Origin of the sequence: Virgisporangium ochraceum (assembly GCF_016863655.1) — a bacterium.
GTDB classification, from domain to species: Bacteria; Actinomycetota; Actinomycetes; order Mycobacteriales; family Micromonosporaceae; genus Virgisporangium; species Virgisporangium ochraceum.
In genome coordinates, this window is record NZ_BOPH01000113.1 from 1 (window position 1) to 112,312 (window position 112,312).

Genomic DNA, 112,312 nt, shown 5'->3' on the forward strand with positions numbered 1-112,312 from the left:
ATCTGCCGCGTGGTGACCGGCAGCTACTACAACCACGAGGCCGAGGTCTACGACGAGTTCGTGTGGCCCTACATCGCGCTGCGCCGGCACGGCCTCGGCGGCCTGGTGTCGGCCACCCGCGACATGACCGTCACCACGATCCGCGAGCTCGAGGTCGCCACGGTGGCGATGCTGCTGGTCGGCGCGCTGGCGGCGCTGGCCGTGCTGCTGCGGGTCCGGCTCGCGGCCGACTCTCCCGAAGACCGTGCCATCGTCGTCGGCGCCGGCCTGACGGTGCTGTTCTCGGTGCTGTTCGCGTGGGGGATCGGCATCATCGCCTCGCGGCTGATGTTCCACGTCGTGCCGGCCCTGTTCGTCGTCGCGGGCTGGCTCGCCGCCCGGGTGACGGCGGGCTCCCGTCCCGCGTCCCGGCTCGTGGGCCCGGCGTTCCTCGCCCTGGCCGCGGCCGTGATGGTCGCCGACATCGCGGCACAGGGCCCCTACTCCTGACCGAGGAACTCCAGGAGGGCGTCGGCGACCGCGTCGGGGGCCTCCTCGGCCTGGTGGTGGCCGCTGTCGACGACCCGGTGGCGCAGCGGGTGGGCCAGCCACGGTGCCCAGATCGCGGCCGGGTCGCCGTGGATGTCGAGGTCGTCGCGGGAGGACTCCAGGAGCATCGTCGGGCAGCTGACCCGGCGGCCGGCGGCGCGGTCGGCCTCGTCGTGGGCGCGGTCGATGCCCAGGCCGGCCCGGTAGTCCTCGCACATGCCGTGCACGACCGCCGGGTCGCGCAGGGCCCGCCACAGGTCGTCGTGGTTGCCGGCGCCGAGCTCGTCGGGGCCGGGCGTGCGGTACCAGGCGTCGGGGTCGGCGCAGATGACGCGCTCGGCGGGCTTGTCGGTCTGGCCGAGGAACCACCAGTGCCACCACGCCCGGGCGAACACCGCGTCGGTGCGCTCCAGGTGCTCGACGACCGGCAGGCCGTCCATGACCACCAGGTGCGTCACCCGGTCGGCGTGGTCCATCGCCGTGCGGAACGCGACGAGCGCGCCCCGGTCGTGGCCGACCACGGCGAACCGCTCGTGACCCAGGTGGGTCATCAGCCGCGCGAGGTCGCCGGCCATCGCGCGCTTGCTCGACTGCGCGTGGTCGGGCGCGTCGGGTGGCAGCGTCGACCGGCCGTACCCGCGCAGGTCGGCCGCGACCACGGTGTGGTGCCCGGCCAGCCGGGCGGCGACCGCGTGCCACGTGGTGTGCGTCCGGGGATGACCGTGGACCAGCACCACGGGCGTGCCGGCGCCGCCGTGCCTCACCCGGAGGCTGACCTCGCCGACGTCGACCCGGTCGAGCGTGAAGCCGTCGAACACCGGCCCGAAACTACCGGACCGGCGGAGATCGGCAACTCGGGCCTCGACGGCGTCCAGCTGTCCGAAGCGGGCCTCGAGGTTCTCGATCGGCGACCTCGAGATACGTCGGCGGACGTACGCGGCCGCGCACCGCCGGCGGCCATCATGGACGGGTGACGAGCGGGAACCGGCGGGCGGCAGCGGCGGAGGTCGGCCTCGCGGCCGGGCTCATCGCGCTCGGCCTCGTCACCCTGCCCTTCGTCGACCGGTTGCGGACCGACGACAGGACACCCGACCTGCTCGCCGTCGCGCTGGTCGTCGTCGCGGCCGGGGTCACCGTGGCGCGGCGGCGCTGGCCGGTGCCGACGCTGGTCGTGGCGACCGCGGCCGTCTCGGCCTACCTCGTGATCGGGTACCCGTACGGGCCGGTGCTCGCGGCGGTGGCGGTCAGCGTCCACTCGGTGGCCCGCCGGCTGCGGCTGGTGCCGGCGGCGGTCGCGTGCGCGGTGGCGCTGCTGGTGCTGGTCCTGCACGTCTTCACGAACCCGGCGGCGCTCGACGGCGCGGCCGGCCTGATCCCGGCGTCGGCGTGGGTGGCGATCCCGTTCACCGTCGGCGTGGCCCGGCGGATGGTGCAGGAGGCCGTGGCGCGGGAACGGGCCGAGAGCGAGCGCCGGCTGGTCGATGCCGAGCGGCTGCGGCTGGCGCAGGAGGTGCACGACGTCGTCGGCCACGGGCTGGCCGCGATCCGCATGCAGGCCGACATCGCGCTGCACCTGCAGAAGACGAAGCCGGGGCAGGCGCACGTCGCGCTCGAGGCGATCAGCCGGGCCAGCTCCGACGCGCTCGCCGAGCTCCGCACGACCCTCGCGGCGATCTCGCCGGCGCAGGCCGGCGACCCCGACAGCCGCGCGCCCATGCCGGGGCTGGCCCGCGTCGAGGAGCTGCGGCGGCGCGTGGAGGACGCCGGGGTGACCGTCGACCTGGCGGTGCACGGCCCGCCGCGTGCCCTGCCGGCCGCCGCCGACCTGGCCGCGTACCGGATCCTGCAGGAGTCGCTGACCAACGTGGTCAAGCACTCGCCGCACCCGATGGCCACCGTGGAGATCGCGTACCGGGCCGACGCGGTGACGGTCACGGTCGCGAACCAGGACCTCGCCGCGGGCGACCACGTCGAGGGTTTCGGCATCGCGGGCATGCGGCGCCGCGCGTCCCATCTCGGCGGGACGCTCACCGCCGGACCCGCGCGGCCCGGCATCTTCGAGGTGCGGGCGACCCTACCGTGCGCCACCGTACGATAGGCCGGCGCCGTACGCCCCCGAACGTACGCCGGGATGCGTCGCCGAACAGACGCCGCTGACGCCGGTCCCGTAAAGCATGGACCCATGACAGAGACCGTCGTCCGCACGGACGACCTCACCAGGCGCTACGGCACCCGCGCCGCTGTCGACGGCGTGACGATCGAGGTGCGCCGCGGCGAGGTGTACGGCTTCCTCGGGCCCAACGGCGCGGGCAAGACCACGACGCTGCGGATGCTCCTCGGTCTCGTGCGGCCCACGGCGGGCACGGCGACCGTCCTCGGCCGCGCGCCGGGCAGCGCCGACGCGCTGCGCCGGGTCGGCGCCCTCGTCGAGGGTCCCGGCTTCCACCCGTACCTGTCCGGCCGCGACAACCTGCGGGTGCTGGCCCGCTACCGCGGCCTCGACGACCGGGCGGCCGACGCGGCCCTCGACCGGGTCGACCTCGCCGACCGCGGCGGCGACCGGTTCCGCGCGTACTCCCTCGGCATGAAGCAGCGCCTCGGCGTCGCGGCCGCTCTCCTCGGCGACCCCGACCTGCTGATCCTCGACGAGCCGACCAACGGCCTCGACCCGGCCGGCATGGCCGCGATGCGCACGCTCGTGGTCGACCTGGCCGCCGGCGGGCGGACCGTGCTGCTGTCGAGCCACCTGCTGGCCGAGGTGCAGCAGATCTGCCATCGCGTCGGCGTCGTCGCCGGTGGGCGGCTGCTCCACGAGGGCACCGTCGACGAGCTGCGCGGCGGGGCGGTGCTCGAGGTCCGCGCCACGCCGCTGCCCGCGGCGCTGCGGGTCGTCTCGCGCTTCGGTGACGTCGTGGAGGCCGCCGACGAACACGGCCGGCCGGTGCTGACCGTACCGGCGGACGGCGTCGACGTGCCCGAACTGGCCCGGCACCTGGTGACGGACGGCGTCGACCTGCACGCGCTGGTCGTACGGGAACGCGCCCTCGAAGACGTGTTCCTGGCGATGACGGGGGTGTCGTGATGCTCGCGACGACGCGCGCCGACCTGCTGCGGCTGCGGCGCTGGCCGACCCTGTGGGTGCTGGTCGGCGTCTGGACCGCGCTGCAGGTCACGTTCTCGTTCGTGTTCCCGTACCTGGCGTACCGGTCCGACGACCCGGCGACCGCGTTCGGCGGTGGAGGCACGGCGGAGGACCTGCTCGCGGGGATGCTGCCGCCGGCGGTCCCGTCGGTCCTTGTCGGCGGCACGCCGATGTTCGGTGGCGCGATCGTGCTGATCCTCGGGGCGCTCGCCGCCGGCAGCGGCTACGGCTGGGGCACCTGGAAGACCGCGTTCACGCAGGGTCCGTCGCGGGGCGCCGTCGTCGTCGGGACGGTCGCGGCCGTCTTCGCCGTCGTCGCCGGGATCGTCGTGTGGACCCTGTGCCTGGATCTCGCGTTGTCGGGTGTGGTCGCGCTCAGCGCGTCCGAAAGCCTTGTCCTTCCGGGCTTCGGTGAGACGGCGCGTGCGGTTGGCGGCGCCGCTCTGGTGCTCGGAATGTGGGCCGCCGCGGGCATCTTCCTGGGGACCGTGACGCGCGCGCCGGCGGTGAGCGTCGGCCTGGGTCTGGTGTGGACGTTCGTGGTCGAGAACCTGCTGCGCGGCGCGGCGAACCTGCTCGACGGCCTGTCCGCGGTGACCGACCGGCTCCCGGGTGCCGCGGCGGGTTCGGTGGCGGGTGCGCTCGGCGCGCCGGCCGACGGCCCCGACGCGACGCCCGGTGTACTGACCGTCCTCGGTGGACTCCCGGCCGCGCTGCTCTGCGGCGCGTACCTGGTGGCGTTCCTCGTGGCCACGGTGGTGCTGGTGCGCCGGCGGGACCTGTCGTGAGGCTCGGCACCCGGACGCGCAAGCTGGTACTGCTGCTGCACATCGTGTCGTCCGGTGCCTGGCTCGGCATCGACGTCGTGCTCGGGATCCTGGTGTTCACCGCGGTGCTCCCCGGCGACGCCGTCGGCGCCGCGGCGGCCCTCTCGGCCATCGGCGCGTTCGCGACCTGGCCGCTCGCCGTCGCCGGCCTGCTGTGCCTGTTCTCCGGCGTGGTACTGGGCCTGGGGTCGAAGTACGGGCTCGTGCGGTACTGGTGGGTGGCGGTGAAGCTGGTGCTGAACGTGGTGCTGGTGACGCTCGTACTGTTCCTTCTGATGCCGTCGCTGGACCCCCTGGCCGGCGACGCCCGCGACTCGCTGACCACCGGCGCCGCGCTGCCCGACGTGACGGACCTCGCGTTCCCGCCCGTCGTGTCGACCACGGCGGTGCTGGTCGCGATGACGCTGTCGGTGTTCAAGCCGTGGGGCCGCGTACGATCGGCGGGGCGATGATCTCAGTCTTGCTCGTCGACGACCAGGACCTCGTCCGGCTGGGCCTGCGCGCCCTGCTGGACAACGAGGGCGGCTTCGAGGTGGCCGGCGAGGCCGCCGACGGGCTGGCCGCCGTCGAGGTGGCGGCGCGGACCCGTCCCGACGTGGTGCTGATGGACATCCGCATGCCCGGCATCGACGGCCTCGAGGCCACCCGCCGCATCGTCGCCAACCCCGACCTGGCAGGCACGCGGGTCATCGTGCTGACCACCTTCGAACGCGACGAGTACGTCTTCGACGCGTTGCGCCTGGGAGCCAGCGGCTTCCTGTTGAAGGACACCCCGCCGGCCCGCCTGATCGAGGCGATGCGCACGGTCGTCGACGGCGGTGCCCTGCTGGCGCCGTCGGTCACCCGCACGCTGATCCGCGAGTTCGCCGGGCAGCGGCACCGCGCGGTCATCCCGCACCCGAACCTCGGCCAGCTGACCGAACGGGAGAAGGAGGTCGTGACCCTGGTCGCCCAGGGCATGACCAACGACGAGATCGCCCGGGACCTGGTGGTGAGCCCGGCGACCGCCCGAACCCACGTCAGCCGCGCGATGATCAAGCTGGGCGCCCGGGACCGGGCGCAGCTGGTGGTGTTCGCCTACCAGAGCGGCCTGGCCTAGCTGCTAGCGCCGCCGGTCGAGCTCGGCTCTGGCGTCGCGGATAGCGGTGACCGTCGCCCGCGTGTCCGGGTGGTCGCCGCCGAGCACCTGCCGCCGGACCGCGAGTGTCTGCTCGAACAGGGTGACCGCGTCCTCCACCCGACCGGCGGCCAGGTGGGCCCGGGCCGCCCTGTGCCAGGTCCGCAGCGTGTCCGGGTGGTGGTCGCCCAACACCCGTCGATAATCGTGGAGGACCCCGTCGAGTAGCGACACGGCGTCCTCCACGTGACCCGCGTCGAGGCGGGCACTGCCGAGCCCGTAGCGGGCGAAGAGCGTGGTCGGGTGGCAGCGTCCCAGCACCTGCCGGGAGGTGGCCACGGTCTGCTCGTACAGGGGGAGCGCCTCGTCCAGCCGTCCGGCCCGTTGATAGGCCAGGGCGAGGCTGTAGGCGGAGATGAGTGTATGGGGGTGTTCCGCGCCCAGCGTCCGGCGGCACTCGGACTGCACCTCGAGGAAGATGTCGATCGCAACGTCCAGTCGACCGGTTATCAGATACGCGTTCGCAAGACCGTGCCGGGTGCTCAACGTGCCCGGACCGAGTCCCGTTCCCCGCTCGTCGGCGAGAATCCGCCGGAAGAGGTCGATCGCCTCGTCGTAGCGGGCCGCGTGGTGATAGGCCGTCGCGAGGTCGAAACGTGCGGCCAGCGTGTGCCGGTGTCGTCTACCCAGCGTCCGTCGGCAGCCGGCGACCACCCGCTCCAGCATCGCGATCGCCTCGACCACCCGCCCCGCCTCCCGGTAGGCGTCGGCGAGTCTGCGTTCGGTCGACAGCGTGTCGCGATGGTCGGCGCCGCACACCCGCCGCGAGTCGACGAGCACCTGCTGCAGCGTCGTCGTCGCCGTGGCGAGCTGACCGTGGAACTGGCGGTAGGCGGCGGCCCGTCTCGCCAGTTCGAGCACCCGCGGATCCCGGCGGTCGGCGGTCATGGCCTCGTACGCGTTCTCGATGTGGACGAGGAGCCGGTTCCATCGCGGCCAGGTCGCGACGTCGTCGAGCGGATCGGCGGCGGGAATGGCGGCGGCCAGGAGGGTGACGGCCCGGGTGGCCGGCCCGGTGACGCGGTCGGTGGGGTCGGCGTGGGTGGCGCGGGTGACGGCCTGTACGAGCCGATGGACGCTCACCGCGTGGTCCTGCCACTTGATCATGTTGTGGTCGGCGAGGAGGGACACCGCGTCGAGGACGTCGTCGGGGTCGTCGGCCAGCGGGTAGAGCACGTCCTGCGGGAGCTCGTCAGGGGCGAGCCAGGCGAGTACGTCGAGGACCGTACGGGCGAGGGGCGACTGCCCGGTGATGGTGATCATGGTGACCTGCCACACCTGGGCGATGCTGCGCTCGCTGGTTCCGCCGCGCGCGCCATGACGGGCCACCTTGTCGAACCTCGTCGCCAGCGTGTCGCGGTAGGTGAGGTAGTCCATGCCCCGGTGGCGGCCGATGTAGGCGGCGGCCTGTTCCAACGCGAGGGGCAGATCGCCCAGGTCGGCGGCCAGCGCGTCGGCGCCGGCCCGGTCGTCGTTGCCGGTGATGCGCGTCAGCAGCTCGATGCTGGCGGCCCGTCCCAGGGGTTCGAGCTGCAACGGCGCCAGGCCGAGCGGCGCCCACCCGCCACCCTCCGGGTCGCGGCGGGTGGTGACCAGCACGTCGCCGCAGCCGCCGAGCTGGCCGAGCAGGGGCCGGATGTCGTCGATGTCCTCGACGTTGTCGAGGATCAGCAACCAGCCCGGGTGGGCCTGCAACCAGGCGATCGCCCACTCGTGGCCGTACGCGACGGTCGCGGTCGGCTGCAGGCGGCGGGCAAGGCGGACCAGACCCTGCGTGACGGTGTCGGCCTTGTCCGCGGTGATCCACCACACCACCGGGTAGCGGTCACGGACCGCGTGGGCGAAGTGGGTGACCAGCTCGGTCTTCCCGATCCCGCCCAACCCGTGAACGGCGACCTGGCCGACCACCACCCCGGTGCGGCTGGCGCCCATCAACCGGTCGAGGTGGTCCAGGTCGCGGCCCACGAAGACGGCGGACCGCGGCGGGAGGTTGTGCATCCGTTCCGGTGCGCTGACCTCCTGCGGCGCCTTGCCAGGCACAGCCTGGAAGGTGTTGTGCTGCGTGGTGTGGTCTCCGACCTGGGCGCCCTGACCGCCCTGGATCGGCACGTGCCACGTGGCCGCTGGGATCCGGCGGGGGTCCGACATGATCACGAGCGGGTCGTCGCGTCCATCCACCAGCGGTCACCTCTCCGTAGCCGTGGGCCATCGGCTTACCGGTGTACCACGGGTCACCGACACGTACGTACGGACGGACGGTGTACGGCCCTCGACGCAGCGATGGTGCCGTCGGTCGCCGGATGTGCCCGGTGCGGTCGGGCCGGCAGGGTTACCGGTATCGCGGTTCCGTCCCGGAACGCTCGTGAGCGGCGTCGGGCTGCGGGCCGGGCTCGCGGTGCTGGCCGGCTCGCTGGTCGGGATCCTGTCGCCGATGGTGCTTTTCGCCGGCGACCTGTTCCCCCTCGTCGGCGGCACCACGGGAGCAGCGTCCGGGGCGGTGAACCCGGGCGCGACCGGCCGGCCCGGGTCGACAGGATCAGCGGAGACGTTTGGTTGGATGGGTCCCCATGCGCTTCCTGATGACGATGAACGGCGGTGGCCCGGCCGCCGACGAGCGGCTCCACGCCGAGATGGGCCGCTTCATCGAGGAGCTCACCAGCGCCGGCGTGCTGCTCGCGACCGGTGGGCTCGCGATGGAGGGGACCCACGCGACGGCCAGCGGGGGACGGGTGACGTTCACCGACGGCCCGTACGCGGAGTCGAAGGAGACGATCGTCAGCTTCGCGCTCATCGAGGCGCGGTCGCTCGAGGAGGCGGCGGAGCTGAGCCGGCGGTTCTGGGAGATCGTCGGCGACGGGGAGGGCGACATCCGCCAGGTGTACGGGCCGGAATGAGCCACAAGGCCGTCGAGGCGGTGTGGCGGCTGGAGTCGGTCCGCATCGTGGCGGCGCTGACCCGGCTGGTCCGCGACGTGGGGCTGGCCGAGGAGCTGGCCCAGGACGCCCTCGTCGCGGCGCTGGAGGAGTGGCCGCTCACGGGCGTGCCGCCCAACCCCGGCGGCTGGCTCATGACCACCGCGAAGCACCGGGCGATCGACCGGCTGCGCCGCGACGACCGGCTCGCCGACAAGGTCGCCGAGCTCGGCCGCGACCTGGGCCGCGACCTGAAAAACCACGAGGACGAATACGGCGACGACCTGGACGACGACCTCCTGCGGCTGATCTTCATGGCGTGCCACCCGACGCTGCCGACGCGGTCGCGGGTGGCGCTGACGCTGCGGGTCCTCGGCGGGCTGTCCACCGAGGAGATCGCCCGCGCGTTCGTGGTGCCGGAGGCCACCGTCGCCCAGCGCATCGTGCGGGCCAAGCGCGCGCTGGTCGGGAAGAGCTTCGAACTCGACCAGAAGGAGGACCGGCTCGCGTCGGTGCTCGAGGTCGTCTACCTGATCTTCAACGAGGGGTACACCGCCACCGCCGGCGACGAGTGGATGCGCCCCGAGCTGACCCACGAGGCGCTGCGCCTGGGTCGGCTGCTGGCCGGGCTCGCCCCGCACGAGCCCGAGGTGCACGGGCTGGTCGCGCTGATGGAGCTCCAGGCCTCGCGCACCGCGGCGCGGGTCGACCGGGCGGGCGTCCCGGTGCCGCTGCTGGAGCAGAACCGCGGCCGGTGGGACCAGCTGCTGATCCGCCGCGGGTACGCGGCGCTGCTCCGGGCCGAGCGGCTCGGCCGCCCACCGGGCCCGTACGTGCTGCAGGCCGCGATCGCCGCCTGTCACGCCCGGGCCCGGCGGGCGGAGGACACCGACTGGGTGGCGATCGCCGCGCTGTACGGGTCGCTGCGCCGGCTCACGCCGACCCCGGTGGTGGAGCTGAACCGGGCGGTGGCGGTCGCGATGGCGTACGGGCCGGAGAAGGGCCTCGAGGTCCTCGACGCGATCGACGGGCTGCGCGGCTACCACCTGCTGCCGGCGGTCCGCGGCGACCTGCTCGCGCGGCTGGGCCGCACCGACGAGGCCCGCGCCGAGTTCGCCCGCGCCGCGGAGCTGACCCGAAACGAACGCGAACGCGCGGTGCTCCTGCGCCGGGCGGATCCCAGCATGCAGGACGACACGCCGAAGATCCAACAGCCGGTTCGTGAGCGACGCTGACGTTCCCAGGATGTGGGCATCGCGACGGACGCGGCCGGAGAACCGGCCATCCACGATCCGGGACACGCACCCATGACATCCGTCATGGCCGCACCGTGACGGTCCGCAGCCCGCAGACAGGCGTACCCGCTCCAGCATCGACTCATGCCCCAGAAGACCCGGAAGACAACGACAGCAGACGCGGTACGGCTGACCGGCCTGACCAAACGCTTCGGCGCGGTGACCGCCGTCGACGGCGTCGACCTCGGCATCGACAAGGGCGAGGTGGTGGCGCTCCTCGGCCCCAACGGCGCCGGCAAGTCCACCACCATCGACCTGCTCCTCGGCCTCGCCCGGCCCGACGCGGGCACCGTGACCGTCTACGACCTGCCACCCGACCGGGCCGTCGCCGCCGGCCGGGTCGGCGCGATGCTGCAGTCCGGTGGCCTGCTGCCCGACCTCACCGTCGGGGAGATGGTGACCCTGGCCGCGTCGCTCTACCGCACCCACCGGCCGGTGCCGGAGGTGCTCGAGCGCGCCGGCCTCGACGACCTGTCGAAGCGACGCGTCGGACGCCTGTCCGGCGGCCAGCGGCAGCGGGTCCGGTTCGCGATGGCGCTCGTCGCCGACCCGGACCTCATCGTGCTCGACGAACCGACCACCGGCCTCGACGTCGAGGCGAGGCGCGCGTTCTGGACCGCGATGCGCGCCGAGACCGCGAAGGGCCGCACGGTCCTGTTCGCCACCCACTACCTCGACGAGGCCGACGCCTACGCCGACCGGGTCGTACTCATGCGACAGGGACAGGTGATCGCCGACGGCTCGCCGGCACACGTCAAGTCGCTCGTGTCGGGACGCACGATCCGCGCCACCGTCCCCGGCGCGCACCTCGCCGAGCTCGCCGGCCTGCCCGGCGTCGACCGGGCCGAGACCCGCGGGTCCACGGTCCTGTTGACCTGCACCGACTCCGACGCCGCCCTGCGCGCGCTGCTCACGCGCACGCAGGCCCGCGACGTCGAGGTGTCGGCACACGGCCTGGAGGACGCATTCCTGGCATTGACCGCGGGAGGCACCCGATGAACCTCACCTACCTGCGCCTGGAGATCACCAGGGTGCTGCGCAACAAGCGGGTGCTGGTCTTCAGCGTCCTGCTGCCGTCGATCCTGCTGCTGGTGATCGGCTCGTCCCAGAAGAACGAGGCGTACCAGGGGACCACCGTCGCCGCCTACATCATGGTGAGCATGGGCATCTTCGGGGCGATGTCGTCGGCGACCGGCGCCGCCGGGTCGATCGCCGTCGAGCGTGGCGTCGGCTGGAACCGCCAGCTGCGGCTGACGCCGCTCAACCCGGTGAAATACGTGGTGAGCAAGGTGGTGCTGGCGTTGGTGCTCGTGCTGCCGCCGCTGGTCGTCGTGTACTCGTTGGGTGCGCTGGTGCTCGACGTTCGGTTGAGTGCCGGCACGTGGGCGCTGGTGTTCCTCGGCTCGTGGCTGTCGGCGCTGCCGTTCGCCGCGCTCGGGCTGATCATCGGGTACGTGGCCCGGCCCGAGAGCATGCAGCAGGTGAGCGGCCTCCTGTTCTTCCTGCTCGCGTTGTTCGGCGGGCTGTGGCTGCCGGTCGACCAGATGCCGCACGTCATGCGCGTCGTGTCGACGTGGACGCCGGCCTACTGGGCGGCCGACGTGGCGCGGGAGCCGCTGGCGCACGGCTCGCTCGACGCCAGGGCGGTGCTCGTGCTGCTCGCCTGGACGGTCGGCCTCGGGATCATCGGCGTCAACCGGTTCCGCGCCGACACCGCGAGAGCCTGAGCGACGGTCGGTAGCGTGACCGCCGTGACGCGTTTCCGCTTCATCTGGCTCTGGGTGGCGGTCTGGCTCGTCTACATGATCTACCCGATCGAGGCGGCCTGGCAGCACCCGGAGCCGTGGCGGCGCGTGGTCGGGATCGCCGCGGCGGTCCTGTACTCGGCGGTCTACCTGGCCGGGTTCCTGCGGCTGCGGCGCAGCCTGCGGGGGACCGCGCGCCGGCTCGCGCGTCCGGGCACGGTCGCGCTCCTCGGCTCGATGGCCGCGCTGGTCGTGGTGCTCGCGGTGGCGGTCGGGCAGCCGGCGCTGACCGCGCTGGTCTACCTGTCGGCGATGGCGGTGTTCGCGTTGCCGACCCGCGCGGCGTGGGCGCTGGTCGCGGTGCTCGCGACGGCGGCGCTGGTGCTGCCCCGTACGGTGCCGGGCTGGACCCGCAACGACGACCTCGCCTTCCAGGTCGGCATCGCGGCGCTGGCCGTATGGGGCGTGGTGCAGCTGGTGCGGCGCAACACCGAGCTCGCCGCGGCCCGGGAGGAGATCACCCGGCTGGCCGTCGCCGACGAACGCAACCGGTTCGCCCGCGACCTGCACGACCTGCTCGGCCACTCGCTCACCGTGGTGTCGGTCAAGGCCGAGCTCGCCGGCCGGCTGGTACGCCTCGCGCCCGACCGCGCCGAGACCGAGCTGGCCGACATCCAGCGGCTGGCCCGCGAGGCCCTCACCGACGTGCGCGCCGCGGTCGGCGGGTACCGGGAGGTGTCGCTGGACGTCGAGCTGGCCCGGGCCCGCAGCGCGCTGGTCGCCGCCGGCATCGAGGCCGACCTGCCCGACGACACCGCCGCCGTCCCGGACGAGCGGCAGGAGCTGTTCGGCTGGGTCGTGCGGGAGGGGGTCACGAACGTGGTGCGGCACAGCGGCGCCGGGCGCTGCCGCGTCCGGGTCGGCGCGGCGTCCGTCGTGGTCGAGGACGACGGCCGGGGTCCGGGTCCGTCCGCGCGGGGGTCGGGGCTGTCGGGACTGCGTGAGCGCGTGACGGCCGCCGGCGGCACGCTCGCGGTGGGACGCGCGGACAGCGGCGGCCTGGCCCTCGAGGTGACCCTGCCGTGAGCACGATCCGGCTGCTGCTCGCCGACGACCAGGCGCTCGTGCGGGGCGCCCTCGCCGCGCTGCTCGACCTGGAGTCCGACCTCGAGGTGGTGGCCGAGGTCGGCCGCGGCGACGAGGTCGTCGACGCCGCCCGCCGCACCCGCCCCGACGTCGCCCTCCTCGACGTCGAGATGCCCGGCCTCGACGGCATCGCCGCCACCGCCGCGCTGCGCGCGGCCCTGCCGTCGTGCCGCGTCCTGGTGGTGACGACGTTCGGCCGTCCCGGATACCTGCGGCGGGCCATGGAGGCCGGTGCCGGCGGCTTCGTCGTCAAGGACACCCCGGCCCGCCAGCTCGCCGACGCGGTCCGCCGCGTCGCCGCCGGGCTGCGGGTGGTGGACCCGACGCTGGCGGCCGAGACCCTGGCGAGCGGCGACAGCCCGCTGACCCCGCGGGAGGCCGGGGTGCTGCGCGCCGCCCGCGACGGCGGGACCGTCGCCGACGTCGCCGCCCAGCTCGGCCTGTCGGAGGGGACGGTGCGCAACCACCTGTCGGCGGCCATCGGCAAGACCGGTGCCCGCACGCGGGCGGAAGCTGTCCGGCTCGCTGACGAGCGCGGCTGGCTCTGACGCCCGTCACCTATGGTCTTGTTCGACCAGACCGCCCACGACGGCCTGACCGGTCCGGGCGGCCGCGGCGAAGAACGCGGCCAGCCCGCCGCCGCGCGGAACGATCGTCGGCACCGCGACCGCGACGTGCACCCGTTCCGTGGTCTCCTCGCTCCACCCGCCGGCCGCGCCGACCGCCCGCACCAGCCGGTGCAGGAAGTCGGGTGACCACGAACCGGCCAGCATCGGGCCGTAGGTGGCGAACTCGTCGGGGTCCCAGCCGGCGGCCGCGCCGAGGGTGCGGGCCGTCGCGTCGACGTCGGCGTCGGCGTCGTCGTGGTGACCGGGCCCCGGCGCCCACCCCTCGTCGACCAGCCCGACCGCGACGGCGCGCACGTCGTCGACGCCGAGCGCGAAAGCCGGCCCGTCGGTGACCGCGTCGTACCCGAGCGGCTCGGTGCCGTTGACCGCCGTGTCGAACCACGCCCGCGACGCCTTCTCCGCGGCGGTGGCCTCGAGCTCCGCGAACCCGGCGACGAACCGCTCCCCACCGTCGACGGTGAGGATGCCCGCGACGAGCTCCGGGCGTTCCCTGATCGCGTCGAGCACGGTGGTACTGACCCGGGCCAGCACGAGGTGCAACGCTGTGTCCGACACATCGACACGTTAAGGCCGTTCCGGGCATCCGGCCACCGCTAGGGTGCGGGGCATGACGGTTCTGGTACGTGCGGCACTGTTCGGGGCGGCCACCGGCGGCCGCAGCGCGACGGGCCTGGCCGCCCTGGCGTTGCGGCGGCCGTCCCCGTCCGATGGCTGGGCGGGTCGGCTGGCCGGCACCTGGCCCCGCCGCATCGCCACCGGCTTCGCCCTCGCCGAACTGGTGGCCGACAAGGCCCCGTTCACCCCGAGCCGGCTGTCGCCGCCGGCCCTGGCCGGCCGGGTGGTCGCCGGGCTCGCCGGGGGAGCGGCCCTGGCCCGCCGTTCCGGCGTGTCGCCGCTGGTGCCGGCGCTCGTAGCCGCCGGCGCGGTGGTGGCCGGCAGCGTGGCGGGGGCGAGGTGGCGCTCGTACGCCGCGGCCCGCGGAGTGCCACCGGTGGCCGCCGCCCTCGCCGAGGACGCCGTGGTCCTCGCCCTGGCCACGGCCGCCACCCGCCGCTGACCCCACCCACCACGCCAGGGGACGTGCCCCCGGCGCCGCACCCCGCCCCGCGCCGATCTTGCAGTTGTGGCCCTCGACAAAGGCGGATATCACCGGACATAGGGGCGGCCAGAACTGCAAGATCGGCGCGTGCGGGGGTCGTGCGGTGCCCGGCGGGCCAGCCAGGGAAGCCCCGGCGACCGGACGATCGCAGGCGCAGGCCCCACAGGGCGGGCCGCGGCGCGCACGGGGGACCCGTAGCCGACCTCCGCGGCGCGTCCCAGGTCGGTTCCCGCCGGACGGGTCACGCCCGTCGCCCGTTCCGGCGGGCAACCGACCTAGCCTCCTAGGATGCCTAACGGGGTGTGGCACGCTACCTCCATGTCGCGGCCGTCGGTGTTCGAGTTTGCCGGCGGGGCCGACGCGTTCCGGGCACTGGCCGAGGCCCACCACGCGCGGTGCCTCGCCGATCCGGTGCTGGACCACCCGTTCTCTCGGGGTGTACACCCCGAGCACGTGCAGCGTCTGGCCGACTACTGGGGAGAGGTCTTCGGCGGACCGGCGCGGTACCGGCCCGGGCACTCGGGGATGCTCGCCGTCCACAGTGGGGCGGAGCCGGGCGACGGCATGGGCGAGCGCTTCGTCGCGTGCTTCGTCGCCGCGGCCGACGACGCGGGGTTGCCCGCCGACCCGGAGTTCCGGGCGGTGCTGCGGGCGTACATGGAGGACGCCGTGGCGGAGGTGTTCGCACACGGGCTGCACCGGCCGCCGGCCGCGGACGGGCTTCCGACACCGCGCTGGGACTGGACGGGCCGGCGGGCCTGACCGGCCCGCTCTATCCTCGGCCCGTGGCCGGGGGCGGAACACAAAAAGCAGTGCAGAAGGTGGTCATTGCGGGGGCCGGTGGACTGATCGGCACCGCGCTGTGCGCGTCGTACCGGTACGGCGGGCACGACGTCACGAGGCTGGTCCGGCGCGAGCCGTCCACCGCCGACGAGCGGCGGTGGGACCCGGCGGACCCCGACCCGGCACTCGTCGACGGGGCCGACGTGCTCGTCAACCTGGCCGGGTCGCCGCTCACCGGGCGCTGGACCGCCGCCCGCACCGAGCTCGTCCGCTCCAGCCGGGTCACCACGGCCCGCGCGCTGCGGACGATGGCCGACGGGGCGGGCACCCCGGTGTTCCTCAGCGCGTCGGGGATCCGCTGGTACGGCATCGACCGCGGCGACGAGGAGCTCACCGAGGCCAGCGACCCCGGACCGTACGAGGGCGTCCTGCCGCGGGTGGCGCGTGACTGGGAGGACGCGGCCGGCCCCGGCGCGGTGCACCTGCGGCTCGGGCTGGTGCTCAGCCGGCGCGGCGGCCTTCTGAAAGCGCTGCTTCCGCTGTACCGCGCCGGGCTCGGCATGCGGTTCGGGAAGGGACAGGAGTTCTGGAGCCACGTCTCGCTCGCCGACGCGGTCGGTGCGATCCGGTTCCTCGCGAAGCTGCCCGGCGCCGGCGGTCCCTACAACGTCACCGCGCCGCACCCCGCGCGAAACCGTGACTTCGCGGCGGCGCTCGGCCGGGCGCTGCGCCGGCCGGTGGCCCTCGGCGTTCCGTTCGCGGTGCTGCGGCCGGCGCTGGGCGGGGTCGCGGCGGAGGTCTTCGGCGGCCTGAACGTGCTACCGGCGCGGCTGGAGGAGGCCGGCTTCGGGTTCCGCCACCCCGACGTCGACACCGCGATCCGCGCCGCGCTCACCGACGGGTAGAGTTCCGACCCGGAACGGTGAGGTGGGGCCAGGGGGCAGGAGTTCATGGAGTCAGCGCGTGGTCGGGTGCTGACCGCGGCCAACGTCATCAGCTTCGCGCGCCTGCTCGGCGTCCCGCTGTTCCTGATCCTGCTGTTCGTGGCCGACCAGAAGGCCGCGGCGGTCGTGGTGCTGGCCGTCGGTGGCACCACCGACTGGGTAGACGGGTGGGTCGCCAGGCGCTTCGGACAGGTCAGCCGGCTCGGTGAGCTGCTCGACCCGGCCGTCGACCGGCTCTACATCGCGGCCACGGTCGTGGCGCTGACCATCGAGGGTGTGCTGCCGCTGGCGTTCACGCTGGCGCTGGTGCTGCGCGAGCTGGTGATGGCCGGCTGCCTGGCGGTCCTGCGCCGGCACGGGTTCGGGCCGCCGCCGGTGCACTACGTCGGCAAGACCGCCACGTTCCTGCTGCTCGCCGCGTTCCCGGTGCTGCTGCTCGCGTACGCGAGCAGCGCCGCGCACCCGTACGCCCACCCGATCGGCTGGGGCCTGGCCTGGTGGGGGCTCGGGCTCTACTGGGTCGCGGCGGCGCTGTACATCGGGCAGGCGTTCAGCGCGACAAGGAAGACAAGGAAGCAGCCGGCATGAGCAGGCCGCACCGCGAGGCCAGCGACCTGCTCGCCGACCTGTTCCGCACACCCCTCGACTCCGGGTACGTCGACGCCGCCCGCCGCCGCGAGGAGCGGGGCCCGCGGCCGCCGTGGCAGCGGCGCGGCGGGAAGGCGGCCCGCGCGGTGGCGCTGGCCATGCTGGGGTTCCTGCTCGCCGTCGCCTACGACCAGGTGGTCGCAGACAAGGCCGGCACCAACCAGACCCAGGCGGACCTCGCCAAGGAGGTCGCCGACCGGCGGGCCGAGGCCGACCAGCTGGCCCGCGACGCCGAGGCCCTGCGCGGCGAGGTGTCGCAGCGCCGCCAGGACGCCCTGGCCGCCGACCCGGAGCTGCTGCGGCTGCAGGACCTCGAGGCGCGTACCGGCCTCGGCCGGGTCGCCGGCGACGGCGTGGTGGTGACGGTGTCCGACGCGCCGGCGGCGGTCGACCCGGTCACCGGCGACGTCGACCCGGAGAACCCGGGCCGCGTCATCGACCGTGACCTGCAGGACCTCGCCAACGCGCTGTGGGAGTCCGGTGCGGAGGCCGTGGCGATCAACGGGCAGCGGCTGACCGCGATCACCACGATCCGGGCGGCCGGCGGCGCCATCCTCGTCGACTTCAAGCCGGTCACCCGGCCCTACCAGCTGTCGGCGATCGGGCCCGACGGCATCGAGAAGCGGATGGCCGACTCGGCCACCGGCAAGCGGTTCAAACGTTTCGCGGAGACCTACCGGATGCAGTTCGACATCGAGGCCAGGGACCGGCTCACCCTCCCGGCGGGCGACGACCCCGGCCTCCAGTACGCCCGTCCACCCGGTACGCCGCCGTCGGTGGCGCCGAGCGTGTCGGGGAGTCCCCGATGATCGCGGGCCTGGCCCTGATCGCGGGCGTCGTGCTGGGCCTGGTGCTGCAGCCGACCGTGCCGGCCGTCCTGGAGCCGTACCTGCCGATCGCGGTGATCGCGGCCCTCGACGCCCTGTTCGGCGGGCTGCGCGCCAAGCTCGACGGCATCTTCGACGACAAGCAGTTCGTGGTGTCGTTCGTGTCCAACGTCGTGGTGGCCGCGTTCATCGTGTTCCTCGGCGACCAGCTCGGCGTGGGCAGCCAGCTGTCGGTCAGCGTCGTGGTCGTCCTCGGCGTGCGCATCTTCGGCAACGTCGCCGCCATCCGCCGCCACCTCTTCCGGGCGTGACCCGTGCCCGACGACGCCGCAGAACCCCAAGAGCGTGAAGAGCGTGAAGAGCGCGATGAGACGGCCACCGCACCGTCCGCGGAGGCAGAAGTGGCCGAGGAGGTGGCCGGCCGGGGTGACGAGGCGCCTGCGGCGCCAGAAGAGCCCGCCGGAACACCACCTCCGGAGAGAAGGCAGAGACGCGCGTCCGGTGCCGGTGCCCTGATCGGCGTGCTCCTCGTGGTGCTCGGGTTCGCGATCGCCGCCCAGGTGCGCAGCACCAACGCCGACGACGCGTACGCGAACGCCCGTCCCGAGGACCTGGTGCGGATCCTGTCCGACCTCGACGCCCGGCAGGAGCGGCTGCGCCGGGAGCTCGCCGAGCTCGAGGACTCCAAGCGGCAGCTGGAGTCGGGCGCCGAGGGCCGGGAGGCGGCGCTGGCCGAGGCGCGCCGGCGGGCCGAGGTGCTCGGGATCCTCGCCGGCACGTTGCCGGCCGAGGGCCCCGGCGTGCAGGTGGTGTTCGCCCCGCGCGACCAGCGCATCCGCGCCGACAGCGTCCTCGACGCGGTCGAGGAGCTGCGCGGCGCCGGCGCCGAGGCGATGCAGATCCAGGGCGGGTCGGGTGAGCCGGTGCGCATCGTCGCCGGCACCTGGTTCGTCGACTCGGGCGAGGGCATCACCGTCGACGGGGTGCCGATGTCGAGCCCGTACACGATCGACGTGATCGGCGACCCGCAGACGATGCAGACCGCGTTGAACATTCCTGGTGGGGTGGTCGACGCGGTGCGGCAGCGCGGCGGTAACGTGACCATGCACCAGCCGGGGCTGATCAAGGTGACGGCGTTGCACGACGGTGAGCCGTTGCGGTACGCGCGCCCCGTGAACTAGCACGGTCAACCAGTACCGTGAACCGAAAGGACAGCAGTGACTCCGGAAGAACTGCGCTACACCGCGGAGCACGAGTGGGTCTCCCCGGTGGCCGGTGGTGACTCGAGCGGGGTGCGTGTCGGCATCACCGACTTCGCGCAGGACTCGCTCGGTGACATCGTGTTCGTCCAGTTGCCCGAGCCCGGCACCGAGGTGCAGGCGGGTGACTCGCTGGGCGAGGTCGAGTCGACCAAGAGCGTGTCGGAGATCTACGCGCCGGTGTCCGGCCGGGTGGTGGCCCGCAACGAGGCGCTCGACGCCGATCCGGCGGCGGTCAACTCCGACCCGTACGGCGCCGGCTGGCTGGTGGAGATCGAACCGTCCGACCCGGCGGCCGTGGCGGGCCTGCTCGACGCCGCCGCGTACCGGGCGTTGACGGAAAGCTAGGACCAGAAAGCCAGGAACAGTCGGGCGCGCTCCGCGCGTCTGGTTGACCCTGAAAACCGGCCATCGCTAGGGTTGCCCAGGCAACCGTGCGACCGGTGTCGTATGCGAGGCTACGCGGGGCTGGTCGTACAACAGGTGCGGCCTCTCCGCACATGTTGTACGACCAGATGTACGACCAGCCGCCGTGTCTGGTTTCATCTGCTGTCTGCTTGTGCACCACCTGTTCTCTGCGGTTGCCCGACCTTTGACCCGTGAGGTGATCCATGACGCGCCAGGACGACGAGTTTCCCCCACTCGACGTCACGTCCACGCTGAACCTTGGCGCGCTCGACGACGGCGTCGACCAGGATCCGCCGGACACTACGGCCGGCCGGGTCTCCGGCTCGCTGCCCCCGGGTACCGCCCTGCTGGCCGTGCGTCGCGGGCCGAACGCCGGCGCCCGCTTCCTGCTCGACCACGACGTCACCACGAGCGGTCGCCATCCCGACAGCGACATCTTCCTCGACGACGTCACGGTGTCGCGTCGGCACGCGGAGTTCCACCGCGAGAGCGGCATCTTCACCGTGCGTGACGTGGGCAGCCTCAACGGCACCTATGTCAACCGCGAGCGGGTCGAGTCGGCCACGCTGAGCAACGGCGACGAGGTGCAGATCGGCAAGTTCCGGCTGGTGTTCATCGCGGGTCCGCGCCCCGACGACCGCTAGGGTTGTCCGGATGACGTCCGGATCGGGTGGTTCCGCCGCGGCCCGGTCCGCGCGTGCGTGGGGTCGGAACGGCCAGGATCGGGGCCGGCCCGATGAGCCGGTGCTCCTGAGTATCGGCCAGGTGCTGGCCGAGCTGCGGGGAGACTTCCCCGACGCGTCCATCTCGAAGCTGCGCTTCCTCGAGGCCGAGGGGCTCGTCGAACCGCGCCGGACGGCGTCGGGGTACCGGAAGTACACCCCGGCCGACGTGGCGCGGCTGCGCTACGTGCTGGTGGCCCAGCGCGACCACTACCTGCCGCTGCGGGTCATCCGCGAGCAGCTGGCCGCGATCGACCGCGGGGAGACCCCGGCCGGCACGCCGGTGCTCGTCGCCGTTCCCCCCGCGTCCCCCGACCGGGAGGCACCGACGACGGCGCCCGCCGCCGACGAGACGGTGACCCGGGCGGACCTCCTCGACCGCGCCGGCGTGGCGGTGGCGGTGCTCGAGGACCTGGAGAAGCACGGCGTGGTGACGCCCGGTGCCGGTGGGAGGTACGCGGCCGACGCGGTGGAGGTGCTGCGGGTGGCCGGTGCGCTGGCGGAGTTCGGGCTCACCGCGCGGCACCTGCGGGCGTACCGGACCGCCGCCGACCGGGAGGTGGGGCTGCTGATGCAGCTGATCTCGCCGATGGCCCGCGGTACCGGTCCGGCGGCGCGTGACCGGGCGGCCGAGACGGTGCGGGAGCTGTCGGGACTCACCGGGCGGTTGCACGCGGCGTTGGTGCGCGTCGGCCTCGGCCAGACACTGCGGTAGATGTGACACTCGTGCCCCTCGCGCCGCTGCACGGACCATGGCCGCTGCGTGTACCGTGCAGGGGAAGGTCGGCGAACCGAAAGGCGCTGGGGTGCGTGAGCTGAACGTGGTTGGGGTGCGGGTCGAGCTGCCTAGCAACCAACCGATCGTGCTGCTCAAGGAGGTCGACGGCGACCGCTACCTGCCGATCTGGATCGGTGCGGTGGAGGCGACGGCGATCGCGTACGAGCAGCAGGGCGTCAAACCCGCCCGCCCGCTCACCCACGATCTCCTGCGCGACATCCTGCTGGCGTTGAAGCAGCCCCTGCGCGCGGTCGAGATCGTCGAGATGCGCGACAACATCTTCTACGCCGAGCTGATCATCGGCGAGGGCGTGCGCGTGTCGGCCCGGCCGAGCGACTCGATCGCGTTGGCGCTACGCGTCGGTGCCCCGATCCGCTGCGCCGACCAGGTGCTCACCGAGGCGGCCATCGTCATTCCTGACGAGCAGGAGGACGAGGTCGAGAAGTTCCGGGAGTTCCTGGAGCAGGTGCGCCCCGAGGACTTCGCCGGCTGATCCGCCGAACTGATTCGGCGAACTGATCCGGCGAGCGCAGTACAAATCGCCCCAAACGGGTGACAACCGTTGCGCCACAAAGGATTTCGGCGTGTCGACACGGCGTGTCGGGCGCGTTACCTGGCGGGAATCCGTCGATACAGGCGGTAGGGTTTGGCAGTCTGTAACGGGCGCCGGCTCTACGCGCTAAGCCGGGGGAGAACGGTGGTGGGTCACATGGATGGGTCGGCGGAGTTGGGTCCCGCTTCGGCGGACGACACCGTCGGATACCGCGGTGTGACCGCCTGCCACGCGGCCGGCATCAGCTACCGGCAGCTCGACTACTGGGCGCGCACGGCGCTGGTCGTGCCGAGCGTCCGTGACGCGTCGGGCTCCGGAACCCAGCGGCTCTACTCGTTCCGCGACATCGTGGTGCTGAAGGTCGTCAAGCGGCTGCTCGACGCCGGGGTGTCGCTGCAGAACATCCGCAAGGCGATCGACACACTGCGCTCGCGCGGGGTCTCCGACCTCGCCGGCATCACGCTGATCTCCGACGGCACCACGGTGTACGAGTGCCGCTCGCCGGAGGAGGTCGTCGACCTGCTGCAGGGCGGTCAGGGCGTGTTCGGCATCGCGATCGGCGGGGCGTTCAAGGAGATCGAGGGCACGCTGTCGAGCCTCGCGGCCGAGCCGGGGGAGCCGGCCGAGGTCGAACCCGCCTCGCCGCCGGCGACCGACGAGCTCGCCGCCCGCCGGGCCCGCCGCCGCGCCGGCTGAGAGTTCTCCCGCCGCGCCGTCGGACATCGCCGCGCGGGGTCTGTCGAGATCCGGGTGCCGGCTGCGTCCGGGTGCATGCGAACCACTGAGATCAGCGAGATTCTCGACCGTCCCGTACAGCCGCGAGCTGCTGAACCGAGACCTGCGCCGCCTCGCCTACGTCGCCACCGACGCGCGAACCCCATGGTGGCCCTGACCATCGACACCGAGGTGCACCCGCCGAAGATCCTGCTCGTCCGGGGCCGGGCCGAGCTCGACACCGTCGCCGGCATCCCCGACGAGTCCCTCCGGATGAGACGGCACGGTCCGCATCGTGGTGACCCCGACGTGGCCCAAGCTCATCGACTTCGAGACGACCCTGCCCAGCGCGGTCGAGGAACTGGTGAGACAGCGCGGACAAATTCTTGCCGGGGGCATGTCGAGAACGCCGCCCCGGCTCCGTCCCCGCACTCGACACGCCCACGACGAACGAGGAGAACCCCGATGGCGAAGTACCTGTTGCTCAAGCACTACCGCGGCGCGCCGGAAGCCGTCAACGACGTCCCGATGGACAAGTGGACCCCGGAGGAGGTCACCGCGCACGTCCAGTTCATGACGGACTGGGCGGCCCGGCTGGAGAAGACGGGCGAGTTCGTCGACGGTCAGGCGCTCAAGCCGGAGGGCGTGTGGGTCCGCTCCGACGGCGAGGGCCGCCCGCCGGTCACCGACGGCCCGTTCGCCGAGACCAAGGACCTGATCGCCGGCTGGATGATCATCGACGTCGACTCGTACGAGCGCGCGATCGAGGTCGCCGGCGAGCTGTCCGCGGCGCCGGGACACGGCGGGAAGCCGATCCACGAGTGGCTCGAGTTGCGCCCGTTCTACGCCGAGCCGCCCACGGTCATCGAGTGAACGAGGCGCTGCTGCGGGAGCTCGTGCCCGCGGTGATCGGGATCCTCGTCCGCCGCGGAGCCGACTTCGCGGCGGCCGAGGACGCCGTCCAGGACGCGCTGCTCGAGGCGGTGCGTTCCTGGCCCGGCGACCCGCCCCGCGACCCGAAGGGCTGGCTGATCACGGTCTCGTGGCGCAAGTTCCTCGACGCGGCGCGGGCCGAGACCTCGCGGCGGCGGCGCGAGGCCGTCGTCGACGACCAGCCCGTCGGAGCCGACGTTCCGGACGTCGACGACACGCTGCGGCTGTACTTCCTGTGCGCGCACCCGTCGCTGACGCCGGCCTCGGCGGTCGCGCTGACGTTGCGGGCGGTCGGCGGCCTCACCACGCGGCAGATCGCGCAGGCGTACCTGGTCCCGGAGGCGACGATGGCCCAGCGGATCAGCCGGGCCAAGCGCACCGTGTCGGGGGTGCGGTTCACCCGGCCCGGAGACGTGGCGACCGTGCTGCGCGTGCTGTACCTGGTGTTCAACGAGGGCTACTCCGGCGACGTGGACCTGGCGGCCGAGGCGATCCGGCTGACCCGTCAGCTGGCGGAGCTCACGCGCAGCGAGGAGGCGGCCGGGCTGCTCGCGCTGATGCTGCTCCACCATGCGCGACGGGCGGCGCGCAAGCGTGCCGACGGGAGCCTGGTGCCGCTGGCCGACCAGGACCGGTCGCGCTGGGACACCGACCTGATCGCCGAGGGGGTGGCGATCCTGCAGGCGGCGCTGGCGAACGACCGGCTGGGGGAGTTCCAGGCCCAGGCGGCCATCGCCGCCCTGCACGCCGACGCGCGGAAGGCCGAGGAGACCGACTGGGTGCAGATCGTCGAGTGGTACGACGAGCTGGTGCGCCTGACCGACAACCCGGTGGCCCGCCTGAACCGGGCGGTGGCCGTGGGCGAGGCCGACGGGGCCCGGGCCGGCCTGGCGGCGCTGGCCGACCTGGACCCGGAGCTGCCGAGGTACACGGCGGTGGCGGCCTACCTGCACGAGCGCGACGGCGACCCCGCGACGGCGGCCCGCCTGTACGCCGAAGCCGCGGCGAAGGCCCCGAACCTGGCCGAACGCGCCCACCTGACAAAGCAGGCCGCCCGCCTGAACGCGCGCCGCCGCTGACCATCCGCGGCTCCAGCCCGCGGCCCCTCCGACCCGACCCACCAGCCTAGTATCCTAGGATGCCCTAGCGGGTGTGGCGCCGCCCGCGAGGTGGGCAAGGCCTGCCGTGGCGCAACGCCCGCCGCGCCGAACCGGGCCAGCTTCGTGGATCTTGGACACTCCTGCATCGGAATCGATGCACATGCGTCCAAGATCGCCGGGGGTGCGGGGTCAGGACAGGCGGGCTTGCACCACCAGGTGGTGGAGGGCTTCGCCGCTGCCGGGGCGGTCGGGCAGCTTGGTCTCGTCGCGGGCCTGTTCCAGGGTCCGCTGGAGGCGTTGGACGTCGGACTCGAGCTGGCGGCGTAGGGCCGTGTCGCTGCCCAGCGGCTCCTTCTCGGCCCGGGCCTTGCGCTCGATGAGGTCGGGCACGTACGGCAGGTCCATGCCGGGAGCCAGCGTCGGCAGGTCGCACTCCAGCTCGCCGGTGCGCATCAGGTGGATGCCGGTCAGCAGCACCCGCAGCGTGTAGAGGGCGGGCTTCACGCTGCCCTCGCGCTCGAAGAGCTGCCACTGCCCCTTGGCGAAGCCGAGGTAGTGGTGGGAGTGGTAGCGCGTCACGCAGCCCGGCGCCAGGGCGACCAGCTCGGCGTGCAGGTCGGACGTGGTGACCACCAGCGGCGAGAGCACCTGCTCGAGGATGTGCCCGTTGGGGCGCAGCAGCAGGCGGCAGAACTTGGCCAGCTCCTGCGACACCACGTCGAGCTCGACGCCGTCGCGGGTGCGGCTGGACTGCAGCGTCTCCGGACCGGTGCGCAGCCCGATGACCTCCTCCAGCGGCAGCCGGTGGACCGCGCGGATGTCGAGGTCGGAGTCGGCCGAGGCGAAGCCGTACATGTGGGAGCCGCTGATGGTGGCGAACACCGCGGGATAGGGCAGGGCGGCCACGGCGTCGGCGGCCACCGGCGGAATCTGGTAGATCACGGGCACGGGCTCGCCCTCCGGACGTCGATCAGGAACCCGTTCACGGTGGCGCGGTCGGGCTCGGCGGGCAACGGGGTTTCGGCGAGGGCGCGGTCGAGGTCGGCGTGCAGGTCGTCGGCTTCGGCGACGACCGAGGACCAGGGAACGGCGCCGGAGCGCACGGCCAGCAGCGGCTCGCGCCACGCGGTCACGTCGACCAGCACCTCACCGGTGCGCAGCACGTGGGCGCCGGCCCGCAGCAGGCGCAGCATGTGCATCGCCTGCTTCCACTTGACCGGCTCGCCGCGGGCTCTGGTGGCGGCGAGCTTGCCCATCTGGGCCTTGGCGTACCGGCCGTACGTCTCGTAGACGCGCCGCGACAGGAGCGCGCTGCGCCGGTCCAACAGTTGTTGACCGACCGGGGTGAGCGTCTCGACCAACGGTGACCACAGAACTTCGAGCACGGTGGGGTTGGCGGCCAGGCCGAGCTGCAGGCAGCGGGCCAGCTCCCAGTGCAGCTCCTCGGGGCGGGGCCCGTCGCGGTGGGTCGGGGGCGGGTCGAGGCTCCAGAACGCGTCGGCGGGGGCGAGGAACACGCCGCGGCGGTCGGTGTCGGAGTCGGGTCCGTCGAGGCCGTAGGCGCGCGACCCGACGACGACCGAATAGATCACGTCGTGCGTCACACCGCAGCAGGGTACCGGTCCTGGTAGCGTCGGATGGGCCACGATCACCCGCGTGGGAGAGACCGCCAGCGCAGGAACAGGCGGCGCCGAAGGGGCAACTCCTCCCGGAACCTCTCAGGCAGAAGGACCACGCGGGCAGGCGCCTGGAGGGAACCACGTTTCCGACAGTGGGGAGGGGGTTACGACAACGCTGTCCCCTCCGCACGGTTTGGAGCGTTCCCATGGATGTCCCGTTCTCCCGTCGGCACATCGGCGCCTCGCCCGAGGAGCAGCGGCGGATGCTCGACGCGATCGGGTACGGCTCGGTCGACGAGCTGATGGACGCCGCGATCCCGGGCGTGATCCGCGACAACGAGAAGTCGAAGCTTCCGGCGGCGCGCAGCGAGGCGGAGGTCCTCGACGAGCTGCGCGGGCTGGCGGGCCGCAACACGCCGATGGTGTCGATGATCGGCCTGGGCTACCACGGCACGCACACGCCGCCGGTGATCCGCCGCAGCGTCCTGGAGAACCCGGCCTGGTACACCGCGTACACGCCGTACCAGCCGGAGATCAGCCAGGGCCGTCTGGAGGCGCTGCTGAACTTCCAGACGATGGTCTCCGACCTGACCGGCCTGCCGACGGCGAACGCGAGCCTGCTCGACGAGGCCACCGCCGCCGGTGAGGCGATGACGCTGGCCCGCCGGTCGTCGAAGGCCACGTCGAACGTGTACCTGGTCGACGCCGACACGCTGCCGCAGACGGTCACCATCCTGCGCACGCGGGCGGAGCCGCTGGGCATCGAGATCCGGCTGCACGACCTCGACGCCGACCTGCCCGGGGAGTTCTTCGGGCTGCACCTGCAGTACCCGGGCGCGTCGGGCGCGGTCCGCGACCACGAGGCGGTCGTGGCCGCCGCCCATGGGAAGGGTGCGATCGTCACCGTCGCGGCCGACCTGTTGGCGCTGTGCCTGCTGCGCGAGCCGGGCGCGATCGGCGCCGACGTCGCGGTCGGCTCCGCGCAGCGGTTCGGCGTGCCGATGGGCTACGGCGGTCCGCACGCCGCGTACATCGCGGTGCGCCGGGGGCTGGAGCGGACGCTGCCGGGCCGCCTGGTCGGTGTGTCGAAGGACGCCGACGGCAAGGTCGCCTACCGGCTGGCGCTGCAGACGCGCGAGCAGCACATCCGCCGGGAGAAGGCCACGAGCAACATCTGCACGGCGCAGGTGCTGCTGGCGGTGATCGCGAGCATGTACGCGGTCTACCACGGGCCGGAGGGCCTGCACGGCATCGCGGCGCGCACCCACCGGCACGCCACGATGCTGGCGACCGCGCTGCGCAAGGCCGGGGTGGAGCTGGCGAACGAGCACTTCTTCGACACGGTCACCGCCGTCGTGCCGGGCCGGGCGTCCGCCGTGGTCGGGGCCGCGGCGGCGGGCGGGGTCAACCTGCGGCAGATCGACGGTGACCGCGTGAGCGCGGCCTGCGACGAGACGACCACCGCGGAGCACGTCCGTACGGTGCTCGACGCGTTCGGCGTCTCCTCCGACGGGGTCGGTGACGCGCTGGCGGCGCTGCCGGAGGGGCTGCGCCGCACCACGGACTACCTGACCCACGAGGTGTTCCACTCGTACCGGTCCGAGCACGCGATGCTGCGGTACCTGCGGCGCCTGTCCGACCGCGACTACGCCCTCGACCGGGGCATGATCCCGCTCGGATCCTGCACGATGAAGCTCAACGCGGCCGCGGAGATGGAGCCGATCAGCTGGCCCGGCTTCGCGGACATGCACCCGTACGCCCCCGCCGACCAGGCGCGGGGCTACAAGGTGCTCACCGACCAGCTGGAGGAGTGGCTGGCCGACCTCACCGGCTACGACGCGGTGAGCCTGCAGCCGAACGCCGGGTCGCAGGGTGAGCTCGCGGGCCTGCTGGCGATCCGCGGCTACCACCGCGCCAACGGGCACGGTGAGCGCGATGTCTGCCTGATCCCGCAGTCGGCGCACGGCACCAACGCGGCCAGTGCCGTGATGGCCGGGATGCGGGTGGTGGTCGTGGCGACCGACAGCGACGGCAACGTCGACCCGGCCGATCTCGACGCCAAGATCGACCAGCACCGCGACCGGCTGGCCGCGATCATGGTGACCTACCCGTCGACGCACGGCGTGTACGAGGCGGGCATCGCGGAGCTGTGCGCGAAGGTCCACGACGCCGGCGGTCAGGTGTACGTCGACGGGGCGAACCTGAACGCGCTGGTCGGGTACGCGCGGCCGGGGAGGTTCGGCGCCGACGTGTCGCACCTGAACCTGCACAAGACGTTCTGCATCCCGCACGGCGGCGGCGGTCCGGGCGTGGGCCCGGTGGCGGTGCGCGCGCACCTGGCGGACCACCTGCCGACGGTGTCGGCGGCGCCGCAGGGGTCGGCGGGGATCCTGCCGATCTCGTGGGCCTACATCCGGCTCATGGGCCCGGACGGGCTGGCGAAGGCGACGGGTGCGGCGGTGCTGGCGGCGAACTACGTCGCGGCGCGGCTGCGCGAGCACTTCCCGGTGCTGTACTCGGGGGCGAAGGGCCTGGTCGCGCACGAGTGCATCCTCGACCTGCGGCCGCTGACGAAGCAGACCGGCGTCACGGTCGACGACGTGGCGAAGCGGCTGATCGACTACGGCTTCCACGCGCCGACGATGTCGTTCCCCGTGGCGGGGACGCTGATGGTGGAGCCGACCGAGTCGGAGGACCTGGCCGAGATCGACCGGTTCTGCGAGGCGATGATCGCGATCCGGGCCGAGATCGACCGGGTGGGCGGCGGGATCTGGCCGAAGGCCGACAACCCGCTGCGCAACGCGCCGCACACGGCGGCGGCGGTGACGGCGGACGAGTGGGAGCACCCGTACCCGCGGTCGCTGGCCGCCTACCCGCCGGGGGTGGACCGCACGGCGAAGTACTGGCCACCGGTACGCCGCATCGACGGTGCGTACGGCGACAGGAACCTCGTGTGTTCCTGCCCGGCGCCTGAGGCCTTCGAAGAGGTGTAGGGCTGTCTCAAGGCCGCGGCATCACGCCGCGGCCTTCAGGCGGCCGCGAGGGTCGGGCGGGTGACGTGCGGCGCGGGGCCGCGGCACGGTGCGACGGAACGGCCGTCGGGGAGCAGCTCACCGGTGTCGTCGAACACGATCACGCCGTTGCAGAGCAGGCTCCAGCCCTGCTCGGGGAACGACGCAAGCACCTTTGCGGCGTCGTGGTCGGGTGCCTCAGCGGGCGGGCATTCAGGTAGGTGGCTGCACATGGTGGTTCTCCGGGTGGACTGTGAGGGGTGGTGCGTGTGGGTGCTGCTGCGCTGGTGTGTGGTCCTGGTCATATGAACAGTGACGCACGCTACTCCCCTGGACAACGGCAATTCGAGCGTGGCACGGCACGTTCTCGGGATAATCGCCCCTTCGTATGAGGAGAGCCGACCCACTCGTCGCTGATACGTCATTGACCGTTCCGACGGCCTTACCCGGCGTATCGGAGGGTTGCCGTGCCCACCTTTCGGAGGTTGCGCGGGTCGAGTGGCGGGCCACGCACGCGGGGTGGGCGGGCGACCTCGAAGCGTTCCTGGCCGGGTACGGGCTGGGCCTCACCGGGACCCTCCGTCCCGACCACACGGTGTGCGGCGCGGCGGTGCTCCTGTCGGCCGCCGCCGGGGCCGTGCTCGCCGGCGCGCCGGCCCGACAGTCGCCCGCTCACGTGGTCCCGGATGTGGTGGCCGTGGTGTACGGACCCGGCGCCGCCCGGGCGGAGGCCGCCCCGCGCGGACCGTGGCGGGTCGGGGCGTGGGAGCCGAGCTGGTCGGTGGCCGGGCACTCGGCGGCGGTGTCGGCCGTGCGGGAGGCGATCGGACGCGGGGACGTGTACCAGGTGAACGTCGTCGGCCACCGGTCGGCGCCGTACCTGGGTGACCCGGTGGCGGCGCTGCGCCGGCTCGGGTCGGTGCCCGGCGCCCGCTACGGCGGGGTGCTGCGCGGCGACGGCTGGGCGGTGGGGTGCGCGTCGCCGGAGACGTTGGTGCAGGTCAGCGGCGGAACCGTACGCACCCGTCCGATCAAGGGCACGAGGCCGGCGACCGTACGCGGCCGTACGGAACTGCTCTCGTCGCCGAAGGAGCGGGCCGAGCACGTGATGATCGTGGACCTGTCCCGCAACGACCTCGGGCGGGTGGCCCGGGTCGGCAGCGTGCGGGTCGCGGAGCTGTTCGGGGTGCGCGAGTGGGCCGGCCTGTGGCAGGCCGAGTCGGACGTCGTGGCCGACCTGCGCCCGGACGTGGGACTGGCCGAGCTGCTGGCGGCGGTGTTCCCCGGCGGGTCGGTGACGGGCGCGCCGAAGCTGGCGGCGCTCGACATCGTGCACGCGGTGGAGCCGGTGGGGCGGGGTCCGTCGATGGGCGCGTTCGGCTGGGTCGGCCCCGACGGGCTGGACCTGGGCCTGACCATCCGCACCGCGGCCGCGGACGCCGAGCGCCTGCACGTGTGGGCGGGTGGCGGCATCACCTGGGGCAGCGACCCCGACGAGGAGGTGGCGGAAGCGGCCAGCAAGGCCGCTCCGATTGCGGCCGCCCTGAGCGGAGCTCGGGGCGGCCGCAATCGCCACTAGATGATCTATTCCGAGGGCTCGGACGTCCGTCCGCCTGTTTCGTGATGAATGTCGGGAGCTCCGCCATACCGATACGTCGATGATCGTGAGCGGGTGGGAGGCTATGAACATCAACAAGCGTTTGTGATGTTCGTAGCCTCCCACCCATCGGCATCGGTTGATGGCCGATGGTCCCGTGCGGGTCGCGGAACAGCCATCAAACAGGCAAAACGCCTAGTCATCCCGTGTCAGGCCTTGGAATCAATCATCTAGGTGCGCCGGGCAACTAGGTCGTCATCGGCTCTTGAGCTTGCCCGCCACCGTCACCACGCGCTGGGCGAGGTGGTCGAGCGCTGCGTACTGGGCCTCGCCGAGCGGCGCGTCGTTGTTGCCGCCCGTGACGTGCGAGACGCCGTACGGGTTGCCGTCGGCGTACTTCAGCGGGTCGGTGTAGCCGGGCGCCACGAGGATGCCGCCGAAGTGGTGGATCGTGTTGTACAGGGCGAGCAGCGTGCTCTCCTGCCCGCCGTGGGCGGTCATCGACGCGGTGAACCCGGAGTACACCTTGTCCTGCAGCAGGCCCTGCCCCCATTGCGGGCCGAGCGTGTCGATGAACTGCTTGAGCTGGCTGGCGATGTTGCCGTACCGGGTCGGGCTGCCGAAGATCACCACGTCGGCCCAGACGACGTCGTCGGCCGTGGCCACCGGGTCGTTCTCCACGGCCCGGCGGTGGGCGGCCCAGCCGGCGTTCGAGGCGATCGCCTCCTCCGGCGCCAGTTCGGCGACGTGGCGGCGGCGGACCTCGGCGCCGGCCTTCTGCCCGGCCTCCTCCAGGCGCTCGGCCATGCTCTGCAGCGTGCCGGTCGACGAGTAGTAGACGATCGCAAGGCGAGTATCAGACATGGGTGTCGCCTACCCGTTGCTTGCGCAACTAATCATCGGTGCTGGCGTCGACGCCGGCGTGGGCGGCCGGGATCTGGCCGAGGCGGCCCTTCTGGTAGTCCTCGAAGGCCTGCACGATCTCGGCGCGGGTGTTCATCACGAACGGGCCGTAGGCCACCACCGGCTCGCGGATCGGCTGCCCGCCGAGGAGGAACACGTCGAGGTCGCTCGACGGTGAAGCCTCCAGGGTCACGCTGTCGCCGGTCCCGAAGACAGCGAGCTGACCGCTACCGAACGGACGGCCCTTGGGCCCGACGAAGCCCTTGCCGCTGAGCGCGTAGGCCAGGGCGTTGAAGTCCGGTCGCCACGGCAGCGTGAGCTTCGCGCCGGCCGCGAGGGTGGCGTGCACCAGGGTGATCGGCGTGTGCGTCGAGCCGGGGCCCTGTCCGATGCGCCCGCCTCCGCGGGCGCGGACGCCTTCGAGGCGACGCCTTCCCTCGTCGCTCCGGTCGCTGCGCTCCCTCCGCTCCTCAGTCCAGGCGTCGCCGGCCCCGGCGTCGTGACCGTCGACCTCGCCGGCGATCACGCGCAGCAGCGCGCCGCCGTCGGGGGAGCTGAGCAGCGCGACCCGCTTGCCGGTGATGTCCTGGTAGCGCGGGGTGGCGAGCTTGAGCGCCTTCGGCAGGTTCACCCACAGTTGGACGCCGTGGAACAGGCCGCCGGCCATCACCACGTGCTCCGGCGGGGTCTCGATGTGCAGGATGCCGGAGCCGGCGGTCATCCACTGGGTGTCGCCGTCGCTGATGAGCCCGCCGCCGCCATGGGAGTCGGAATGGGCCATCTGGCCGTCGAGCATGTAGGTGACCGTCTCGAAGCCGCGGTGCGGGTGCCACGGGGTCCCCTTGGGCTCGCCGGGGGCGTACTCGACCTCGCCCATCTGGTCCATGTGGATGAACGGGTCGAGGGCGCGCAGGTCGACGCCGGCGAACGCGCGGCGCACGGGGAAGCCCTCGCCCTCGTAGCCCTTCGGCGCGGTGGTCACCGACACCACCGGGCGCGCCGTGGCGTCGGCCGCCGGCGGGGTGACGCGCGGCAGGGTGATCGGGTCGGCGGTGACGGCTGGCATGGCGTCCTCCTCGGTCCTCAACAAGATTGTTGCTTGCGCAACTACCCGCGTCAAGCCGTTCCGTGCCGGAGATATTCCACGTAAGGACCCCTGGTACCTTGCGGCCATGACGATCCGCGAGATCCGGTTGCTCGGCGACGCGGTGCTGCGCACCGAGACCGACCCGGTGACCTCGTTCGACGCCGAGCTGCGCGAGCTGGTGACCGACCTGCTCGACACCGTGACCGGGCGGCCCGGCCGCGCCGGCGTGGCGGCACCGCAGATCGGCGTCAGTGCCCGGGTGTTCAGCTACGCCGTCGGCGAGCAGGTCGGGTACGTCGTCAACCCGGTGCTCACCGTCGACTGGACCGAGGAGCAGGACGACGAGGAGGGCTGCCTGTCGATCCCCGGCCTGTACTTCCCCCGCCGGCGGGCCAACTCCGCCTCCGTCACCGGCGTCGACCAGCACGGCGAGCCCATCACGGTCAGCGGCACCGGGATGCTGGCCCGGGCGCTGCAGCACGAGACCGACCACCTCAACGGCGAGCTGTACATCGACAAGCTCACCGGCGACGTGCGCCGGCAGGCGCTGCGCGCGGTCCGCTCCGCGCCGTGGGCCCAGCGCGGCTGACCTGGTCCCGCGTGTCTGGTCCCGCGTGTCTGGTCCCGCGTGGCTAACGGTTGCCGCCCGGAACGACCACTCCGCTCTCGTAGGCGAACACCACCGCCTGGGTGCGGCTGACCACGCCGAGCTTGGTCAGCAGCCGCGACACGTGCGTCTTCACCGTCGCCTCGCCGATATGCAGCGCGCCGGCGATGTCGTCGTTGCTGGCGCCGCGCGCGACGTGCACCAGCACCTCCCGCTCGCGCGCGGTCAGCTGGTCGAGCAGCGGCTGCGGCGGCGGCGCGGGACGCGGTGCGAACGCCTCGACCATGCGCAGCGTCACCGCCGGGTCGAGGAGGGCGGCGCCGGTGTGGACCGTGCGCAGCGCGGCCAGCAGCCGCTCCTCGGGCGCGTCCTTGAGCAGGAAGCCGCTGGCGCCGGCCCGCAGCGCCCCGTGCACGTACTGGTCGAGGTCGAACGTGGTGACCACCAGCACGGCCGGCGCCGGCTGACGGGCGCAGATGCGTCGGGTCGCCTCCACACCGTCCATGCGGGGCATCCGCACGTCGACGATCACGACGTCCGGTCGGAGCCGCTCCACCGCCGCGACGGCCTCGACCCCGTCGGCGGCCTCGCCCACGACGGCCATGTCGTCGGCGCTGGCGAGCACCATGCGCAGCCCGGCCCGCACGAGCCGCTCGTCGTCGGCGATGAGCACCCGCAGCGTCACGTCCCACCCACCGCCGTCACGTCTCGCCCACCGGCAGCCGTGCCCGGACCGCGTAGCCGCCGGCGGGCTGGGGTCCCGCGGACAGGGAGCCGCCGAGCACCTCGACCCGTTCGCGCATCCCCAGCAGCCCGCGCCCGTTGCCGGTGTCCGGCGCCGGTGACCCGTCGTCGCGCACCTCGAGCTCCACCTCCGTGTCGGTCCAGCGGACGGTCACCTCGGCCCGCCGCGCGTTCGCGTGGCGCAGCACGTTGGTCAGCGCCTCCTGGACGATGCGGTAGGCCGACACGTCCACGCCCGGGGTCAGCGGCCGCGCCGCGCCCTCGCTGCGCACCTCCACCCGCAGGCCCGTGCCGCGGACCGGTTCGACGAGGTCGTCGAGGCGGCGCAGGCCCGGCAGCGGGCGCAGGCCGCCGTCGGGGTCGGGCTCCTCGCGCAGGACGCCGAGCATGTGCCGCATGTCGACCAGCGCGCGCCGGGCGACGTCCTCGACCTCGCGCATCGCCTTGACCGCCTCGTCGACGTCGCGGCCCACGGTGTGCCGGGCGCCGCGGGCCTGCAGCACGACGATCGACAGCGCGTGGGCGACCACGTCGTGCAGCTCCCGGGCGACGCGGGCCCGTTCCCGCGAGACCGCCTCGGCGGCCCGGTCGGCGGCCAGTCGTTCGCGGCTGTCGATGGCCGCCCGCGCCTCGGCCAGCGACCGGGCCGCCCGGTCGGCCTGCACCCGCACCGCTGCCGCCACGGCCCACACGACGACCACGTACAGCGCGTTGGACACGCCGGCACCGTCGTCGTACACGGGATCCCAGACCCCTTGCGCACCCAGGATCACGCACGACGCCAGTCCACAGTGGACGCTGGTGCGCCACGTCCGGGCACCGACCGCCGCCGTGTACGGCGCCACCAGAAACACCGCCACGCCGTCGCAGAACAGCTCGCCGACCGGGAACAGCAGCGTCGCGACCGCGTACACCGCCTGCACGCCCAGCCCGATCGCGACCGGGTGGCGCCGCCGCCAGGCCAGCGGAACGGTGACCGCGAGGCCCAGCAGCACGTTCCAGCCCGTGACGCCGCCCGGTACCGGGTCGGCCAGCAACAGCTCCGCCTGCACCCCGATCGCCAGTCCGGCGGCCAGCGCGGCGTCGCGTGCCGGCGGCAGAAGGTCGCGCCGCATGACGGCAGGGTAGGCGCACCCGCCGGGTCCGGACCATCCGTCGCGGGCCGGACCCGCGCCCACCGGCGTCCATCGAAAGGTGGACCCGGGTCAGTGCCGGGCCGGACGACGGCGGCCCGCCGCGCTCGTAGCGTTCCGGGCCATCCGACTGTTCTGGAGGTTCACCATGGTCGCTACGACCGTCGTTCCACCGGCCACCCGGTCGCCGGCCCGCACCCGCGCCGCCGGCGTCGGGCTCGTCGTGGGCGCGGCCGCGCTGGCCGTCGCCGAGTCGATCCATCCGCAGAGCGCCGGTTCGGGACCGGAGGGGCTGCTGGAGTCCTTCGCCGCGCACCCGGGCCGCTGGACGCTGTGGTCGCTGCTCATCATGGCGATGGCGATGGCGTGTCTGCCCGGCGTGGTCGCCTGGCACGGCCGGGCCCGCGGGCGCGGCGCCCGCCTGACCACCGCCGGCGCGATCGTCTTCGGCGCCGCGCTCGTCGCGATGTTCTCGTTCGGCGAGTCCAACGGCGAGGGCGTCGGGCTCGCCGGCGGCCTCGACCCGGTGCCGGCCGACGTCGTGGCGGCGTACACCCGCCTCGACAGCACCGGGGTCACGCTGTTCGTGATGTTCCTGATCGCGGTGCCGGGCTTCCACCTCGGCCTGCCGCTGCTGCTCGCCGGCCTGGCGCGGGCCGGGCTGGTTCCGGTGTGGCTGGCGGTCGTCGGCGGGGTGGCGGCGCTGGCGTCCATCGGGGTCGGCGGGATCCACCCGCTGCTCGGGGTCGCCGCGTTCCTCGTGGTGGCCGGGACGCTGGCGTTCCTGGGGGTCCGGCTGATCCGGACTGTCGGGTAGCTGACAGCAGGTACGTTCCGGCCCGCCGTGAAGATCCGTACCGATGGATCTTCGGCTGGGAACGGATCGTCCGGGAAGGGAGACGGGTGGGCGAGCAGATAGGTGTCGACTTCGGCACTTCGCACACCGTGGCGGTGATCGGGCAGACCCCGCTGCTGTTCGACGCCTCGCCGCTGCTGCCCTCGGCGGTGTTCGCCGACGGCGACGGGCGGCTGCTGACCGGTCGCGACGCCTACCGCAGCGGCCAGCTCGACCCCGCCCGCTGGGAGCCGAACCCGAAACGCCGCATCGACGAGGGCACGCTGCTGCTCGGTGCGCACGAGGTCCCGGTGCGGATGGCGGTCGCGGCGGTGCTCGCCCGCGTCGGCGCGGAGGCCGGGCGGGCGTTGGGCGGCCGGGCCGGCGGCGCGGTGCTCACCCATCCGGCCGGCTGGGCCGGCGTGCGTCGCGGGGTGCTGGTCGAAGCGGCAACGGCGGCGGGACTGGGCGAGGTGCGGCTGGTCGCCGAGCCGGTGGCGGCGGCGTCGTACTTCACGACGGTGGTGGGGCACCGGGTGCCGTCCGGGTCTGCGGTGGTGGTCTACGACTTCGGTGCCGGCACGTTCGATGTGAGCGTGCTGCGCCGCACTGACACCGGCGGCTGGGACGTGGTCGCGTCCGACGGGCTGGCCGACGTCGGCGGCCTGGACCTCGACGCGGCGATCGTCGAGTTCGTCGGCTCCCGGATCGCCGACCGGGAGGTGTGGGCCCGCCTGACCGCGCCGGCGACGACGGTCGACAAGCGCCACCGCAGGCTGCTGTGGGAGGACGCGCGGGCGGTGAAGGAGCAGCTGAGCCGCGAGTCCAGCGCCACGCTGGTCGTCCCCCTGCTCGACCGCGACGTGATCGTCACCCGCGACGAGTTCGACGCGCTGGCCCGGCCGTGGCTGGAGCGCACCGTCAACCTGACGACGTCGACGCTGTTCCGCAGCGGCGTCACCGCCGACCGCGTGGTGGGCCTGTTCCTGGTCGGCGGGTCGAGCCGGATCCCGCTGGTCGCCACGATGCTGCACCGGGCGCTGGGGATGCCGCCGGTGGTGCTGGAGCAGCCGGAGCTGGTGGTGGCGCAGGGCAGCCTGGTACCGACCAACGGGGCCGCCGTCGACGCGGTGGCGCCGGTGTCGCCGGCGGTCGCGGCGGCCTGGCCGGTGTCGGGACCGCCGGCGGTCGGGTCGGCGAGGGTCGCTTCGGTGCCCTTTCCCGCCCCGCACTCCGCCGGGGCCGCAGCGCCTGCAGGGGGCGGAGCCTCCACCGTCGGCGGTCCGGCGGGGGCGTCGCGTCCGTGGTGGGCGCGGCCGGCGCTGTACGGCGGGGCTGGGCTGCTCGTCCTGGTGGTGCTCGCCGCGTCGGAGACGGTCCGGTACTCGGCGTTCGCCGGCGCGGCGATGGTGTTCCGGCCGGCGACGGTGCTGCCGTTCCTGGCGACGGTGCTCCTCGTGGCGGGTGCCCGCCGGGCGGCCGGGTTTCCTCCGGCGGCCGGGTCCGCACCGGAGGCCGCGTCGCCTCCGGTGCGCACCGTACGGACGGGCGTGATCGCCGGGCTCGGCGCCGCCGGGGTTCTCGTGACCATCCTGAAGGTCGTGGAGACGATCCGGCCGGAGCTCGACGAGTACACGGTCCGGTCGCGGTTCGACCACGGCTCCTGGATCGTCAGCGTCATCGGGGTCGCCGCGATCGTGCTCGGCCTGGTGCTGGTCCTGCTCCGCGGCCTCCCGGACCCGGACGCGGCCGGGCGATGGCGGGCCGTCGCCTACGGGGTCGCCTACGGCGTCGTTCCGGGAGCCAGCGCCTACACGGCCATCTGGTGGACGTGGTTCGGCGACCGGGGCGACGGCCGCGACACGCCGACGTTCCTGATCCTGTCCGCGCTGCCGCAATGGCGGGAGGCGCCGACCGCCGGCATGGTGCTCGGCCTGGCGGCCGGCTGGGTGGTCGCGATGGTGGCGGCGGCGTTCGGCGGTCGGGCGCTGGGTGAGGCGGTGCCGCCGCCCGCGCGCCCGGTGCTGCACCGGGCCGGAGCGGTGACGCTGGCCGCCGCCGGTGCGGTGCTCGTCTACTTCATGCAGGTCGAGCGCGGCTTCATGATGGACCGGACCAGCACCCCCGACGACCCGACCCTGATGCGCTCGGCGACCCGGCTGTGGGCGAACACCGTCGGTGACGTGCATCCGGGCATGCTGACGTTCCTGCTCCTCGGCGCGGGCGCGGCCGCGGCGGCGCTGGTGGTGGTCAGGTCGCGCAGCGGTGGGAGCCAACCACTACGGTAGCGACGGTGGTGGATCGGATCGGTGCCGACGTCGGCACCTCGCACCGGATCGGCGTCGACTTCGGCACCTCGCACACGGTCGCGGTGAGCGGGGCGACGCCGCTGCTGTTCGACGCCTCGCCGCTGCTGCCCTCGGCGGTGTTCGCCGACGGCGACGGGCGGCTGCTGACCGGTCGCGACGCCTACCGCAGCGGCCAGGTCGACCCGGCGCGCTGGGAGCCGAACCCGAAACGCCGGGTCGACGAGGGCACGCTGCTGCTCGGCGAGCGGGAGGTACCGGTGCGGGTGGCGGTCGCGGCGGTGCTGGCCCGCGTCGGCGAGGAGGCCAAGCGGACGCTCGGCGGCGCCGGCGCCGAGACCGTGCTGACCCATCCCGCCGGGTGGGCCGGTGCGCGCCGGTCGGTGCTCGTCGACGCCGCGGCGCTCGCCGGGTTCGGCCCTGTGCGGCTGGTGGCCGAGCCGGTGGCGGCGGCGTCGTACTTCACGACGGTGGTGGGGCACCGGGTGCCGTCCGGGTCTGCGGTGGTGGTCTACGACTTCGGTGCCGGCACGTTCGATGTGAGCGTGCTGCGCCGCACTGACACCGGCGGCTGGGACGTGGTCGCCACCGATGGGCTGCCCGAGGTCGGCGGTCTGGACCTCGACGCCGCGCTGGTCGGGTTCGTCGGCCGCAGCGTCGATGCCGACGTGTGGGCGCGCCTGACGGCGCCGGCGACGACGGTCGACCAGCGGCACCGGCGGCTGCTGTGGGAGGACGCGCGGGCGGTCAAGGAGCAGCTGAGCCGCGAGCCGAGCGCCACGCTCGTGGTGCCGGTCGTCGACCGGGACGTCCTGGTGACCCGCGACGAACTGGAGGAGCTGGCCCACCCGTGGATCGGGCGCACCGTCGACCTGACCGTCGCGACGATGCGCCGCGGCGGGGTGACCGTCGACCGGCTGGCGGGGGTGTTCCTGGTCGGCGGGTCGAGCCGCATCCCGCTGGTGGCCACGATGCTGCACCGGGCCCTCGGCGTCCCGCCCGTGGTGCTCGAACAGCCGGAGCTGGTGGTGGCGCAGGGCAGCCTGCACGCGGTCCCACCGCTGGCGGAACCCGCGGCGGAGCGGGAGCCCCCGACGGCCCAAACCCCGACGGAACCGGAGCCGGATCCGCCGCCCGGGCGGCCCCGGTCCGGGCCGGCCGCCCATGAGGGGGAGGCGACCCGGTCGTGGCTGCCCGCGACAGGGCTCGGCCTGACCATGCTGATCGTGCTGCTCGCCTTCGCCGACCCGGTGCGGCCGGGGCTGTTCGCCGGTGCGGGAACCGTGCTGCGGCCGGCGACGGTGCTGCCGTTCCTGGCGACGGTGCTGCTCGTCGCCGGTGCCCGGCGGACCCTGCCGGCGCGGCCCGGTGCCTCGCTGTGGTTCGGCGCGGTCGCCGGCGTGAGCGCGGTGACCGTACTGCACGGGATCATCACGGTGGCCCGGCTGATGCGGCCGGCGGGCAGCTGGGGCGTCTACGGGCGCACCGACCTCGGCACCCGCGCGGTGCTGCTGGTCAGCGTCGCCGCGCTGCTGGCGAGCCTGGCGCTGCTGGTGTCGCGGGGGGTGGCCGACCCGGAGCGGTTCGGGTGGCGGGGTGCGGTGGCCGCGGTCCTCGCCGGGGCGCTGCCGGGCGCGAGCGCGTACACCTCGGTGCGGTGGGACGAGTTCGCCCGGTTCACCGGTTCGGAGGGTCCGCTGGAGCCGACCCTGGCCAAGTCGTACATGGCGGTGACGGCGCCGGTGGTGTTCGGCCTGGCGGTCGGGTGGGCGGTCGTGATGGTCACGGCGGCGTTCGCCGGCCGCGCGGCCGGTGCGGTAGCGGGCCGGTCGGGGCGGCGGTGGCTGCACCGGGCCGGGGTCGTGCTGCTCGCGGTGGCCGGCGCGGTCCTGTTCAGGTTCATGATCGACGAGCGGGAGCACCTGAAGTACGAGCAGGTCCACATCGGCGACGACGAGGGGTGGCTCGGCCCGGCGACGGCGGTGTGGCGGAACACCGTCGCCGGCGTGCACCCGGCCGTCGTCCTCGGCGCGCTGCTCGTGCTGACCGCCGCGGCGTACGGGGTGGTGCGCGCGCGTCAGAGCCAGATCCGCTCCGGCGGGTCGTGACGCAGGAACGCGTGGTGGGAGATGTCCCAGCCGTAGGCGCCGGCGTTGCCGAACACCACGACGTCACCGACGCGCAGCCGGGTCACCGGGGTGTCGCGGGCCAGGACGTCGCGCGGGGTGCACAGTTCGCCGGTCACGGTCACCGCGGTGCCCCGGACCTCGGGACGCGGGTACGGGTGCGGCCAGTCGTCGACCGGCAGCACGGTGAACGGGTGGCTGTAGCCCCACGCGGCCGGTAGCCGGAAGTGGTGGGTGCCGCCGCGCAGCACCGCGAACCACGTGCCGTGCGCGGCCTTGAGGTCGAGCACCTCGGCGGCGTACCAGCCGGCCGGCGCGGCGAGGTACCGCCCGGGCTCGAACACCAGCCGCCCGTCGGCGGGCAGGGCTGCCAGCGCGGCGAGGTCGAACGCGCGGTCGCCGGTGTAGTCGACGCCGAACCCGCCGCCCACGTTGATCGTGCGCAGGGTGATCCCGTGGGTCCGGGCCGCGTCCACGCTCCAGCGGACCGCGTCGGTCACGAACGCCGCGTGCGCGGCGGCGTCGAGGTTGTTGGAGACCGCGTGCAGGTGGAACCCGGTGACGTCGAACCGGTGGTGACGCGCGAGCGCGACCGCGGCGGGCAGGTCGGCCCCGGTGAGCCCGAACGGGGTGGCGGTGCCGGTCATGCGGTGGCTGCCGCCGAGGTCGGCCCCGGCCCGGTTCACCCGCAGCGCCACCGTCGCGGGCCGGCCGACCTGGGCCAGGCGGTGCAGCTCGAGCAGGCTCTCGACGTTGATCTCGGCACCGGCGTCGACGGCGGCGGCCAGCTCGGCCGGGGTTTTGGCGGGCCCGGCGAAGGCGATGCGGCCCGGGTGGCGCCGGGCCAGGTCGAGCTCCCCGCCGGAGGCGACGTCGAACCCGTCGACGGTGCCGGCGAGCGCGGCGAGCGCACGCGGGTCCCCGTTCGCCTTGACCGCGTACAGCAGCGCGGCGCCCGACGGCAGCGCCGCTCTGACGGCCCTGGCGCGTTCGCGCAGGACGGAGCCGTCGTACACGTAGACGCAGCGGGGCCGCGCGGTGGCGAGGATCGCCTCCCGTACGGGGTCCGGAAGGTTCATCGGCTCAGGCGCCGTGCAGCGGGTTGGGGACGTCGACGTACAGGTCGCCGGCGCCGGCCAGGCGCATGCGCACCAGCGCCTTGTGCGGCATCCGCGGCGCGGTCCAGAAGGCGTGGTCGGCGGCTGCGTCGGCGGGGTCGACTGTCGGGTCGCGCCGCAGGTCGTCGTAGACCTCGTCGACGACGTCGCGGACGGCGTGCCAGGCGGCGGTCTCGTCGAGGCCGGCGGTGTCGGCGAGGTGGCGGACCAGTTCGCCGAGGTGGGCCTGCAGGGCGGTGTAGCCGAGCTTGGACCGCATCACGGTCAGGTCGTCGGTGCCGACGACGGAGCCGGGCCACAGGTCGGGGCGGTGGCCGCGGGCGGCCAGGCGCGGCAGGTGCACCCGCAGACCGGCGACGTCGCGGAGCACCATCCGTACCGGGTGGCCGCCGCGGAAGACCGGCAGGCAGTTCTGCAGGTGCGCCTCGAGGCCGATGCCGTGGCGGGTCGCCAGGCGCAGCAGCGGCGGCAGCAGCACCCGCGTGTAGGAGGCGAGGAACGGCAGCGCGCCCACGCGGTCGCGCCGCAGGAGCCCGCCCACGACGCTGCTGGTCTCCCCGGGTGGGGTGACGGTGAGCGCGGTCGCCGGCAGGGCGGTCTCGTCGGGTCGCAGCGTGCCGGACAGGCCGGTGCGCAGGATCGCGGTGACGTCGCGGGGGGCGTCGGCGCAGGCGGAGCCGCCGGTCTCGGCGAGCAGCAGCACCGGTTCGTCGGCGAGCAGGTCGGCGAGCAGCGCGCTGAGGACCGGGCCGTTGCGGCTGCTGGCGATGGAGATGGTGCGGCGGGTGGAGGTCACCTGGATGTCCAGCGACAGCTTGAGGTAGCCGTGGCCGGGCACGTGCAGGGTCCGCAGGGCGGCGGTGGGCGTGGCCGGCAGCGGCGCGACCGGCAGGTCGGTGAGCACGCCGGCGGCGAACAGGTCGGCGCGGGTGCGGCGCAGGTGGCCGAGCTGCCAGGCGTGCACGGGCTGGGCCAGGTGGGTGCGGGTGCCGCCGACGCCGAGGGCCCGGCCGAGATCGTCGCCGACGAGGCGGTCGCGGCGGACGCCGACGAATGCGACGTGGGTGTGGCCGGCCTCCAGGTCGTGGGCGAGGGTGTCGGCGACCGACCAGCCGAGGCGGGTGCGGGCGCACGGGTGCAGGTTGTGGCCCTCGGTGGCCAGGCGTTCGTAGCCGGCGGCGAGCGCGTCGGGATCGCCGGTCGCCGCGGGCGGTCCGGGCCGGCGGGTGTAGGCGAGGGCGAGGGTGGCGACGGCGCTGCCGAGCTCGGCGGGCAGGCCGCCGCCGAGGGCCGCGCCGAGGTCGGTGATGAGGTCCAGCGGCGGGGCGGGCAGCTCGCCGACGGGTTCGGCCCGGCCGAAGCCGTGCCAGCGGGCGGCGACCGGGCCCTTCGGGGTGTCGATGGCGTGCGTGGAGGCGGTGACGCCGGCCAGCCGTTCGCGGTGCAGCGCGCCGATCAGGCGGCGGGCGACGTGGTCGGCGGCGTGCGGCAGGGCAGCCAGGTAGGCCTCGTGGCGGGCGGGGTCGAGGGCGCGCAGCTCGCGGCCGGTGTCGTCGAGCCGTTCGAGGGTGGCCGACAGCGCTACCGCGGTCCCCGTCGGGTGCGGATGGGTGGCGCCGGTGCTGGTCACCGGTCGGCCAGGGGGTTGGGCACGTGGGTCCAGATGTCGTCGACGGTATCGGCCAGCCGCATCGCAGTCATCGCCTTCAATGGCAGGGTGGTCCGGGCGAGGAGGTGCTGCGGGGCGGGGACGGCCGCCCACAGCACGGCCGGTTCGGTGTGGAACCGCCGGGACAGGTGCGCGACCAGCCCGGCGAGCACCGTCGCGACGGCCGAGGCCAGCACCTTGGTCTCCAGGTCGGCGGGGTCGTCGGTGGGGACGTCGCCGAGCAGCGGCGGCACCTCGACCCCGTGCCGGGCCAGGGTGCGCGGGCGCACCCGGACGCCGCCGAAGTCGCGGTAGAGGAGGCGGTGCGGTGCGCCGTCACGCAGGACGAGGACGAGGTTCTGGCCGTGGGCCTCCAGCCCGACGCCGAGGTCGAGGAGCCGGAACAGCGGCGGCAGCAGCAGGCGGGCGAACGCGGCGAGGAACGTGACGGGGTCGTCGGTGAGGTCCTCGACGCGGGGGCGGCCGGCGGTCAGGGCCGCTACCGGCAGCGCGCGTTCGCCGGGGTGCAGCGCCGGCGCGTCGCGGACGACGACCGCGAGGTCGCGGCTAGGGACGCCGTCGACGAGGGCGGCGCCGGCGGCGCGTTCGGCGAGGATGCCGAATGTGGGTGTGGTCAGCGGCCGCAGGAGCCGCGACAGGGCCGGGCCGTTGTGGACGGCCGCCGCGGAGACGGTGCGGGTGGCGCTGGTCATGCCGACCCGCACGGCCGTCTTGAGGTGGGCGTCCGCGGTGGCCAGGGTCCGTAGGGACATCAGGGGACGCGCTGAGCGCCGCTCGCCCGTGTCGCGCAGCCAGGGGTGGGTGTCGCGGACGCGGTCCCACTGCCAGGGGTGCATCGGCAGGAGGGGCGGCAGGGTGCCGGTCCAGCGGTCGTCGGGGACGGCGATGACGGGCAGGTCGACGGTGGGGTGGTGCTCGGGGGCGTAGGCGAGCACCTCGGCGACGGTCATGCCGGTGCGGGTGCGGCAGCAGGGGTGCAGCGGGTGTCCGTCCACGATGGACTGTTCCGCGTCCGTCAGCCCGGCGGGGCCGGCGGAGTCGGGGGGCCGGGTGGTGCGGGCGAGGGCCAGGTTGGCGACGCTGTCGTCGAGTTCGGCGGCGAACGCGGGCCGGTGCGGCCACAGGGCGGCGGCCAGGGCGGCGGGGTGCCGGTGCCCGCCGACGGTGAGGTCGTCGGGTGGCGGTGCGAACGGTTCGGCGGCCGCGGGCGGCCCGGAGACGCCGTGGACGTGCAGCGGTTCGCGGACGATGGCGCCCCACAGCCGGCCCAGCACCGCGGCCCGGGCGCCCGGGAGGGCGGCGGCGAACCCGTCGGCGAGGTCGGGTCGGTGGGTGCGCAGCCAGCCGGCGTGCTCCCGTTCGCAGGGGGAAGTCGGTGGGGACAACGGTGGCTGATCCTCGCAATGGGCCGGAAGTTAGGCGAGCCTAACTCTAGCTCCGGGCCGATCTTTCACCGCACCGGGGCAACCCTCCTAGCATCCTAGGACGCCGTACGCGTTGTGATCTGCGCCCACCGACACAGCAACGACGGGGGAGGGCAGTTGATCTTGAGATGAGGGTAGGACTGGACCCATGACTCCTCCCTGGACCGGCATCGCCGTCGCCCTGGCCACCCTGTTCGACGACGAGAAGACCGTGGCGGTGGAGCAGACCGCCGAACACGCGGCCCGGCTGGTCGAGGCGGGCGTGCGGGCGGTGGTCGTCGCCGGGTCCACCGGTGAGGCGGCGGCGCTGACCGACACCGAACGCGTCGCGCTGCTCGCCGCCGTCCGGGCGGCGTGCCCCGACGTACCCGTGGTCGCCGGTGCCTCGGCCGAGTGGTGGCGTCCGGCGGCCGAGCGGGTCGTCGCCGCGGTGTCGGCGGGTGCCGACGCGGTGCTCGTCGCGCCACCGCGGTCCGGGGACCTCGACAGGTACTTCACCAACGTGGCGGCGGCCGCCGGTCAGGTGCCGGTGCTGGCGTACCACTTCCCGCCGAACGCCGGTGGGCCGGTTCCCGTCGAGGCGCTGGCCGGCCTGCCGGTACAGGGCATCAAGGACTCCACCGGCGACCCGGAGCGGATGCTGGCGCAGCTCGAGTCCTGGTCGGGCTGGATCTACTCGGGCGCGGCGGTGCTGACCAGCTACGCGGCGACGGTCGGTGCGGCCGGGTCGATCCTGGCGGCGGCGAACATCGCGCCGGAGGACTGTGTGGCGGCGTGGAGCGGCGACGGAAAGGCGCAGCGGCGGCTGCTCGCGGTGCACCGGGCGTGCCGGTCGCGGTTCCCGCACGGTCTGAAGGAGGCGATGGCGCAGCGCTGGTCGACGCCGGTGGGGTCCCGTCTGGGCTGACGCGCCGCCCCTGACGCCGCCCTCAGCCCAGGACGAGGCCGACGGCCAGGACGGCGATCACCACGCTGGACACGGTCGCGGTGGCGAACCGGCCCCGCGGGCCGGTGAGCACCCGGCCGAGCAGCCCGCCGCCGGCGGCGAGCAGAAGCTGCCAGCTGGCCGAGGCGAGGAACGCCGCCGCGACGAACACCACAGCGGTCACGGCGTCGCTGTCGCCCTGGCGGCCGAGCACCAGCGCGGTGAAGTACACGACCGTCGACGGGTTGAGCACGGTCAGGGCGAGCAGCCCGAGGAAGGCCCGGCCGGGGCTGGTGAGCCCCCGGACCGCCTTGACCGTCGGTGCGTCCGTGCGGGCCCGCCACGCGGTGTAGGCGGTGCGGGCGGCGAGCGCGAGCAGCACGACCATCGCGGCCCAGCGCAGCGGCCCCGATACCGGTTCGACGAGCCGGGCCACGGCGGCACCGCCGACGACGGCGAGGGCGCAGTAGAGCCCGTCGGCGGTGGCGACCCCGAGGGCGGCGGCCGACCCGATCCGCAGCGACGTGCGGGCGGTGAGGCTGATCAGGAGGGCGGCGATGGCTCCGACGGGTACGGCGACGGCGTAGCCGGCGACCATGCCGGCGAGGGCGGCCTCGCCGAGGCCGGCGGTCACCGCTGGGGGACGGGCGCCGTTCCGGTGGGGGAGCCGGGCTGCTGTCGCCGTGCGCCCGTCGCCGCGAGGGCCGGGGACACGCGATGCGCTCGGGCTCTGGTCACGGGCAGATGGTGCGCCGCCGGATCCGGTGACTTCAACGGGTTTTCCGGTGACCCAGGGTTGTGGTGACGCAGTCCACAGACGGCGCCGCACCGGGCTTCCTAGGGTGGGCCGGTGCGTCTCGGGCTGGTGCGGTACCTGACGGGTGCGACCCTCGCCCGCACCGCCGACGCGATGTCCGGGCCGGCGCTGCTGCTGCTCGGTCTGGCCGTCGTCGGGTCGACGGGTCCGGCGTCGCTGCTGTTCGCGGGTCTCACGGTGGCGTCGGCGGCCGGTGGGCCGGTGCTCGGGGTGCTGTTCGACCGGTCGGCGCGGCCGGGTCGGCTGCTGGCGCTCGCCCTGGCCGGCTTCGCCGCCGGCCTGACGGTCGCGGCGGTGACCCTGGGCCGGTGGCCGCTCGCCGTCGTGGTCGGGGTCGCGGTGGGGGCGGGCCTGCTCGTCCCGGCGCTGTCGGGTGGATGGACCGCGCAGCTCGGCGACGTCGTACCGGCGGCCTCGTTGCGGCGGGCCCAGTCGTTGGACGCGGCGACCTACAACGTGGGTGGGCTGGCCGGCCCGGGGGTCACCGCGGCGGTGGCGGGCCTGTGGGGTGCCGGCTGGGCGGTGGCGGCGTCGATCGTCCTGCTGGCCCTGGCCGTCCCGGTCGCGGCGACGCTGCCGCCGCCGTCGCGGGCGCCGTTAACGTCGTCGGTTCCGGCGGCGTTGCGGGCCGGGGTGACCGCGATCGTGTCCATCGCGGGGCTGCGGCGGATCACGGTCGCCTCGGTGGTGGCGTTCGTCGGGTTCGGGATGTTCATCGTGGCGTGCCCGCTGCTGGGGCTGCGGCACTTCGACAGCACCGCCCGGGGCGCGTCGCTGCTGTCGGTGATGGCCGTCGGGGCGCTGGTGGCGACGGTGCTGCTGGCCCGGTGGCCGCTGCCCGTGCGTCCCGACACGTTCTTCGTGATCGCGACGGTGGTCTCGACGGCCTCGCTCACCGCGCAGGCCCTCGCCCCGTCGGCCGTGCTGGTGGTGGTCGCGGTCGCGGTGCTGGGGATCGCCGACGGCCCGCAGCTGGCCGCGGTGATCGCGGTGCGGCACCGGGAGGCGCCGGAGCAGCTGCGGGCGCAGGTGTTCACGACCGGTGCGAGCCTGAAGGTGACCGCGGGTGCGCTGGGTGCGGCGCTGGCCGGCGTGCTGGCGGCGCATTCGGTGACGCTGGTGCTGCTCGTCGCGGCGGGTACGCAGGTGCTGGCGCTGGTGGCGTTCGCCGCGGTGCGGGTGCGGCGTGGTCAGCCGGCGGCGGCGGCGGCCGCCTGACGGTCCCAGGTGGTGACCATGACCCCGACGACGAACACCTGTGCGGGCAGGGACAGCGTGGGCAGCTCGGCCTGGATCCGGTTGCCCCAGAATCCCGTCTTGCGGATCGTGCCGACGACGTTGTCGCCGATGAGGAGCTCCTGCGTGCTGGCCCAGATGGAGGCGCGGCGGAACCGGTGCGGCTTGCCGTCGGCGACCACGGTCCAGTGCTTGCGGCCGGCCTTCTCGGCGGTGGCGACGGTGCCGCCGGCGGCGTCGGTCATCGTGAACCGGTTGGTCCAGGTGGTGGCGTCGACGCGGTAGCGCTGGCCGGCGAGGACGATGTCGCCGCCGCCGCGCCAGAACCTGGGGTTCCACTCGGCGACGGGCGTGCCGTTGACGCGGATGTCGTAGCGGTGCCCGAACACGCCCGACTTGGTGGCCTCCAGCATGGTCCTCAGGCTAGGGCGGGGCCGCCACCACCGCCGTCCGGAAGAACTCAACTTGACGTAATGTTCATTATCGAACCGGCGCGGGGATCGGTGGGGATCGTACGGTGACGGGCATGCAGATTCCCCGGCTCGGACCGGTCACCGAGGACGACGTGGAGCGGTACCGCACGGACGAGCCGGTCCCCGTGCCGGTGCTCGGCGGCGGCAGGTTCCACGTGTTCCTGGACGGTTACGACGACGATCCGGACCGTGACGAGACGCACGCGGTCATCGGCGCGTTCCTGGACCTCGACGCGTCGGTGCTGCGGGCGGCGGCTCCCGCGGTCTACGACTACTACCTCGACACCGTGGCGGACCTGCGCGCCGCCGGTCTGGAGGTTCCGGTGCGCATCGGCGGTCCCGACGAGGTCTTCGACCACGTGCGGTTCGGTGAGATCACCGTCGTTCGGGACGGCGCGGAGGGTGACGGACCGGTATATGTGTCGATCGAGTGCGAGTGTGCGTGGGAGCCGGAGCACGGGCTGCAGATCGTGTTCCGTGCGGGCCGGTCGGTGACGAAGGTGGGCCCGTACGACGGCGACCTGACCACCGACGGCGACACCCCGTCCGGCACCCCGTACGCGCGTCGGACGGGAAATGTCGGAGCGCTCTGATAAGAAGATCCGAACACATGTTCGTGAGAGGGGATGATGGTATGCCGACCCGTACCGCCCCCGGCCTGTCCGCCGATGAGCTGGCCCGTATCAGAGACACCCTGGCCGCCGGGCGTAAGCCCCGGGTGGTGTTTCGTCCCGGTGCCGGCGACCAGATGGCGGGTCAGGTCGGGCAGGTCGTCAAGTTGACCGATCCGGAGGCGTCCGACGACTGGGTGGTGGTGCGGTTCCGGGGTGATGACCTGCCCTTCTCCCCCGCCGACCTGGAGATCCCGTCGAAGTCCAAGCCGCCGGCCCCGCAGGCGCCGGCGGTCGCAGAGTCCGTGTCCGCAACCCTGCCCGGCCCTCGAGAGGAGCCTTCCGTGGCGACTTCCACCACCGTCAATGGCGCCGGTCGCCCCGTGAAGGGCGCCAAGGCGGCGCCTGCTCCGGTCGTCACCGACACGCCGGTCGACTCCGCGGCCGACCGGGCGGCGGAGAAGGCCGCCGCGGTGAAGAGGGCGACGGAACCGGCGGCCAGGCCGGAGCCGGTGGCCGAAGCGGCACCGGATGCCGCGCCGGTGCCGGCCGCCCAGAGCGCCAAGCCGGCCAGGAAGGCGGCCAAGCCGAAGGCGCCGCCGTCGTTGACGGTGACGCTCACCTACGCCGAGGGCGAGTGGATGGTGGGTGCGACGCAGGGGTCGAAGGCCCTGGCGAAGCCGTACGTCATCAAGCCGGCCGAGGCGCTGAAGATGGTGTCGATGCTCGACGTGCCGGGCGTGCACGACGCGGTCGACGAGATCGTGTCGGCGGCGCGGGCCGAGGCCGAGCAGCAGGCGGAGAAGCTGCGGGCCGAACTGGCCGAGATCGAGTCGCGGCTGGCGGAGCTCCGCGAGGCCGGCTGACAGCAGGGCCGCGGCCGCACACGGCAGACACGCCGCGGGTGTCGTCCCTGGTCGGACGGGCCCGTGGCGTGGCAGGATCTCGGCCTTGTGAGCGCCTTATGAGCAGCGCCCTATGAGCAGGGCCTTGTGAGCACCGTCGCCGGCGAGCACGGCGTCGGGCCGGGGCCGACGGGTACCGCGACCGTGCAGGCGTGGCGGGCGCCGCTGGTCTGGCGGGTGCTGATGGTCGCCGCTCGGGTCGTCGTCGGGTGTGTGGGGCGGCTGCGGGTCACCGGTGACGTGCCGGAGTCCCTGCGCGGTACGCCGGTCGTGGTGGCGGTCAACCACGTCGGGAACTTCGACCCGCTCGTGCTCGTGGCGGCGATGCGGGTCCGGCGGCTGGCGCCGCGGCTGCTGGCGACCGCCGGGCTGTTCCGGGCGCCGGTGATCGGGCGGGTGCTGCGGGCCTGCGGGCACATCCCGGTGAACCGCCGGTCGACGTCGGCGGCCGACGCGTTGCACGAGGCCGAGGCGGCGTTGGCGGCCGGGGCGTTGGTGGCGCTGTATCCGGAGGGCCGCATCGGGCTCGACCCGGGCATGTGGCCCGAGCGGGGCAAGACCGGCCTGGCGCGGCTGGCGCTGCGGTCCGGGGCGACGGTGCTGCCGGTGGCGCAGTGGGGCGCCCACGAGGTGGTGGCGTACCACGGTGCCGGCGCGATGGTGGCCCGGTTCCTCGGGTCGGTGGTGCGGCGTCCGGTGCTGCGGGTGCACTTCGGTCCGCCGGTCCCCCTCGACGACCTGCCCGCCGACGCGCCCGGGGTGGCGCTGCGGGCCACCGAGCGGATCATGTCTGCGGTCACCGACGCGTTGGAGCCGCTGCGCGTCGACGAGCCGCGCCTTCCCCGTCACATCGATGCGACCCGGCCGCTGTCGACGGCCCGCACCGCCGACCGGCGCCACCGCGGCCCCGTACCGGAGGAGCGGGGTTAGGAGCCGTCGCGGGTCTCGCGGCGGATGCGCAGGTACGCGAGCACCGCCTCACGTGTCGTGCGGACGCCGAGGACCTCGCGGGCCTCGGCGATGCGGCGGTTGGCGGTGCGCAGCGACAGGAATTCGGCGGCGGCCGCGGCGGCGATCGTCTCCCCGCCGGCCAGCCTCTCGAGCAGGGCCCGCTGCTCGGCGGCGAGCTGGGGTCCGCTGGCGGCGGGCTCGTCGGCCTCGCCGGCGACGGGTGCGTCGGGGTCCAGGCTCACCGGGCCGACGCGGGCCAGGTCGGCGTGCAGGGCGCGACCGACGTCGGAGCCGGCGTCGGTGATGGCGACGACGCCGGCACCGCGGGCGGCGGCGAGGACGGCGAGTTCGGCGGTGTCGGGGTCGGCGACGCGGCCGAAGAGCACCAGCCGGGATCCGGACACGTCCCAGGTGTTCTCGGGAAGGGCGAACCCCTCCCGGGTCGTCCAGCCGGCCCGGGCGAGCCTGCGCAGCACAGACGTGGCCTCCGCGCCGCCGTCGACGATGTAGCGGGGCGCGGCGGGGCTAGTGGTCATACGTCGCCTTCAAGCGATAACGCCTCCATCGCCAGTGCCGCCGCCTCGGTGCGGGTGCGGGCGCCCAGCTTACGCATTCCGGCGCGGATGTGCGTCTCCACCGTTTCGCGGGAGATGCCGAGCTGTCCGGCGATGCGGCGGGTCGGCTCGCCCTTGGCGACCAGACGCAGCACGTCACGTTCGCGGTCGGTGAGTTCGTCGCCGGCGCGGCGGCCGCGGGTGTCGCGGCGCACGGCGTGGCGGCGCAGGGCCCGGCGGGTGCGGCCGAGCAGGACGACGAGGCCGGCCTCCTCGGCGAGCTTCTCCGCCTGCAGGAGGGCGGGGACGGCCCGGTCGGGCTGGTCGTCGAACAGGCCGGCGGCCAGCAGCGAGCGGACCTCCTCGCGGCGGGCGACGTCGTGCCACTGCCCGGCGGCGTAGGTGAAGCCCTCGGCGGAGCGGTTGGCCCAGGCGGTGACGGTGGCCTCGACGACCGGCAGCGGTGGCGGGTCTGCGGCGACGGTGGCCGCTCCGATGTCGTGGGCGGCCCAGTTGGCGGTGATCTGCCGCAGGCCGTCGAGGAGTGGACCGGCGGAGCCCGTCCCGGGTGACAGGGCGACCTCGGGCTGCCCGTCGAGCCAGGCGGCTTCGCGGGCGACCCAGTCGACGACGGGGGCGGCGGGGCCGTGACCGGCGTCGGTGAGCCGGCCGCGGGCGGAGGCGAGCAGCCCGCCGTCGGCTTCGGTGAGGCTGACGGCGGCGGCGGCGTAGCCGCGGGCGATCGCCGGCAGGGTGCGGTCGGTGAGGTCGCCGGCGCGGCTGGTGACCTGGTCGAGGTCGGCGCCGCGCAGGGCGGTGCACCACAGCTGGGCGGCCAGGAACCGGGTCTGCCAGCTGTAGGCGAGGTCGGCGGCGCAGGCCGAGGCGGCGGTGGCGGCCGCGGAGGCGGCGTCGGCGAGGCGGCCGTCGGCGGTGAGGGTCTCCACCAGGAGCCAGGCGCTCCACCGGGCGGCGAGCGGGTCGCCGCCGGTGCCGGCGGCCGCGGCGGCGGTGGCCAGGCCGTACTCCCAGCCCGGTGACCGGTTCGCGGCCCGGACGGCGGCGAGGGCGGCGCGTAGGCCGAGGTGTGCCGGCTCGTCGCCGTGGACGGACCGGATGCGGGCCTCCTCGGCGGCGGCGTCGGCGAGCGCGCCGGTGCCGAGGACGCCGAGCAGCCGCAGCCGGTCACGGCCGCCGACGAGGTCGGGTGCGGCGTCGTCGGGGACGTCGGCGACGGCGGTGCGGGCCGCGGCGGCGGCCCCGGTCTGCAGCAGGGCCTCCCCCCGGAGGACGGCGGCGGTCGGGTCGCCGGGCAGCAGGTCGGGGCCGAGGACGCGCAGGCACGCCTGCGGGCGTCCGGCGACCAGCGCGGCGCGGGCGGCGGCGAGGCGGACCTCACCGCTGACCTCGACGCCCGGCAGGTCGCAGGCGAGCAGGAGCAGTTCGGCGCGTTCCCCGGACGAGGCGGTGCCCCCGGCGGCCTCGACGGCCATCGTGTACGCCTCGGCGGCGGCGCCGGCGGCGGCGAGGTGCCGGGCCGCTTCCCGTGCCGGTACGACGCCGGCGAGCCGGCGGTGCAGGGCGGCCCGTTCGGCGGGGTCGAGGAGCCCGGCGGCGATCTCGGCGACGAACGGTGAGACGGGGTTCGCGGTGGTGCCGGAGATCTCGATGAGACCGGCGGCGGCGAGCTCGGCCGCGCCCTCGCCCAGCATGGCGGCGGGTGCGGGCCGGCCGAGGAGACCCAGTGCGGCCATCGCGGTACGGGCGGGCCGGCCGAGGTCGGCCAGGGCGGTGGCGACGGCGTAGGCCAGGCCGCTGCCCTCGGTGTCGCCGTCGGGCGTGTCGGGGGTGGTGTCGGGGCGGCGGGCGGCCGCGCGGCGGGCCAGCGCGGTGATGGCCAGCGGGACCCCGCCGGCGCGGCGGACGATGTCGGCGACCGCGGCGGGTGACGCGGCCGGCGCGATCTGGCGGACCATGCCCTCGGCGACGGTGGCCGGCAGCGCCGGTGCGGGCAGCCACGCGGTCGCGGCGGCGCGCAGCGTCTGCTCGGCGTCGCCGGGGAGCCGGTGCGGTGTGCGCAACGTCACGGCGACGCGGCAGTGTGCGGCGATCGACGGCAGGGCGGCGACGGTGAGCGGGTCGGCCCACTGCAGGTCGTCGATGAGGAGCAGGCCGTGCCGCACGCGCGAGCGGACGGCCTCGGACAGCAGGGCCGGGTCGTGGACGGGCAGCCGCACCCGGACGGCGCGGGCCAGCGGCAGAGCGGCGACGCCGCGGAGCATGGCGAGGCCGCCGCCGGCGTAGACGGTGCCGCGGAAGCTTTCCTGCAGCCGGCGCAGCAGGGTCGACCGGCCGCTGCCGGGTGCGCCGGTGATGACGACGAGGCCGGGTTCGCGCAGGGCAGCGGCCGCGGCGGCGACCAGTTCCGCCGCCGGGTCGGACTGATCGAGCTGATCGACCGGGGCGGGTGTGCCCGAACCGGTGGAACCGGGTCCCCCGGCCGGTGGAGCGGCGCTGCCCGACGGCGGCGGAACAGGGACCGCACTGGGAACCCTGGCCCGGCCAACAGCCGGTGCCGGGCGCGCGGGCGCCCCGTCGGCAACCGAGCCGTCTGGTGCTTCGGGCACGTCGTCCTCCCCACGAGGTGGCACAAACATGGGATCCTGCCGCGGCAGGATATTCGTAGTCTGGTTGCCGACTGAGCCTGACATGGCAATCCGTGGGTGGTGGGGGACTATATGGGTGTAAACGACGCGGGCACGGAACGTTACGACAGCAGGAGCATGCCTGACTACGCGGATATTGTCGCCGACCGGACGCTCGGCGACCAAGGCGGTGTCGGACATGTGAACGATGTGAATCAAGAACGCCCGCCAGCCCTCACCCCCAGGAACGGCGCAGTCTGATCCCATGGCACCAGGACCGTTGAGCTCGCGGGTGGCCGACCTCTGTCAGGAGGTCGGCCACCGGCTCGGTGGTGGCACCCAGGCGCAGGTCTTCGACGTGCGCAGGCGGCTCGGTGAGCCGCTGCGGGTCGCCATCGCCGGCCGGTTGAAGGCCGGCAAGTCCACCCTCGTCAACGCCCTCATCGGGCGGCGGGTCGCACCGACCGAGGTCGGCGAATGCACCCGCATCGTCACCCAGTTCCGCTACGGCACCTCCGACCGCGTCGACGTCGTCCGCAAAAACGGCACCCGCGCCAGCCTGCCCCTCGACGAGGCCGGCATGATCCCGCAGAAGCTCGGGGTGCCCCGCAACGACATCGGCTACGTCGACGTCACCCTCACCAGCGACCACCTCCGCGACCTCACCGTCATCGACACACCCGGCCTCGCGTCGGCGAACCAGGCCGTCTCCGCGCAGGCACAGAAGTTCCTGTTCAACGAGGCCCCCATCGACGACGACCTCGACGAAGACTCCGCGCGGGCGCTGTCGGGCTCCGAAGCCATCATCTACGTCTTCACCCAGTCCGTACGCGAGGACGACGTGCAGGCCCTCGAAGCCTTCCGGTCGATGTCGGCCCGCCTGTCCAGCAACCCCATCAACTCCCTCGGACTGTTCAACAAGGTCGACAAGCTCGCCGGCAGCGGCGCCGACCCGTGGCCGGTCGCCGAGCCGCTCGCCTCCGACCAGGCCAAGGTGCTGCGCCGGGTCGTGTCCGACGTGGTGCCGATCGTCGGGCTGCTCGCCGAGACCACCGAGGCCGGCCGGCTGACCGCCGCCGACTGCGAGGCGCTGCGTCAGCTCGCCGCCCTGCCCCAGGGCGAACGGCAGGTGCTGCTCGCATCCGTCGACCTGTTCTGCAACCGCGAGTCGGCCGTGTCGCGGGAGGCCCGCGAACGGCTGCTGCGGCTGCTGGACCTGTACGGCATCAGCTTCGCCATCCACATGCTCGTGCGCCAGCCGCAGCTGGCCACCGGCGAGCTGGTACGGCTGCTCCTGCAGGCCTCCGGGTTCCTACGGCTGCGGCAGACCCTCGACCAGGCCTTCCGGTGGCGCAGCGACGCCATCAAAGCCGGCTGGGGCCTGTCCAGCCTGGAGAAGATCGCCAGCCACGCCGAACGTCCGCAGGACCGGGAGCTGCTGCGCGACGCGATCGAGCGGGTGCTGCAGCAGCCCGACTACCACCGGCTGCGGCTGCTGGAGGTGGCCCAGCTGGTCACCACCGGCGCCGTCGACCTGCCCGAGGACATGCAGGGCGAGCTGACCAAGCTCGCGCTGTCGACCGACCCGCAGTGGATCCTCAGCCTCCCCGGTGCGCCGGCCGACCACCTGGTCAAGGCGGCGCTGGAGGCGGCGACCCGGTGGCGGGCCTACGCCGTCGCCGGTGCCAGCCCCGCCCAGTCCCGGGTTGCGCTGGTGGCTCATCGTGGCTTCTATCTGTTGTCCCAGCGCGTGCGCGGCCAGGCTCATTTCAACTGAGCTCGTCTCACCTAGCAAAAACGGAGAAGCGTCGACATGTCCCCGAACAGCCTGCGGGTCCTCGCGGGCGCCGCAGCGGCGGTCATCGTTCTGCTGACCGGCATCGCCGTGGGCTTCATCGGCGCCGCGCCGGAGTGCCCCGCGCCGGCCGCGCCGCCGGCGCAGCAGACGACCCCCACCCCGGCGGCGACGTCGGCCGCGCCGACCGGCAACCCGAACAACCAGGGCGGGATCAACGACGGCGGCAACAACAACCAGGGCCAGGGTGACGGCACTCTCGGCGGCGGGGTCGGCCGTGACCGCACCGCCACCAACGGGGCCACCACCCCGCCCGACACCCGTCCGCAGGAGACGACCGCGGCCACCAACCAGGCCGCGCCCGCCCCGCAGGCCGCCACCGGGCCGGCGTGCGAGGGCGAGGAGTTCTCGCTGCTGGCCGCGGCCGCCGGGGTCGCCGGTGCCGGGCTCGCGTCGGTCACGCTGCTCGCGTTCCTCCTGGCCGCGCAGTCGCGCCGGCCGGTGGTCCCGGTGTCGGGTCCGCCGGCGGCCGCCGGGCCGTCGCGGGGTACCGACCCGCGCCTGGACGCCGACCGCGCGGCCCTGGTCCGCGCGTGCATCTACGTCCGGGACCGGGTCACCAGCCGCGCCCTGGCCGACCGGCTCGCCGCGGCCCTGCGCGACGCGGGCGTCAACGTGGTCGAACCCGTCGGTGAACGGTTCGACCCGGCCCGCCACGAGGCCGGTGGCGCCACCCCGGCCAAGGACCCGACCCAGACCGGCACCATCGCCGCCGTCGAGGTGCCCGGCTACGTCGACCGCAGCGGCCGCGTGCTGCGCGCCCCGGTCGTCACCGTCTACCAGGGCGGGCCCGGGGCACCGCAGGCGGCGCAGGGCGCCAACCCGGCGCTGAGCCAGCCGTCCGGGGCCTACCCGACGGTCAACCCGCCGTCCGGGGCGTACCCGACCGTGTCGCGCCGGACAGCGCCCGGCCCGAGCACCACACAGCAGCCGCGCCGCCGCGGCGAGGAGGACCGGTGACCCAGACCCAGCAACCCGCCGCGGCCGGGGGGCAGCGTCCGAACCCGGAACAGGCGATCGCGCAGCTGCTGAAGAAGGGCGTCGACGGCGGTCTGGCGTTCCTGCGCAAGATCGACCCCGACGCGGCCGCCGACCTCGACCAGGTCAAGCGCCGCGACGTCACCCGCCCCTCGATCGTGGTCGTCGGCGAGACCAAGCGCGGCAAGAGCTCGCTGACGAACATGCTCATCGGGGTGCCGAACCTGTCGCCGGTCGACGCGGCCGTGGCCACGTCGTCGTTCATCGAGTTCCGCTACTCGACCACGCTCGGCGCCCGCGCATGGGTGCCCGGCCGCGAGGACCCGGTGCCGCTGAGCCACGGCGACCTGCGTGACTGGGGCACCGTGCTCGGGCGGATGCCCGACGGGATGCGTCCGCCGCGGCGTATCGAGGTGCACCACAACGCGCCGCTGCTGCAGTACCTGACCGTCATCGACACCCCGGGTGTCGGCGGTCTGGACCCGCTGCACGCCGAGGTCGCCCTCGACGCCGTCGAGCGGGCCACCGCGCTGCTGTTCATCGTCGACGCGTCCTCGCCGTTCTCCAAGCCGGAGCTGGACTTCCTCATCGAGGCCAGCAAACGGGTCAACTTCGTCATCTTCGGGCTGACCAAGTGCGACGCCTACCCGGGCTGGCGGCGGATCCTGGAGGACAACAAGGGCCAGCTGCAGGCGCACGCCCCCCGGTTCGGCAGCGCGCCCTGGTACCCGGTGTCGGCGCGGCTGGCCGAGATGGCCATGTCGATGCCGCCGGAGCCGCAGGCCGAGCTGATCCGCGAGTCGCGGATCGCCGAGCTGCAGCACGCCCTGATCGACCTGGCCAAGAAGGGCCACGCGCTGCAGCTGTCGAACGTGCTGCGGTCGGTGCGCTCGGAGATCATCCGGCTCGACCAGGAGATCGGCGAGCGGATGAAGTCCACCGACCCCGACCCGGCCGACGTGCAGCGGGCCAAGGACGAGCGGGCCAAGGTCGCCGCCCGCAAGCGCACCGAGTCGCGGCAGTGGTCGCTCGCCCTGAACACGGAGACGCAGCGGGCCCGGGTCGAGGCGACCACGCGGCTGCGGATGTACGTGACGAAGCTGCAGGAGGACTACCTCAACAAGATCGACAAGGCGTCGGGCAGCGAGATGAAGAACCTCCCCCAGGAGGTCGACCGGTCGCTGCACGCCCTGTCGGTGCGCCTGTCGCACGACCTGGAGTTCCGGTTCCGCAAGGTCGGCGAGCGGGTCCTCGCCCAGGTGTTCCACCCGCACGAGCTGCAGTACGTGCTGCGTCAGCTCAACGCCCGGCTGCGGCACGCGCTGACCACCCGCCCCCGGCGTGAGGGTGGTGGCGGCGACGGCGCCATGGTCGCCATGTCCAGCGCCGGTATCGCGTTCATGGCCGGCCGCGGCGCGATGGCCGGTGCGTCCGCCGGTGCGGCCGCGATGGGACTGGGTGCGGCCGGTCTCGCGATCCCGGTCGTCGGTATCGCCATCGGTCTCGGCGCCGGCGCCTACATGATCTTCAAGCGGCGGTCGATGACCGACAAGCAGGCCACCCGGCAGTGGCTGCGCGAGGTCCTCAACGACGCCCGCGCCGCGCTGTCCGACGAGATCATGCACCGGTTCACCGACCTGCAGTACGCGCTGACGCTCGCCCTCGACGAGGCGATCGAGCGGCGACTCAAGCAGCTCGACGACCACATCGCCAACATCGACAAGTCGATGGCCGAGGACAAGGCCGAGCGGGCCAAGAAGCGGGCCGCGCTGGTGCAGGAGCGTGAGGGCCTGCGGGCCCGGATCAAACAGCTCGACGAGGTACTGGTCCGGGTCCGCCAGCTGCTGCCGGCCGCACCCGCCGAGAGTCAGGGGTAAGTCGTGGACCAGGACTGGAGCGACTGGGGCGGCGAGGACGGCGACTACCACGGCGACGCCGCGGAGACCGCCAACCTCGGTGACCCGGACGAGCCCCTCGCCGCCGGCGCCGGCGGCTACGGTGACCCCGACGCCGGCTTCCCCGGCGACGGCGGCGACTACCCGGCCGACCCCGGCGACCACGGTGACCCCGGCTCCGGCCCCGGCGCGGGCGGCCAGCCCGGCGGCGGGTTCCTGGAGGACGACCCGATGGGCGCCTTCGACACCGACGCCGACCCCGACGCCTACGGCGACAGCGGCGAGGGACCCGACGGTCTCGACCCCGACGGGACCGACGACGGCCCCGAGCCCCTCGCGTACGACGGGGACCCCGACACCGGCTCCGACACCGGCTCCGACACCACTGCCGACCCGGAGTCCGTCGTCGGCGCCGACCCGGACGTCGACCCCGACGCCGACTGGTCCCCGGCCGAGTTCCCCGCCCAGCTCGACTTCGCCGCCCCCGAACCCGTCGACGGCTACCCGTGGAGCGACCCGTCCGCGGTCGCCGCACCCGGCACCGGGGGCGACGACCCGGCCACCGGCCCCGACGGCTCCCCGCCGGCCTCGGACCTCCTCGACTACGCCGGCACCGAGGGCGGCACCGACCCGTGGGCGGCCCTGGTCGGCTCCGACGACCCCGCGGCCAGCTCCCTGGGCCGCTGGTGGTCCCCCGACTCCTGACCCCACCCGGGCCCGCCCGGGCGGGCCCTCACGCGCCGCGCCGTCCCCACGCGCCGATCTTGCAGTTGTGGCCGCCCTTATGTCGCGCTATGTCGCACTTTGATGGGGGCCACACGTGCAAGATCGGCGCGCAGGCATGCGGTTGGATGTGCCGGTGACGGTTCATGACGTAGCGGGCGCCCTGCCAGGGATCGCGGTGCTCCGCCAGCGGTGTCAGGCGTTGGCGATGTCGGACGCGATCATGAGTCCGGAGTGGGAGTCGCGGTACTACTCGTTCGACTCCCGGTGGGCGCCGGGCGAACAGATGGCGTCGATGCGAAACCGGATGGCGCTGACGGGCTGTTCCAGGTTCTCCTCGACGGTAGCCCGGTGGCGTACCAGCGCTTCGCTGAGGACTACGCGGAGGATCTCGCGCAGATCGGTTACCCGTCCCGGCCGGTGTAGCGGTTACAGCAGGAGGTTGCGGTGGATCGACAGCAACTCAGTGCCCTGGCGCACAGGCACCATCCCATCTACGCCCCGGTCAGTGACAGCAGGGTGGACGACCTGCTCGCTCGGACCGTCCGCCGCCCGGACGCGCACGTGCTCGACCTGGGCTGCGGCAAGGGCGAGTGGCTGCTGCGGGCGCTGCGGACGTACCCGGGAATCACCGCGGTGGGCGTCGACGTCTCGCCGGAAGGTTTCGACCCGACCCGCGAGTCGGCCACCCGGCTGGGTGTCGCCGACCGGTTGGAGCTCATCCCGCAGGACGTGACGGAGTACCGGTCGCCGCGCAAGGCCGACGTGGTGCTCAGCATCGGCGCCGCCTACGCCTTCGGCGAGCTGCTCCCCACCCTGCGGGCGGCCCGCGAACACCTCGGCGACGACGGGATGTTCCTGCTCGGTGACTGCTTCTGGGAACGCGATCCCAGCCCGGAGCTGATCGAGGAGATGGAGGGCGCCGGCCCGCAGAAGTTCACCGACCTGCCGACCCTCGTCGACAACGTGGTCGCCGACGGGTGGACCCCGGTCTTCCAGTACGTCAGCACCCAGACCGACTGGGACGACTACGAGTGGAGCTGGGTCGGCTCGCTGGCCGACTGGGCACTCGACCACCCCGACCATCCCGACCGCGACCAGGTTCTCCGGGTATCCGCCGAACACCGCCACAGCTACGTCCACGGCTACCGCGGCGTGCTGGGGTTCGTCTTCCTCCTGCTACGCCGGTCCTAGGCTCACCGGCGGGGTTTGCCGGTCGGGGTGCGTGGGAGGTGGTCGACCACCTCGATGTCCCTCGGGCGTTCGGCCCTCGACAGCCTCGGGCGTAGCCAGGCGGCCAGCCCGTCAGGGGTGAGGGTGCGGCCGCGCACCGGCTCGACCCGCGCGGCGAACCGCTGGCCGAACTCCGGGTCGTCGACCGGGGTGACCACCGCCCCGGCCACGTCCGGGTGCGCGGCCAGCGCCGCCAGCAATGGACCCGGATAGACGTTCTCGCCACCGGACACGATCATGTCGTCGACCCGGCCGGCGAGGAACAGCCGGCCCGCGAGGTCGAGCCGGCCCAGGTCACCGGTGCGCTGCCAGCGGGACCCGGCGCTGCCGTCCGGTGGCCGCCACCCCGCCACCTGCACCTCGCCGGTCTCGCCCGGCGGCAGCGGCACCCCGCGCCGGTCGACGACCCGCAGCGTCACCCCGCGCGGCGCCCGCCCGACCGTGCCCGGAGCCGCCCGCAGGTCCGCGGGTCCGGCGATCGCGGCCCAGCCGGCCTCCGTCGTGCCGTACAGGTTGTGGACGCGCTCACCGAACCGGTCCCGCAGCGTGTCGCAGAGGTCCGGGGTCAGGGGGGCCGCCCCGCTCACCACCGCCCGGAGAGCCGGCAGGGGCGGACCGGGCACCGCGGCGAGCCGGCGCAGCTGTACCGGCAGGGCGAACAGGGCCACCGCCCGGTACCGGGCCGCCAGGTCGAGCACCGCGTCGGCCGGCAGACCAGCGGCCAGGACCACCGGGCAGCCCAGCGCCAGCCCGGCGGCCAGGTACGTCAGGCCGTAGCCGTGGTGCGGCGGTGCCGCCACGACGATCGGCTCACCGGCACGCAGGGGGATGTGCGCGAGGTGGGTCACCACGGGGCCGAGGAGGCCGCGCAGCGGCAGGGTCCGCGTCACGCCGCTGGGGGTGCCGGTGGAGCCCGACGACAGGACGACCATCCGGCCGGGCCGCGCCGGGACCGGCGCGGGGCCGGCGGCAGAGAGCACCTCGGGCCACGCGCGCACCGGGACGTCGACGTCGACGCGCACGTCCGGATCGGTCACCACGGCCGTGATCCGCTCCCGGGCGACCACGGCCGGCCACCGGTCGGCCGGCAGGTCGGGTGGCACCAGCACCACGTCGGCGCCGAGCCGGGTCAGCGCGGCGGTCACGGCGACAAAGCCGCGGTGACCGGTGCAGCACACCGCCACCCGGTCACCCGGTCCGACGCCGAGGTGGTGGGTCGCGCCGCTCAGCGCGTCCCGGATCAGGCCCGTGAGGACGCGGCGGGTGACCGGCCCGACGGCATCGACCAGCGCCAGGCCGCCGCCCGGGCCGCCGGTGAGGCCGCCGCCCGGGCCCGCGGCGAACGCGGCCAGGAGCGTGGATCCGTGCCTGCGCCCCGCGGACACCGCGCGCACGACGCGGTCGGGGCGCAGCAGCCCGGTCGGCGCGAGGACCCGCAGCGGCACCGCCGCGTCCTGGACGCGCAGCCCCGCCGCCAGGATCCGCTCCACCGGCGCGGCGACGGCGGTGTCGACGACGGCGCCGGCCCGGGCCCACCACGGCCACGTGGTACGGGGCCGCTCCGCGACGGCCCGGCACACGACGGCGGCGGCCTCGTCGGCGGTCATCGCCGGCATCCGCCGGTAGTGGGCCGTCGGCGCGCTCATCCGGGTCCGGGTCAGTCCACAGTAGACGGTGCTGACGGTGACGCCGTCACGGCGCAGCTCCGGCGCGGCACACCGCAGCCACGTGTCGAACGCCGCCTTCGACGCCAGGTACGACGACCAGTGCGGCGCCGGTGCCGCCAGCCCGGCCGTCGACACGTTGACCACGTGACCGCCGCCGGCGGCCCGCATCGCCGGCAGCACCGCGAGCAGCAGCTGCACCGGCCCGAGGTAGTTCAGCGCGGCGGTGCGGGTGACGTCGTGGAATCGGTCGGCGGTGTCGGCGACCGCGCGGCGGATCGACCGGCCGGCGTTGCTGACCACGACGTCGACCCGCCGGTAGCGGCGCAGCACCGCCGCGGCGAGGTCGGCGGCCGCGGTCGGGTCGGACAGGTCAGCCGGGTGCACGTGCGCCGCCCCGCCGGCGGCGACGATGCCGGCCCGCACCTCCTCCAGCCGCTCGACGGTGCGGGAGACCAGCAGCACCGTCGCGCCGGCGGCGGCCAGGCGTCGCGCGGTCGCCGCGCCGATACCCTCCGAGGCGCCGGTGACCAGGACTATCCGCCCACCGACCGCGCGGCGCAGCCGCGTCTCGGCAACGCCGCGCCCGGCGACCCCGGACGCGACCCGCAGCCACCTCACGACGGTTCTTCGAAGGCGACCGTGTGCGCGCCGACGCGCTCGGCCTCGGCGGCCAGCGCCGTGCGGGCCTTCGCCAGCACCGGGGCGAACGGGTGGAACGTGACCGCACCCCTGTCCAGGCGCCAGATGCCGTGGACGAACCCGTCGACGGTGAACGTGCTGCGGATCTGGCCGTTGATCGTGAACACGCGGCGGCGCTGCTCGTCGGTGATGATCCGGGTGCGGTCGGCGTGCCCGAGCAGGATCGTGTCGAAGTCGGCGAGCAGCCGCGGCGGAGCCGGCACGTCGCCGTCGGGGCGGGGCGCGCCGGGCAGGTCGAACAGCTCCACACCGACCCCGTCGCGGAACACCACGAGCTCGTCGCGCAGGCCGCGAACGACCGGGCCGAGCCGGGTCATGCCCAGCCACGACTGGACGTCGCGGACGCTGGCCGGCCCGTACGCGGCCAGGTAGCGGCGGACCACCTCGGCCGGGTCGGAGTCACCGAGCGGTGCGCCGAGCCAGGCGCGGGCTGTGGTGAACGCAGGCGGCCCGCTGCGCCCCCACAGGCCGCGCGGCGGCACCTGCACCAGCGGCTCGCGGCACGACACCACCATCGACAGCGTGCCGGGCCCGAACGCCGGCCAGCGGGCGGCGAGGGCGGCGCCGAGGTCCTTCGCGGTCATCGCGGTGGCGTCGAGCAGGGCGGCGCCGGCGTCGGCGACCGCGGCGACGTCGAGGCCGTCGACGGGACGGTTGACCACGAGGAGCCGGTCGAGGACGGGCTGCAGCATCGGACGCACGAGCCGGAAGTCGGCGGCCGACATCAGGTGGATGGTGCCGCGCATCGTGGTGGCCCGCACCGCCGACCGGTCGACGACCAGCCGTGACAGGTCCTGCGGGTCGAAGCCCTCCAGCCGCGCCCACAGCGCGTAGTACGGCGGCATCGGCGCCTGCGCCTGCAGACCGAACAGGTGCGTGACCGCCGCCGGCACCGGCGTGTCCGACCGCGCCAGCAGGTACTGGCGGGCCAGCAACGCCCGGTTGAGCGCCCGGCGCGAGAGCACCGGCGCGGCGGTCACGACAGGGTGGAGATCAGCACGATGAACAGCACCGCCACCACGATCAGGACGCCGATGGTGCCGAGCACGGTCGGCTCGGCGTACCAGGGCCGCTGCTCGGGCTGGCGCGGCTGCACCGGCGGGCGCTGCTGCTGCGGGGGCGGCATCGGCGGCCGCTGCGGCTGGGCCACCGGACGCGCCATCGGCGGCGGCTGCTGGACCGGCGGACGCTGCATGGCCGGCTGCTGCATCGGCGGGCGCATCGGCCCGGGCGGCGGGCCCATCGGACGCTGCGGCGCCGCCGGCCCGAAGCCCGGCGGCCGCTGCAGCGACACCTGCGGCTGCATCGGGCCGGGTGGCATCGGGCCCGGCCGCATCGCCGGGTTCATGGCGGGGTTCATGGCCGGGTTCATCGCCGGCGGTGTCGAGACCGGCGGCGTCGACACCGGGCTGGTCGAGACCGGCTGGGCGGACACGGGATGGATCGGCGACCCGGGCATCGGGCCGGCCGGACGCTGCTGCGGCGGCGGCGGCTGCATCGGCATACCGGGCCGACCCTGCGGGCCGACGTGCGCGGGCGGGCGGCCCTGCGGCCCCGGACCCTGCGGCCCCGGACCGGACCCGGGCCGCACCGGCTGCTGCGGCTGCTGGGGTCCCTGAGGGCCCTGGCCCGGACGCACCGGCGGGGCGCCCTGCGGCCGGGCGGCGCCGATGCACAGCGCCCCCTCGACCACGACGGTCTCGGGCTGCTCCAGGGTCGTCGGCGCCACCCCGAGCGCGGTGTGGATCATGTGGGCGGCGAGCGGGATGCGCGACGACCCGCCGACGAGGAAGATGCCGGTGAGCTCCTGCGGCTGCACCCGGGCCGCGGCGATGGCCCGCTGCAGGCACTGCACGGTGCGGTCGAGGTAGGGCCGGACCAGCTCCTCGAACTCCGCGCGGGTCAGGTGGGCGTCGACCTCGAGTGCCGGCAGGTGGATGTCGGCGTTCGTGGTGCGCGAGAGCATCTCCTTGGCGCCGCGCACGTCCTCGTAGAGCATGCGGCGCAGCCGCCGGTCGTTGGCGTCCTGCGGGTTGACCAGCTTGCGCCACTGCTCGCCGTGGGTGCCGTCGTAGGACTGGCCCAGGTGCTCGACGACGGCGTGGTCGAAGTCGAGGCCGCCGACGTCCTGCAGGCCCTCCTCGGCCAGCACGTCGAAGCCGGTCGGGGTGCGGCGCACGACGGTGGCGTCGAACGTGCCGCCGCCGAGGTCGTAGATGGCCAGGCTGCGCCCGACGGGTACCTGGGTGCCGTGCACGGCGGTGAAGTAGGACGCGGCACCGACCGGCTCCGGGATCAGCCGGGGGCTGACCAGCCCGGCCAGGCGGGCGGCCTCGGTGAGGGCGGCCTTGCGCCGGTCGCCCCAGCGGGCCGGGTGGGTGATCCGCACCTCCTGCGGCGGGCCGCCGAGCTGACGCTTCGCCTCCGTCGCGACGTGGCCGATGACCAGCCCGAAGACCTCCGCGACGGGCATCTCGCGGTCGCCGAGGAAGATGTGGCCGTCGTCGACGGAGCGCTTCGGGTTCGGCTCGAAGCGGCTGGGGTCCAGACGGGCGTGGCGCTCGGCGTCACGGCCGATCAGCATCCGCCCGTCGGTGCCCAGGTACACCGCCGAGGGAAGCAGCGGCGAGCCGTCGAACAGCAGGGGGCGCAGCCGCCCGTCGGTGAGCCGCAGCATCCCGACCGTGTTCGACGTGCCGAAGTCGATACCCAGCACGCGCATGCCGCCACCCTACTGTGGACCCGCGCCCGCCGGTGTCGGGCCAACGTGTCGTAACCACGTGTTGGCGCGGTTTGGGGATACTGCGCGGGTGCACCAACCGGCTCGATCCACGTATCTGGCCCCGCCGCCGCTCGCGTTCGCCCACCGCGGCGGCGCGGAGCGTGGTGACGAGAACACGACAGCGGCGTTCGGGCGAGCCGTGTCGATGGGCTACCGCTACCTGGAGACCGACGTCCACGCGACCGCCGATGGTGTCGTCGTGGTCTTCCACGACGACACCACCGACCGGCTCCTCGGCCGCCCGGGCCGCATCCGCGACCTGCGCTGGGCGGACCTGGCCACGGAACGGGTCGGCGGGGCGTCGGTGGTGCCGCGCCTGGACGAGGTCCTCGACGCCTGGCCGGGCGTGCGGTTCAACATCGACGTGAAGGACGACCCGGCCGTCGACCCGACGGTGGAGGTGGTGCGGCGCACCGGCACCGCCGGGCGGGTGCTGCTGGCGTCGTTCTCGGCCGCGCGGTTGGCGCGGGTCCGTGCGTCGCTTCCGGCCGTGGCCACGTCCATGGGGACCCGGGAAGCGGCGCGCCTGTGGCTGGCGTCACGCGTGGGACGGCGGCCGGTGCTGCCCCCGTCGGTCGTGGCGGTCCAGGTGCCGGTGCGCTACGGGCGGGTCCGGGTGGTCGACGGCCGGTTCGTCGCACACGCCCACCGGCTGGGGCTCCAGGTGCACGTGTGGACGATCGACGATCCAGGCACGATGACCCACTTACTTGATCTTGGTGTGGATGGCATCATGACCGATCGCATCGAGGTGCTCCGCGACGTGTACGCGGCCCGCGGCGTCTGGCCCACCACCCCCTGAACCTCGAAAGGCCCCCGATGGCGCTGACCGACACCGTCGATCCCGCCGCCTCTCCCAGCACGAAGCGGGAGAAGCGCGCGTGGTACTGGTACGACTGGGCCAACTCGGCCTTCTACACCACGGTCATCACCACGTTCCTCGGCCCGTACCTCGGCTCGATCGCCCGCCGCGCCGCCGGCTGCGACACCGACTCCGACGTCCCCTGCGACGCCGACGTGAGCGTCCTCGGCCTCGGCATCGCCCCCGGGTCACTGTTCGCCTACACGGCGTCGCTGTCGGTGTTCCTGACCGTGTTCGTGCTGCCGGTCATGGGCGCGATCGCCGACCGGTCGGAGCACAAGAAGGAACTGATGGCCGGCGCCGCCTACATCGGCTCGGCCGCCACCGTCGCGTTCTTCTTCCTCACCGGCGACCGGTACCTGCTCGGCGCCGCCCTGTTCCTCGTCGCGAACATCGCCTACGGCGCCAGCATCGTCGTCTACTACTCGTTCCTGCCGCAGATCGCGAGCCCCGAGGAGCGCGACCACGTCTCCAGCGTCGGCTGGGCGTTCGGCTACCTCGGCGGCGGCCTGCTGCTCCTGCTCAACGTCGCCGCGGTGCTGTTCAAGGACGACCTCGGCATGACCACCGGCGAGGTCGCCCGGTGGAGCATCGTGTCGGCCGGCGTGTGGTGGGCCGGGTTCACCACGATCCCGCTGATCGGGCTGCGCAACCGGCCGCCGCTGGAGGAGCCCGGCGCCGACGGCAACGTGCTCACCGACGGGTTCAAGCAGCTGTGGACGACGCTGAAGTCGCTGCGGGCCTACCCGCTGACCCTGTTCTTCCTCGTCGCGTACCTCATCTACAACGACGGCATCCAGACCGTCATCGCCATGTCGGCCGTGTACGGCACCGACGAGCTGGGCCTCAGCGACGACGTGCTCGTCCCGACGATCCTCATGGTGCAGTTCCTGGCGTTCTTCGGCGCGCTCGGCCTGGGCGCCCTGGCCAAACGCATCGGGGCCTGGAAGACGCTGCTGATCAGCCTCGGCCTGTGGATCGGGATCGTCCTGCTGGCGTTCCTCCTGCCCGACAAGCAGGTGGTGCCGTTCGTCGCCCTCGGCGGCGGCATCGGGCTGGTCCTCGGCGGCAGCCAGGCGCTGAGCCGGTCACTGTTCAGCCAGCTCATCCCGAAGGGCAAAGAGGGGGAGTACTTCGGCCTGTACGAGATCTCCGACAAGGGCACCAGCTGGCTCGGCCCGCTGCTGTTCGGGCTGGCCTACGACATCACCCGCAGCTACCGCGTCGCGATCTTCTCGCTGCTCATCTTCTTCGTGGTCGGCATGGTGCTGTTGTTCCTCGTGCCGATGCGCCGCGCCATCGAGGCCGCCGGCAACGTCGCACCGCACAAGCTGTAGGAGGTCCGGTGGCCCCGGTGGTGATCCTGCTCGTGCAGCTCGCGGTCGGCGCATGGGCCGGGTCGGTGTGGCACAGCGAGGGCGTGGCGGACCTGCCGGCGGTCATGGTGCTGGGCGGGTCGGTGCTGGGCGGGTCGGTGCTCGTCGGGGTGCCCGCGACGGCGGGCCTGCTCGTCGCGCGCCTGCGGCCGCCGAGGCCCGTCCTGGCGCGGGTGGCCGTCGGGTGGACGCTCGCGCGGCTGGTGCTGGTGCCCGCGGTGACGGCCGCCATCGTCGTCGCCACCGACCCGGGCCCCGACGGAGGCTGGGTGATGAGCTGGGAGGTCATCGTGCTCGCCCTGCTCGAGATCGGCGTCTCATACGCCCTGGCCAAGGACACGGCGAAGACGGCTCAGCGGCGCACGCAGGTGTACGCGCCGTAGAGGCGGCTGTCGAACGACACGTCGACGACGTCGAACCCGGCGGCCTCCAGCATCGGCTCGAACAGCCACCGGAACGTGGAGTGCTCGGTGCGGATGTGCTCGGAGTAGTCCTCGGCCGTGTACCCGGCGGCCGGGTCGGTGGCCGCACCGGCGAACCAGCGGTCGAACACCTGCGGCGTCTCACCCGGGGCGAAGTCGTAGATGAGGTCGCGCACGCGCAGGACGCCGCCGGGGCGCAGCAGGCCGGCGATGCGGTGCAGCGCCAGGGCCTTCCAGAAGTCCGGCAGCTGGTGCAGGGCGTGGCGGGTGTAGACGCCGTCGGCCGGGGGACCCTCGTGGGTGTAGCCCAGGAAGCCCGCCTGCACCACCGTCACATTGCCCGGCGCCTTCGAACGCAGGTGGGCGACCATCGCCGGGGACACGTCCACCGCCACCACCCGCCCGAAGGCGCCGGCCGCCGGGAGCGCGAACTGGCCGGTCCCCGCGCCGAGCTCGACCACGACGGACCCCGCACCCAGGCCGTGGTCCTGGAACACGGCGATGTCGGGACCGGCGTCGGGGCGGCCCTGCTTGCGGTCGAACCCCTCGACGAACGCCTCGTCGAGGTGCTCCGGGCCGGCATGGGCGAGCTCGTCGATCATCCACGTCATGGGCACATCCTGTAAGCGGCCGCAGGTGGCCCGCCACGCATTTTGCGCGGCCGATAGGCTCCCGCGGCGTGGCACCCGAACAGGATGACGACACGCTGGCCTGCGTGGTCTCCGGCGATGGACGGCTGCGCGGCGGCGCGTCGCTGAAGTTCTTCCACGGCCCGATGGGCGCCGGCAAGTCCACCCTCGCCCTGCAGCTCGACCACAACCACGCCCGGCAGGGACGCGTCGGGCTGGTGCTGACCCGGCTCGACCGGGCCGGACCGGGGTGGATCAGCAGCCGCATCGGCATCGGCCGGGCCGCGGAGGAGATCACCGACGCGACCGACCTGCGCGCGCTCGTGCGCGGGCGGTGGGCCGACGGCGGCCGGGTCGACTACATCATCGCCGACGAGGTGCACTTCTACACCGAGGCGCACATCGAGCAGCTGGCCGAGCTCGTCGATGTGTCCGACGTCGATGTCTACGCGTTCGGGCTGGCGACCGACTTCCGCACCCGCATGTTCCCGGCCGCGCGGCGGCTGTTCGAGCTCTGTGACGAACTGGTGCGGCTGCAGGTCGAGGTGCTGTGCTGGTGCGGGCGTCCCGGGCTGCTCAACGCCCGCGTCGAAGACGGTGTCGTGGCCCGCGAGGGCGCGCAGTTCGTCGTGGGGGACACCGACGAGGCGCCGGCGGAGGTGCGTTACCAGGTGCTGTGCCGGCGCCACCACCGCACCGGCGACCTCGGACCGGCGGCGAACCTGGCCGGCCAGCTGCGGCTAGTGTGAACACTAGTGCCAGCTGTAGGGACCCGCGGGCGGGCCGTCGGTAGCGTCGTCGACGTGACCACAGCAGTAGCAACCGGCACCGCGATGGCGGCGATCGGGCGGCGGCCGTCGACGTTCCTCCGGTCGGCGTGGCCGTGGCGGTCGCTGGCGTACCTGGTCTCCGGCGTCGCCCTCGGCGCGGCGACCGTCTCGGTGTTCACCCTGCTGGTCATCGGCGGGGTGGTGACGGCGGTCCTGCTCGTCGGGCTGCTGGCGTTCCCGCTGATGATGCTCGCCTCGATCTACGTGGCCCGGTTCGAGCGGTGGCGGCTGCGGCTGGTCGAACCGGGCTCCTTCCGAACCGGTGCAGACCGGATGGCCGCCGACCCGCACCGGCCCGTACCCACCCGTACGTGGCGCGAGCGGTGGCGGTGGGTGCTCACCCGGCTGCGGGAACCGGTCACGTGGCGGGAGTTCGGGTACGCGGTCGTGTCGTGCCTGGCGCTGTGGTGGATCGACCTGGCCGTCGTCGTGCTGGCGTTCTACATGCCGGCGGTGTTCATCGGCGCGCCGGCCTACATCGACGACCCGGCGGCCGCGTGGCCGATGGTCCTGTTCGGGTTCGCGCTGATCCCGGTGGCGGCGTACCCGGTGACGGCGTGGGCCGCCGCCCGCGCCGCGATGACCCGGGCCATCCTCGTGCCGCTCGACGCCAAGCTCGGCGAGGCGGTCCGCTCCCGGGCACGGCTGGTCGACGCGTTCGAGGTCGAACGGCGCCGCATCGAACGCGACCTGCACGACGGCGCACAGCAGCGGCTGGTGACCCTGTCGCTCAAGCTCGGCATGGCCCGCCTGGACCTGCCGGCCGGCTCACCCGCGGCGGTACAGGTCGCCGAGGCCCACGAGCTGGCCAGGCAGGCCCTCGACGAGCTCCGCGAACTGATCAACGGGGTGCATCCGCAGGTGCTCGCCGACCGCGGCCTGCCCGCCGCCGTGGAGGACCTGGCCAGCCGCGCCCCGGTACCGGTCGACGTCGACATGCGCCTGTCCGACCGGCTGCCGCGCCCGGTGGAGCTGGCCGCCTACTTCGTGGTCTCCGAGGCGCTGACGAACGTGGCCCGGCACAGCGGCGCCCGCCGCGCCACGATCAGCGGCCGCGTCGAGAGCGACCGGTTCGTCCTGGAGATCATGGACGACGGCAGCGGCGGCGCCGACCCCGACCGCGGCTCTGGGCTCGCCGGCCTCGGCGACCGGGCCGCCGCCGTCGACGGCACGCTGACGCTCGTCAGCCCGGCCGGTGGCCCGACCCTGATCCGGGCCGACCTTCCATGTGGGTCGTGACGTGCGGGTAGTGCTCGCCGAGGACTCCGTGCTGCTGCGTGAGGGGCTGATCGGGCTGCTGCAGCGGTTCGGGCACGAGGTCGTCGCCGCGCTCGGCAGCGCCGACGGGCTCGCCGAGGCCGTCGCCACGACCGCGCCCGACGTGCTGATCACCGACGTGCGGCTGCCGCCGACGTTCACCGACGAGGGGCTGCGGGCCGCGGTGGCGATCCGGTCGCGCCGGCCGGACCTGCCGGTGCTGGTCCTCAGCCAGTATGTGGAGCAGACCTACGCCGCGGAGCTGCTCGACACCGGCCACGACGGCAGCGTCGGATACCTGCTCAAGGACCGGGTCGGCGACGTGGAGGAGTTCGCCGACGCGGTGCGGCGGGTCGCCCTGGGACACACGGTGGTCGACCCGCACGTGGTGCGCCAGCTCCTCGGCCGCCGCAAGGACCCGCTGCACCGGCTGACCCCGCGCGAGCGGGAGGTGCTGGCGCTGATGGCCGAGGGCCGGTCGAACGCGGCGATCGCCCGCACGATGGTCATCACCGAGGCGGCGGTGGCGAAGCACATCAGCGGGCTGCTCGGGAAGCTCGACCTGCCACCCGACGCCGACGACCACCGCCGCGTCCGGGCGGTGCTCGCCTATCTGAGAGGCCGTTGACCGCGCGCGTGGGCCGTTGACCTCAACCTTGGTTGAGGATGTTGGATCGGCGGCATGCACGCTATCCGGCTGTACGAGTTCGGCCCCGCCGAGAACCTGCGCTACGAGACCGTCGACGACCCGGTGCCCGGCCCCGGCCAGGTCCGCATCGCGGTCGCCGCCGCGGGCGTCCACGTCGTCGACACCTCCATCCGCGAGGGTGACGCGCCGCCCGGTCAGAAACCCGACCTGCCGGTGACCCTGGGCCGCGACGCCGCCGGCACCGTCGACGCGCTCGGACCGGGCGTCGACCCCGTCTGGCTGGGCCGGCGCGTCGTCGTCTACCTCGGCGCCCGCAACGGCGGCTACGCCGAACTGGCCGTCGCCGACGTCGAGGCGCTGCACCACCTGCCCGACGCGGTCACGTTCGAGGCGGCCGTCGCCATGATCGGCACCGGCCGCACCACGCTCGCGGTGCTGGAGGTGGCCGCGATCGGCGCCGACGACGTCGTGCTGGTCACGTCGGCGGCCGGGGGGATGGGCGCGCTCGCCGTCCAGGCCGCCAAGCAGGCCGGCGCCACAGTGATCGGCGCCGCCGGCGGTCCGGCGAAGGCCGACCGGGTGCGCGGGCTGGGCGCCGACCTCGCCGTGGACTACCTGCGCCCGGAGTGGAAGGCCGAGGTGGAGGCCGCGCTCGGCGAGCGTCCGGCGACGGTCGCGCTCGACGGCGTCGGCGGCGCCATCGGACGGGCCGCGCTGGAACTGCTCGGCGTCGGTGGCCGGCTGGTGCTGTACGGGTGGTCGTCGGGCGAGCCGACGCCGATCAACGCCTACGACCTGTTCGGCCGGGGGATCAGCGCGACGGCCGCGATCGGGGCCCGGATCTTCAACCGCCCCGGCGGCATCCGTGACCTGGAGACCAAGGCCCTGGCCGCCGCGACGACGCTGGTGCCGCTCGTCCAGGCGTTCCCGCTGGCCGACGCCGCCAAGGCGCACACCGCGATCAGGGCCCGGGAGACGACCGGGAAGGTGGTGCTGCTCCCCTAGCTTCCTGCTCCCCCAGGTTCTAGGCCACGTCGTGGGTGGCGTCGGTGCCGACCCAGCCGGCGAACCGCGCGGCCAGGCCCGGCGGCGAGGCGCCCGGCAGGTCCTGCTGCGCCTGGGCCAGGTACCACTCCATCAGCGCCGCCAGCTCCGGTTCCCGGGTGTACTGGGCGCGGAGCTGGCGGCGGCGGGTCGGGCACGGCCACGGCGCGCCGCAGCCGGCACACTGCCAGGACGGTCGCAACGCTTCGTGGAAACTCACGATTCCCATAGTGACCGATCACTGCCAGTGGCAGCCACGGCGTTCCCACGATCGAGCCGCCAGAACCGGTAGGTGGCGGGCACCAGGAGCACCGCGCCGAGGAAGAAGTACACGTTGATCGCGTACCCGGCCCACAGCTCGCGACCGGTCGGTGCGGCGACGTCCGGGTCGAGCAGGCCCACCAGTCCGGCCGGCGCCACCCCGGTGACCTGGAGCACGAACTCGACGAACCCGGGCACCCCGCGCAGCACCAGCAGCACGCTGCCGACGACCAACGGCGTCAGCAGCAGCCAGCGCGGGAACCGGCGGCCCCACGGACGCACGGTCGCGAGCACCACCACCGCGCCGATGCCCGCCATGCAGATCAGGGTGAGGTTGTAGGTGTGGAACGCGGCGCCGGTCATGCCGTCGCCGTCGAGCGGGTTCCAGCCCAGCGACAGCGGGACGTGCCAGCCGACGAACGCGACGAGCCACGCCGCCGCGGCGTACGCGGGCCAGGTGCGGGGCCCGGTCAGGGGTTGACGTGTGGTCGTGATCATGTGTTCCACGCTCCCCCGCGGCGCGCCGGCGCACCTCCCGCGCCGGTATCCGGTCTCTCCCCCACGGGAGGGAGCCACCGGACCGGGGACCACTGCGACCATGGACGCATGCGGCGGCTGGTGGGGTTCGGGCGCGGGTGGGTGCACCTGCTGCTGGGTGGTGCGCTGCTGATGCCGTACTTCCTGCTCGCCGAGACGGTCACGAAGGCGGTCACCGGTGCGCCGGTCCGGTCGATCGCCGTGCAGGTGGCGCTGCTCGCGGCGGTGCTGCCCGCGGTCGCGGTGACGGCGCTGGCCGGTCCGGTGCGGCTGCTCATGGGGGTGGCGGCGCGGGAGCTGCTCGGCGCCGACACCGCGGCGGCGCCGGCCCGCTCCGTCGACGACCGGCTGCGCACGAGCGCGTGGAGCGTCGTCCACCTCGGCCTCGGCGGGGTGGTGAGCGCGCTGACCCTCACGCTGCCGCCCGTGGTGGCGCTGTTCGCCACGATGCCGGTGTACGGGCACCGGCTCGGGTCGCACGAGCTGCCCACCGGGTGGGCGGCGGCGTGGGGACCGGTGGCGGCGCTGGCCGTGCTCGGCGGGCTGGTCGCGGTCGTCGTCGCAGCCCGGGCCCTGCTGACCCGGCTCGCCGGCGCGCTGCTCGGGCCGTCGGCCGCCGACCGGCTGGCCGCGCTGCGCCAGCAGGTGCAGGAGCAGGCGGTGCGGGCCCGGTTGGCGCGTGACCTGCACGACTCGCTGGGCCACGCGCTGAGCGTCATCTCCGTTCAGGCCGGTGCGGGCGAGCGGCGCCTCGACGCCGACCCCGAGTTCGCCCGGGCCGCGTTCGCGGCCGTCCAGGCGGCCGCGTACACGGCGTCGGAGGAGCTCGACCGGGCCATCGGCGTGCTGAACGCCGGCACCGCGACCACCGCGCGGGAACCCGACCTCGGCGACCTCGACGGGCTGCTGGGCGCGGTCCGCGACGCCGGGCTGGAGGTCGACAGCCGGGTCGAGCTGCGGCCGGTGCCGGCGGCGGTGTCGCGGGAGATCTACCGGGTCGTGCAGGAGGGGCTGACCAACGCGGTGCGGCACGGGGGTCGGGCACCGGTGCGGCTGCGGCTGCGGGTCACCGCCGACGACCTCGCCGTCGAGCTGGCCAACCGGGTCGACGGGGAGGCGCCGCGCCGGCCGGGGCGGGGGCTGCGGGGCATGACCGACCGGGTCGCCGCGCTGGGCGGGGAGGTGCGGGCCGGCGCGGCCGACGGGGAGTGGCGGGTGCGCGTCCACGTGCCGTTGCCCCTGACGGGGCCGGCGGCGTGACCCGGGTCCTCATCGCCGACGACGAGCCGCTCATCCGGGTGGGGCTGCGCGCGGTGATCGACAGCGAGCCCGACCTGGAGGTCGTCGGTGAGGCCGACGACGGAGCGGCGGTACTCCCCCTGGTCCGTACGCTGGCGCCGCACGTGGTGCTGATGGACATCCGGATGCCGCTGGTCGACGGGATCCAGGCCACCCGCCAGATCCTCACGACGGTCCCCGATCCCCCGAAGATCATCGTGGTGACGACGTTCGAGAGCGACGAGAACGTCTACGCCGCGCTGCGGGCGGGTGCGCAGGGCTTCCTGCTCAAGAGGTCGCGGCCGGCCGAGATCGTGCAGGCGGTCCGGGTGGTCGCCAGCGGCGAGTCGCTGCTGTTCCCGGCCGCGATCCGCACGCTGGCCGGCCGGTTCGGTGGCGGTGCCGCCCCGTTGGGCCGCCCGCCGGGCCTCCCGCTGGGCGCTGCGAACCTGACCCAGCGGGAGGCCGACGTGCTGCGGCTGATGGCCCGCGGCCGGTCGAACACCGAGATCGCCGGCGAGCTGCACCTCGGTGTCCAGACGGTGAAGACGCACGTCGGCAACGTGCTCACCAAGCTCGGCGCGCGCGACCGGACCCAGGCGGTCATCGCCGCCTACGAGTCCGGCTTCGTGTCCTAGCCTCGTGTCCTAGCCTTCCGCCCGCGCGGCGTTGGCGTGGATGGCGTCGCGCAGGTACGTGGCCAGGCCCGGTGCCACCGCGTCGTAGGTGGCGGTGAACCGCGGGTCGTCGACGTACATGTCGCCGAGGGACCGGTGGAACTGCGGTCCGCAGTCGTAGAACCAGCGGTTGAGCTGCTGGCGGTGCTCCTCGGCGAGGTCCATGGCGACCGGGTCGTCGGCGGCGACGCCCGATCCCAGTGCCGCGGCGAGCCGCTCGTTGAGGTCGGCGCCGGCGGCCTTGATCTCGGCCCAGTCCCGCTCGGTGTAGCGGGCCGTGCGCTCCTGCGACTGCCGGTAGGCGTCGGTGTTCCCCCACCGTTCCCGGGCCTCGTCGGCGTACGGGTTCTCGATCTGTGTCATGCCACCAGCGTGGAGTCTCCCGCCACTGGAGAGTCAAGCACCATGTTATAGTTGCTCAAGCAACTACTTGGGAGGTCGCCGTGCCGATCCACCGCCTCAACCACGCCGTCCTCTACGTCCGCGACGTCGAGCGCAGCGTCGCCTTCTACGGCGACGTCCTCGGCTTCACGAAGATCATGGGTTTCCCGGGTGCCGCGTTCCTGCGCGCCGCCGGGTCCACCAACGACCACGACCTCGGCCTGTTCGAGATCGGCGCCGCCGCCGGCGCGCCGACCGCCGGCCGCACCACGGTGGGGCTGTACCACCTGGCCTGGGAGGTCGACACCCTCGCCGAGCTCGGCCGGGTCCGTGACGCCCTCACCGCGGCCGGCGCCCTCGTCGGCTCCTCCGACCACGGCACCACGAAGAGCCTGTACGGCAAGGACCCCGACGGCCTGGAGTTCGAGGTGGTCTGGCTGATCCCCGCCCACCTCCTCGACGAGGCCGCCGTCGAGGCGCGCACCAGCATCGGTCGGCTCGACCTGGCCGCCGAGATCGCGAGGTACGGCCCCGACACGAAGGGCGGCGTGGGGATCTCAGTACCGGCCTGAGACCCCCGGCCGTCCGTCAGAAGAACATGTTGCGGCGCTGGGCGGCCTGGCGGACCCACCCGTCGACCTGCTGGGCCCAGTCGACGCCGTCTGCGTCGTGGTGACCCACCTGGAAGTGGCTGATCGAGTCCGACCCCGACGACAGCAGCCCGCCGCGCTTGTCGAACTCCAGGATCACGTCGACGCCCTGCGGGTTGGCGACGAACGTCACCTCGACCTCGTTGATCTTGCTGGCGTACTGCGGCGCCGCGTACAGCTCGATCTCCTGGTAGAACGGCAGCGTCTGGCGGACGCCGCGCAGCTGACCGCGCTCCAGGTCGGCCGACTTGAACCGGAACCCGACCCGGGCGAAGCCCTCCAGGATCTTCTCCTGGATCGGCAGCGGGTACACGTTGACCGCGTCGAGGTCGCCCTTGTCGAGAGCGCGGGCCACCTCCAGCTCGGTGCGCAGACCCATCGTCATGCCGTGCATGTGCTGGCCGAACACCTCGGTGATCGGGGTCTCCCACGGCACCGCGAACTGGAACGGCACCTGCAGCGGCTGCTGGGCCGCGAGCTGGAAGGTCCCCGTGACCCGCTGACGCTGGAACGCCACCGTCGAGTCGTACTCGCCGTCGTCGGTCTCGACCTCGACCTTCGTGACCAGGGCGAGCTCGACGTACTCGATGGTGACGTCGTGGTCGCCGCCCTGGATGTTGACATTGCCCTCCAGCGCCAGCCCGGGCCGCGTGTTCGGGTTGGTGAGCACGGTGTCGACCGAGGGACCACCCACGCCGAACGCCTGCCGTAAACGTCTGAAGACCACCGGATCGCACTCCCTTCAGGTGGCGCGGGAGTCGCTGCCACCCTGTCCGGGCAGATGGTAACCATCCCTGTCGCCACCTGCGCCGGGAAGCCGGTCAGGCGATCGGATGCCGGATCCGGACTGTTCGGCCGGCCCGCTCCGGCCACGTGCAGTGGCCGATCTTGGACGCTGCCGGTAAAATCGAGGAAATCGGACGAGTGCCTGCCGCGTCGCAGCAGCGTGATCATCGCTATCCTCGGGCATACTCCCGGGTACCAAACCGGGAATCGATCCGGCCTGCGGTGTCGTTGCAACCGGTGAACCCGTCTGACCTGCACCACTACCCGAAGGGGAAGATCGTCCATGGGCGAGCGCATGTTGCGCGGAAGCCGCCTCGGAGCCGTCAGCTACGAGTCCGACCGCAACACCGAGTTGGCTCCGCGGCAGACCCGCGAATACCTGTGCGCCAAGGGCCACCGGTTCGAGGTCCCGTTCGCCGTCGACGCTGAGGTACCCACCACCTGGGAGTGCAAGTTCGACGGCAGCGTCGCGCGTCTGATCGACGGCAACGAGCCCGAGCAGAAGAAGGCCAAGCCTCCGCGCACCCACTGGGACATGCTGCTGGAGCGCCGCTCGATCGCCGAGCTCGAAGACATCCTGAACGAACGCCTGCAGGAGGTCCGCACCCGGCGAGGCCGCGCCTCCTAGCACGCTGCAGACCAGCGCTGCATCACGTCAGCCGCCCCGCACCCCGGACAACCCGGACCGCGGGGCGGCTTCACGTGTGCACCCAGGACCGTTCATGATCGCCTTTTGAGAGCCTGCTTGGGAGCTGGGCGATCGCCCGAGCCGGGCCGCGAGGGTCACTCACCGTGGCATCGTCCGGGCGGCCCGGCATCGGTGATCAACTTCTCTGGAACGAACGTGAAGTCACGCTGCACTTTTCTTCCAGAAAAGCTGATCACCCCGGAGTACCGGGTCGTTGAATCCGACCGAACCGGACGCCGATGTTCCGGCGGACCGGCTGCGGCAACCATCGGGGTGACGCTGCGCGATAGCCGCGTGCGCAATCCGCCGCCGCACAGCTCAAACAGGCTCTCAAAAGGCGATCATGAGCGACGGACGCGGGCCGGCCGTTCTACCGCGGGGGCAGGATCTCGCCCTCGATCGCCGCCGCGGGTTCGGCGGGCTTGTCGGCCGGCCGGTCGGCGGTGGGCTCGCGCACCGGGTCCCGTTGGACGGTGACCCGACGCGGCCCGAACACGCCGTTCGCCGCCACGGCGGTGAGCTGACGCTCGACGACCCGCTCGGCGAGCCGGGACGCCGTCCGCCGCACCGGCGGGATGAGCAGCACCAGCCCCACCACCGCACCCACGAAGCCGGCCAGCAGCACCAGCATCGCCGCCCCGAACGAGGTGGCGGCGTCGGTGCCCTCGCGGCCCGGCGGACGGCCGGAGTCGACCGCGGCGCGGAACTGCCGCCAGCCGATGCGCCCCGTGCGGCGCACGAGCAGGTAGCCGACGACGTACTTGACGATCAGCAGCCCGATCGTCCAGGCCGGGCCGAGCTGCCACACGACCAGGCCGAGCACCACGAGCTCGACGAGCACACCGAGGACGCCCAGGATCCCGAGCGTCGCCAGCCACCGCCTCAACATGAGGACAACTTAAGCACGCTTGCGGAACACGCGGCGAACGGCGTCGACGCGGGCCTGGGCGCCCCACACCGTGACCCGCCACAGCGCCTCGCGGACGATCTTCGAGCTCATCTTCGACTGGCCCCGCTCGCGTTCGATGAACGTGATCGGGACCTCGACCAGCCGGCAGCCGGACTTGTGCGACCGCCACGAGCCCTCGACCTGGAAGCAGTAGCCCTGCGAGGCCGCCTTGTCGAGCTCGATCTTGTCGAGGACGGGCATGCGGTAGGTGCGGTAGCCGGCGGTGGCGTCGCGGACCGGCATGCCCAGCACGAGCCGCACGTACAGGTTGCCGATCTTGGAGATCAGCTGGCGGCTCACCGGCCAGTTGACGACCTTGCCGCCGCGGACGTACCGCGACCCGATCACGGCGTCGGCCTCGGCCAGCGCGCCGAGCAGCAGGGGAAGCTGCTCGGGCTGGTGGGACCCGTCGGCGTCCATCTCGACGACCGCGTCGTAGCCGCGGTCGCGGGCCCAGGCGAACCCGGCGAGGTAGGCGGCGCCGAGGCCGTTCTTCTCCGTGCGGTGCATCACGTGCACCTGGCTGTCGGCCGCGGCGAGCTCGTCGGCGATGGCGCCGGTGCCGTCGGGGCTGCCGTCGTCGGCGACGAGGACGTCGACGTTCGGGGTGGCCTTGCGCACCCGGTCGACGATGATCCGCACGTTGTCGGCCTCGTTGTAGGTCGGGATGACCACGAGCACCCGCCCCACGCCCGGGTAGCCGTCGGCCGGGGCGTCCTGGGGGTTGGTCACTGCTCCTCCTCGGTCTTCGCACGTCGCCTGACGAGCGCCGCGGCCACGAGTGCCACGAGTGCTCCGGCGACGAACAGGTACTCCGGCCCGGCACCGAGCCGTGTCGCAAGAGTACGACGGTTATCGATATGTAGCTCGCGGATGACGACGGCCGCCGTGAAGAACGACGTTGCACCGTATACCCGCCCGTGGGCGTCGACAAATCCGGAAACACCAACGGTGGACGCCATCAACGCGTCGCGGCCGTGCTCGACCGCCCGCAGCCGCACCATGGCCAGCTGCTGCTCGGCCTCGGCGACGTTGAACGTGGCGTTGTTGGTCTGCACGGCGAGGATCTGCCCGCCGGCCAGCACCGTGTCGCGGACGATCCCGTCGTACGCGACCTCGAAACAGATGACGTCGCCGATGCGGGCCGGCCCGAGCTGCAGCACCCCCGGCCGGTCGCCGGCGGCGAAGTCGCGACGCACCAGGTCGACCTTGTCGGTGACCTTGCGCGCCAGCGACCGGAACGGCACGTACTCCGCGAACGGCACCGGATGCTGCTTGATGTACCGCTCGCCGGGTCCGGTGGACGGGTGCCACACCTGCCCCACGTTGATGATCTTCTCCGGGTCGGCGGCCTGCCCGAGCGTGCCGACCAGGATCGGTGCGTCGACCGCGTCGGCCGCCTCGCTGATCAGGCGCGCGGCGTCGGGGTTGCGCAGCGGGTCGATGTCGGACGCGTTCTCCGGCCACACCACCAGGTCGGGCTTCGCCGCCTCGCCCGCCGCGACGCGTCGCGCCAGCTCCAGCGTCCCGTTGACGTGGTTGTCGAGGACGGCCCGGCGCTGCGCGTTGAAGTCGAGCCCGAGCCGCGGCACGTTGCCCTGCACGATCGCGACGGTCACCGCCCGCCCGCGCGGCGCCGTCGTGGGAACGGCCAGGCCCGCGACCACCGTGAGCACCGCGGCGCCCGTCACGGCCGCCGCGCGCTTGAGGGAGGACGCGGTGAACCCGGCGCGTCCGGTACGGGAACCGGGGGCTGTGAAGATCATGAAGAGAGCGACCAGCAACCCGCCCACCAGCGCCGTGGCGAAGGTGACCAGGGGCGCCCCACCCACGGCGGCGAACCCGAGCAGCGGCGAGTCGCCCTGGCTGAACGCCAGGCGCCCCCACGGGAACCCGCCGAACGGGACGCGGCCGCGCAGCGCCTCCTGCAGCGTCCACAGCACGGCGGTGACCGGCGCGATCAGCCACGGCCGCCGGACCACCAGCGGCGAGGTGTACGCGGCCGCCGCACCCTGCGCGGCGAGGTAGGCGGCCTGCAGGCCCGACAGCAGCAGCCACGGCATGCGACCGGCCTGCGTGCTGGTCCAGGTGAGCATGACCCCGAACAGGATCGCCCCGGTGAGGAACCCGAGCGCCGCCCCCGACCGAGTCCGCCGCCCGTGCGTCGCCAACGCGAACGCCGCGACACCGACGGGGGCGAGGAACCACAGGTCGTGGGGCGGGAAGGCGAGGATCAACGCGACCGCGGCGGCCACGGCGAGCAGCACCGGACGCAGCCTGACGAGTACGGACCTGCCCCGGCTACGCGGGGACTCCCGTTCGTCGGGTCCTTCGTTGGCGGGGCGGGCAGCCAGCACCGTCACGTCCCGCCCTCCCCCTGTGCACTCAGGTCCACTCGCATAACCGGTCCAATTGTGCCGGCGCATGGATCACGCCGGCGTATCGGGGAAGGCCCGAACCGGCCGCGAACCTGTAGGTTCTCCCAGCTTGGGACCCGGTTCACACAGACTGCACACGGAATCGGGGCGCGACTGGTGTATTCCAGCCGCGCCCCGCGGTTCCAGGCCCCTCGACGGCCGGTGGGGCAGGGACGAGCACCCGTGATCTTCGTTCCGACCCGGTACGTGCCGGCTGCACGCCTCAGGCCGTTGTCTACTGACCACGCGACCCTGCCCGACACCGAAGAGCACACCGACCCGCCGCACCCCGCCGACCCCCGCCCGGCTCCAGGGCCGCAGCAACCGGCCTGGCTGGCCGGGCGCCGCCCTGACGGGCGAAAGGGGCGAAGCAGACCGACGCCGCTCGCCGTTGTAGGACCCAACGACGGTACGCGCCCACCCCCGATGCCTGTCAAGCCGATCCCCACACGCGAAACCCGCTCCACTACACAGCCCCGGCCGCCCTCACGCACCCCCGTACACAGGCCCTCGCGCGCCCGCCCCAGCCCGCGCCCGCGCGCCCCGTTCATGCGCTGATCTTGCACTCGCGGCCCCCGACAAAGCGCCATATGAACGGACTTATCGGCGGCCACAGGTGCAAGATCGACGCGAAAGGAGGACCTGGGCGGCTGGGAGGGCGGGTCGCCAGGGCAGGCGCCGGGTGCGCAGGAGACCGGGGCGGGGACGGCGGGTCAGGCGGGGTGGAGGAGGTGGGCGCGCAAAAGGGTGGCGGCGGCTTCCGGGTGGTCGGGGGCCAGCAGGCCGGCCGGGGCCAGGACGTACGACGTGTCCACCGCCAGGCGGGGGGCGCGGGGCACCGACCAGCCGCCCGCGAGGTCGCCGGTCACGGCGGCCAGCACGGACCGGGCCCGGTCCGGTGGGGCGTGGCGGAGCACCCCGCCCGACCCGATCACCAGGGACACCTCCCGCAGGTCGCGGCCGCCCCGCCGGACGCCGGCGGCCACCGCCTCGCCGCGGGCGTGGCGTCGGACGGCCACGATCGCCGCCAGGGTGGCCAGGGGCAGATCCGTACGGGGATCGGCGGGGCGGCCCGGATCGGCGGCGGAGGCATCGGCCGCCGCGGCCAGGTCGGCGGCCAGGTCGGCGGCCAGGTCGGCGCCCGGGTCCGCGCCCGGGTCGGCGGGCGCCGGGATGCGTTCGGCGGCAGCGGCCTCGATGACGCCCGTCGCCGACCAGCGCACCCCGAGGTCGCCCTCGACGGTGCGGCCGTGCCAGGCGGTCCCGGCGACCTCCGGGTCGGGACCGGTGGGCGCCACCACCGAGTAGACGTCGGTGGTGGCGCCGCCCACGTCGACCACGAGCAGGCCGCTGCCCGGATGCGCCCGCGCGAGCAGTTCCACGCCGGTCAGCACCGCGTCGGGGGTCGCCGCCCGCACGAGCGACGCGAACCGCCTCCCGCGCGACAGCCCCTTGCCGCCGATGACGTGGCGCAGGAACACGTCGCGGATGGCGGTCCGGGCCGGGCCGGGGCGCAGGTCGCCGACGCGGGGCAGGACGTTGTCGCAGGTCACGAACGGCGTGTCACGCAGGGCCCGCGCCGCGTCGGCGGCGGCGTCGGCGTTGCCGGCCAGCACGACCGGGCGCCGCCAGCGGGCCGCGCCGAGGCGGGTGGCGTTGTGCAGCAGGGTGTCGGCGTCGCCGCCGTCGGTGCCGCCGACGAGCAGGACCACGTCGGGACGGGCCGCGCGCAGCGCCCGCACGCCGTCGGTGGACAGGCGACCGGCGGTGACGTGGACCACCCGGGCGCCGGCCGACAACGCGACCCGGCGCCCGGCCTCGGCGCTGACCAGGGCCTCGTAGCCGACGACGGCCAGCCGCAGCCCGCCACCGGCGGACGAGCACACGTAGGTGAGGTCGGGCGTGAGGCCCGTCGCGCGGACGGCGACGTCGAGACCGTGCAGCACATCGGTCGACGACGTCGTCGGGTGCGACGCCGCCGCGAGCAGCTCCCCGCTCGTCACGTCGACGACCGCCACCTTCGTGTAGGTCGAGCCGACGTCGACGCACGCTGCGCGGGTCACCCCGCGGGAACGACCACGGTGCCGGTCGCGACGACCGCGACCAGCGGGGGGTCGAGCACGCGCGACGCCGACGCCGACACCTCCGGCTGGCGGCGGCAGTGCACGACGCAGGTGAACTCGACGCGGCGGCTGCGGGTGCCGACGCGGGTGACCGACGCGGTGACCTCGACGACGTCGCCGGCGTAGATCGGCTCGTTGAAGCGGATCTCCTCGTAGCCGGCGAACAGGCCCTCGTCGCCGTCGGTGCGGATGCACAGTTCGGTGGCGGCGTCGCCGAACAGGCCCAGGGCGTAGGCGCCCTCGACGAGGTTGCCGGCGTAGTGCGCGTTGGCGACGTAGCGGCGGTGGGTCACGGTCGTACCGATCACGTGCGCTCCTTGACGGCGTGGATGAGATAGGACGCGACCTCGCGGGGGGTCGTGCCGCGGCTGAAGATCCGGTCGACGCCGAGGTCGCCGGCCATCGTCTCGTCGAAGCGGGGACCGCCGACGACGAGCAGCGGCCGCCGCCCGGCCGGGTACGACTCGCGGAACGCCGCCGACATCTCGCGGGTGTTGTGCAGGTGCGCGTCCTTCTGCGTGACGACCTGACTGACCAGCACCGCGTCGGCCTTCTCCGTGCGCGCGGCGGCGACGAGGTCGGGCACGGTGACCTGCGCGCCCATGTTGACCACGCGCAGCTCCCGGTAGTACTCCAGGCCCTTCTCCCCCGCCACCCCCTTGACGTTGAGGATCGCGTCGATGCCGACGGTGTGCGCGTCGGTGCCGATGCACGCCCCGACGACGACGAGCTTGCGCCGCAGGCGCTTGCGCACCAGCGCGTTGACCTCCTTGGCGGCGAGCAGCGGATAGTCCCGCTCGACGACCGTCACCGCCGCCAGGTCGACGAGGTGCGACACCCGCCCGTAGACGACGAAGAACGTGAACCCGGTACCCATCTGCTTGGCGTGCACCAGCATCGCCGGGTCGAGGCCCATCTTCGCGGCGAGCTGCAGCGCCGCCCCCTCGGCCACCTTGTCGTGCGGGACGGGCAGGGTGAAGCTGACCTGCACCATCCCGTCCCCGGTGGTGTCCCCGTACGGGCGCACGTACTCACTCATGAGGCGCGGATCCTTTCGACCAACTGCCACACGTTGGTGGAGGGGTTGGTGGTGTACGCCGTACCGGTCGGGTCGAGCCGGCGGCCGCGTGCGACCGCGGCGTCGACCCCGTCGCGGTAGGCGCCGAAGTTCTGCGGGCGAGCGCCACGGCTCGTGTCAGGTCGAACTCGTCGACGTCGGTGACGCACCAGACCTCGTCGAAGGCTCCCGGCTGACGGTCACGGTGACCGGCGGCGCGGCGCACGAGGCGCTCCGGATCGGCGCCTTCCGCGACGAGGCGGACACTGACGGCGTTGTTCCGGTGCTCGAGTCGCAGCGCGTCGAGGTATTCAGGCTCCGTCCGAACGCCGCCGCAGTAGACGAGCGCCGTGTGCTTCGCCTGGCGGACGCCCGGTCTGCGGGTCGGTGGGTTACGCGGCATCGGGATCGGTCCCGCGTGCCACCGCCCGGCGGAGGGCGGTCTCGGACAGGACGGGTACCGCGCCGTAGCTGCCGGCGAGGTAGCGACGCTCGGTGTTCTCGTGCTTGCGCGGCCGGAACTCGGCCAGCGAGTACAGACGGGTCGTCTGGGCGGTCGGGTCCTTCTCCACGAACCAGATCTCGTCGCGGGACAGGGTGTCCTCGTCGAGCATCGTGGCGTCGTGGGAGGTGAAGATCAGTTGTGCCCCGAGCGGGTTGGTCTCCGGGTTGCGGAACAGGTTGACCAGGTGCCGCGCCAGGTGCGGGTGCAGAGTTGTGTCGGCCTCGTCGAGAAGCAGGATCTTCGGCCCGGCGAGGGCGGCGGCGATGGCCACGGTGAGGTTCAGCCAGGTCCTGGTGCCGGCCGACTCCTCGTGGACGTTCAGCGGCACGGGGTGGTCGCCGTGAAAGAACAGCAGGCGGCCCGACAGGACGCTCATCAGGACGTCGCCGATCGCGGCGACATCCGCGGGTTGGAGGAGGTCGACCTCGATCAAGCTGTTGACCAGGCGCCATCGTGGGTCGGCGACGGCGTCGGACGGCGTTACCGTCGGTTCCGTGTCGTGGGCGGTGGCCAGCACGACGTCGGTGATTCCCAGGTCGGCGATGCGTACCAGGTCCAGGACGATCGGCCGCAGTGGTGAGTCCGGGAGGAACGCGCGCCTGATGTCGGAACCGACCTCGGCGGCGGGGTCGGCATGGGTGAGGTCGTCGAGGAACCAGCGGAACAGCCGTTCGCAGCTCGTCACGTTGGAGTGGGCCGCCACGCTCAGGAACAGCGCGTTCGGGCGGGTGCGCTCGCGCGTGGACTCCATGGGACCGCGGACGGTGGAGCCGAACGTCCATTCGTCGCCGGTGCGTTCGAAGATGACCCGGCGTCGACCCGTGGGGAAGGTGTGGAGCCATTCCTCGCGGACGCCCGCGTTGTCGACGACGAAGCCGTAGTAGTGGCGCTCACCGTCGAGGACCAGGTCTACTGCCAGCTCTGTCGGCTCCCTGGTCGCGGCGTGATCGAGCTTGAACGGCACCCTGGGCACGCCTCCGCCGGGCGTCCAGGATGCGAAGGAGTCCACGACCGCCTGGCGCATCCAGCGCAGGGCGTCCAGAAGGTTGGACTTGCCGGACGCGTTCGCCCCGTAGAGGGCCGCCACCGGGATCACTGGGCGGGACTTGTCGTAGGCGGGCAGCAGCACCAGTTCCTGGGCGGCGCGGATCGACCTGTGGTTGGCGACCCGGAAGCTACGCAGCATCTGGCACCACCAGCACGGGAGTTTCGCGCCTCATCGTGCAAGTAAATCGCACGAAACGCCCTCTGGCTTGCCTCTGCGTGTCACGGCTCATGTTGTGTCAAGAGCTGTCACGGCGGGGTTGTAGTAGTCGTCGGCTTTCTCGATCACGCCGGCCAGTCCCTTTCCGCCGTCGGCGGGGCGTTTCATGATGCCGAACGTGCCGTCCCCAATTGCCGATAGAAGTCCCTCATCCGCTACGCGTTCGAGGAGAGTCACCGCCTCGCCGAGAACGTGAGAAGCGCGCCGCTGGATGAACCCCCCGGGCGCGGGGCGGAAGTCCTCGGCCAGGCCGCCGCAGGCGTTCAGCACGTACCGCACGTTCTGCAGGGCGATGTCGCGGTCGGACAGCCACGGCGTCACCACCGCCTCGGTCATCATCCCGACGAGGAGGATCCCCTGGCCGGTGAGCACGCCGGCGAGGTTGAAGAACCCGTCGAGCAGGTTGCCGCGGAACACGTCGCCGGTCATGTGCTTGGTCGGTGGCATCCACTTCAGCGGCGCGGCAGGGAACAGCTCCCGGGCCAGCAGCGCGTGCGCCAGCTCCAGCCGGAACGAGTCCGGCAGCTCCGGGTTGATCTCGAAGGCGTGCCCCAGGCCGAGCTGTGCGTCCGGAAGTCCCGCCTCGTGGGCGAAGAACTCGTTCAGCAGCTGGGACACCGTCACCGTGTGGGCGGCCTCCACGGCGTCGGCCGTGGTCAGGTAGTTGTCCTCGCCGGTGTTGATGATGATCCCGGCCCGGGCGTGGACCTGCCGGGCGAACCGCTGGTCGACGAACGTCCGCACCGGGTTGATGTCGCGGAACAGGATCCCGTACATCGAGTCGTTGAGCATCATGTCCAGCCGTTCGAGGCCGGCGAGCACGGCGATCTCCGGCATGCACAGCCCGGACGCGTAGTTCGTCAGCCGCACGTACCGGCCGACCTCCTTCGACACCTCGTCGAGAGCGGCACGCATCAGGCGGAAGTTCTCCTGCGTCGCGTAGGTGCCGGCGAAGCCCTCCCGGGTCGCGCCCTCGGGCACGTAGTCCAGCAGCGACTGCCCCGTCGAGCGGATCACCGCGATCACGTCGGCGCCGGCCCGCGCGGCCGCCTGTGCCTGCGGGATGTCCTCGTAGATGTCGCCGGTCGCCACGATCAGGTAGATCCACGGCCGCTGCGGCGGGTCACCCAGCCGCGTCACCAGCCGGTCACGTTCGCGGCGGCGCCGGTCGATGGTCCGCAGGCCGGCGCCGACCGCGCGGTCGGCCGCGCGCCGCGCCGCGGTCGCGGCCGTCCCGCGCGGAAGATCGAAGGTGACGGACCCGGCGGCGGCCTTTTGCGCCAGTACCGTCACGTCTTCGCCGTTCCGGCGGATGGCGTGGAAGACCGGAAGGGCCACCCCCTGCGCGAGGCCGACCTGCTGGTCGACGGCGTCGACGAGCCGGTTCACCCACGGGATGCCGTCGGGGTCGGCGCCGGTGACGCCGGCCAGGCGCAGCGTCGCCCGCTCCACGGCGACGGTGGTGCGGGTGCGGGCCAGGTCGACGACCGGCTGCCCGGCGCGGGCGGCCAGGGCCCGGGCCCGCGCGACGAGGGTGGGGTCGAGGTCGAGTAACGGCATCAGTGCGCCATCCGGTTCAGCTCGCCTTCCAGTGCAGGACGGTTCCCCTCAGGGTGGTCAGGCGGCAGGTCGGCTTGACCGGGGCGTCGGTGAACGCGGGCAGGCCGCGGTGCAGGTCGCCGTCGTAGGTCCAGGCCGCGAGCGTCGCCGGGGCGCCGGGGGCGAGGACGCCGTCGGCGTCGCGGTGCACTGCCCGCCAGCCACCGCGGGTGTGCGCGGCGAACGCCTGCCGCACCGACAGCCGCTGGGTCGGGTTGCGGTGGAACACCGCGGCGTACACGGTCGCCCACGGGTCGATGGGGGTCACCGGCGAGTCGGAGCCGAACGCGAGCGTCACGCCGACGCCGGTCATCGACGCGAACGGGTTCGCCGTCAGGGCCCGGTCGGCGCCGAGGCGGGCGGCGTACATGCGGTCGGTGCCGCCCCAGCGCCAGTCGAACGCCGGCTGCACGCTGGCGACGACGCCGAACTCGACGAGCCCGCCGATGAGCTTCTTGTCGACGAGTTCGGCGTGCTCGACGCGGTGCCGGCGGGCCCGCAGCCGGTCGACGCCGACGCGGGCGGCGGCCAGCGCGAACCCGGCGAGCACGGTGCCCAGCGCCGCGTCGCCGATGGCGTGGAAGCCGCCCTGCAGGTCCTGTTCGGTGCATCCGACCAGGTGCGCGGCGACCTGGTTCGCGGTCAGGTAGCCGTGGCCGGTGGTGGCCGGCTCGTCGGTGTAGGGCTGGCGCAGGTGGGCGGTGCGTGAGCCGAGGGCGCCGTCGGCGAACAGGTCGCCGCCGGCGCCGACCGCGCCGAGGTCGCGGGCCTTGGCGGCGGCGCCGAGCTCACCCCAGTACCCGTGGACCTCGGGGAGCCGGTCGGTGCCGCCGAGCTTGAGCAGCTCGGTGAAGTCGGCCTCGCTGGAGATCGTCGGGCCGCCGCACTCGTGCACGGCGGCGACGCCGGCCCGGGCGGCGTGGCGCAGCGCGGTGCGCTGGGCGTCGCGGCGCTGGGTGGCGCTGAGCGAGCCGAGGGCGATCGTGCGGACCTCGTGGTGGGCGTCGCGGCGCAGCCAGCCGTCGGTGCCGAAGCCGGGGGTGGCCGGGTCGGCGGCGCGCAGCAGCGCGGAGGAGACGACGCAGGAGTGCACGTCGGCGCGGGACAGGTAGACGCGGCGGCCGCGGGCGGCCCGGTCGAGTTCGGCCGGGGTGGGCGGGGTCGGGTCGGGCCAGCGGGACTCGTCCCAGCCGTGGCCGAGGACGACGGCGTCGGGTGCCTGGTCGGCGGCGTGGCGGGCGAGCCGGTCGAGGAGGTCGCCGCGGGTGCGGGTCTGCGCGAGGTCCAGGCCCTGCAGGGTGATGCCGGTGTCGGTGACGTGCACGTGGGCGTCGACGAACGCCGGGGTGACCAGGGCGCCGTCGAGGTCGATCGTCCGGTCGGCCGCGGGTGCGTCGTCGTCGGTGCCGAGCCACGTGATGAGGCCGTCGTCGATGAGGAGCGCGGTGGCGTCGGGGTCGGCCGGGCTGTAGACGCGGCCGTTGCTCAACAGGACTGTCTGACCCATGCCGCTCAGTGTGCCGCCAGCCTGGCCTGGAACAGCGCGCGCACGCCGGGCTCGGCGCGGACGAGGTCGAGCGCGGCGGCGGCGTGCCCGGGGACGTAGCCGTTGCCGATGAGCATCGTGACGTCGGCGGCGAGGCCCTCGGCGCCGAGGGCGGCGGCGGGGAACGACGTCGCCATGGAGAAGAAGATCACAGTGCCGCCGGGTGCGGTGGCGAGGACCGCGCCGTGTTCGCAGCCGGGGACGTCGACGCACACGACGGTGACGTCGGCGGGTCCGCCGAGCGCGGTCTCCACCGCCGCCGCGGTCGCCACGGGATCGCGGGCGTCGGCGAGCGCGGTCAGATCGGCCAGCCGCACCCGGTCCAGTAACGCCCTTTCGCTCTGCGTGGGGACGAGCCCGACGGTCCGCGCGGCGCCCGACCGGCGCGCGGCCGCCAGCGCCAGGGAGCCGCTCTTGCCGGCGCCGCCGAGGACGGCGACGGTCGGCTCGCGGTACTGCCGCACGACCCGCTGGACGAGCGCGGGTGCGCCGCAGACGTCGAAGACGGCCAGGGCCATCTCTTCAGTGAAGTCGTCGTCGAGGTCGTCGGGGAGGACGGCGGCGATGGAGCGGCCGAAGAGGATGGCGTGGCCGGTGCACGGGACCTGCTCGGACGCGCCGGTCCAGGACTGCAGCCCGTCGGTGATCTCCAGCGGCGTGAGGGTCAGGCTGACGAGCGTGGCGACGCGGTCGCCGGGCTTGAGACCGAGCGGCGACTCGGGGCCGACCTCGGCGACGGTGCCGATGAGCATGCCGCCGGAGCCGGTGACCGGGTTGTGCATCTTGCCCCGGCTGCTGATGATCTCCAGCACCCGGGCCCGGATGTCGCCGCCCGCCTCCCGCAGCTGGCGGAAGCTCGCCGCGTCGAGGTTGAGCCGCTCGACGGCGATGCGGACCTCGTCGGGGCCGATCGTGGGGTCGGTGTCGAGGCGGGTCGCGGCCTGCGGGAGCACCCCTGCCGGCTCCAGAACCCGGTGCAGCCCGACAGCCGACATCGCGGACCCCTTTCTGATATTGAAATTATCCGGCAGACTAGTCGACTGGCCGTAGGATTTCCATAGAGGAGGGCGTGTGACCGCACAACCGTACGCATACCGGCGTCAGGAGCTGGTCGAGCCCGACTGGACGCGGCTGCCCGGCTGGAAGGCCGTGACCCGGGAGCAGTGGGAGTCCGCGCAGTGGCAGCGGGTCAACTGCGTCAAGAACGTGCGGCAGCTGCGGGCGGTGCTCGGTGACCTCGTCGACGAGCGCTTCTACACCGACCTGGAGGACGACCAGCGGCGGCTGGCGACCATGTCGATGCTCCTCCCGCCACAGATGATCAACACGATGGTGCCGACCGGGCGCTTCGACACCGAGGCGTTCTACGCCGACCCGATCCGCCGGTACATGCTGCCGGTGGCCTCCGACCGGCACCCGGTATGGCCGTCGCACCCCTACGCCAGCCGCGACTCGCTGCACGAGCACGACATGTGGGTCGCCGAGGGCCTCACCCACCGGTACCCGACGAAGGTGCTCGCCGAGCTGCTGCCGACGTGCCCGCAGTACTGCGGCCACTGCACCCGCATGGACCTGGTCGGCAACTCCACCCCGGCGGTGGACAAGCTCAAGCTGACGCTCAAGCCGGTCGACCGGTACGACGCGATGATCGGCTACCTCAAGGCCCAGCCCGGCGTGCGTGACGTGGTCGTCTCCGGCGGCGACGTGGCGAACGTGCCGTGGCGCAACCTCGAGTCGTTCCTGATGCGGCTGCTCGACATCGGCACGATCCGCGACATCCGCCTGGCGACCAAGGCCCTGGCCGGCCTGCCGCAGCACTGGCTGCAGCCCGACGTGGTCGAGGGCCTGGAGCGGGTGGCCCGCACGGCGGCGCGGCGCGGGGTGAACCTGGCCATCCACACGCACGTCAACCACGTGCAGTCGCTGACGCCGCTGGTGGCGAAGGCGGCGCAGACCGCGCTGGAGGTCGGCGTGCGCGACGTCCGCAACCAGGGCGTGCTGCTGCGCGGCGTCAACGCGACCTCGGAGGACCTGCTCGACCTGTGCTTCGGGCTGCAGGGCGAGGCCGGGATCCTGCCGTACTACTTCTACATGTGCGACATGATCCCCAACGCCGAGCACTGGCGCGTGGCGGTCTGGCAGGCGCAGCAGCTGCAGCACGACATCATGGGCTACCTGCCCGGCTACGCCACCCCGCGGATCGTGTGCGACGTGCCGTTCGTCGGCAAGCGCTGGGTGCACATGGTCACCGAGTACGACCGCGAGCGCGGCATCTCCTACTGGACGAAGAACTACCGGACCAGCATCGAGGGCGACGACCTCGACCGCCGCTACGCCTTTCACGACCCGATCGACACGCTGCCCGAGGCCGGCCAGCGCTGGTGGGAGAGGGAGCTCGCCACAGTCTGAGTCGCGGTATATTCCGCGACGCGATACATTGACCGGGTGGACCTGAGCGAACAGACGTTCCTGATCCTGTCGGCGCTGGCCGACCGGCCCCGCCACGGGTACGCGCTGATCACCGAGGTGTCGGCGATGACCGGTGGACGCGTCACCCTCCGGGCCGGCACCCTCTACGGCGCCCTCGACCGCCTCTCCGGGCAGGGCCTCGTCCGCGCCGACCGCGAGGAGGTCGAGAACGGGCGGCTGCGCCGCTACTACGCCCTCACCGACGCCGGCGCCGAGGCCCTCGACGTGCAGACCGAACGGATGGAGGCGGCCGCGAAGGTCGCCCGGGAACGGCTGGCCCTGCGTCCCCGGTTCGGTGGTGCAACCCCATGACGCCGCTGGAACGGCGCTGCCGCCGGGTCGTGCGGATGCTGCCCCGCGCCGAGCGGGAGACCCGCGGCGAGGAGGTCCTCGGCGTCCTCATGGACCTGTCCGACGGCCGGGACCGGCCGCCGCTGGCCGAGGTCGCGGCCGTCGCCGCGCTGGCGGTGAAACTGCGCATGCGCGAGCGCGGCAGCCGCCTGCGCGCCGGCCTGTCGGTGCTCGCCGGGGCCCTGGTGGTCGTCGCGGCGCCGCTGCCGGTGCCGCACGTCCTGCAGCACCTGCCGGGGTTGGTGACCAGCCCGGTCATGCAGATCCTCGGGCTGGTGCTGACGCTCGTGCTGTGGCTGGCCGGTGCGGTGGTGTGGCTGCTCGGTCACCGGCGCACCTCGGTAGCGCTGTGGGCGGTGTACGCGGTGGCGACCGTGGTGGCCAACATCCGCAACGGCCTCGACTACGGCTACGACCAGGTGCCCTGGCACCTGGGCCACGTGGTCGCACCGACCGTGCTGACCGCCGCGGTCGTGGCCGTCGCCGTCCGGCGGGGCGTACCGGCCCCGCGGCCGCGGCGGGTGTGGCTGCTGCTGGTGCCGGCGACCGTCGCGTTCTGGGTCGCCGGGATGTTCGAGCTGGTCGGCGCCGGCGCCGGCGCCGTCCCGCCCGTGGCGGCGACAGCGGTCGGCGCGGCCGGCGCGCTGGTGGCGGCCGGGTGGGTGGTGACCGCCCGCGGCCGGGTCGGCGTGCTCGTGCCGGCCGGCGTCTTCATGGCGCTGGCGGTGGTCGGGCTCGTGCCGCAGTGGCTGGCCCTCACGGTCGCCGTCAGCGTCGTCGGGATGCTGGTCAAGCGTCAGGACGCGCCGTCGACGAGCCTGGTCACGTAACTGTCGATCCGGTCGGCCACCCCGGCCGGCGGGTCGAGGAACTGCAGGCCGGCCTCGACCCAGTCACCGGCCGGGGTGGCGTGCATGACCTGGCAGTGCACCCGCACCGGCGCGTCGGGCCGGCCGTCCTCCAGCGCCAGCTCCGCCTCGACCGGGCTACCGGCCGTCACGCCGAGGCTCGGCGCGACACGGCAGCGCAGCCCCCCGGCGCTGAGGTCGACGAGCGTGGCCGGGTGCCCCTCCGGGCGGCCGTTGAGCCGCAGCGTCAGCGTCGCCGACGCGCCGATCCGCTCGGCGTCACGCCGCTCCAGCTGGGCGGCCAGCTCCGACAGACCACGGATGCGGTCGACGGTGCCGGCCAGCCGGTTGTCGAGCCGCCCGACGACGGCCCGCTGGTCGGCGGCGACCTCGCGCAACGCGCCCGTGGTGCCGTCGATCTCGCCGATGCTCGACACCATCGCGGCGATCGCCTGCGCCATCGCGGCGGCGTCGCGCTCCAGCGTCCCGATCGTCGCGGTGATCTGCTCCGTCGACGCCGCCGCGTTCGTCGCCAGGTCCTTGACCTCGTTGGCGACGACCGCGAACCCCTTGCCGGTCTCGCCGGCGCGGGCGGCCTCGATCGTGGCGTTGAGCGCCAGCAGCCGCGTCTGGCCGGCGATTCCGGCGATGACCTCGGCGGTGCCGGCGACCCGGCGCAGGCTCGTCTCCAGCGCGCCGATCACCGGTTCCGCCGCGCGGGCCTGCTCGACGACGACGCCGGTGGCCTCGTTCGCGGCCGAGACCCGCTCGTCGATCGTCGCCGCGGCATTGCGGACCTCGTCGACCTGCTCCGTGACCTGTGCCAGCTCCTCGGCGATGGTGCCGGTGGAGTCGTCGATCAGCTTCTGCGCCCGGTCCCGCAGCCGCCGCTCGGCCTGCCGCTGGTGCAGGAACTGGGAGCGCATCTGCTCCTCGCGCACCTTGCGCGCCTCGCCGATCTCCTCCTCCTGGGCGGCGAGGCGGCCGCGGGCGGTGGCCAGGGCGCCGCCGATGTCGCCGAGCTCGTCGCGGCCGGCCGGGAGCCGGCCCTGGCTGAAGTCGCCGTCGGCGACCGCGGTCACCCGGTCGAGGACCAGCGCCACGTCGGTGCGGGTGCGCCACCACACCGACACGGCGAACCAGAACGCCAGCACCGCCGCGCACCCGGTGAAGGCGAGGGTCAGCGTGCGGTCGCCGACGAGTCCGTCCCTGCGCACGGCCAGCAGGTCGTCGAGGACGTCGGTCGCCGGCGCGACGGCGGCCCGCACGGCGTCGGCCAGCGGTGCGGCGTCGACCGCACGCGGCGCGTCCAGCGACCCGGTGATCCCGCCGGCGAGGGCGTCGGCGGCGTCGGCGGCCGCCTTCACCGGCTCCAGCCGCGAGGCCAGGCCACCCATCGCGGTGTTCGCCTGCGCCGTGTCGACGTCCGACCGCAGTGACCGGGCCGCGCTCGCCAGGTCGCCGGCGTCGACGGCGCGGTCGGCCACGCTGCCGCCGGTCCCCCTGCCCTGTGCCGCCGCGGCCGCGACCAACGCCTTGGGCAGCTGCACGATCTGCAGGTCCATCACGTAGAACGAGTCGAGGTCGGGGTCGAGGATCAGCTTCGAGGTGTTCCCGGCCTCGGCGACGAGCGCGGCCAGCGTCGCCGCGGTCGGCTCGGACCGCACCGCCGCGAACGCGTCGTCGAGGGCCAGGTCCGGGTACCTGTCGACGACCGCGCCGAGGGCGGCCAGGTCGGGTTCGCGGCCGGCGGCGGCGTCGGACATCGCCAGCAGCGCCTCCCGGACGACGACGGTGCCGTCGAGCTCGGAGGAGGCGAAGTCGACCTGGCCGTTGATCAGCCCGACGTAGGCGTAGGTGGCGCCGATGCCGGGCACCAGCAGCACCAGGATCAGCACACCGAGGCGGGCACCGATCCGCAGCCGGTCGACGACCACCAGCGCCGGACGCATGAACCCTGGCGGCCGCTCGCTCATGTCCGACACTCCCCCGCCCTGTCCGCCACTGCGGTCCTCCCGCCACTCCGGTCCTCGGCGTCCCGATCGGCCGGGTCCGGGCGGTCCTGAGAACTACGGGCTGTCCACCGTGACCGTGTTGTCGGCCGGCCGCAGGTCCTGGTAGCTCTCGCCCGTGGCGCTGCCGTGGTTCGCGGTCACGGTCGTGGTCTTGCCGCGGGGGCTGGTGGAGGCGGTGACGTCCCAGCGGAACTCGCGCGAAGCCCCGGGGCCGAGGCTGGCGAACCGGCACGTGTACACGGTCGACCGGGTGGTCGCCGTGGCGCCGCACGCGTCCGCGTCCGGGCCGCCGAGGGCCACCTCGACGCCGAATGTCAGCGTCACCTCCAGCCGGGTGGCCTGGTTCGGCCCCTTGTTGGTCAAGGTCACGACCAGGCTGCCGGTCCAGGTGCCACCGGTGGCGGCCATCGCCATCGGGGACGGCGCGTCGAGAGCGAGATCGGTCGTGTTCGGGGTCCCCGAGAACGAGGTCGGGCCTCCGCTCTGGACGAACCGTTGCCCGTCCCACGCGTACGTGCGCCACTGGTGCTGGGCTTCGGGGCCGGCGACGTCGCCGACGTCGACGCGGATGGTCAGCGGGCCGACCGGCTCGACCCGCCAGATCTGCTGCACGTCGGAGCCCTCGACGTGGGTGGCCAGGATCCGTCCGACCGTGGTCACCGCGCCGTCGGGTGTGCGGGAGAAGACGACGACCTGCGTGTAGATGCCGCAGTCGATGCGGGCGACGGCCTCGTTGCGCCCGTCACGGTCGACGTCGACGGGCACCGGGTCACCGCCGAGCTTCATCGAGATGAACATCCCGTCCCTCATCGCCCTCCCACCGCTGAACCTCACCTGGCCCGACGGGCAGGAACTGTCGATACCGGCGGGCCACGCCGGCACCTGCAGAACCGAGTCGCCCAGGTCCGGAGCGGTGCCGGGGTCCGCGCTGGCCGCCGTCGCCGTCGCCGACGGCGGGGTACCGACGTCGGGTACGGCGTCGGACCGATCGCGGGCCCAGGCCAGTCCGACGGCCGGTCCGACGAGCAGCGCCACTGCGAGCGCGGCCCCGGCGACGGCGCGGGTCCGCCGGCGGCGGCGGACGGTCACCGCCGCGGCGGCCGCGCCGGCGGGACGCACGTGCGGGGCGACCTCGCGGCGCAGGTCGGCGAACAGGGCGGTCATCAGCTGGTCCTCGCGGTCAGTCACCGGTCGCCTCCCGTCCCTCGACGCCGATATGGGCGGCCAGCGCGGCCCGGCCGCGGTGCAGCCACGACTTGACGGTGCCGACGGCCACGCCTTCCTGCGCGGCGATGTCGGCGATGCTGAGGTCGGCGAGGTAGTGCAGCACGACCGCGCGGCGCTGCGTCTCGGGCAGCAACGCGATCGCGGCGACCGCCGTGACCCGGTCGGGGCTCGGGCCGCCGACGTGCTCGACCCGCTGCCGGCGCAGGTACGCCGCGGCGGTCTTCAGCCGCCGCCAGCGGCTGTTGGCGAGGTTGAACGCGACCCGGCGCACCCACGCGGCCGGGTCGTTGTAGCCGGAGACCCGCGACCAGCGGGCCAGGGCCCGGCAGAACGCCTCCTGCGCCAGGTCGTGGGCGAGGTCCAGGTCACCGGTGTAGGCGTACAGCTGCGTGGTGACGTTCTGGAACGACGCCGCGTAGAACTCGGCGAACGCGGCATCGACGTGGGGTGGCGCCGCGACCTCACGCACGGCCGCGCCGACGTCGTCATTCCTGAGCACAACCACCCACCTCGACCGCCCTCCGCACCGTGCTTCGTTGACGAGCACTACACCCGATGGGTCCCCCGAAGGTTTCAGCCGATTTCCGACAGGATGGGTCAGCGCGTGGCCGCCGGACGTGATCTCCTGGGCGTCCACTGACGAATGGAGATCCACTGATGACCGACCCCACCGTTTCACGTCGAGGTGTGCTGCGCGGGGGCGCCGCCGCGGCCGTCGCCGCACCGTTGATCGGTACGGTGACCGGAATGGTGGGTGGCACACCCGCGCACGCGGCTCCCGCGTCCGCGCCGCGCCGGCCGGCCGCGCTGCGCGCCGGTGACCGGGTGCGCGTGGTGGCGCCCGGCAGCACGCCCGACCCGACCCTGATGGACCGCGGCATCCAGATCCTGCGCGGCTGGGGCCTGGAGGTCGAGGTGGCGCCGCACGTCTACGACCGGTGGGGCTACCTTGCCGGGCGCGACGCCGACCGCCTCGACGACCTCAACGACGCCCTGCGCGACCGCGGGGTGCGCGGCATCTTCGCCGCCCGGGGCGGCTACGGCACCCAGCGCATCATCGACAAGGTCGACACCGGCGCCGCCCGCCGCGACCCGAAGGTCGTCGTCGGCTTCTCCGACATCACCGCCCTGCACGGCAAGCTGTGGCGCGACGCGCAGCTCGCCACGTTCTACGGCCCGATGGTCAACTGGAGCGACACCCGCACCGGCCCGGACTCCGAGGCGTCGCTGCGCTCCGCCGTCATGACCACCGACCCGATCGTGCTGCGCCGCGACCCGGCCGAGTCCAGCGCCGCCGTCGAGGTGCCCGGCAAGGCCACCGGGCGGCTGCTCGGCGGCACCCTGACGATGCTCGACACCAGCGTCGGCGCGGGCGATTTCCCGGACCTGTCCGGCGCCATCCTGTTCTTCGAGGACGTCGACGAGGCCCCGTACAGCTACGACCGCATGCTGACCCACCTGCGCCGCGTCGGCGCGCTCCGCAAGATCGCCGGTGTGGCGATCGGACAGCTGGTCAACGCCGGCCAGCCCGGCGAGCTCGACGCGCCGGCGGTGCTGCGGGACCGGCTCGGCGACCTCGGGGTGCCGGTGCTCGGCGGGTTGCGGGCGGGTCACGGTCCCGGCCAGCTGACCCTGCCGCTGGGCGTGCCGGCGACGATCGACACCGCCGCCGGCACGCTGACCGCCGAGCCGGGCGTGCGCTAGCTTTCCCCGGGTGACGTTCCTGCGGTGGGTGGAGCTCGACCCCGACACGCCCACCGCGGGCTACCCGTTCGCGCTGCCCGTCGTCGCGGCGCTGCGCGAGGCCGGGCGGCTGCCACTGGCTGCGGGCGTCACGTTCCTCACCGGTGACAACGGCACCGGCAAGTCGACGCTGGTCGAGGCGCTCGCGGTGGCGGCCGGGTTCAACCCGGAGGGCGGCTCGGTCAACGTCCGGTTCAGCACCCGGTCGACCGAGTCGTCCCTCGGCGGCTACCTCCGCCTGGTCCGGTCGCCCGGCAAGCCGTCGACCGGGTACTTCCTGCGGGCCGAGTCGTTCTACAACGTCGCCACCGAGCTCGAGCGGCTCGGCGGCGGCCCGAACCTGCACGAACGCTCCCACGGCGAGTCGTTCCTGGACCTGGTGACGCACCGCTTCGGCCCCGACGGGCTGTACGTCCTCGACGAGCCCGAGGCGGCCCTGTCGGTGCCGGGGTGCCTGGCGCTGGTGGCCGTCATCCACGACCTGGTCCGGGCCGGGTCGCAGTTCGTGGTGGCGACCCACTCGCCGGTGCTGCTCGCCGTACCGGGCGCCACGATCCTGCGCATCGGCGCGGACGGCACGATCACGCCGGTCACGTTCGACGAGGCCGATCCGGTGGCCCTGACCCGCTCGTTCCTCGCCGACCCGCAGCGCTTCCTCCGCCACCTCCTGTAGCACGCGCCGGCGGCGCGGCCCGGCTGAGTACCGCTGAGGTTCACGCCGAATTTCCAACTGACGCAGTACGCCACTTCCAACTGACGCAGTACGCCTCCATCCGCGAGAATCGATAGATTACGCGCATGACGACGAATAACCTGATCAGGCGGCTGACGGGCATGGCCGTCGCTGCGACACTCGGCCTGACCGGCGCGGCGTTGCCGGTAGCGGCCGAACCGGCATCGGCGGTGCCGATAACGTCGCCGGTGCTGCAGTGCGAGGGGCCCTGGGCGAACTGGACCATGACGGTGGACTACGAGGTTCGTGGCAACCGGATCTCGGTCAACCGCGTCGACGTGTACCGGGGCGCCTCCAACGAGTTCCTCGTCAATGCCAACATCCACCGGGAGGCGACCAGCGACGGATGGGATGACTGGTACACCACGCCGCATGACTATCGTCTGACCCACATGGTCTTTGAATGGCCGGACAGTTACCACGTCGCCACCAGGGCCAAGCCGTACGTCGTGACGGTGATGGTCGAGATGTACAACCGCAACAACGGCCAGTACCGGCTATCCCCCGATTGCCGCAAGTCGTTCTGGGTCTGAGCGACCGTTCCTGGCCGACGGATCCGGCCTGCTGCGGCTACGCGGGTGGCGCGTTGCGGCGGACCGGGCGGCGGGTCACCGTCGCCGTCCGGTGGACCAGGCGGTCGAGGCGCGCCTCGGCCCTCGTGGCGCGGGTCAGCGCGTCGTCCTCCCTGGCCGTGGCCCGGTCGAGGGCGGCGGACGCCGCGTCGCGGGCCGCCTCGGCGGCGGCCAGCCCCGTCGCCGCGGCGTCGCGCTGGGCGCGCAGGGTGTCCAGGTCGCGGCGTACCCGCGCCACCTCGGCGGTCAGCGCCTCCGCCCGGTCCCGCTCGGCCGCCAGGGCCGCCTCGGCGGCCGACGCGCGGGCCTGCGCGGTGGTCAGGGCGGTGCCCAGCGCGTCCCGCTGGCGGGTGAGCTCCGCCAGGTCGGCCCGCAGGCCGCCGACCTGGACCTCGTGGCGGGCGGCCTGCGCGGCGACGGTCTGTTCGGCCTGCTCCTGGCGGCGGGCGGCCTGCGCGGCGAGGGCCTCGGCGGCGCCGCGGGCGTTCTCGGCGGCGGTGACGCGCTGCCAGGAGTCGGCGACAGCCTCGTCGCGGTCGCGTTTGGCCGCCGTGGCGGCGCGTTCGGCGGCGGTGGCCGCCTTCCACGCGTCGTCGCGGTCGGCCTCGGCCTGCGCCCGGCGGGTCCGTGCCTCGTCGGCCTCCGCCTGCGCGGCGCGGGCCCGGTCGTCGGCGGTGCGGGCGGCGGTCTCGGCCTCGCCGATCCGCGCGACGGCGCTGTCGCGCACCGCACCGACCGCGGTGACGACCTCGGTCAGCTGACGGGCCAGCGCCTGCGCCGCGGGCACGAACCGGTCGCCGGCCTGCCGGAACGCGTCGAGCGGCACGTCGAGGGCGACGGCCCGTTCACCGGCCCGTTCGGCGGCGGCGAGCTGCTTGCAGGTGCGGTTGCCGTCCCACCGCCGGTCGGGGCAGTACTCCGGCGGACGCCCCTGCCCGGAGTACTCGAGCGGCGCGGCGCAGCGCATGTACGCACACCGCCGGGTCTCCGGGCTGTCGATCTGCATGGTCAGCACCCGCCCACGATATCGTTTTACGAAATCCAAAAGTGGTTACGACATACGCAAATTCCAAAATGGGACCGCGTGAGCGCGTGCATGATAATCCCGGTTATCGTGCATGACGGCCCGTGGTGAGCGATAACGGCGTCTCGGACGTCGTCCAGAGGTCGGGCACGGGACGGTGCTGCCCGGAGAAGCCGATCTGTAGGACGAGGTGGTCCACTACGGCAAGAACCGTCCTCACCGGCCACCGGACCCGGCGGCTTGCCGGGCCGGCCGGTCAGCCGCGGGTGTTCCAGACCACGGGCGCTTTGCGGGTCCACGCGTCGTCCTCGATCGTCTGGACGAGGAACTGGGCGAGGTCGGCGCGGTTGATCCGTGCGCCGGGCTTCTCCGTGCCGGCCTCGGCGGCCCGCACGGGGCCATCGGCTTGCTTGTCGGTCAGGGCTACGGCGCGGGCGAGGGTCCAGTCGATGCCGGACGAGGCGCGGATGACCTGGTCGACGCCGGTGTGGTCCTCGAAGCCCGACTTGATGTTCGACAGCTTGATGAACGCTTTGACCAGCGGGTTGAGCCGGGCCCAGTCGTCGCCCGCGCCCTGCGTGGATGTCAGCACGATGCGGCGGATGCCCTGCTCGCCCATGACGGTGAGAGTGTGGCGGGCGGCGGTGGTCATGAACATCGGCGGGCTGACCGGCCTGGCCCAGGGGTTGTCGGAGGCGCGGGAGTTGTTCAGCACGCTGATCACCCCCTCGGTGCCTTCGGCAGCCCGGCGGATGTCGTCGATGTTCGCAGGGGTGCCCTGGACCAGCTCGACGCCGGCCGGTGCCCGCACCGTGTCGGGGTTGCGGACGAGGGCGCGGACGCGGTGGCCGCGCCGCTCCGCGTACGCCAGCACGTGAGCGCCGGTGCGGCCGCTGCCGCCGAGGACCAGGAGGTTACTCATGGTGATCAGATGCCTTTCGCGCTGTTCAGGGGCGGATCAGGCGCGCTCGGGGACGGCGCAGCTGTCCGGTCCGCGGACCGGGGCACCGCCGGCGAGGGCGCGGGGGTGGCTGTCGTCCCAGACCTTGCGCAGCAGCTCAAGGAGGCTGTCGCTGTCCTGGGCGCCGGGCACGGCGTAGCGGTCGTCGAGAACGACGAACGGTGCGCCGGTCGCCCCCAGGCGCTGGGCGCGGGCCGCGTCGTCGCGGACCCGCTGGCGGTAGCGGCGGTCGGTGAGGGCCCGGCGGGTCTGCTCGCGGTCCAGGCCGAGTTCATCGGAGAGTCCCAGCAGGTCGTCCAGGGAGAAGACCGGCTCGGCCCGGCCGAAGTAGGTGGCGAAGATCGCGTCCCAGGCCTCGCGGTTCCCGCCCTGGGCGCTGGCGTGGGCGAGAAATTCGTGCGCGAGATCGGTGTTGCCGACCGTGTTGTCCAGCACCCGGTACGGCGTCAGCCCCTCGCTCCCGGCGAGCTTCTCGATCCGCCGGGTCGCTGTCTCGGCCTGACCGCCGCCGATACCACCTCGTCCGCGTGCTCGAAGCGCTCGATGGCCCTGGCCACCCGGTGGTTCCCCAGGCCGCACCAGGGGTAGGTCACCTCGGCCCATATATCCACTTTCACAGCACGCCTCCCTTTCCTACGTCTTGTGCGTAACGCAAAGATAGGCCAGCATGGGAGGCGGTACAAAAGGCACATCGGTGTGCGTGCCGGAGAGGAATGTGCGTCATGGAGACGGTCGAGCGAGCGGCGGCGACGGCAGGAGCGGCGGCGATCGGGCCGTGCGCGGCCATCCCTGCCGAGCACATGGACTTCATCCGCCAGACCCTCGACCGCGTCGGCGACAAATGGAGCCTGCTGATCATCGCGGTCCTGGAGCCCGGACCGCTGCGCTACACCGACCTGCAACGGCAGGTCCCCGGCATCTCCCAGCGCATGCTCAGCCTCACCCTCCGCCAGCTCGGGCAGGACGGCCTGATCACCCGCACCGCCTACGCCGAGGTCCCTCCGCGCGTCGAGTACACCCTCGCCCCGCTGGGCCGCGGCCTGCACGAGATCGTCACCTCACTGATCGGCTGGGCCGCCGACCACCACGACGAGATCCGTGCCAACCGCGAGCGCGCCGCAACGACCGGATCCTGACCGCCACGCAAGCGGCCGCCGGTGAACGCCCGTGGCGGTTATCCCGATGCGACGGACCGGAGCAGCCGGTTGGATGGGGGCCATGACCGTCCGGGGACGACCCTGATGCCGCCCGCCGCCGGAGAGCGGGGAGAGCTCCTCCGCCCCCGCAAGGCCCGACCCGGTGACCGCATCGCGGTCCTCTCCCCGTCGTTCGCCGCGCCCGGGCCGTTCCCGCAGGTGCACGAGCAGGCGATGCGCCGCCTCGCCGACCTCACCGGCCTGGTGCCGGTCGAGTACCCGACGACCCGCACCGTCGGCGCCTCCGCCCGGGCCCGCGCCGACGACGTCAACGCCGCCTTCGCCGACCCGCACGTCCGGGCGATCCTCGCCACCATCGGCGGCGACGACCAGATCACCGTCGTCCCGCACCTCGACGCCGACCTCGCCCGCGCCGACCCGAAACCGTTCCTCGGCACCAGCGACAACACCAACCTGCACCACTGGCTGTGGAACCTCGGAATCGCCAGCTTCTACGGCGGCTCCTCCCAGGTGCACCTCGGACCCGGACCCGCCGTCGACGACGTCCACGCCCGGTCGCTACGGGCGGCGCTGCTCACCGGCGGGACGCTGGAGGTCACCGACCCCGGCGAGTCCGAGGACACCGGCGTCGACTGGGCCGACCCGCGGGCCCTACAGTCCTTCGGCGACCGCGAACCGACCGAGCCGTGGACCTGGCACGGGCCCGCCCACTCCGTCACCGGCCCCACCTGGGGCGGGTGCCTGGAGGTCATCGAGTGGATCCTCACCGCCGGCCGGTTCCCGCCCGACCCGGCCGTCCTCGACGGCGGTGTCCTGCTCATCGAGACGTCCGAGGAACTGCTGCCCGCCGTGAACGTCGGCCGGATCGTCCGCTCCCTCGGCGAACGGGGCATCCTCGCCGCCGTCGACGCCGTGCTCGTCGGCCGTCCACCGGTCTCCGACCTCACCCGGAAACCCGCCGCCGACGAACGGACCCGGCTGCGCGCCGAACAACGCGACACCGTCGTCGACGTGATCGCCCGGTACAACCCGCGGGCGGTGGTCTGCGTCGGCGTCCCGTTCGGCCACACCCGACCGCAGTGGATCCTGCCGCACGGCGGCCCGGTCACCGTCGACGGCGCGGCCCGCCGCGTCCTCGCCGACTACCAATGATGATCTTCGAGGGCGGCATCACCTACCGGACCGCCGACGACCACGACCTCCGGCTCGACCTCCTCCGACCCACCGAACCGGCCGGCCCGCGCCCCGTCGTGGTGTACGTGCACGGCGGCGGCTGGCACGAGGGCGACCGCGGCGCCGGCATGCACCCCTGGCTCAACCCGCTGCTGGCCGCGCACGGATTCGTCACCGCCAGCGTCACCTACCGGCTCAGCGGTGACGCGCACTGGCCCGCCCCGCTCGACGACGTCATGGCCGCCGTGTGCTGGCTGCGCGCCCACGTCGACACCCACGGCGGCGACCCCGACCGGATCGGCCTCTGGGGACACTCCGCCGGCGCGCACCTGGCCGCCCTGACCGCCCTGCGCCTGCCCGGACACGTGCGGGCCGTGGCCCTCAGCGCCTGCCCGTCCGACCTCCGCGACGAACGGCCCGGCACCGGCAACGAGGTCGACCGGCTCATCGGTCCCGCCGCCGACCGTCCCGGCGCGCTGGTCGACGCGAGCCCGGTCTGCCACGCCCACCCGGCCGCACCGCCGTTCCTGATCGCCCACGGCACCGCCGACACGGTCGTGCCGATCGCCCACGGACAGGCCCTCCGCGACGCGCTCGTCCGCGCCGGCGTCGAGGTCGCGTGGACGCCCGTCGACGGTGCCCCGCACGAGTGGGCCGACCGGCCCGGACCCGGCCCGGAGGACGCCGGCACGTTCGGCGCCGTCGCGCTGCCGTTCCTGCGCCGGCACCTGCAGCCGGCACCGGTCGCTACACCGCCAGGAGCGTGAACAGCAGCGCCACCGCCGCCGGGACCGTCTGGACGAACAGGATCCGCCGGCTCACCGTCGCCGCGCCGTAGAGGCCGGCCACGGCCACGCACAGCAGGAAGAACACCGCGAACGCGACGTCGTCGGCGACGATGCTCCACACCAGGCCCGCCGCCAGGAATCCGTTGTACAGGCCCTGGTTCGCCGCCAGCGTGGCCGTCGAGTCCGCGAACTCCGGCGTCGTGCCGAACGCGGCCCGTCCCCGCGGCCCCCGCCACAGGAACATCTCCAGCACCAGAATGTAGACGTGGATGGCGGCGACGACGCCGACCAGAATCTGCGCGACCAGGTGCACGCGGTCACCTCCGGGTTTCCGCAGCGCAGCGTACAACCGCGACCAGCAGCACCAGCGCCACGACCTGCACGACGGCCACCCCCAGAACCAGGGACGTCCGCGACCGCTCGTACAGCACCCCCGCCGCGACACCACCGACCAGCGCACCCGCGCCCTGCACCGCCGCGAACACCCCGTACGCCGTCGCCCGCCGCTCGCGCGGCACGAGGTCGGCGACGAACGCCTTCACCGTCGAGTCCTGCACGCCGATCGCCGCACCCCACGCCAGCACCCCGACGACCGCCACCCGCAGACCCGACGTGAACACCAGCACCGGCACCACCGCCACCAGCACCGGCAGCCCCAGCAGCGCCCACGGACCGACCCGGTCGTACAGAATCCCGGACCCGAACGCCGCGACCGCACCGGCGACCATCGCCGCCGCGTACAGCAGCGGCACACCCGCCGTCGGCACCACCCCCGCGTCGACCAGATGGAAACCGACCAGCCCGAACGTCACCAGACCCGCCGTACACAACCCCGACGCCACGGCGAACCGGCGGAACAGGACCGGCACCGGCGCGTCCACCCGCACCGGACCGGCCGCCGCGGCCAGTCCCGACCGCCGCCACAACACGACGAGCAGCACCATCGCGACGGCACCGGGCACGGCGAGCGCCGCCAACGCCGGCCACAGCACCCCACCGGCCAGCGCCACCAGCGCCGCGACCAGCAACGGACCCGCGAACCCGCCGACCTGGTCGAGCGCCTTGTGCACCCCCATCCCGCGACCCATGCCGACCCGGCCCGCCGCGTCGGCCAGCAGCGCCGACTTCGCCGGGCTGCGCACCGCCTTGCCCAACCGCTCGACGAGGATCAACGCCGACGCGAACACCACCCCGAGCACCGGCGTCAGCGCCAGCAGCGGCACACACACCGCCGTCAACGCGTACCCGCCGATCGTCAGCGCCCAGTAGCGACCCGACCGGTCCGCCAGCGGACCCGACACCAGCCGCAGCAGCAGCGCCATCGCCTCACCGGCACCGGTCACCAGCCCGACGACCACCGCCGACGCGCCCGCGGACGCCAGCAGCGGCCCGTACACCGACCCCGCGCCCTCGTACACCATGTCGGCGGCGAGGCTGACCACCCCGAACCCGACGACGACCCGCCACGGTCTCACCCGAAGTCGGCCGCGACCACCCGCGACGGCCGGATCCGGAACAGCTCCCGCACCTCACCCGGCCGGTACCACGGATACGCCCGGCCCAGGTACCGCTGCGACAACCCCTCCAGCTGCTCCTCGGCACCCACCGTCGACACCGACTCCACCACACCCCGCACCGACACGTACCGGTACGGCCGCTGCGGGTCCTGCACCGACACCGCCACCTGCGGCCGCCGGGCCATGTTGCGGTTCTTCAACCGGCCCCGCTTGCTGTTGACCACCACGAACTGCTCGCCGTCGCGGTCCTCCACCGCCACCCACACCGGGGTCACCTGCGGCGACCCGTCGGCCATCACCGTCGCCAGATGCCCGAAAGCGGTGCCGGTGAACAGATCCAGAAACTCATCCGGAATGCGCATCGAAAGACCCTTCCCGCCCACCACAACCGCCGCCGGCATCACCGTGGCCGCCCGGCCGAACGGCCCGGGTAGCCGCCGGTCATCCATGATCGTTCCCCCCGTGGCCATCGAGCATCGTAACGACGCCGGCCAGCATCGCCGCGACCCGTAAAACGGTCTCCTCCGCGCCGTGCCGGCCCACGACCTGCAGACCCACCGGCACCCCGTCCGGACCCAGGCCCGCCGGAACGCTCGCCGCCGGATGTCCGCTCAGGTTGAACGCCCAGGTCAGGCTCACGCTCATCGCGTCGCCCGGTCCGTCGTGACCGTGTGCGGACACCGGCGCCGTCGGCGTCAGCACGACGTCGGCGACCTCGAACGCCGCCGCGAGCCGCTCGTCGTTCACCGCCCGGTCGGCCCGATCACCACGACGCAACGCCAACCAGGTGGCGGCCGGGTCCTCGAGCGCCAGGTCGTGGTCCACCCGCGTCACCCCCGCGGCGAACAGCCGGCCCGCCGCCGACCGGGCCACCGCGACCACCCCCTCGTCGACGTCGGCGAAACCCAGATCGGCCGACCAGACCGCCCGCACGGCCGCCGCGTCCGCGTCCGCCGTACCCGCGTCCGCCGCGACGGCGATCCCCAGGTACGCGGCCGCGTCGGCGACCGACCCGGCCAGCGGACCCGGCGCGGTCAGCCGCCCCGGGTCCGGGTTCGTCACCTTCACCCCGACGACCCCGCACCACGCCGCCGGGATCCGCACCGACCCGGCCCCGTCGACACCCGTCGCCAACGGCACCAGACCCGCCGCCACCGCCGCGGCCGACCCCGCCGACGACCCACCCGGCGTCCGGTCGGCCCGCCACGGGTTCACCGTCGGACCCCGATCGGTGTGCCCCCACGTCTGCCACGCCGTGGTTCCCTTCTCCGGGACCGCCGTCGCGCCCACCGGCACGCACCCGGCCGCCACGAGCCGGGCCACCTGCGCCGAGCCGGGCCGCTCCGACGCCTTCACCCCCAACGGGACCCCGGCCAGCGGCAACGGCCGACCCGCCGCGTCGACGAGCCGCGCCGCACGGCGGGCCCGCTCCGGCCACACCTCCCGGAACGCCCGCAGGTCACCGTCGCGCGCCGCGATGCGGGCCAACGCGTCCTCGACCACGTCGACGGCCCGGAACTCGCCGGCGTTCACCCCTGCCGCGATCGTCACCGCATCCACGGGGTAGGACAGTAGGCATGTCGATCGCGACCAGGTACGCCGAGTTCGCCCAGCGGGAGGCGCACGGAGTCTCGCCGACGTACGAGCGGCTGGCGCACACCGTCTCCGCGGACCCGGCCATCCTCGACCTGCTCGGCACCGTGCCACCCGCGAAGCAGCAGCCGAACCTGCTTTTCGGGGTGGTCCGCCGGCTCGCCGGTCCCGTCGACGACCCCGCCGCCTTCCACGACTTCACCGTGACGCACTGGCCAGCCATCGAGGCCGAACTGCGCGCCCGCTCCACCCAGACCAACGAGGCCGGCCGGTGCGCCCTGCTGCTCCCGGTGCTCGCCATGCTCCCGCAGCCGCTGGCCCTGCTGGAGGTCGGCACCGCCGCCGGCCTGTGCCTGTACCCCGACCGCTACGCCTACCGGTACGGCCACCACATGGTCGGCGAGCGCGGACCCGTCCTCCAATGCGCCGTCACCGGACGCACCCCGCCCCGGCACCTGCCCGTCGTCGTCTGGCGCGCCGGCCTCGACCTCAACCCGCTCGACGTCACCGACCCCGCCGACGTCGCCTGGCTCGACGCGCTCATCTGGCCCGAACACAGCCACCGCCGGGCCCGCCTGCGCGCCGCCGCGGCCATCGTCGCCGCCGAGACTGGTCCGCGGCGACCTGGTCGACGACCTCCTGGCGCTGGCCGCCGAGGCACCGGCCGGTGCGACGCTTGTGGTCTTCCACTCGTCGGTGCTGTACCAGGTGCCGCGGGAGCGCCGGAACCGGTTCACCGACCTGGTCCGGGAGGTGCCCGGGCACTGGATCGCGATCGAGAGTCCGGAGGCGCTGCGGCACGAGGGCCTGCCGCCGCCTCCGGACGCCCGGCACCACAACGTGCTCGCCCTCGACGGCGTACCCCTGGCCTGGACCCGCGGCCACGGCCAGTCCATGACCTGGTTAACCTGACCCTCAAGATCAAGTCAAAAGACCCCGCGTTGCGGCTGGTCTGTGCGTGTCGACGGTGATCACATCGCGTAAGGCGTCCTAGGATGCTAGGACGCAGTCGACCGATCAGAAACCCTCCGGCGCACCGTCAGTTCTCCCGGCCCCGCGAACCGGCGGGACCCCTCGTACCGGTGGAAGGATCGTCGACCATGACAGACACCAGCGGGCCCGGCACCGACGATGCCGAGCGGTTCGCGCTCCTCACCGAGCGCCACCGGCGTGAGCTGCAGGTGCACTGCTACCGGATGCTCGCCAACTACGAGGACGCCCGCGACCTGACCCAGGAGACGTTCCTGCGGGCGTGGAACAAGCGCGGGTCGTTCCGGGGCCACGCGTCGCTGCGGACCTGGCTGTACCGGATCGCGACGAACGCCTGCCTCGACTTCCTGGACAGGCGCACCGACCTGCCGGTCGACCTGCCGCACCTGCAGCCGTACCCCGACCACCTGCTCCCCGAGGACCCGCAGGACTCGGTCGTGGCGCGCGAGACGATCGAGCTGGCGTTCATCGTCGCCGTCCAGCACCTGCCGCCCCGGCAGCGGGCGGTGTTCATCCTGCGCGACGTCCTCGGCTGGCCGGCGTCGAAGGCCGCCGACTCCCTCGACCTGACCGTCGCCTCGGTCACCAGCGCGCTGCAGCGGGCCCGGGTCACGATGCGCGGGCGGCTGCCCGCCCGCCGCCTCGACTGGCGCACCCCCGCCACCCACGAGCTGTCCGACGACGAGCGCGGCGTGCTGAAGTCCTACATCGGTGCCCACGAACGCAACGACCTCGACGGGCTGGCGGCGCTGTTGCGCGCCGACCTACGCTTCGCGATGCTGCCCGACCCGGGCACCACGGTGACGACGGCCCGGGACGCGGTGGACGGCTGGCTGGCCGGTGGGCTCTTCCAGCCCGGCCACGACGACTGGCGCGGCATCCCCACGACGGCCAACCGCATGCCCGCCGCCGCCCTGTACCTGCGCACCCCCGCGGACCCGGAGTACCGCCTGTTCGCCGTCGCGGCCCTGCATGTCGTCGACGGCAGGATCGCCGAGCTCACCGGGTTCGACGCCACCGACAAGCCCTGGCTGGGCCTGCCGTCGACCCTGTAGGCGCCTACCGCCTCGTCTCGTACCGGGTCAGCAGCACGCCGCCGGGAAACGTGCGCGTCTCCACCAGGTTCAGGTTCACCCAGCTGTCCAGGGCGGTGAAGAACGGCGCGCCGCCGCCCAGCAGGACCGGCGCGGTGAGCAGCACGTACTCGTCGATCAGCCCGGCGCGCATGGCCGTCGCGGCGAGGGTGGCGCCGGCGATGTCCATGGGGCTGCCGTCCCCGGCCTTGAGCCGGGTGATCTCGGCGACCGCGTCGCCGGTGAACAGGCGGGTGTTCCAGTCGACCGAGCCGACCGTCGAGGAGAACAGCACCTTCGGCATGTCCCGCCACCGACGGGCGAACTCGATGTGTGCCGGTGTGGCGTCGGGCCGCTGGTCGGCGGTCGGCCAGTGGGAGCTCATCTCCTCCCACAGCCGGCGGCCGTACAGGGAGAGGCCGGTCGACCCGACCCGGTCGGACCAGAACTGGAACAGCTCGTCGCTCGGCGTGCTCCAGCCGAGGTCGTCGCCGGGCGCGGCGACGTAGCCGTCCAGGCTCACGTTCATGGCGAAGGTCAGTGTCCGCATCGTGCCAGCCTCCTGTGCGTCGGTTTCCCGCATACAGACGGGAACGGCGCGCGAACCTGATCGGTGCGGTCAGTGGTACGGGTTGCCGGCCGTCAGGCGGATCGTGAAGCCGTCGGCCCGGCGGTCCATCGTCACGTGGCTGCACATCTGGTGGATGATCCACAGCCCCAGGCCGCCGTCGGTGCCGTCGCCGGCCGGCAGCAGGCCCGCGAACGGGTCCTTGGGACCGGCGCCGGCGTCGGTCACCGACACGACCATCCGGTCGGTGCCGGTCCACAGCCGCATGCGGCGCGGAGCGCGGCCGTGCCGGTGCGCGTTGGCGACCGCCTCGCTCACGGCCAGCACGAGATCCTCGAGGTCCTGGTCCGGAAGGACGCCCCGGTGGCCGTCGCGCACCGCCTGCCGGGCCCGGGACGCCGTCGGGTCGGCCAGGTCGACCAGCGGCTCGCCGTGCTCCAGCGGATCCGGGACCGGCCGGCGCTGGTCGCTGAGGTAGGTCACCGGGTCGACGTAGGTGGCGTTGGGGACGTGCCGCCCGTCGGGCATGGCGGTGCGGGGATGGGTCCGCAGCACGTCGGCGAGGACGGGCTCCGGGGTGGTCCGGGTGTCATAGGCGCACATGCTCCACAGCGGGAACTCGTCGTACGCGTGGTTGATCGCCGACTCGTACCGGGCCCACGAGTCCCACGTGGCGCCGAACATCTCCGGCGACAGCTCACCGATGATCCGGATCTGGGTGGCCCCGTCGGCCACGTACCCGGCCAGCAGGTTGCGGTAGCTGCGGATCGCCGCGGCCGGACGCGCGTAGAGCGAGTCGCCCGACAGGAACGTCACCTCGGCACCGGCGGGCAGGGCCGACCGGATCAGGTCGGCGTTGCGGCCGCCCATCGACACGACGGTCGGCTCGCCGGCCTCGGATCCGCCGGCGAGGAACGGCACGGCGACGGCGAGCAGATCCTCGTCGGAGGCGTAGCAGACCGACTCGTGGTAGTAGCCGAGGTACCCGGCGGCGGCTCCGGTCCTCATGGTCCGAGCTCCACCCGCACGTGCGACAGGTCGAGCAGACCGGCGAGGCGGGCCGCGGTCCCCAGCCGGGTGCGTACCACGGCGGTGAGGTGCCGCGACTGCGCGTACCGCTCCAGGACCAGCATCGACCGGTGGTCGATGAACCGCAGCCCGTCGGCGTCGACGGTGACCTCGCCGCCGACCGGTTCCAGGTCGGTGTGGCCCAGCGCCGCGGCGAACAGCTCCTCGGCGGTCTGGTCGACCTCGCCGTCGAGGACCGCCACGGCCGGCGTCGGCCCCGAGTGCAGCCGGAACGTCACGCCGCCCCCGTGGACGACCTCGTGCAGGCAGGCGAGCCCGGCGACGACCCGGTCTCCCAGCTCGCGGCGGTCATAGGCACACACCCCTCGCACCGGCGCGGTCCGCAGGAACCGGCCGATGGCCCACTCGTAGCGGGCGAACGCCTCCCGCTGCTCGTCAGTTCGTACCAGATCGGTGACGTCGGCCACCACCCGCAGCCCGGTGAAGCCGGCCGCCAGCGCGTCGTCCGCGGCGGCCGCCCAGGCGTCGACCTGCAGCGCCGGGTCGACCGCGGCGTAGGCGTTCTCCGGCGCCACGACCCGCACGGTGTCGGGGCGCGCGGACGCGGCGGCCTGCGCGTGCAGCCAGTCGGTGACCGCGTCACCGACGCGACCCGGTATGTACCAGACCCGGGCGCCGGCGGACAGACCCGCACCGAGAAACCCGCGCGTGAACTCGTCGAAGGGCCGGGGATCGTCATACGACCAGCACGAATGCCGAGCGTCGATCACCGCGGTCACGTGCGTAACAGTATCGAACCCGCCCCGGCGGCGACGAGGTACCGCCCTAGACGCCGTGGCCGTCCGGCACCGCCTCGCCCTGGGGCGGCGGACCGGGCGGGGTGCCGTCGCCGTACGGGCGGCCGCCGAGGTCCTCCCGGCCGTGCGGGGTCAGCCAGCCGCTGAGGTCGGGGCCGACCGGCACGATCCCGGTCGGGTTGATCGTGCGGTGGACCTCGTAGTAGTGCGACTTGATGTGGACGAAGTCGGTGGTGTCGCCGAACCCGGGCGTCTGGAACAGGTCCCGGGCGTACGCCCACAGCACCGGCTGCTCGGCGAGCTTCTGCCGGTTGCACTTGAAGTGGCCGTGGTACACCGCGTCGAAGCGGGCCAGGGTGGTGAACAGCCGCACGTCGGCCTCGGTGATCGTGTCGCCGACCAGGTACCGCTGCCCGGAAAGCCGTTCCGACAGCCAGTCGAGCCGGGCGAACAGCGTCGCGTACGCGTCCTCGTACGCCCGCTGGGACGAGGCGAACCCGCACCGGTAGACGCCGTTGTTGACGTCGCGGTACACCAGCTCGGCGACCTCGTCGATCTCGCCCCGCAGCTTCTCCGGGTACAGGTCGGGGGCGCCGTCGC

Annotated in this window: 112 protein-coding genes, 3 pseudogenes and 1 riboswitch (1 of these 116 cut by a window edge); of the genes and pseudogenes, 65 read left to right on the plus strand and 50 right to left on the minus strand. The window is 73.7% G+C overall.

Annotation, left to right across the window (positions count from 1 at the left end):
* Window positions 1-489, plus strand: a 489-nt coding sequence (locus tag Voc01_RS40945; protein ID WP_203933103.1) for a hypothetical protein, incomplete at its 5' end; no start/stop codon positions are given.
* Here Voc01_RS40945 and Voc01_RS40950 read toward each other — a convergent pair.
* On the minus strand, window positions 480-1,346 hold the full coding sequence (locus Voc01_RS40950; RefSeq protein WP_203933104.1) for an alpha/beta fold hydrolase: 867 nt from the start codon (window positions 1,344-1,346) through the stop codon (window positions 480-482). The two genes, Voc01_RS40945 and Voc01_RS40950, sit on opposite strands and share 10 nt — an antisense overlap.
* Before the next feature lie 152 nt (window positions 1,347-1,498).
* Here Voc01_RS40950 and Voc01_RS40955 point away from each other — a divergent pair, with 152 nt between their 5' ends.
* The 5 genes from Voc01_RS40955 (at window position 1,499) to Voc01_RS40975 (ending at window position 5,596) form a co-directional block, all read left to right on the plus strand.
* Window positions 1,499-2,626: a sensor histidine kinase gene (locus Voc01_RS40955; RefSeq protein WP_203933105.1), complete on the plus strand. Its 1,128-nt coding sequence runs from the start codon at window positions 1,499-1,501 to the stop codon at window positions 2,624-2,626.
* Between the two features lie 84 nt (window positions 2,627-2,710).
* Entirely contained in the window at window positions 2,711-3,610 is a 900-nt protein-coding gene (locus Voc01_RS40960) for an ATP-binding cassette domain-containing protein (RefSeq protein WP_203933106.1), read from the plus strand.
* Window positions 3,610-4,458 carry an ABC transporter permease subunit gene (locus Voc01_RS40965; RefSeq protein WP_203933107.1) on the plus strand — a complete coding sequence of 283 codons (849 nt, stop codon included), beginning with the start codon at window positions 3,610-3,612 and terminating at the stop codon, window positions 4,456-4,458. The genes Voc01_RS40960 and Voc01_RS40965 overlap by 1 nt, the downstream gene beginning before the upstream one ends.
* Window positions 4,455-4,949, plus strand: coding sequence for a DUF2269 family protein (locus tag Voc01_RS40970; RefSeq protein ID WP_203933108.1), 495 nt, complete (start codon window positions 4,455-4,457; stop codon window positions 4,947-4,949). Before Voc01_RS40965 ends, Voc01_RS40970 begins: the two co-directional genes overlap by 4 nt.
* On the plus strand, window positions 4,946-5,596 hold the full coding sequence (locus tag Voc01_RS40975; RefSeq protein ID WP_203933109.1) for a response regulator transcription factor: 651 nt from the start codon (window positions 4,946-4,948) through the stop codon (window positions 5,594-5,596). Before Voc01_RS40970 ends, Voc01_RS40975 begins: the two co-directional genes overlap by 4 nt.
* 3 nt (window positions 5,597-5,599) lie before the next feature.
* On the opposite strand, the gene Voc01_RS40980 is transcribed toward Voc01_RS40975, so the two are convergent.
* The gene (locus Voc01_RS40980) at window positions 5,600-7,852 is read right to left on the minus strand and encodes a tetratricopeptide repeat protein (RefSeq protein WP_203933110.1); all 2,253 of its coding nucleotides are present in this window, start codon (window positions 7,850-7,852) and stop codon (window positions 5,600-5,602) included.
* Between the two features lie 389 nt (window positions 7,853-8,241).
* Here Voc01_RS40980 and Voc01_RS40985 point away from each other — a divergent pair, with 389 nt between their 5' ends.
* The 6 genes from Voc01_RS40985 to Voc01_RS41010 all read left to right on the plus strand — a co-directional run bounded on the left by Voc01_RS40985 (window position 8,242) and on the right by Voc01_RS41010 (window position 13,320).
* A complete protein-coding gene (locus tag Voc01_RS40985; protein WP_203933111.1) occupies window positions 8,242-8,568 on the plus strand; it encodes a YciI family protein in 327 nt (108 codons plus the stop codon).
* On the plus strand, window positions 8,565-9,821 hold the full coding sequence (locus tag Voc01_RS40990) for an RNA polymerase sigma factor (protein WP_203933112.1): 1,257 nt from the start codon (window positions 8,565-8,567) through the stop codon (window positions 9,819-9,821). The genes Voc01_RS40985 and Voc01_RS40990 overlap by 4 nt, the downstream gene beginning before the upstream one ends.
* A 144-nt stretch (window positions 9,822-9,965) precedes the next feature.
* Entirely contained in the window at window positions 9,966-10,880 is a 915-nt protein-coding gene (locus Voc01_RS40995) for an ABC transporter ATP-binding protein (RefSeq protein WP_203933113.1), read from the plus strand.
* Window positions 10,877-11,608, plus strand: coding sequence for an ABC transporter permease (locus Voc01_RS41000; RefSeq protein ID WP_203933114.1), 732 nt, complete (start codon window positions 10,877-10,879; stop codon window positions 11,606-11,608). The genes Voc01_RS40995 and Voc01_RS41000 overlap by 4 nt, the downstream gene beginning before the upstream one ends.
* Before the next feature lie 24 nt (window positions 11,609-11,632).
* On the plus strand, window positions 11,633-12,712 hold the full coding sequence (locus tag Voc01_RS41005; RefSeq protein ID WP_203933115.1) for a sensor histidine kinase: 1,080 nt from the start codon (window positions 11,633-11,635) through the stop codon (window positions 12,710-12,712).
* Window positions 12,709-13,320, plus strand: coding sequence for a response regulator transcription factor (locus tag Voc01_RS41010; RefSeq protein ID WP_203933116.1), 612 nt, complete (start codon window positions 12,709-12,711; stop codon window positions 13,318-13,320). The genes Voc01_RS41005 and Voc01_RS41010 overlap by 4 nt, the downstream gene beginning before the upstream one ends.
* A gap of 6 nt (window positions 13,321-13,326) precedes the next feature.
* Here the strand turns inward: Voc01_RS41010 and Voc01_RS41015 are convergent, their stop codons facing one another.
* A complete protein-coding gene (locus Voc01_RS41015) occupies window positions 13,327-13,956 on the minus strand; it encodes a hypothetical protein (RefSeq protein WP_203933117.1) in 630 nt (209 codons plus the stop codon).
* Between the two features lie 52 nt (window positions 13,957-14,008).
* Here Voc01_RS41015 and Voc01_RS41020 point away from each other — a divergent pair, with 52 nt between their 5' ends.
* From Voc01_RS41020 to Voc01_RS41085, 14 genes are all read left to right on the plus strand, one after another.
* Window positions 14,009-14,458 carry a hypothetical protein gene (locus tag Voc01_RS41020; RefSeq protein WP_203933118.1) on the plus strand — a complete coding sequence of 150 codons (450 nt, stop codon included), beginning with the start codon at window positions 14,009-14,011 and terminating at the stop codon, window positions 14,456-14,458.
* 360 nt (window positions 14,459-14,818) lie between these two features.
* A complete protein-coding gene (locus Voc01_RS41025) occupies window positions 14,819-15,262 on the plus strand; it encodes a group II truncated hemoglobin (RefSeq protein ID WP_203933119.1) in 444 nt (147 codons plus the stop codon).
* 59 nt (window positions 15,263-15,321) lie between these two features.
* A complete protein-coding gene (locus tag Voc01_RS41030; protein ID WP_203933120.1) occupies window positions 15,322-16,188 on the plus strand; it encodes a TIGR01777 family oxidoreductase in 867 nt (288 codons plus the stop codon).
* Between the two features lie 45 nt (window positions 16,189-16,233).
* On the plus strand, window positions 16,234-16,815 hold the full coding sequence (clsA, locus tag Voc01_RS41035; protein WP_203933121.1) for a cardiolipin synthase ClsA: 582 nt from the start codon (window positions 16,234-16,236) through the stop codon (window positions 16,813-16,815).
* Window positions 16,812-17,684 carry a DUF881 domain-containing protein gene (locus Voc01_RS41040; protein ID WP_203933122.1) on the plus strand — a complete coding sequence of 291 codons (873 nt, stop codon included), beginning with the start codon at window positions 16,812-16,814 and terminating at the stop codon, window positions 17,682-17,684. Before clsA ends, Voc01_RS41040 begins: the two co-directional genes overlap by 4 nt.
* Window positions 17,681-18,013: a DUF1290 domain-containing protein gene (locus Voc01_RS41045; RefSeq protein WP_203933123.1), complete on the plus strand. Its 333-nt coding sequence runs from the start codon at window positions 17,681-17,683 to the stop codon at window positions 18,011-18,013. Before Voc01_RS41040 ends, Voc01_RS41045 begins: the two co-directional genes overlap by 4 nt.
* Window positions 18,014-18,223: 210 nt before the next feature.
* Window positions 18,224-18,883 (plus strand): DUF881 domain-containing protein, encoded by a 660-nt coding sequence (locus tag Voc01_RS41050; RefSeq protein WP_239160856.1) that lies wholly within the window; start codon window positions 18,224-18,226, stop codon window positions 18,881-18,883.
* Window positions 18,884-18,919: 36 nt separating this feature from the next.
* On the plus strand, window positions 18,920-19,309 hold the full coding sequence (gene gcvH / locus Voc01_RS41055) for a glycine cleavage system protein GcvH (RefSeq protein ID WP_203933125.1): 390 nt from the start codon (window positions 18,920-18,922) through the stop codon (window positions 19,307-19,309).
* A gap of 263 nt (window positions 19,310-19,572) precedes the next feature.
* On the plus strand, window positions 19,573-20,013 hold the full coding sequence (odhI, locus tag Voc01_RS41060) for an oxoglutarate dehydrogenase inhibitor Odhl (protein ID WP_203933126.1): 441 nt from the start codon (window positions 19,573-19,575) through the stop codon (window positions 20,011-20,013).
* Between the two features lie 106 nt (window positions 20,014-20,119).
* A complete protein-coding gene (gene ftsR / locus Voc01_RS41065) occupies window positions 20,120-20,806 on the plus strand; it encodes a transcriptional regulator FtsR (protein WP_239160873.1) in 687 nt (228 codons plus the stop codon).
* A gap of 91 nt (window positions 20,807-20,897) precedes the next feature.
* Window positions 20,898-21,362, plus strand: a complete 465-nt coding sequence (locus Voc01_RS41070) for a bifunctional nuclease family protein (RefSeq protein WP_203933128.1) — start codon at window positions 20,898-20,900, stop codon at window positions 21,360-21,362.
* Window positions 21,363-21,578: 216 nt separating this feature from the next.
* Window positions 21,579-22,118, plus strand: coding sequence for a MerR family transcriptional regulator (locus tag Voc01_RS41075; RefSeq protein WP_203933129.1), 540 nt, complete (start codon window positions 21,579-21,581; stop codon window positions 22,116-22,118).
* A gap of 483 nt (window positions 22,119-22,601) precedes the next feature.
* A complete protein-coding gene (locus tag Voc01_RS41080; protein WP_203933130.1) occupies window positions 22,602-23,009 on the plus strand; it encodes a YciI family protein in 408 nt (135 codons plus the stop codon).
* Window positions 23,006-24,148 carry an RNA polymerase sigma factor gene (locus Voc01_RS41085; protein WP_203933131.1) on the plus strand — a complete coding sequence of 381 codons (1,143 nt, stop codon included), beginning with the start codon at window positions 23,006-23,008 and terminating at the stop codon, window positions 24,146-24,148. The genes Voc01_RS41080 and Voc01_RS41085 overlap by 4 nt, the downstream gene beginning before the upstream one ends.
* A 210-nt stretch (window positions 24,149-24,358) precedes the next feature.
* On the opposite strand, the gene Voc01_RS41090 is transcribed toward Voc01_RS41085, so the two are convergent.
* Both Voc01_RS41090 and Voc01_RS41095 read right to left on the minus strand, forming a co-directional pair.
* The gene (locus Voc01_RS41090) at window positions 24,359-25,111 is read right to left on the minus strand and encodes a nucleotidyltransferase domain-containing protein (protein WP_203933132.1); all 753 of its coding nucleotides are present in this window, start codon (window positions 25,109-25,111) and stop codon (window positions 24,359-24,361) included.
* Window positions 25,108-25,773, minus strand: a complete 666-nt coding sequence (locus tag Voc01_RS41095) for a nucleotidyltransferase domain-containing protein (protein WP_203933133.1) — start codon at window positions 25,771-25,773, stop codon at window positions 25,108-25,110. The genes Voc01_RS41090 and Voc01_RS41095 overlap by 4 nt, the downstream gene beginning before the upstream one ends.
* A gap of 43 nt (window positions 25,774-25,816) precedes the next feature.
* Window positions 25,817-25,913, plus strand: a riboswitch (glycine riboswitch).
* Between the two features lie 81 nt (window positions 25,914-25,994).
* Here Voc01_RS41095 and gcvP point away from each other — a divergent pair.
* Window positions 25,995-28,781, plus strand: a complete 2,787-nt coding sequence (gene gcvP, locus Voc01_RS41100; RefSeq protein ID WP_203933134.1) for an aminomethyl-transferring glycine dehydrogenase — start codon at window positions 25,995-25,997, stop codon at window positions 28,779-28,781.
* A gap of 35 nt (window positions 28,782-28,816) precedes the next feature.
* On the opposite strand, the gene Voc01_RS41105 is transcribed toward gcvP, so the two are convergent.
* Window positions 28,817-29,032, minus strand: a complete 216-nt coding sequence (locus Voc01_RS41105) for a DUF5999 family protein (RefSeq protein WP_203933203.1) — start codon at window positions 29,030-29,032, stop codon at window positions 28,817-28,819.
* A 155-nt stretch (window positions 29,033-29,187) separates the two neighbouring features.
* On the opposite strand from Voc01_RS41105, the gene Voc01_RS41110 reads away from it, so the two are divergent.
* Window positions 29,188-30,378 (plus strand): chorismate-binding protein, encoded by a 1,191-nt coding sequence (locus Voc01_RS41110; RefSeq protein WP_203933135.1) that lies wholly within the window; start codon window positions 29,188-29,190, stop codon window positions 30,376-30,378.
* A gap of 273 nt (window positions 30,379-30,651) precedes the next feature.
* On the opposite strand, the gene wrbA is transcribed toward Voc01_RS41110, so the two are convergent.
* Window positions 30,652-31,260, minus strand: coding sequence for an NAD(P)H:quinone oxidoreductase type IV (wrbA, locus tag Voc01_RS41115; RefSeq protein ID WP_203933136.1), 609 nt, complete (start codon window positions 31,258-31,260; stop codon window positions 30,652-30,654).
* A 28-nt stretch (window positions 31,261-31,288) separates the two neighbouring features.
* Window positions 31,289-32,365 carry a pirin family protein gene (locus Voc01_RS53615; RefSeq protein WP_239160858.1) on the minus strand — a complete coding sequence of 359 codons (1,077 nt, stop codon included), beginning with the start codon at window positions 32,363-32,365 and terminating at the stop codon, window positions 31,289-31,291.
* Window positions 32,366-32,471: 106 nt separating this feature from the next.
* Between Voc01_RS53615 and Voc01_RS41125 the strand changes: the two genes are divergently transcribed.
* Window positions 32,472-32,975 carry a peptide deformylase gene (locus Voc01_RS41125; RefSeq protein WP_203933137.1) on the plus strand — a complete coding sequence of 168 codons (504 nt, stop codon included), beginning with the start codon at window positions 32,472-32,474 and terminating at the stop codon, window positions 32,973-32,975.
* A gap of 43 nt (window positions 32,976-33,018) precedes the next feature.
* Here the strand turns inward: Voc01_RS41125 and Voc01_RS41130 are convergent, their stop codons facing one another.
* On the minus strand, window positions 33,019-33,678 hold the full coding sequence (locus Voc01_RS41130; protein WP_203933138.1) for a response regulator transcription factor: 660 nt from the start codon (window positions 33,676-33,678) through the stop codon (window positions 33,019-33,021).
* Window positions 33,679-33,694: 16 nt separating this feature from the next.
* Window positions 33,695-34,852, minus strand: coding sequence for a sensor histidine kinase (locus Voc01_RS41135; RefSeq protein WP_203933139.1), 1,158 nt, complete (start codon window positions 34,850-34,852; stop codon window positions 33,695-33,697).
* 166 nt (window positions 34,853-35,018) lie between these two features.
* Here Voc01_RS41135 and Voc01_RS41140 point away from each other — a divergent pair, with 166 nt between their 5' ends.
* The 3 genes from Voc01_RS41140 to Voc01_RS41150 all read left to right on the plus strand — a co-directional run bounded on the left by Voc01_RS41140 (window position 35,019) and on the right by Voc01_RS41150 (window position 40,119).
* Window positions 35,019-35,687, plus strand: coding sequence for a hypothetical protein (locus Voc01_RS41140; RefSeq protein ID WP_203933140.1), 669 nt, complete (start codon window positions 35,019-35,021; stop codon window positions 35,685-35,687).
* 86 nt (window positions 35,688-35,773) lie between these two features.
* Window positions 35,774-37,993, plus strand: a complete 2,220-nt coding sequence (locus Voc01_RS41145; protein ID WP_203933141.1) for an Hsp70 family protein — start codon at window positions 35,774-35,776, stop codon at window positions 37,991-37,993.
* Window positions 37,994-37,998: 5 nt separating this feature from the next.
* Complete coding sequence (locus Voc01_RS41150) at window positions 37,999-40,119, plus strand: Hsp70 family protein (RefSeq protein ID WP_203933142.1); 2,121 nt, start codon at window positions 37,999-38,001, stop codon at window positions 40,117-40,119.
* On the opposite strand, the gene Voc01_RS41155 is transcribed toward Voc01_RS41150, so the two are convergent.
* From Voc01_RS41155 to Voc01_RS41165, 3 genes are read right to left on the minus strand one after another with little or no spacing between them, the layout of a single operon-like run.
* Window positions 40,089-41,216 carry an alanine racemase gene (locus Voc01_RS41155; protein WP_203933143.1) on the minus strand — a complete coding sequence of 376 codons (1,128 nt, stop codon included), beginning with the start codon at window positions 41,214-41,216 and terminating at the stop codon, window positions 40,089-40,091. The genes Voc01_RS41150 and Voc01_RS41155 overlap by 31 nt on opposite strands.
* 4 nt (window positions 41,217-41,220) lie before the next feature.
* Entirely contained in the window at window positions 41,221-42,885 is a 1,665-nt protein-coding gene (locus tag Voc01_RS41160; protein ID WP_203933144.1) for an IucA/IucC family protein, read from the minus strand.
* The gene (locus Voc01_RS41165) at window positions 42,882-44,309 is read right to left on the minus strand and encodes an IucA/IucC family protein (RefSeq protein ID WP_239160859.1); all 1,428 of its coding nucleotides are present in this window, start codon (window positions 44,307-44,309) and stop codon (window positions 42,882-42,884) included. The genes Voc01_RS41160 and Voc01_RS41165 overlap by 4 nt, the downstream gene beginning before the upstream one ends.
* 187 nt (window positions 44,310-44,496) lie before the next feature.
* Between Voc01_RS41165 and Voc01_RS41170 the strand changes: the two genes are divergently transcribed.
* The gene (locus tag Voc01_RS41170) at window positions 44,497-45,255 is read left to right on the plus strand and encodes a dihydrodipicolinate synthase family protein (protein WP_203933145.1); all 759 of its coding nucleotides are present in this window, start codon (window positions 44,497-44,499) and stop codon (window positions 45,253-45,255) included.
* Window positions 45,256-45,277: 22 nt separating this feature from the next.
* On the opposite strand, the gene Voc01_RS41175 is transcribed toward Voc01_RS41170, so the two are convergent.
* A complete protein-coding gene (locus tag Voc01_RS41175) occupies window positions 45,278-45,871 on the minus strand; it encodes a LysE family transporter (RefSeq protein WP_203933206.1) in 594 nt (197 codons plus the stop codon).
* A 252-nt stretch (window positions 45,872-46,123) separates the two neighbouring features.
* Here Voc01_RS41175 and Voc01_RS41180 point away from each other — a divergent pair, with 252 nt between their 5' ends.
* Window positions 46,124-47,308 (plus strand): MFS transporter, encoded by a 1,185-nt coding sequence (locus Voc01_RS41180; protein ID WP_203933146.1) that lies wholly within the window; start codon window positions 46,124-46,126, stop codon window positions 47,306-47,308.
* On the opposite strand, the gene Voc01_RS41185 is transcribed toward Voc01_RS41180, so the two are convergent.
* Window positions 47,281-47,739, minus strand: a complete 459-nt coding sequence (locus tag Voc01_RS41185; protein WP_203933147.1) for a hypothetical protein — start codon at window positions 47,737-47,739, stop codon at window positions 47,281-47,283. The two genes, Voc01_RS41180 and Voc01_RS41185, sit on opposite strands and share 28 nt — an antisense overlap.
* A gap of 113 nt (window positions 47,740-47,852) precedes the next feature.
* Here Voc01_RS41185 and Voc01_RS41190 point away from each other — a divergent pair, with 113 nt between their 5' ends.
* The 3 genes from Voc01_RS41190 (at window position 47,853) to Voc01_RS41200 (ending at window position 50,245) form a co-directional block, all read left to right on the plus strand.
* Window positions 47,853-48,392, plus strand: coding sequence for a DUF6985 domain-containing protein (locus Voc01_RS41190; RefSeq protein WP_203933148.1), 540 nt, complete (start codon window positions 47,853-47,855; stop codon window positions 48,390-48,392).
* A gap of 155 nt (window positions 48,393-48,547) precedes the next feature.
* Window positions 48,548-49,276 carry a hypothetical protein gene (locus Voc01_RS41195; protein ID WP_445009835.1) on the plus strand — a complete coding sequence of 243 codons (729 nt, stop codon included), beginning with the start codon at window positions 48,548-48,550 and terminating at the stop codon, window positions 49,274-49,276.
* Window positions 49,277-49,498: 222 nt separating this feature from the next.
* On the plus strand, window positions 49,499-50,245 hold the full coding sequence (locus tag Voc01_RS41200; protein ID WP_203933207.1) for a lysophospholipid acyltransferase family protein: 747 nt from the start codon (window positions 49,499-49,501) through the stop codon (window positions 50,243-50,245).
* Here the strand turns inward: Voc01_RS41200 and Voc01_RS41205 are convergent.
* Together Voc01_RS41205 and Voc01_RS41210 are read right to left on the minus strand one after the other, a co-directional pair.
* Window positions 50,242-50,802: a LuxR family transcriptional regulator gene (locus Voc01_RS41205; protein ID WP_203933150.1), complete on the minus strand. Its 561-nt coding sequence runs from the start codon at window positions 50,800-50,802 to the stop codon at window positions 50,242-50,244. The two genes, Voc01_RS41200 and Voc01_RS41205, sit on opposite strands and share 4 nt — an antisense overlap.
* A complete protein-coding gene (locus tag Voc01_RS41210; protein ID WP_239160860.1) occupies window positions 50,799-53,447 on the minus strand; it encodes a helix-turn-helix transcriptional regulator in 2,649 nt (882 codons plus the stop codon). The genes Voc01_RS41205 and Voc01_RS41210 overlap by 4 nt, the downstream gene beginning before the upstream one ends.
* Before the next feature lie 283 nt (window positions 53,448-53,730).
* Here Voc01_RS41210 and Voc01_RS41215 point away from each other — a divergent pair, with 283 nt between their 5' ends.
* The 6 genes and pseudogenes from Voc01_RS41215 to Voc01_RS41235 all read left to right on the plus strand — a co-directional run bounded on the left by Voc01_RS41215 (window position 53,731) and on the right by Voc01_RS41235 (window position 60,110).
* On the plus strand, window positions 53,731-55,242 hold the full coding sequence (locus Voc01_RS41215) for a dynamin family protein (RefSeq protein ID WP_203933152.1): 1,512 nt from the start codon (window positions 53,731-53,733) through the stop codon (window positions 55,240-55,242).
* 36 nt (window positions 55,243-55,278) lie between these two features.
* Window positions 55,279-56,280 carry a nucleotide exchange factor GrpE gene (locus tag Voc01_RS53620; RefSeq protein ID WP_239160861.1) on the plus strand — a complete coding sequence of 334 codons (1,002 nt, stop codon included), beginning with the start codon at window positions 55,279-55,281 and terminating at the stop codon, window positions 56,278-56,280.
* Window positions 56,277-58,175, plus strand: a complete 1,899-nt coding sequence (locus Voc01_RS41225; protein WP_239160862.1) for a dynamin family protein — start codon at window positions 56,277-56,279, stop codon at window positions 58,173-58,175. The genes Voc01_RS53620 and Voc01_RS41225 overlap by 4 nt, the downstream gene beginning before the upstream one ends.
* A 3-nt stretch (window positions 58,176-58,178) precedes the next feature.
* Window positions 58,179-58,898 (plus strand): hypothetical protein, encoded by a 720-nt coding sequence (locus tag Voc01_RS41230; RefSeq protein ID WP_203933153.1) that lies wholly within the window; start codon window positions 58,179-58,181, stop codon window positions 58,896-58,898.
* 148 nt (window positions 58,899-59,046) lie between these two features.
* Window positions 59,047-59,342 (plus strand): annotated as a pseudogene (locus Voc01_RS53625) (hypothetical protein).
* A 21-nt stretch (window positions 59,343-59,363) separates the two neighbouring features.
* Window positions 59,364-60,110 carry an SAM-dependent methyltransferase gene (locus Voc01_RS41235; protein ID WP_203933154.1) on the plus strand — a complete coding sequence of 249 codons (747 nt, stop codon included), beginning with the start codon at window positions 59,364-59,366 and terminating at the stop codon, window positions 60,108-60,110.
* Window positions 60,111-60,112: 2 nt separating this feature from the next.
* On the opposite strand, the gene Voc01_RS41240 is transcribed toward Voc01_RS41235, so the two are convergent.
* Genes Voc01_RS41240 through Voc01_RS54305 form a run of 3 tightly spaced genes read right to left on the minus strand, consistent with a single transcriptional unit; the run spans window position 60,113 to window position 65,237 of the window.
* Complete coding sequence (locus tag Voc01_RS41240; RefSeq protein ID WP_203933155.1) at window positions 60,113-62,434, minus strand: SDR family NAD(P)-dependent oxidoreductase; 2,322 nt, start codon at window positions 62,432-62,434, stop codon at window positions 60,113-60,115.
* A complete protein-coding gene (locus tag Voc01_RS41245; protein WP_203933156.1) occupies window positions 62,431-63,495 on the minus strand; it encodes a winged helix DNA-binding domain-containing protein in 1,065 nt (354 codons plus the stop codon). Before Voc01_RS41245 ends, Voc01_RS41240 begins: the two co-directional genes overlap by 4 nt.
* The gene (locus Voc01_RS54305; protein WP_203933157.1) at window positions 63,492-65,237 is read right to left on the minus strand and encodes an Hsp70 family protein; all 1,746 of its coding nucleotides are present in this window, start codon (window positions 65,235-65,237) and stop codon (window positions 63,492-63,494) included. The genes Voc01_RS41245 and Voc01_RS54305 overlap by 4 nt, the downstream gene beginning before the upstream one ends.
* Before the next feature lie 88 nt (window positions 65,238-65,325).
* Here Voc01_RS54305 and Voc01_RS41255 point away from each other — a divergent pair, with 88 nt between their 5' ends.
* Genes Voc01_RS41255 through Voc01_RS41265 form a run of 3 tightly spaced genes read left to right on the plus strand, consistent with a single transcriptional unit; the run spans window position 65,326 to window position 67,918 of the window.
* A complete protein-coding gene (locus tag Voc01_RS41255) occupies window positions 65,326-66,099 on the plus strand; it encodes a glycerophosphodiester phosphodiesterase family protein (protein WP_239160863.1) in 774 nt (257 codons plus the stop codon).
* A 17-nt stretch (window positions 66,100-66,116) separates the two neighbouring features.
* Window positions 66,117-67,496, plus strand: a complete 1,380-nt coding sequence (locus Voc01_RS41260; protein ID WP_203933159.1) for an MFS transporter — start codon at window positions 66,117-66,119, stop codon at window positions 67,494-67,496.
* 8 nt (window positions 67,497-67,504) lie between these two features.
* Window positions 67,505-67,918, plus strand: a complete 414-nt coding sequence (locus Voc01_RS41265) for a hypothetical protein (RefSeq protein ID WP_203933160.1) — start codon at window positions 67,505-67,507, stop codon at window positions 67,916-67,918.
* Here the strand turns inward: Voc01_RS41265 and Voc01_RS41270 are convergent.
* Entirely contained in the window at window positions 67,888-68,568 is a 681-nt protein-coding gene (locus Voc01_RS41270) for a class I SAM-dependent methyltransferase (protein WP_239160864.1), read from the minus strand. The two genes, Voc01_RS41265 and Voc01_RS41270, sit on opposite strands and share 31 nt — an antisense overlap.
* Window positions 68,569-68,636: 68 nt before the next feature.
* Here Voc01_RS41270 and Voc01_RS41275 point away from each other — a divergent pair, with 68 nt between their 5' ends.
* Genes Voc01_RS41275 through Voc01_RS41290 form a run of 4 tightly spaced genes read left to right on the plus strand, consistent with a single transcriptional unit; the run spans window position 68,637 to window position 72,327 of the window.
* Entirely contained in the window at window positions 68,637-69,335 is a 699-nt protein-coding gene (locus Voc01_RS41275) for a thymidine kinase (protein ID WP_373873932.1), read from the plus strand.
* Between the two features lie 54 nt (window positions 69,336-69,389).
* Window positions 69,390-70,655 carry a sensor histidine kinase gene (locus Voc01_RS41280; RefSeq protein ID WP_239160865.1) on the plus strand — a complete coding sequence of 422 codons (1,266 nt, stop codon included), beginning with the start codon at window positions 69,390-69,392 and terminating at the stop codon, window positions 70,653-70,655.
* 1 nt (window position 70,656) lies between these two features.
* Window positions 70,657-71,301 (plus strand): response regulator, encoded by a 645-nt coding sequence (locus Voc01_RS41285; protein WP_239160866.1) that lies wholly within the window; start codon window positions 70,657-70,659, stop codon window positions 71,299-71,301.
* A 54-nt stretch (window positions 71,302-71,355) separates the two neighbouring features.
* Window positions 71,356-72,327 carry a zinc-binding dehydrogenase gene (locus Voc01_RS41290; RefSeq protein ID WP_203933163.1) on the plus strand — a complete coding sequence of 324 codons (972 nt, stop codon included), beginning with the start codon at window positions 71,356-71,358 and terminating at the stop codon, window positions 72,325-72,327.
* A 19-nt stretch (window positions 72,328-72,346) separates the two neighbouring features.
* Here the strand turns inward: Voc01_RS41290 and Voc01_RS41295 are convergent, their stop codons facing one another.
* Both Voc01_RS41295 and Voc01_RS41300 read right to left on the minus strand, forming a co-directional pair.
* On the minus strand, window positions 72,347-72,586 hold the full coding sequence (locus Voc01_RS41295) for a hypothetical protein (RefSeq protein ID WP_203933164.1): 240 nt from the start codon (window positions 72,584-72,586) through the stop codon (window positions 72,347-72,349).
* Window positions 72,583-73,125 (minus strand): DUF3995 domain-containing protein, encoded by a 543-nt coding sequence (locus Voc01_RS41300; RefSeq protein ID WP_203933165.1) that lies wholly within the window; start codon window positions 73,123-73,125, stop codon window positions 72,583-72,585. Before Voc01_RS41300 ends, Voc01_RS41295 begins: the two co-directional genes overlap by 4 nt.
* A gap of 108 nt (window positions 73,126-73,233) precedes the next feature.
* Here Voc01_RS41300 and Voc01_RS41305 point away from each other — a divergent pair, with 108 nt between their 5' ends.
* On the plus strand, window positions 73,234-74,424 hold the full coding sequence (locus tag Voc01_RS41305; RefSeq protein ID WP_203933166.1) for a sensor histidine kinase: 1,191 nt from the start codon (window positions 73,234-73,236) through the stop codon (window positions 74,422-74,424).
* Window positions 74,421-75,080 (plus strand): response regulator transcription factor, encoded by a 660-nt coding sequence (locus Voc01_RS41310; protein ID WP_203933167.1) that lies wholly within the window; start codon window positions 74,421-74,423, stop codon window positions 75,078-75,080. The genes Voc01_RS41305 and Voc01_RS41310 overlap by 4 nt, the downstream gene beginning before the upstream one ends.
* Window positions 75,081-75,089: 9 nt before the next feature.
* Here the strand turns inward: Voc01_RS41310 and Voc01_RS41315 are convergent, their stop codons facing one another.
* On the minus strand, window positions 75,090-75,482 hold the full coding sequence (locus Voc01_RS41315; RefSeq protein WP_203933168.1) for a TipAS antibiotic-recognition domain-containing protein: 393 nt from the start codon (window positions 75,480-75,482) through the stop codon (window positions 75,090-75,092).
* Between the two features lie 80 nt (window positions 75,483-75,562).
* Between Voc01_RS41315 and Voc01_RS41320 the strand changes: the two genes are divergently transcribed.
* On the plus strand, window positions 75,563-76,072 hold the full coding sequence (locus tag Voc01_RS41320; protein WP_203933169.1) for a VOC family protein: 510 nt from the start codon (window positions 75,563-75,565) through the stop codon (window positions 76,070-76,072).
* 34 nt (window positions 76,073-76,106) lie between these two features.
* Here Voc01_RS41320 and Voc01_RS41325 read toward each other — a convergent pair.
* Window positions 76,107-76,877 (minus strand): annotated as a pseudogene (locus tag Voc01_RS41325) (sporulation protein); the annotation flags it as partial.
* A gap of 342 nt (window positions 76,878-77,219) precedes the next feature.
* Between Voc01_RS41325 and Voc01_RS41330 the strand changes: the two are divergent.
* Complete coding sequence (locus Voc01_RS41330; RefSeq protein ID WP_203933171.1) at window positions 77,220-77,564, plus strand: RNA polymerase-binding protein RbpA; 345 nt, start codon at window positions 77,220-77,222, stop codon at window positions 77,562-77,564.
* 430 nt (window positions 77,565-77,994) lie between these two features.
* On the opposite strand, the gene Voc01_RS41335 is transcribed toward Voc01_RS41330, so the two are convergent.
* From Voc01_RS41335 to kdd, 11 genes are all read right to left on the minus strand, one after another.
* Window positions 77,995-78,513: an FxsA family protein gene (locus Voc01_RS41335; protein ID WP_203933172.1), complete on the minus strand. Its 519-nt coding sequence runs from the start codon at window positions 78,511-78,513 to the stop codon at window positions 77,995-77,997.
* 9 nt (window positions 78,514-78,522) lie between these two features.
* Window positions 78,523-79,305, minus strand: a complete 783-nt coding sequence (locus Voc01_RS41340) for a polyprenol monophosphomannose synthase (RefSeq protein ID WP_203933173.1) — start codon at window positions 79,303-79,305, stop codon at window positions 78,523-78,525.
* On the minus strand, window positions 79,302-80,999 hold the full coding sequence (lnt, locus tag Voc01_RS41345; protein ID WP_203933174.1) for an apolipoprotein N-acyltransferase: 1,698 nt from the start codon (window positions 80,997-80,999) through the stop codon (window positions 79,302-79,304). Before lnt ends, Voc01_RS41340 begins: the two co-directional genes overlap by 4 nt.
* Window positions 81,000-81,703: 704 nt before the next feature.
* The gene (locus Voc01_RS41350) at window positions 81,704-83,053 is read right to left on the minus strand and encodes a glutamate mutase L (RefSeq protein WP_203933175.1); all 1,350 of its coding nucleotides are present in this window, start codon (window positions 83,051-83,053) and stop codon (window positions 81,704-81,706) included.
* Window positions 83,050-83,421 (minus strand): 3-aminobutyryl-CoA ammonia lyase, encoded by a 372-nt coding sequence (gene kal / locus Voc01_RS41355; RefSeq protein ID WP_203933176.1) that lies wholly within the window; start codon window positions 83,419-83,421, stop codon window positions 83,050-83,052. Before kal ends, Voc01_RS41350 begins: the two co-directional genes overlap by 4 nt.
* Window positions 83,418-84,152: a lysine 5,6-aminomutase subunit beta gene (gene kamE / locus Voc01_RS41360; protein WP_203933177.1), complete on the minus strand. Its 735-nt coding sequence runs from the start codon at window positions 84,150-84,152 to the stop codon at window positions 83,418-83,420. Before kamE ends, kal begins: the two co-directional genes overlap by 4 nt.
* A complete protein-coding gene (locus Voc01_RS54860) occupies window positions 84,145-84,573 on the minus strand; it encodes an RloB family protein (protein WP_203933178.1) in 429 nt (142 codons plus the stop codon). The genes kamE and Voc01_RS54860 overlap by 8 nt, the downstream gene beginning before the upstream one ends.
* The gene (locus Voc01_RS41370; protein WP_203933179.1) at window positions 84,563-85,861 is read right to left on the minus strand and encodes an AAA family ATPase; all 1,299 of its coding nucleotides are present in this window, start codon (window positions 85,859-85,861) and stop codon (window positions 84,563-84,565) included. The genes Voc01_RS54860 and Voc01_RS41370 overlap by 11 nt, the downstream gene beginning before the upstream one ends.
* Before the next feature lie 87 nt (window positions 85,862-85,948).
* Window positions 85,949-87,499: a lysine 5,6-aminomutase subunit alpha gene (kamD, locus tag Voc01_RS41375; RefSeq protein ID WP_373873933.1), complete on the minus strand. Its 1,551-nt coding sequence runs from the start codon at window positions 87,497-87,499 to the stop codon at window positions 85,949-85,951.
* A gap of 16 nt (window positions 87,500-87,515) precedes the next feature.
* Window positions 87,516-89,045, minus strand: coding sequence for an amidohydrolase (locus Voc01_RS41380; protein ID WP_203933180.1), 1,530 nt, complete (start codon window positions 89,043-89,045; stop codon window positions 87,516-87,518).
* A gap of 5 nt (window positions 89,046-89,050) precedes the next feature.
* Window positions 89,051-90,079, minus strand: coding sequence for an L-erythro-3,5-diaminohexanoate dehydrogenase (gene kdd / locus Voc01_RS41385; protein WP_203933181.1), 1,029 nt, complete (start codon window positions 90,077-90,079; stop codon window positions 89,051-89,053).
* Between the two features lie 76 nt (window positions 90,080-90,155).
* Here kdd and Voc01_RS41390 point away from each other — a divergent pair, with 76 nt between their 5' ends.
* Genes Voc01_RS41390 through Voc01_RS41400 form a run of 3 tightly spaced genes read left to right on the plus strand, consistent with a single transcriptional unit; the run spans window position 90,156 to window position 92,734 of the window.
* Entirely contained in the window at window positions 90,156-91,493 is a 1,338-nt protein-coding gene (locus Voc01_RS41390) for a KamA family radical SAM protein (protein WP_203933182.1), read from the plus strand.
* Window positions 91,494-91,529: 36 nt separating this feature from the next.
* Entirely contained in the window at window positions 91,530-91,865 is a 336-nt protein-coding gene (locus Voc01_RS41395; RefSeq protein ID WP_307781610.1) for a PadR family transcriptional regulator, read from the plus strand.
* Window positions 91,862-92,734: a hypothetical protein gene (locus tag Voc01_RS41400; RefSeq protein WP_203933183.1), complete on the plus strand. Its 873-nt coding sequence runs from the start codon at window positions 91,862-91,864 to the stop codon at window positions 92,732-92,734. Before Voc01_RS41395 ends, Voc01_RS41400 begins: the two co-directional genes overlap by 4 nt.
* Here Voc01_RS41400 and Voc01_RS41405 read toward each other — a convergent pair.
* The 3 genes from Voc01_RS41405 to Voc01_RS41415 all read right to left on the minus strand — a co-directional run bounded on the left by Voc01_RS41405 (window position 92,701) and on the right by Voc01_RS41415 (window position 96,463).
* Window positions 92,701-94,728 carry a methyl-accepting chemotaxis protein gene (locus Voc01_RS41405; RefSeq protein ID WP_203933184.1) on the minus strand — a complete coding sequence of 676 codons (2,028 nt, stop codon included), beginning with the start codon at window positions 94,726-94,728 and terminating at the stop codon, window positions 92,701-92,703. The two genes, Voc01_RS41400 and Voc01_RS41405, sit on opposite strands and share 34 nt — an antisense overlap.
* Window positions 94,729-94,821: 93 nt before the next feature.
* Window positions 94,822-95,955, minus strand: a complete 1,134-nt coding sequence (locus Voc01_RS41410; RefSeq protein ID WP_203933185.1) for a hypothetical protein — start codon at window positions 95,953-95,955, stop codon at window positions 94,822-94,824.
* A complete protein-coding gene (locus Voc01_RS41415; RefSeq protein ID WP_203933214.1) occupies window positions 95,948-96,463 on the minus strand; it encodes a SigE family RNA polymerase sigma factor in 516 nt (171 codons plus the stop codon). The genes Voc01_RS41410 and Voc01_RS41415 overlap by 8 nt, the downstream gene beginning before the upstream one ends.
* A 278-nt stretch (window positions 96,464-96,741) precedes the next feature.
* On the opposite strand from Voc01_RS41415, the gene Voc01_RS41420 reads away from it, so the two are divergent.
* From Voc01_RS41420 to Voc01_RS41430, 3 genes are all read left to right on the plus strand, one after another.
* A complete protein-coding gene (locus tag Voc01_RS41420; protein WP_203933215.1) occupies window positions 96,742-97,698 on the plus strand; it encodes a S66 peptidase family protein in 957 nt (318 codons plus the stop codon).
* Between the two features lie 10 nt (window positions 97,699-97,708).
* A complete protein-coding gene (locus Voc01_RS41425; RefSeq protein WP_203933186.1) occupies window positions 97,709-98,410 on the plus strand; it encodes an AAA family ATPase in 702 nt (233 codons plus the stop codon).
* 125 nt (window positions 98,411-98,535) lie between these two features.
* The gene (locus tag Voc01_RS41430) at window positions 98,536-99,003 is read left to right on the plus strand and encodes a hypothetical protein (RefSeq protein WP_203933187.1); all 468 of its coding nucleotides are present in this window, start codon (window positions 98,536-98,538) and stop codon (window positions 99,001-99,003) included.
* 37 nt (window positions 99,004-99,040) lie between these two features.
* On the opposite strand, the gene Voc01_RS41435 is transcribed toward Voc01_RS41430, so the two are convergent.
* From Voc01_RS41435 to Voc01_RS41445, 3 genes are all read right to left on the minus strand, one after another.
* Entirely contained in the window at window positions 99,041-100,057 is a 1,017-nt protein-coding gene (locus tag Voc01_RS41435; protein ID WP_203933188.1) for a hypothetical protein, read from the minus strand.
* Window positions 100,058-100,322: 265 nt separating this feature from the next.
* Window positions 100,323-100,988, minus strand: a complete 666-nt coding sequence (locus tag Voc01_RS41440) for an NAD(P)-dependent oxidoreductase (protein WP_203933189.1) — start codon at window positions 100,986-100,988, stop codon at window positions 100,323-100,325.
* Between the two features lie 36 nt (window positions 100,989-101,024).
* Window positions 101,025-101,462 carry a DsbA family oxidoreductase gene (locus Voc01_RS41445; protein WP_239160869.1) on the minus strand — a complete coding sequence of 146 codons (438 nt, stop codon included), beginning with the start codon at window positions 101,460-101,462 and terminating at the stop codon, window positions 101,025-101,027.
* 287 nt (window positions 101,463-101,749) lie between these two features.
* Here Voc01_RS41445 and Voc01_RS41450 point away from each other — a divergent pair, with 287 nt between their 5' ends.
* The 3 genes from Voc01_RS41450 (at window position 101,750) to Voc01_RS41460 (ending at window position 104,124) form a co-directional block, all read left to right on the plus strand.
* Entirely contained in the window at window positions 101,750-102,163 is a 414-nt protein-coding gene (locus tag Voc01_RS41450; RefSeq protein ID WP_203933190.1) for a winged helix-turn-helix transcriptional regulator, read from the plus strand.
* Window positions 102,164-102,268: 105 nt separating this feature from the next.
* Window positions 102,269-103,336 carry a S66 family peptidase gene (locus Voc01_RS41455; protein WP_203933191.1) on the plus strand — a complete coding sequence of 356 codons (1,068 nt, stop codon included), beginning with the start codon at window positions 102,269-102,271 and terminating at the stop codon, window positions 103,334-103,336.
* Complete coding sequence (locus tag Voc01_RS41460; RefSeq protein ID WP_203933192.1) at window positions 103,333-104,124, plus strand: alpha/beta hydrolase; 792 nt, start codon at window positions 103,333-103,335, stop codon at window positions 104,122-104,124. The genes Voc01_RS41455 and Voc01_RS41460 overlap by 4 nt, the downstream gene beginning before the upstream one ends.
* Here the strand turns inward: Voc01_RS41460 and Voc01_RS41465 are convergent.
* From Voc01_RS41465 to Voc01_RS41480, 4 genes are all read right to left on the minus strand, one after another.
* The gene (locus Voc01_RS41465) at window positions 104,105-104,458 is read right to left on the minus strand and encodes a DUF1304 domain-containing protein (RefSeq protein WP_203933193.1); all 354 of its coding nucleotides are present in this window, start codon (window positions 104,456-104,458) and stop codon (window positions 104,105-104,107) included. The two genes, Voc01_RS41460 and Voc01_RS41465, sit on opposite strands and share 20 nt — an antisense overlap.
* 4 nt (window positions 104,459-104,462) lie before the next feature.
* Window positions 104,463-105,620 (minus strand): MFS transporter, encoded by a 1,158-nt coding sequence (locus Voc01_RS41470; protein ID WP_307781611.1) that lies wholly within the window; start codon window positions 105,618-105,620, stop codon window positions 104,463-104,465.
* Window positions 105,617-106,024, minus strand: coding sequence for a PPOX class F420-dependent oxidoreductase (locus tag Voc01_RS41475; protein ID WP_203933194.1), 408 nt, complete (start codon window positions 106,022-106,024; stop codon window positions 105,617-105,619). The genes Voc01_RS41470 and Voc01_RS41475 overlap by 4 nt, the downstream gene beginning before the upstream one ends.
* A gap of 79 nt (window positions 106,025-106,103) precedes the next feature.
* Complete coding sequence (locus tag Voc01_RS41480) at window positions 106,104-107,222, minus strand: amidase (RefSeq protein WP_239160870.1); 1,119 nt, start codon at window positions 107,220-107,222, stop codon at window positions 106,104-106,106.
* 17 nt (window positions 107,223-107,239) lie between these two features.
* Here Voc01_RS41480 and Voc01_RS41485 point away from each other — a divergent pair.
* Window positions 107,240-108,167 (plus strand): annotated as a pseudogene (locus Voc01_RS41485) (DUF2332 domain-containing protein).
* A 188-nt stretch (window positions 108,168-108,355) separates the two neighbouring features.
* Complete coding sequence (locus Voc01_RS41490; RefSeq protein ID WP_239160871.1) at window positions 108,356-109,300, plus strand: RNA polymerase subunit sigma-70; 945 nt, start codon at window positions 108,356-108,358, stop codon at window positions 109,298-109,300.
* Between the two features lie 4 nt (window positions 109,301-109,304).
* Here Voc01_RS41490 and Voc01_RS41495 read toward each other — a convergent pair whose 3' ends face one another.
* From Voc01_RS41495 to Voc01_RS41510, 4 genes are all read right to left on the minus strand, one after another.
* Complete coding sequence (locus Voc01_RS41495) at window positions 109,305-109,868, minus strand: dihydrofolate reductase family protein (RefSeq protein WP_203933195.1); 564 nt, start codon at window positions 109,866-109,868, stop codon at window positions 109,305-109,307.
* Window positions 109,869-109,937: 69 nt separating this feature from the next.
* Window positions 109,938-110,894 carry an anti-sigma factor RsbA family regulatory protein gene (locus Voc01_RS41500; RefSeq protein WP_203933196.1) on the minus strand — a complete coding sequence of 319 codons (957 nt, stop codon included), beginning with the start codon at window positions 110,892-110,894 and terminating at the stop codon, window positions 109,938-109,940.
* A complete protein-coding gene (locus Voc01_RS41505; RefSeq protein ID WP_203933197.1) occupies window positions 110,891-111,694 on the minus strand; it encodes an MEDS domain-containing protein in 804 nt (267 codons plus the stop codon). Before Voc01_RS41505 ends, Voc01_RS41500 begins: the two co-directional genes overlap by 4 nt.
* Window positions 111,695-111,740: 46 nt before the next feature.
* Window positions 111,741-112,312 carry the 3' portion of a glutathione S-transferase family protein gene (locus tag Voc01_RS41510; RefSeq protein WP_203933198.1) on the minus strand. The gene runs 421 nt beyond the window's last position, so 572 of the gene's 993 nt are visible here — the last part of the coding sequence; the start codon falls outside the window, past its right edge — the gene reads right to left on this strand; its stop codon occupies window positions 111,741-111,743.

Coding starts and splice junctions, on each gene's coding strand:
- Voc01_RS40960 (WP_203933106.1), top strand. CDS start 2,711: ATGACAGAGACCGTCGTCCGCACGGACGACCTCACCAGGCGCTACGGC.
- Voc01_RS40965 (WP_203933107.1), top strand. CDS start 3,610: ATGCTCGCGACGACGCGCGCCGACCTGCTGCGGCTGCGGCGCTGGCCG.
- Voc01_RS40975 (WP_203933109.1), top strand. CDS start 4,946: ATGATCTCAGTCTTGCTCGTCGACGACCAGGACCTCGTCCGGCTGGGC.
- Voc01_RS40985 (WP_203933111.1), top strand. CDS start 8,242: ATGCGCTTCCTGATGACGATGAACGGCGGTGGCCCGGCCGCCGACGAG.
- Voc01_RS40990 (WP_203933112.1), top strand. CDS start 8,565: ATGAGCCACAAGGCCGTCGAGGCGGTGTGGCGGCTGGAGTCGGTCCGC.
- Voc01_RS40995 (WP_203933113.1), top strand. CDS start 9,966: ATGCCCCAGAAGACCCGGAAGACAACGACAGCAGACGCGGTACGGCTG.
- Voc01_RS41000 (WP_203933114.1), top strand. CDS start 10,877: ATGAACCTCACCTACCTGCGCCTGGAGATCACCAGGGTGCTGCGCAAC.
- Voc01_RS41020 (WP_203933118.1), top strand. CDS start 14,009: ATGACGGTTCTGGTACGTGCGGCACTGTTCGGGGCGGCCACCGGCGGC.
- Voc01_RS41025 (WP_203933119.1), top strand. CDS start 14,819: ATGTCGCGGCCGTCGGTGTTCGAGTTTGCCGGCGGGGCCGACGCGTTC.
- clsA (WP_203933121.1), top strand. CDS start 16,234: ATGGAGTCAGCGCGTGGTCGGGTGCTGACCGCGGCCAACGTCATCAGC.
- Voc01_RS41040 (WP_203933122.1), top strand. CDS start 16,812: ATGAGCAGGCCGCACCGCGAGGCCAGCGACCTGCTCGCCGACCTGTTC.
- Voc01_RS41045 (WP_203933123.1), top strand. CDS start 17,681: ATGATCGCGGGCCTGGCCCTGATCGCGGGCGTCGTGCTGGGCCTGGTG.
- odhI (WP_203933126.1), top strand. CDS start 19,573: ATGACGCGCCAGGACGACGAGTTTCCCCCACTCGACGTCACGTCCACG.
- Voc01_RS41075 (WP_203933129.1), top strand. CDS start 21,579: ATGGATGGGTCGGCGGAGTTGGGTCCCGCTTCGGCGGACGACACCGTC.
- Voc01_RS41080 (WP_203933130.1), top strand. CDS start 22,602: ATGGCGAAGTACCTGTTGCTCAAGCACTACCGCGGCGCGCCGGAAGCC.
- gcvP (WP_203933134.1), top strand. CDS start 25,995: ATGGATGTCCCGTTCTCCCGTCGGCACATCGGCGCCTCGCCCGAGGAG.
- Voc01_RS41105 (WP_203933203.1), bottom strand. CDS start 29,032: ATGTGCAGCCACCTACCTGAATGCCCGCCCGCTGAGGCACCCGACCAC.
- Voc01_RS41110 (WP_203933135.1), top strand. CDS start 29,188: ATGAGGAGAGCCGACCCACTCGTCGCTGATACGTCATTGACCGTTCCG.
- wrbA (WP_203933136.1), bottom strand. CDS start 31,260: ATGTCTGATACTCGCCTTGCGATCGTCTACTACTCGTCGACCGGCACG.
- Voc01_RS53615 (WP_239160858.1), bottom strand. CDS start 32,365: ATGCCAGCCGTCACCGCCGACCCGATCACCCTGCCGCGCGTCACCCCG.
- Voc01_RS41125 (WP_203933137.1), top strand. CDS start 32,472: ATGACGATCCGCGAGATCCGGTTGCTCGGCGACGCGGTGCTGCGCACC.
- Voc01_RS41135 (WP_203933139.1), bottom strand. CDS start 34,852: ATGCGGCGCGACCTTCTGCCGCCGGCACGCGACGCCGCGCTGGCCGCC.
- Voc01_RS41140 (WP_203933140.1), top strand. CDS start 35,019: ATGGTCGCTACGACCGTCGTTCCACCGGCCACCCGGTCGCCGGCCCGC.
- Voc01_RS41155 (WP_203933143.1), bottom strand. CDS start 41,216: ATGAACCTTCCGGACCCCGTACGGGAGGCGATCCTCGCCACCGCGCGG.
- Voc01_RS41170 (WP_203933145.1), top strand. CDS start 44,497: ATGACTCCTCCCTGGACCGGCATCGCCGTCGCCCTGGCCACCCTGTTC.
- Voc01_RS41175 (WP_203933206.1), bottom strand. CDS start 45,871: ATGGTCGCCGGCTACGCCGTCGCCGTACCCGTCGGAGCCATCGCCGCC.
- Voc01_RS41185 (WP_203933147.1), bottom strand. CDS start 47,739: ATGCTGGAGGCCACCAAGTCGGGCGTGTTCGGGCACCGCTACGACATC.
- Voc01_RS41190 (WP_203933148.1), top strand. CDS start 47,853: ATGCAGATTCCCCGGCTCGGACCGGTCACCGAGGACGACGTGGAGCGG.
- Voc01_RS41195 (WP_445009835.1), top strand. CDS start 48,548: ATGGCGGGTCAGGTCGGGCAGGTCGTCAAGTTGACCGATCCGGAGGCG.
- Voc01_RS41200 (WP_203933207.1), top strand. CDS start 49,499: ATGGTCGCCGCTCGGGTCGTCGTCGGGTGTGTGGGGCGGCTGCGGGTC.
- Voc01_RS41205 (WP_203933150.1), bottom strand. CDS start 50,802: ATGACCACTAGCCCCGCCGCGCCCCGCTACATCGTCGACGGCGGCGCG.
- Voc01_RS41215 (WP_203933152.1), top strand. CDS start 53,731: ATGGCACCAGGACCGTTGAGCTCGCGGGTGGCCGACCTCTGTCAGGAG.
- Voc01_RS53620 (WP_239160861.1), top strand. CDS start 55,279: ATGTCCCCGAACAGCCTGCGGGTCCTCGCGGGCGCCGCAGCGGCGGTC.
- Voc01_RS54305 (WP_203933157.1), bottom strand. CDS start 65,237: ATGCGCGTGCTGGGTATCGACTTCGGCACGTCGAACACGGTCGGGATG.
- Voc01_RS41260 (WP_203933159.1), top strand. CDS start 66,117: ATGGCGCTGACCGACACCGTCGATCCCGCCGCCTCTCCCAGCACGAAG.
- Voc01_RS41270 (WP_239160864.1), bottom strand. CDS start 68,568: ATGACGTGGATGATCGACGAGCTCGCCCATGCCGGCCCGGAGCACCTC.
- Voc01_RS41290 (WP_203933163.1), top strand. CDS start 71,356: ATGCACGCTATCCGGCTGTACGAGTTCGGCCCCGCCGAGAACCTGCGC.
- Voc01_RS41300 (WP_203933165.1), bottom strand. CDS start 73,125: ATGATCACGACCACACGTCAACCCCTGACCGGGCCCCGCACCTGGCCC.
- Voc01_RS41305 (WP_203933166.1), top strand. CDS start 73,234: ATGCGGCGGCTGGTGGGGTTCGGGCGCGGGTGGGTGCACCTGCTGCTG.
- Voc01_RS41315 (WP_203933168.1), bottom strand. CDS start 75,482: ATGACACAGATCGAGAACCCGTACGCCGACGAGGCCCGGGAACGGTGG.
- Voc01_RS41330 (WP_203933171.1), top strand. CDS start 77,220: ATGGGCGAGCGCATGTTGCGCGGAAGCCGCCTCGGAGCCGTCAGCTAC.
- Voc01_RS41335 (WP_203933172.1), bottom strand. CDS start 78,513: ATGTTGAGGCGGTGGCTGGCGACGCTCGGGATCCTGGGCGTCCTCGGT.
- lnt (WP_203933174.1), bottom strand. CDS start 80,999: ATGCGCCGGCACAATTGGACCGGTTATGCGAGTGGACCTGAGTGCACA.
- kamE (WP_203933177.1), bottom strand. CDS start 84,152: ATGAGTGAGTACGTGCGCCCGTACGGGGACACCACCGGGGACGGGATG.
- Voc01_RS54860 (WP_203933178.1), bottom strand. CDS start 84,573: ATGCCGCGTAACCCACCGACCCGCAGACCGGGCGTCCGCCAGGCGAAG.
- Voc01_RS41370 (WP_203933179.1), bottom strand. CDS start 85,861: ATGCTGCGTAGCTTCCGGGTCGCCAACCACAGGTCGATCCGCGCCGCC.
- kamD (WP_373873933.1), bottom strand. CDS start 87,499: ATGCCGTTACTCGACCTCGACCCCACCCTCGTCGCGCGGGCCCGGGCC.
- Voc01_RS41380 (WP_203933180.1), bottom strand. CDS start 89,045: ATGGGTCAGACAGTCCTGTTGAGCAACGGCCGCGTCTACAGCCCGGCC.
- kdd (WP_203933181.1), bottom strand. CDS start 90,079: ATGTCGGCTGTCGGGCTGCACCGGGTTCTGGAGCCGGCAGGGGTGCTC.
- Voc01_RS41400 (WP_203933183.1), top strand. CDS start 91,862: ATGACGCCGCTGGAACGGCGCTGCCGCCGGGTCGTGCGGATGCTGCCC.
- Voc01_RS41405 (WP_203933184.1), bottom strand. CDS start 94,728: ATGAGCGAGCGGCCGCCAGGGTTCATGCGTCCGGCGCTGGTGGTCGTC.
- Voc01_RS41420 (WP_203933215.1), top strand. CDS start 96,742: ATGGTGGGTGGCACACCCGCGCACGCGGCTCCCGCGTCCGCGCCGCGC.
- Voc01_RS41430 (WP_203933187.1), top strand. CDS start 98,536: ATGACGACGAATAACCTGATCAGGCGGCTGACGGGCATGGCCGTCGCT.
- Voc01_RS41440 (WP_203933189.1), bottom strand. CDS start 100,988: ATGAGTAACCTCCTGGTCCTCGGCGGCAGCGGCCGCACCGGCGCTCAC.
- Voc01_RS41450 (WP_203933190.1), top strand. CDS start 101,750: ATGGAGACGGTCGAGCGAGCGGCGGCGACGGCAGGAGCGGCGGCGATC.
- Voc01_RS41455 (WP_203933191.1), top strand. CDS start 102,269: ATGCCGCCCGCCGCCGGAGAGCGGGGAGAGCTCCTCCGCCCCCGCAAG.
- Voc01_RS41460 (WP_203933192.1), top strand. CDS start 103,333: ATGATGATCTTCGAGGGCGGCATCACCTACCGGACCGCCGACGACCAC.
- Voc01_RS41475 (WP_203933194.1), bottom strand. CDS start 106,024: ATGCGCATTCCGGATGAGTTTCTGGATCTGTTCACCGGCACCGCTTTC.
- Voc01_RS41490 (WP_239160871.1), top strand. CDS start 108,356: ATGACAGACACCAGCGGGCCCGGCACCGACGATGCCGAGCGGTTCGCG.
- Voc01_RS41495 (WP_203933195.1), bottom strand. CDS start 109,868: ATGCGGACACTGACCTTCGCCATGAACGTGAGCCTGGACGGCTACGTC.
- Voc01_RS41500 (WP_203933196.1), bottom strand. CDS start 110,894: ATGAGGACCGGAGCCGCCGCCGGGTACCTCGGCTACTACCACGAGTCG.